Here is a 115,343-nt window from a genome sequence, read left to right on the forward strand (position 1 = left end):
TCTCATCGATCAGGGATTAATCATTTTTTCTTCCAATACTCTTTCCACCCTACGCATTCTGACGCGTACAGTTGCTATCCAGGAGCCAAAAAGTGTCCATCCTAGGATGGCCGGATAAAAAACCATGCGAAGTTTCGAATCCAGATCGTAGGCATTGAATCCCGGATTACCTCCATTGCCTGGGTGCAGGCTGTCCGTCAATCTTGGCAACACGAAAATCAAGGGGATAAATGCGGCGAAAGCAAAGATGTTATAGATCGCTCCGATTCGAGCTCTTTGCTGTAGATCTGTCAGGGAATTTCTCAGGATCAAATAGGCAAAATACATAAGGATACCTATAGCAGCTGCATTCTGCTTCGGATCTCCACTCCAGTAATCGCCCCAAGTGAATTTGGCCCAAAGCATCCCGGTGACGATCCCCAATACCCCAAATAAAATTGCTGCATTGGTAAACTCAATCGCCATATCATCATCTGCGAGATTATTGCTGCGCAAATAGCGAATGCTGTAATACACCGAAACCATCAGCATCAAGATCATCCCAAACCACATCGTCACATGGAAGTGCAAGGCTCGGATGGTTTCGTTGAGGATAGGTAGTCGGGGCACATCCATCAGCAATCCTGCAAAGATGGTGTACAGCAGCAGGAGGATGGCTAAGATTTTCCACCAGGATTGGCGCATAGGATCATTTTGGCTTTTTCAAGCGCAAAAATAAGGCATAAGTTCCTGAAAACGTCGCATTTTCTCAGAAAAGACAAAGGCCGAAACATTCCTGCCTCGGCCTTTTCTATTATTTAAACTGATTCTTATTCGTTTGGAGTCAGAGGATTGCTCTTGCGGATCAGTCCATCCGGCAACTCTCCCTCGGTACTTGCTACGATAGTACAGACTGTGGCGTCTCCAGTCACATTGACCACCGTGCGGAACATATCCAAAATCCTATCTGGAGCGATAATCAGCGCAATCCCTGCTGCCGGTACACCGATAGATTCTAGAACTATGATCAACATAATCAAGCCTGCTCCCGGTACTCCAGCCGAACCAATCGAAGCCAAAGTAGCGGTCAATACGATCATCAACTGCTGGGTCAAAGTCAGCTCCATCCCCAAGGCTTGCGCAATGAAAACAGCTGCCACACCCTGATAAAGGCTGGTTCCATCCATATTAACTGTCGCTCCCAGAGGCAAGACAAAACTGGAAACTTCTTCAGAAACTCCAAGCTCCTCTTCCACCTGCTTCATCGTCACAGGAAGGGTCGCAGAACTAGAACTGGTGGAAAATGCCAACAATTGAGCCGGACGAATGGCTTTGAAGAAATCTACATATTTCACTTTGGTGAAACCCATCAAGATCAATGGATAAATCACCAAAATCATGGCAAACAATCCACCCAATACGACCAGACTATACTTCAGCAATGCCAACAAAAGCTCAATCGCTGAATCCGGATTGTCTCCGGCAATCTCCACAATCAGCGAAGCCATCAACGCAAACACTCCATACGGAGCGATCATCATGATATAATTGACTATTCGGATAATGACATCATTCAGTCCATCAAAAAAAGCAATCACTGTACTCCCCTTTTCTTTGGGAATCTGCAAAAGGGCTATTCCCACTAAAATGGCGAAAAATACAACCTGAAGCATGGCTCCATTGTCTGTAGCTGCCTGAAAGACATTTTGAGGCACTATATCCACCAAAGGCTGCAGCGGGCTTTGTTTTTGAAGCTCGGCGGCGGTGCTGACTCGTGATCCTGCATCTCCTTCGTAGAGCTTCATCAGGTTTTCTCGAGTTTCGACTGGAAGACTTTTGCCTGGCTCGAAGATATTGACCAAAACCAATCCAATAGAAATCGCCACTACGGTAGTGATCAGGTAAGTCCCAATGGTTTTGCCGCCTATTCTACTGAGTTTGGAGATATCTCCTAGGTTGGATACTCCTACGATCAGCGAGGCAAAGACCAAAGGCACAGCGATCATTTTCAAAGAATTGATGAAAATGGTCCCGATGGGTTTGATATAGTCGAGCGTAAAGGAATTGGGAATATTTGTTTTGATGACTACTAGGCCAAAAATTAAACCTAGGATCAAGCCAATAATGATTTTAGTATGTAATGGGATCTTCTTTCGCATCAGATGTTGGATAAGTCGACAAGTTTATTGCTTTTTGACAACAAAAAATAATCGGCTATGACCAAAGCCGCCATGGCTTCCACAATTGGTACGGCACGTGGCACCACACAGGGATCATGTCTTCCTTTTCCAGAAACTGTCACTTGCTCGCCAGCTTCATTGAGAGATGCCTGGTCTTGCATGATCGTGGCTACTGGCTTGAATGCCACTTTGAAATAGATGTCTTCCCCATTGGAGATGCCGCCTTGAATTCCTCCTGAGTGATTGGTCAGAGTTTTGATTTGCTCTCCCTCTTTCACAAAGGTATCATTGTGCTCACTTCCTCTCATTTTGACTCCTTCGAAGCCAGAGCCGTATTCAAAGCCCTTGACGGCATTGATTCCCAGCATGGCTTTGCCGAGTTCGGCATGGAGTCGATCAAACACTGGTTCTCCCAGTCCAGCGGGCGTATTTTTGATCACACAGGAGACTACCCCTCCTATGGTATCCCGATCCTTCCTTACTGAATCGATCAATTCGATCATTTCCTCAGCTAGTACTGGGTCAGGACATCTTACGATATTTTCTTCTGTCTGGGCAAGATCTAGCTCTTGATAGGATTTTTGCAAAGTCAAATGTCCCACCTGGGAAACATAAGCTTGAACCTCCACGCCAATTTGAGCCAAAAACAGCTTGGCTACCGCCCCAGCAGCTACTCGTGCAGCTGTCTCTCGAGCAGAGCTTCTGCCTCCTCCTCGGTAATCCCGGATACCATATTTTTGGAAATAGGTAAAGTCCGCATGAGAAGGGCGGAATTTGTCAGCAATATGCGAGTAATCCTTACTCTTCTGATCGGCATTCCGGATGACGATCCCGATGGGAGTTCCCGTACTTTTCCCTTCAAAAATTCCCGAAAGAATTTCTATTTCATCTTCTTCTTTTCGCTGCGTGGTGATCTTGGATTGTCCCGGTTTTCTACGCTGCATTTCAGATCTGATGAAGCTCTCATCGATTTCCAAACCTGCCGGACATCCTTCTATTGTGACTCCTAAAGCTACTCCATGAGATTCACCGAAAGTGGTGATTTTGAATAGCTTTCCAAATGAATTACCCATTACTTCTTTCTAATGATTACAACCGCCAAAAAGACCACAGAGGCCAATAAAAGCAGGTTAATTGCGGTCGTAAAATAGTATTTATATTCCTCGTTTAAAAATTCATTGTCTGCACTGCTGATACGGTCGTAGATTCCTCCAAGACGCTGGCTGGAGATCGCCTGATTGACTTTACTCTCACCGACTACATGGATTTTGGCACTTGGACGGAGCGTATCATAGACTGCTCTTGCCGGATCAAAATAGATCCATTCAAATGATTTGCCCAGATCCACCTCTGAGGCTTCATTGATCGTGATGTAGTAGTTAAACTCCTTGATGCCAGACACTCTGCCGTAGCCTCTATTGATCTGCTGGCGCACATTGGGATCGTAGGTATTGAGGTTTTGAGTGGAGATCCGGCGAGGCTCGGAGATCGCATTGATATTGCCAATACCTGTGATTCCAAAATTGTAATCAAAACCCTGTCCAGTCTCTACCTCCAGCTCCGTGATGTTTTCCCGCAACTGAAACTGACCTACTACCACTTCATTTTTTAGCGGATGAGCAGGAAGCGGTTTCACGGTGATGGTTTTTGGAGCAGAATAGAATGTTTTGAAATCCTCTTGTCTACTTGCATTAAAATAAACCGGGTTTTTGGCCACCCGATATTTGATCATTTCCCATGGAATACTCGGGATCTCAATTTTTCCTTCAGAAAATGGAAAGAATGTCGCCTCATAGACTTTGTAACGCACCCATCTCTTCCCGTTGATAGAGACCTGTTCAGGCTCAATATTGGAGATGTTGTAGTTTTCTTCCCAGACATTGGCTGGCTTGATTTTCTTCAATACTTGATCGAGCTGATCTCCAGGCTTGTAAAAATTGAATGGCGCCTGATTGTTTTCAGACATATAAAAAGCCAAAGTCAGATTGAATCCCTCTCCAGCAAACACCTCTTCTTTGTCCACCGTCACTGAGAAAAATGCCTCATCTTCCACTTCGACGTATTCTGGCTCCCCAGCCGAACGATTATAAAAATCTGCAAATGGATCAAAACTACTTCCAGCGCTACTTTGATTGCTCACTGCATCACCTACCGTGATATTTTTACCCTGCACATCGATTGATTTGCCATTGACAGTCATCGAAAATGCCGGTAAGGTAAAAGTCCCTTTCCGGGCAGGCTTGTAATATTGGATAAAGCTATGTGAACTGGTCACTTGACCATTAATCACATTCATCGAGGAGGATTGTGATGTCCCTTGTTTTTGAAATCCCTGAATTTCCGGAAACTGATCGTAGGATTTAATTTTTTCATTAGCTACGCTAATTTTAATCGTCCAGGTTTCATTGAGACCTATCTGATCAGGCCCCAGCTCCACTTCTACTTCCTGCGCATACAGATTTCCTGTAAAAAGCAGACCGAGCAATACCAAATAGGAAGTGATTAGCGTTTTAGACATAGTTGCGAAATTAAGGATATTTCAATTTCTGGAACTCCAATTTTACGTAACAAACGAAGAAATGCCTTCGTACTTTAGCTTAAATTCAGTTAATAAACCAAAACTCTTTAGACTATGATAGAATATGTGAAGACCATTTTGCAGAAAGTCAGCTTTTCGACCTACTTGTTTGAGAGAGAGCTGAAAAAAGGCCTGAAGCTTATTTTACCTAACGAATTGGAGGAATTTAAAGACTGGTGCTACCAAATGTTTGGGAAAGTCCACCACACGATTCTCAACAAGCATTTCCAAATGAGCGTTTAAAAATGACAAGCCCCGATCTTCGCAGACCGGGGCTTTTTGGTTGGTGGTTTGGTTACTCTTTTTTATGTGATTGGTTAATTTAATCCTTGCTTGCAAAATCCGGATAAGCTCTCATCCCGTGTTCATTGATATCCAGACCTTCTACTTCTTCCAACTCATCCACTCTGATGCCCACAGTCTTTTTCATGGTGTAGAAAATCACCCCAGAGAATAATACACAGAATAATCCAACAGCTCCCACTCCTATCAACTGGGAAATAAACTGGCTCATACCTGCCAAGTCGCCAAAAATACCTACGGCCAAGGTGCCCCAGATCCCGCCGACCAAGTGGACAGAAATGGCTCCGACCGGGTCATCGACTTTGATTTTATCAAAGAAAACTACGGCAAATACAATCAATCCTCCTCCGATGAAACCGATAATCGCTGATTCGCCGACTCCCATCTGATCAGCACCAGCAGTGATTCCTACGAGCCCTGCCAAAATTCCATTCAAAACCATCGTGATATCATAAGACTTGAACTTCAAATAGGAAACGATCAAAGCCCCAAATGCTCCTGCCGCTGCTGCAATGGAAGTAGTCACGAACACTTTTGATACCAATCCTGGATCAGCACTGAGGACAGATCCACCGTTGAATCCGAACCATCCAAACCACAAGAGGAATACTCCAAATGTAGCCAACGGAAGATTATGTCCCGGAATGGCGCTCATGCCTCTTTCTGTATACTTGCCTATTCGAGGACCGAGAAGGTACGCTCCGACAAGCGCGCCCCATCCACCCACAGAATGGACAATGGTAGATCCTGCGAAATCATAGAAAGGGGTATCCAACGTATTCAAAAATCCTCCTCCCCACTTCCACATGCCCACGATAGGATAGCAGATGGCTACGTAGAGTACTGAGAAGAATATAAATGGTCCAAGCTTGATACGCTCAGCGACCGCACCAGATACGATAGTGGCTGCTGTAGCGGCAAACATTGCCTGGAAAATAAAATCAGTCAAATAGGTATATCCTTCATTGTAATTGGACGTGTCCCAGCCTTCCGGAAGACTCAATCCAAAACCCGCAAATCCAAAAACAGAGCCTTCAAAGCCCGCTCCAGGGTACATCAGCCCAAATCCCACAAAGGCATATGTCAATAGGCCCAATGCCGGTATGATGGTGTTTTTAAATAATATATTGACAGTATTTTTTGCTCTTGTCAGTCCAGCTTCCAAACTGGCGAAGCCCAAATGCATGATGAAGACCAAAATAGTGGCCACCATCATCCAAAGGTTATTGACGGTAAATAATTCTTGCATAGGTATAACAGGTTCTATTAGGTGATAAGTAATTAAAGGGCTTTTTCGCCAGAGTCGTTGTTTCGGATTCTGTATGCTTCCAGCACATCAAAGACAAAGATTTTCCCATCTCCGACTTCTCCGGTTTTCCCCTCTTTGAGAATACACTGAATCACAGACTCCACCAAATCATCGGTAGTGACTATCTCCAGTTTGGTGCGAGGAATGTATGCAGGCTCATATGCCACACCCCGATATACCTCTTGGCGTGCATGCTCAAAGCCCATCCCCTTTATTTCATAGAAGGACAGGAATTTCACTCCGAGACCCGATATGCATTTATGTATTTGCTCAAATCGCGAAGTCCGGATGATCGCTTCTATTTTTTTCATTTTTTTAATGGGTTTAATGGTTTGTTGAGAATTTGGCATGAAATTAATCCAAAAATTGTGTGAAAATCAAAATCACGATATTTTTTTATCTCAATTTTCTGAAAAAGGCATATTTAATTAGCAAAATAGAGCACCAGAATACCTTAATTGATTAAAATAGACCTGACTTTTTAAAAATATGGATCAAAAACAAACCACCTATCGGCACAATGAATTACCCACAGTCTTGCCTCCCTTGTCAATTCCATTAATTTTGCCTGCGCTTTTATACAGATATTCAGAGAACAATGACTCAAAAACCAACTTTACTAGTGCTGGCTGCCGGCATGGGAAGCAGATACGGTGGCGATAAGCAAATCGACGCCTTTGGCCCAAATGGTGAAACTATTTTGGAGTATTCTATTTTTGATGCCATCAAAGCCGGTTTTGGAAAGGTGGTCTTCATCGTCAGAAAAGAAATATTGGAAGAAGCGAAAGAAATTTTTCTCCCAAAACTGAAAGGAAAAATCGAAGTGGATTGGGTGGTGCAGACTCTGGAAAGTTTCGTGCCAGACGAACTCAAACAAGCTGATCGCAAAAAACCCTTTGGAACAGCTCATGCAGTGCTTTGCGCCAAAGATGCCATCAAGGAACCATTCGCAGTGATCAACGCAGATGATTTTTATGGAAAAGAAGCGTTTGAAGTGCTCGGCAGATTTCTATCCACGGCCGTAAGACCAGACCTTCATGCCATGGTGGGCTATGCAATCCAGAATGTACTTTCCGAAAATGGCACGGTCAGTCGGGGGATTTGCGATACCAACGAAAAAGGCCACCTCATCGGAATGAAAGAAAGAACTTCCATCGCCAGAGAGGATGGCAAAATCATCAGTCGAGGAGAAGGAGAAGTGTTTGAAATCGCTGAAAATACTCCTGCAAGTATGAACTTCTGGGGATTTCACGAGACTGTTTTTGCGGAAATCGAACGCATGTGGGCGGAGTTCCTTCCGGCCAACCTTGACAACCTCAAGTCGGAATTTTATATCCCAACCGTGGCCAATAATCTGATCCAAGAGGGCAAAGCTGCTTATGAAATCTTGCCGGGTGGTAAAACCTGGTTTGGTGTCACTTATCCAGAAGACAAACCTGTGGTGATCGAATCCTTGAAAAAACTACATGAAGCGGGTGAATATCCCGCGAAACTTTGGTAATATTTTAAAAGAGGCTTCGGCCTCTTTTTTATTGCTCCGCCTTCACTTTTCCATTTTCTACTCCAAAAAAGAAAACTTCAGAATCCAACTCCGTTAAAATAGAATGCGATCGCTCTGGTCTCGCATCTGTCAAGAATATCTGACCAAAGGTATGCTTGGAGATCAATTGCATCATTTGGGCTATCCGAGTATCATCTAATTTGTCGAAAATATCATCCAGAAGTAAAAGAGGCTTTTCTCCTTTTTCATTTTCAAAAACTTGAAACTGCGCCAGCTTCAAAGCGATGATAAAAGATTTCTGCTGGCCTTGACTTCCGATCTTGCGGATCGGATGATCTCCGATTTGGAAGTTGTAATCATCCTTGTGAATTCCGGCATTGGAATTTTTGGTGATAAAATCCTTTTTGCGAAGCGATACAAAATGATCCTCAAAATCCTCTCTCAAAGCCTCCGTTTGATAAGTAATGGTGACTTTCTCCTGACCCTGAGATATTTCCTCGTAATGCTCCTGAAGCATGGGAGCCACCTCTTCCATCAGTTCCGATCTCCTACCCGCAAGTACTTTGCTCAGTTCGACCATCTCCTTATCATAGCCGGTCAATAGAGTCAAATCCCTCCTGCCACTTTCGGCAAATTGCTTGAGAAGTGCATTTCTTTGCTTGAGAAAATGATGATAGCGAATCAGCTGATTGAGGTAGTTTCTATCCAATTGGGAAAGCAAGCCGTCAAAAAATTTTCTTCTTCCCTCGCTTCCTCCTTTGATCAGCTCGGTATCATCCGGGGCGATCAATACCAGGGGGATCAGCCCAACATGTTCCGAGGTTTTGTTCAGTGCTTTCCCGTTTTGCCAGATTTGTTTTTTCTTACCCAGCTCAAAAGTGCACCGCACTTCCAGCGCTTTTCCTTCGATTTCCAAATTCCCTTTTACAGCAAAAAAATCCTGCTCATGCCGGACATTCAGGCTATCACTGGATTGGACTGCACTTTTGGTCAAAGAGAGATAGTGGATACCGTCCAGAATATTGGTTTTACCACTTCCGTTCAAGCCTGTAAAGCAGTTGATCTGAGGGCTAAAGTCCATCCGGGTTTTCTCATGATTTTTAAATTGTAAGAGTTCCAGGGACTTTAGATACATCAGTTCGGGTAATTATTTCGGCGGCAGCCTGATTTTTAGGAGAGGTTGGTTATATTTGGGGCCTAAAATAGCATATTTTGATCATTACGATATGGCAAAGAGAACTGCAGCGACCAAGTCTAAGGTAAAATATTCGAAAGAAACGTACGCATACTGGTACGAAAGCATGCTCTTGATGAGACGCTTCGAAGAAAAAGCCGGGCAACTTTATGGTCAGCAAAAAATCAGAGGTTTCTGTCACCTTTATATTGGCCAAGAAGCTTGTGCTTCTGGCTCCATTTCAGCATTGACAGGAGATGATAAGTGGATCACCGCTTACAGATGTCATGCCCATCCACTCGGATTAGGTACTGATCCAGGAGCTGTGATGGCAGAGCTTTTCGGCAAAGCTACGGGCACTACTAAAGGAAAAGGTGGCTCCATGCACATCTTTGACAAAGAGAGAAACTTTATCGGTGGTCACGGAATCGTCGGAGCTCAAGTACCGATGGGATTGGGATTGGGCTTTGCTGAGAAATTTAAAGGCACAAAAAACCTAGCCATCTGCTACATGGGTGATGGTGCAGTGCGTCAGGGAGCTGTCCACGAGGCTTTCAACTTGGCCATGCTATACAAAACCCCTGTAATTTTCGTCATCGAAAACAATGGCTACGCAATGGGTACATCAGTAGCCCGTACTTCCAATGTCACTGAGCTTTACCAAATCGGTGAATCCTATGACATGCCTTCTTTCCCAGTGGATGGAATGGACGTAGAGGCGGTTCACGAAGCAGTATCTGAAGCCGCAGAGAGAGCTAGAAAAGGAGACGGTCCTACTTTGCTGGAATTCAGAACCTACAGATACAAGGGACACTCCATGTCTGATCCTCAGAAATACAGAACCAAAGAAGAGGTAGAGGAATACAAGAAGAAGGATCCTATTGAGCAAGTACTCCAAACCATCCAAGACAATAAAATCCTTACCCAAGAGGAAATCGATCAGATCATTGCCAAAGTGAAAAAACAAGTAGCCGATGCAGTGAAATTCGCAGAAGAATCCCCTTGGCCGGACGGTCAGGATGCCTTCCAGGATGTATATGTCCAGGAAGACTACCCTTTCGTGATGGAATAATAGAAAACTCAAAGTCCAAAAGCCGTGATACCCATTTGGTTTCATGGCTTTTTTAGTGAGCTTTGTGGAATAGATAAAAAACGTATATTTGCGCCTGAAATTTGAGTAACATGGCAACGAAACAATCTAAAAAAGTACATCCTGACCATCACAATGACTTGTTGGAAGATCCAGCAGCAATGGCAGACAGCCTAGGTCGAGGAGAAGCTTTTTTGAAAAAAAATAGTAAAGTATTAGGCGGAGTATTGATCGCAGCGGTGATTTTGATAGGAGGTATTCTCTTCTTCCAAATCAACAATGCAAATCAAAACGAAGAAGCTCAAGAGGAAATGTTTCAGGCAGTCTACTTCTACGAGCAAGACAGCTTGGATTTTGCCCTGAATGGAGACGGTATCAATGCAGGCCTTTTGCAGATCGTAGAAGAATATCCAAGAACTGACGCAGCCAATCTGGCCAACTTCTATATCGGATCTATTTACCTTTCTGAAAGAAACTTCTCTGATGCGATTACCTACTTGGAGCAGTTTTCTTCTGACGATTACCTAGTGCAGGCGAAAGCAGCAGCACTTCTAGGTGATGCCTATCTAGAAAGCGGTAATGTAGACAAAGCTATCTCTAACTACGAGAAAGCCAGCTCCTACGAGCCAAACAAATATTTCACTCCTAAATACCTCTTCAAACTGGCTGTGGCCTATGAAGAAGCTGGGAGAACACAAGATGCAATCGAAGCGTACGCAGAGATTGAAGAGAAATACTTTGAATCTTACGAATTTGCTGCTGCTCGAAAACACAAAGCTCGCTTGGAAGGCCTTGCCGCTAAGTAATGCTTGTTGATACGCAGAAATTAGAGGAGTAAGGCCCAAAAGGTCTTACTCTTTTTTGTTATACTATTGATCACAAATACACCATCTATGGCTACATCCCTCAAAAGCCTAAGCGAACACAGTTCCAAAAACATCCTCGACATCAGCCAAAAGAAATTTGCGATCGTCGTATCAGAATGGAACGAAGACGTGACCGAGGCCTTATATTCTGGAGCTTATCAGACGCTCATTCAGCATGGTGCCAAAAAGGAAAACATCATCCGTAAAAACGTCCCCGGCTCATTTGAGCTTTCACTCGGAGGACAGTGGATGGCTCAGCAGGAAGAAATCGACGCAGTCATCTGCCTGGGATGTGTGATCCAAGGCGAAACGAAGCATTTTGATTTTATCTGCGATGCAGTCGCCAAAGGAATCACCGATGTCAATCTCAAGTACAACAAGCCTGTGATTTTTGGCGTGCTGACACCGGATACGCAGCAGCAGGCGCTAGACCGAGCTGGCGGCAAACACGGAAACAAAGGAGATGAGGCTGCAATCACAGCAATCAAAATGCTGGGATTTTAAGCATATCATCTCAAACCTATACCTATTACCAATACCTGTTTATTTATGAAAATAATGAAATTCGGAGGGACCTCAGTAGGGAAACCCGAACGCATGCACCAGGTAAAAGACCTGGTATCCCGCGGAGACGAACCCACCATCGTGGTACTTTCTGCACTTTCTGGCACCACCAATGCCTTGGTAGGAATCGGAGACGCTTTAGCTAGCGCCGACCGAGTGATGGCCAAAGAAAAAATAGATGAGCTACACGCTCATTACATGGACTTTTATCCAAAACTCTTGAAAAGCGAGGAAGCCAGAAAAAAGGCCGAATCCATCATCAAAGAGCATTTTGAGTTTTTGAATATCATCTTGAAGATTTCGTTCAATGAAGCGATCAACCGGGATATTCTAGCTCAGGGGGAGCTACTTTCTACCAAGCTTTTCTATACCCTTTTGCAAGAGCTTGATATCCCAGCGGTATTCTTAAGTGCGCTGGATTTCATGAGTATTGATGAAAACTCCGAGCCGGAATTGAATAAAATATCCGAGAAGCTACAGTCTATTTTGGCACAGCATCCGGGTCAAAAGCTATTTGTCACACAAGGATATATCTGCAAAAACCATCGAAATGAGGTGGACAATCTGAAGCGTGGTGGTTCGGATTACACTGCTTCATTGGTAGCAGCAGCTATCAATGCCTCCGTCTGCGAAATCTGGACCGATATCGACGGCATGCACAACAATGATCCTAGAGTAGTGGACCGCACACGTCCTATCGCCGAGCTTTCATTTGATGAAGCAGCAGAGCTAGCATATTTCGGTGCCAAAATTCTCCATCCAGCATCCATCTGGCCAGCTCAACAATACAATGTGCCTGTAAGATTGCTCAATACCATGGATCCTGATGCGCACGGAACTTTGATCAAAGAGGAAGTAGAAACTTCAGGTGTCAAAGCCATAGCTGCAAAAGATGGAATCACCGCCATCAAAATCAAATCCAGTCGAATGCTTTTGGCTTATGGTTTCTTGAGAAGGGTTTTTGAGATTTTCGAAAAATACAAAACCCCAATCGACATGATCACCACCTCTGAAGTGGCCGTATCCGTGACGATTGATGATCTGGCACATTTGCCACAAATCCTCAAAGAATTGGAAGCTTTGGGTTCGGTAGAAGTCGATCAAAATCAGACCATCATCTGCATTGTCGGAAATATGGTCTCTGAGACACGTGGAGTAGTCAAATCCGTCATGGATAGTCTGGACAACTTCCCAATCCGCATGGTATCTTATGGAGGAAGCAGGCACAATGTCTCCTTGCTTCTCGACTCCAAATACAAAAAGGATGCGCTTCAGCAATTGAATGAAGGCGTATTTGATTGGAACTAAAATTGTTAAAAAATAATAGAATGAGCCGGGATGAATATTCCGGCTCTTTTATTTAGACCAATTCCTACTATTTTTGTTTTATGTCAGAATCACAGCAAAAAGAGGGCTTTCTCAAAAGGCTTCAGACCAAATGGAAACTGGAAAGCTTGTTTCAAGTGGTTTTGGTCTTGATCGTATTCGCATGCACAGGCTTCACGATCCTATTTATCAAAAATCCCATTTTGGATTTTTTCGGGGTGGAAAAAGGCGGGTTTGTCAATACAGTCTTGTACCTACTTTTGGTTTTGCCGCTTTATCAAATATTCCTGCTGATTTATGGCTTTATATTCGGGCAGTTTCAGTTTTTTTGGGAAAAAGAAAAGCAGATATTTCGTAGAATTGGGAGTCTTTTCACCAAGAAAAAAGCGTAATTCAGAACTATTGTCCTTGCAAGTTCCTTTTACTACTAGATTAATTTTTAACCCTAAATATTTTAACCATGATCAGAAAAGCAACCGCCGTATGGAATGGTAGCGGAAAAGAAGGCTCCGGCCACGTCAGCACTCAAAGTACTGTCCTTGACAAAACACAGTATTCTTTCAAGTCAAGATTTGAAGATGGTGTGGGCACCAACCCTGAAGAACTGATCGCTGCAGCTCATGCGGGCTGTTTTGCGATGAAATTGAGCTTCAACTTGAGCGGAATCGACTTTGCACCGGAAGAATTGGAAGTGACCTGTAACATTACTTTCGAAGAAGGTGTCTTGTCCAAATCCCACTTGGTGCTCAAAGCAAAAGTGCCGGGAATCAGCGAAGAGCAATTTGCAGAGCAAGTCAAAGACGCGGAGGAAAACTGCCCGATTTCCAAAGTTCTCAATACAAACATCTCAGTTGAGTATACACTCAATTGATTTTTGACAAAAAATCGAAAAAAATTCAGGTTCTTCGGAACCTGTTTTTGTTTAAATCAGTATGGGTATAAGAATGATTCAATTCCTTGAATGCTAAACCACTAAGCCCATGGAAACTACAACTTCCCATTTCCAAAATTCCGGCTCCAACCGCATCACTTTTCTTGTTCACGCATTGATCGCATTAGCTTTGATGGCAGCTGGATTAGTCTTCTTGGACTCCTCCAGTTTCTGGCTTCCTCTGATCTTTACGCCAGTAGCGGCAGGGATCAGCGGGATTATTTTCAAGAATACCGAAGAACTCCGCTATTCGACTGGTCTTAAAATGGCTTTTGGATGGGTGATTGGATTTGCTGGCTATCTGGTTTTGATCCCGATGGCGCTGGCTTTGTAATTCAAGCCCAGCGAAATTTCCTCCAGTTCTCCTGCTGTTTGGGGGATAGATATGTCCAGGCCAAAAGTCTGGATTTTTTATTTCCCTGAGCCATATCGATCACTTTGCTTTCGGCTACACCCGCTTTTTTGAGATGTTGAAGCAAAGGTTTTAAATTTGATTCTTTGGAAACCAAAGAGGTAAACCAGAAGACTTGATGTTTGAAAAGCTGGCTTTCCTGAATCATGTTTCTGAGAAATTGCTTTTCTCCACCCTCGCACCAGAGCTCACCAGCTTTCCCACCGAAATTAAGTTCCTTTTTCTTCAGCTTGAGATTTTTCAATTTTCGTTCTGTTCCCTTTTGGGCTTCAGCTTCGGATTCATGAAAAGGCGGATTGCAGACAGTCAGGTCAAAAAAGTCATCGGCGTGAATAATTCCTTTGAAAATCTGAGTCGGATTGGTTTGCTGTCGCAAAATTATCTTCTGATCCAAGCCTGAATTCTTCTCGATGATTGTTTGCGCATTTTCAAGCGCAGGCTCATTCATCTCCGCCCCTACGAAACCCCAATTATAAATCGCGTTCCCCAAAATCGGGTAAATTAAGTTGGCTCCTGTACCGATATCCAAAACTTGAACTTTATTTTCCCCTGGGATTTTGTCTTTATTGACTTGAGCCAACAGATCTGCCAAGTAGTGAATATAATCGGCTCTTCCAGGAATCGGAGGGCAAAGAAAACCTTCGGGGATTTCCCAAAAACCGATCTTGTAATAGGCCATAAGCAAGGCCTTGTTCAAGCTGATCACGGCCTTTGGATCGGAAAAATCTACAGTCTCATTGCCGTACTGATTAGTGAAGACAAATTCCGAAAGCTCAGGAAATACTTCTTGAAGCTTTTTCAGATCATATCTGTCTTGATGGATATTTCGAGGATGAAGTCCGGATTTTTCGGCCATGGACAAAAGTAAGACCTAAAACTTAATCTACCTCAAAAACCAGTTTCATGGTGATGGACGCAGTTTTGTTTTTGGAACTGGTATTAAATGCCCCGCCCCAGGAGTAATCTTCTCCAGAATTTTGGCCGGTGATCTGAAAAACCCCCATGTTTGCAGAGATCAAGTCACTCAATTTAGAACCGGAATTCTCGGCGATTTTTTCAGCCCGTATTCTCGCATCTTCCGTTGCTTTGGCGATCATCTCCAGCTTGAGTGATTCCAAATCAGTATAGTAGTATCGTGGCTCTTGAGAGTAAAATGCTATCCCCTGATTGAGCAGTTCTGTGACTTCCCGACTGATTTTCTCCACTTTCTCCACATCCTTAGATTCTATTTTGATAGACTGATTGAGTTGATAGCCAATGAAAGTCTGTCCCAAATAGCGCCCGTCATTAGAGTAGTTTTGACGATACTGTGGATTGGTGATGACGGCATTGAAGATGATCTGCGAAGAAGAGATCCCTTTGGAATCCAAATAAGAAGTAATGGCTTTCCTGTCCTTTTCGAGGTTGGAGTAGGCCGTTTGGATTTCCGAGCTTTCTCGGCTGAAATTGCCCTCCCACACAATCAAATCCGAAGTGAAGTTACTTTCTCCCAAACCCGTGACATTGACGGTGCCTTGGGGACGATTTCTGTTGATGACGGCATTGCCCAAAACTACAGCTGCCAATACGATGGCTATTGCAAAAATAATCGCGGGTAGAGATCTCATAAGAATTTGATTTTGAGGTAAAAACTAATCAAAAAGTAGAAAACAAAAAACCCGCCACATGGACGGGTTTTCGGTTTCCTAAGAAATTTTAACCTTAATATACGGCTTGTTTAAACTCTTGCTCTTCAGGATTTGCCAGATCGATCCAGTAGCCATTGACGATTGCTACTTTGAGTTCTTCCCCGTCTGAAAGGTAGAAATTAGGTCGTGAGCCGGTTTTCCATCCAGCAGAAAAAGTATCCGAGCTTTTCAAAAGCAAAATCGGAAGGTTGTGAAGATCTCCAGCTTCTGCATTTTTCACTTTTACAGCCAAATAGCCTTCTCGGAGCAGTTCATAGGCTTTTTCGGAACTGATATCCGAAACGCTTTCAAACGTAGTTTCGAAAACCTTCCCTTCTTGATAGGTCAATCCGCTGGCATCCTTTTCTTCAAAACCAAAATAAACCTGCATGTCTCCCAAATCCACCACGGATCCCGACACAGAATAAGTATCTCCGGCATTGTTTTCATTTCTTCGGATCGCCAGATCCACAGGATAGGTTTTGCCTTCTATTTCCACATTCATTTCATTGATCTTCAGATCTACCATCTGCAGGTCATTGTCTGGAATAGCAAAATACTGTTCCGTCGTGTATTGCTCATAACCTTTGGTCGCGATCTGATGCAAAGCATTCAAGATGATCATAAAATTGAGCTTGCGGATATATTGCTTTTCAGGATCGCCGACGTAGCCACCAGACTCGATCAGGATCGTACTTGTTCCCCATTTTTGGATATTGTCTCCAAAGGCTCTCGGCTCAAACGAATCATCGTATTTCCCTACTCCACCAGGGATCTCCTGCTGTAGGACTTTGTCCATCCCTACGATGATCTGCATAGCTTTGGCCCGGACATCATTGACATCCCGCTCGTAGTTGTAGCCCGGTGCCAAAACAGAAATCGTCACTTGCTGCGGGGTGTTCACCACATTATAATAAATCTGCTGATCGTGTAGATTGAATCCAAATTCAGGTTCGAATGAATCCCTGGCACCTTTGAGAATAATCGCCTCAGGAGAAATCTGAGAAATCGCATCTCGATTCAAATCGATATCCAAGGCATTTCTCCGCTGAAATTTATCCGACCCATCCGGGTTGAGCATGGGGATAAATTTGAGATGCAAATTCTCCTTCAAAAGTGTTCTCAGCTCCTCAAAGTCATCTCCAGTCTTGCCCAAAAAATTAAATAGATCAAACAAAGCCATGGTCGCAGTACTTTCATTGCCGTGCATCTGGGACCAAAGCATAACTTTGGTAGGGCCATTTCCCCAGTCCAATGAAGAAATGCTTTTTCCCTCTACGGACTTGCCCAATTCTGCCACGTCAAAAGTCTCCGAATGCTTCTGTATCAGCGGCTGCAAATCTGCATGCTTAAACCGCCGATGGGTGATCGCAGCTTCCTGATTTTCCTGATAGGCTTGCTCCAATTGAGCAACTTCCAAAGCGGGAAAATCAGAATCACTTGCTGTTTTACATCCACTTACAAAAACTAAAAACAGCAAAAACAGGCTAAATTGATTTCTCTTGATTAATTTCATGCTTTCAAATGATGGTGAAATAAAACTAGACAAAACTCTACAATTTCTCCTGATTCTGAGCAAAAAAGCTAAAATCAAGCCATGAAACTCTCCTATCAAGTCCACGACCTTCCACTCAAGCATACTTTCACGATTGCCCATCAGAGCCGCGATGTGCAGGATACCCTGATCGTCAAACTCGAAGATGCAGGTTTTTACGGTTTGGGTGAATCCACGACCAATCCATTTTATGGAATGACCATCGAAAACATGCAGGCTGTTTTGGAAGATTTTCGCCCACTAGTAGAAAGTGGAAACTGGGAGAGTCCTGAGGAATTATGGGCTTTGGGCAAAGACATTTTTAAAAATAATCCCTTTGCACAATGTGCCTTGGATCTGGCTGCATGGGATTTATTCACCAAGAAGAAAGGACTCAAACTCTACGAATACCTCCAACTCGATCCAAAGGATATCCCTACGACCAATTTCACTGTGGGAATCGATACCATCGAAAAAATGGTGCAAAAGATGAAAGAAGTGGATTGGCCGATTTATAAAATCAAATTGGGAACGCATGAGGATTTGGCGATCGTCAAGGAGCTGAGAAAGCATACCGATGCAATTTTCCGAATCGATGCCAATTGCGCTTGGTCTGCAGAAGAAGCCATTTGTAATTCGGAGGAATTGGCAAAACTGGGCGTGGAATTCATGGAGCAGCCTTTGGGAAAAGATGATTTGGAGGGAATGAAGGAAGTTTACAAGCATTCCAAACTTCCTGTCATGGCTGATGAAAGCTGCATCGTCGAGTCAGACGTCAAAAAATGCCATGGCCTATTTCATGCTATCAATGTAAAACTTGTCAAAGCTGGCGGAATCACCCCGGGACTGAGAATGATCCACGAGGCCAAAAAACTGGGAATGAAAACCATGGTGGGCTGCATGACCGAGTCCTCTGTAGGAATCTCAGCCATCGCACATATCGCTCCGCTGCTAGACTATGTGGATATGGATGGAGCGATGCTCCTATCCAAAGACCCTGCAAGAGGAGTGACAATCACTCCTGAGAAAGTCACTTTCCCAGACCGCGCCGGAATAGGAGCCGAATTGGTCTGAATGATTGCTTTGACTTAAAGTCTGAACACTCCAAGGGTTTTGAACCCTTGGAGTGTTTTGTTTTCCAGGTAAAACAAAAAAACCGTGAGCAAAACTCACGGTTTGGAAGGGAAATAAGATGAATTAAGAATCCCCTACAATTAATTTGAAGCCTTCTCCATGCACAGTGATGATCTGCACCTTGGGATCGTCTTTCAGTATTTTTCGGATCTTGCTCAGATAGACATCCATGCTTCGAGCATTGAAATAGCTGTCGTCACCCCAGATTTGCTTCAGTGCATGGCTTCTGTTTACGAGCTTGTTCATCTCAGCCGCCAAGATTCTCAGCAATTCATTTTCTTTGGAGGTCAGTTTATGTTTGCCTTTGGGCCCATCCAATGTCTGCTCGTCATAGTGAAGTTCGAAGTCTCCGAATTTGTAGACTTTAAGCTGCGTTACTTCTTGGGATTTCTGTGTTCTGCGCAAAATCGCCGTCACTCTCAGAAGCAGCTCTTCCATGCTAAATGGCTTGGTAATGTAGTCGTCCGCTCCGATTTTAAGACCTTCTATGATATCGTCTTTTTGATTTTTGGCAGTGAGAAAAAGTATAGGTAGATCGTCCTGTACCTTTTTGATTTCTTTGGCAAGCGTAAAACCATCCTTTTTAGGCATCATGATATCCATAAGACAAAGATCATATTTGTCCTTTTTGAACTTGTTCCAGCCTTCTTCGCCGTCTCTGCAGAGAGTGGGTTCGTAGCCTTTCATTTCCAAGTATTCCTTGAGGATATCACCCAAGTTTGGGTCGTCTTCCACTACCAATAGTTTCGCTTTGCTCATTGTTTTTTGGGTAGATTTATGGTAAAAGTACTTCCTTTTCCAAGTTCACTCTGAACTGAAATACCTCCTTTATGTGCTTCCAGCATGGTTTTCACATAGGAAAGTCCCAATCCAAAACCTTTGACATCGTGGATGTTTCCGGTCGGAACCCGGTAGAATTTATCAAATATTTTTCGTTGTGCGTCTTTGCTCATGCCGATTCCCTGATCCGAGATCGTGACATATACCTGATCAGAATCTTCCCAAGCCCTGATTTTGATCTCAGGACTTTCGGGTGAGTACTTGTTGGCATTATCCAAAAGATTATTGAAAATATGGGTCAAATGAAACAGATCCCCTTGGACTTTACCGGCGTTCATCTCATTTTCCAACGCTATACTTCCTTCTCTTTTCTCCACTTGCAGTGAAATATGGTCGACAGTTTCTTCCAATAGTTCCGAAATACTGACTTCTTCTATTTTTAATTTAAAATCTTTTTTGTCCAATGCCGCAGCTTGAAGGACATTTTCGACCTGTGCGACAAGCCGCTTGTTCTCATCTTTGATGATTCCCAAATATCTTGCCCGAAATTTATCCTGGGAGGAAAGCTCCGGATCCTGCAGGGCCTCCACCGCAAGACTCACCGTAGCCAAAGGCGTCTTGAATTCGTGAGTCATGTTATTGATAAAATCGTTTTTGGTATCAGAAAGTGCCTTTTGCTTGAAGATAACCCGAATCGCATAGATAAAACACCAAATGATCACTGCAATAAATAGGATAGAAGAGGAAACGGGAAGCCACACTTGGCGAATCACATGTTTGTTTTTATCCGGAAAGAAGATAAAGAGATAGTTTTCTTTGCCTCCAAAGATGTCATTGGGAAATAACTTGGCCTGGACACCATACTGGACTAAGCGAAATGGTTCATTCACCTGACCTATCGGCATCAGCAAGCCATCATCCTTCAGCAATCCCAACTCAAAATCTTCGAATATCCCACGCTCCAACAGATGGTTTTTGACCAATTTGCGAACCTGAGCGGTATCCATTCGATCCAGAATAGCCCGTTGACCAGCGCCTAATTCTTCCCAGGTTCTATTAATGAGGTCGATTTTTAAATTGGTCTTTTTGATCTTTTCCAGCGCATCTTCTGATATATTGATTTCATGATCAAACGCCTGATTCAGAGTAGGCGGAGCAGGCCGGAGATCGTAGACTTCCACCTGGCTAAGGTACTGCAGCTGGCGCTCTTTTTCTTCCAGCAAGATTGCCATTTCATCCGGTGTAAATATTTTGGATGCAACTTCCGGCGTCATCCGAGTAAAGAAAACTTCCAGCTCCTGCAATTCTCCAATATTGATTCCCCTACTTTCCAGCATTCTGCGAAAGGTCGCGCTGACCTCAGGCACTTGCGCTATATTCAGCGTATCAACGATTGATGGCCCTCTGCCGAATCTGGGTCTAGGCCTGATTTCAAAATCAATCGGGTCGATTTTCTCAAATAAGGAATCCTGAAAAGCAGGATCCTGTATCAAATGCCCTAATAGCAAATCAGTTGTTTCGCCTTTTTCTAGCTGATCAGCTGTGCCGGCCAAAGCCTGGTACACATCCTGATCAAATCTCTCCTGATTGATACTGATCGCATTTTTCACCCAGTAGTATTGGAAACCTATCAGACCGAAGCTGGCTAGGGACATTAATACGATAATCAGGGTGATTTTACTTTTAGACATGGTGCAAATTTAAAGGCTTTGTCAGGCCATAGACCTAGCTTAACAATCTTTAACGGGCTGAGCAAAAGGCATTTTAAAGACCCTGAGTGTCTAAAATGTTCTCTTTCTGCCCGACAATCCGAGGGGAAAAGATAGCTCCAAATTCTTCATTCCGGGGCTATTTCTCTATCTTTGAGCGCAAATTTCGAACCATGTCAAGCATATTCAAGCCTACAGAAATCCAAGGAGTTTCGTTTCAATCCATTTGCCAGGAATTTGGCACACCAGTCTATGTCTACGATGGAGAAAAGATCACCAATCAGGTGAAATCCATCCAGTCAGCTTTTGGCGAGATACCGTTGAAAATCAAATACGCCACCAAAGCTTTGTCTAATATCAATATTCTCAAATTGATCAAAAAAGCCGGTGCGGGAATCGATGCAGTCTCCATCGAGGAAGTGAGACTGGGTATGATGGCGGGTTTTCAAACAGACGAAATCATGTACACTCCCAGTGGAGTGAGCTTTGAGGAAATAGAAGAAGCTGTGGAATTGGGCGTCATGGTCAATCTGGACAGCATACCATTGATGCGTCAGTTTGGAGAAAAATACGGATCCTCCGTACCAGCATGCATCCGTATCAATCCGCACATCCTTGCAGGTGGCAATCTCAAAATTTCGACTGGACACAAAGCCAGTAAATTTGGAATTTCGATTTCACTACTGGACGAAATCCTGACCGTGATTAAAGAAAAAGACCTGAACATCGTTGGTCTACATATCCACACTGGATCGGATATTTTGGACGCAGAGATTTTCCTCAAAGGCGCCAACGTGCTGTTTGAAGCAGCACAAAACTTTCCAAACCTCAAGTTTATCGACTGCGGAGGTGGGTTCAAAGTAGCATACAAAGCCGGTGATCCGTCTACTGATATCCAAGAAGTAGGCGAGAAAGTCAGCGCTGCATTCCGGTCCTTTTGTGATCGATATGGTAGACAACTGGAGCTATGGCTTGAGCCGGGCAAATTTCTAGTGAGTGAAAGTGGATTTCTACTTGTCAAAGCAAACGTGGTCAAAGCATCCAGTGAGATCACTTTTGTAGGGGTGGACACAGGCCTCAACCATCTGATTCGTCCTATGATGTATGATGCCTATCATGACGTGTATGCACTCAACGATCCAGAAGGGGAATCCGAGCAATACAATGTCGTCGGCTACATCTGCGAAACAGACACTATCGCAGCAGAAAGAAAACTGGGTAAGGTCTCTGCGGGAGATATTCTGGTCATCAAGAATGCTGGAGCCTATGGGTTCAGCATGGCGTCCAATTACAATTCCAGACTGAGACCAGCAGAAGTTCTGGTTTGGAATGGCAAAGCTCAGCTGATCCGAAAAAGAGAAGAATTTGAAGATTTAATCAAAAACCAAGTGGTTTTGGATCTATAAAAAAGGAATAAATACTACGGGTGGCTTTGGTATAGTTATTGAGTACCATAGCAAAGCCATCCTCAATCTGGGATAGGCCATTTATATTCAGAGGTCTGAAACATTCCATGATTGATCGCCCCAATCATAAGCCCTAGAAGTTTCATAACCTTAAAGAGTCCTAGTTCCCCCTTCAAGGAATGCTAGCTACCTTTGTTGGGGAGTTGGGGAATCAGTATGAAAAAAGGAATTTTACTATGTATTCTTATTTCCTTCGGGGCGTACTTTTCTTCAGTCGCTCAGGATGTACAGTATTCCCAATTCTATGCTGCCCCTCTGTATCTCAACCCGGCCCTGACCGGCGCCTCTGAGCTTACCCGTATCGGCGTCAACTATCGAAATCAATGGCCAGGTCTTGACCAGAACTTCAACTCTTATTCTTTCTATATCGATCACTATATTTTCGATTACAACAGTGGGATAGGTTTGATCTTCAATGGCAATCAAGAGAGCATGGCCAATCTTTCCACCAATGAAATTGGGCTTTCCTATGCCTACAAACTGCAATTGGGCGAAGAGACATTCTTTCGTCTCGGTGGTCAGGCCAGCTACATGCAGCGTGACGCTTTCTTTTCAGACTTAGTCTTTGGGACGCAGATCGATATCATCAATGGTACAGTCGGAGGGATCACGGACGAACTGGATGGGATTCCGATCGACAGCCGCTATAGTTTCTTTGACTTTGCTGTGGGCGGGATGTTTTACACCAAAAACATCTGGCTGGGTGCTTCGGCACATCACCTAAGCGAACCCAATGTTTCTTTTGTAGAAGGACAAATATCCACCTTGCCGATGAAGCTATCAGCACAAGGAGGTGTCAAATTTGACTTGACAGGTGGCAAAAGAGATTACTTTACTCACGCCTATCAGGAAAGAGCGATTTCATTTGCTTTCAATTACAAACAGCAGGATCCGTTCAATCAGTTGGACATCGGAACACAGCTTTATCTAGACCCCCTAGTACTGGGGCTTTGGTATCGCGGCTTGCCGACCAAAAACTCCCTGCCCAATAATGAGTCTGTCATTGCGTTGGTCGGAGTGTCTCTGCCAAGTGGCCTGGACATCGGTTATTCTTATGATGTCACAGTCTCCAAACTGGGCCAAAAAAACTCCGGGGGCGCCCATGAGATCTCCATTACCTACCGGTTTTTGTGGGGAGATCCCAAAAACAGAAACCTCAGATCGAGAATTATCCCATGTTTTAGATACTGATTCTTAGATCTTTTCCTTTTTTTTCAAAAAACTTGAAAAAATCTAAAAAAATTTTTGAGGCCTGACTTTCAGGCCTTTTTCATTTTGTATCCTAAAAAAAGCTTCATTTCACAATTTTTTTGGAAATGGTAATTTTTTGGGAAAAATGAAACTTTTCAAAGCTACTTGCTAGCACCATCCTGACTTTGTAAATGCTTGGAAATTAGAACTTTTATCCTCTATTTTCAAAAAAGTCACCCAAAATTAGAATATCATTTTGTTGTAGACGAGATACAAAAAATAATATTCTAAAAAACGAAATACACAAAATAAGGTCTATAAGGCAAATTTTACCCAACAAAATCCGGTAGATACTCAGCAGAATGCAAAAGGAGCTTTTGACATATGGAAAACTCTCTACCCTTCTCTTTTTGAGCATGTGGTTGCACTGGAGTGCATTCGCCCAATATTCTTTTGATATTCCTCAGCGTGCCACCGATCGGATCCTTTCCTACAATGCTATCCAAGTAGAGGTCAGTGGCAAGCTGGCCCTATGCTCACATACTGAGCGAGGCCATATCAATCTCCAAGTATCTGGTGGCACCGCCCCCTACACCTTTCTTTGGAACACCAATGAAACCAGCCAAAATAGATCAAACCTCCTCTCCGGAACTTACACGGTAGAAATCACCGATGCTCAAGGCGCAAAGCATACGGAGCATATCATCATTCAACCACCTTTTCCGCTTTTGCTCAATCCTATCGAGACCCAAGATGCTTCCTGTGGCTCAGGACGTGATGGCTACGCCAAAGTTTCGGTCAAAATCGGAAGAAACGATTACGAACCAAACAGTCCTCCTTACAAAATCAAGTGGAGCAACGGACTCGAGAATGTCTGGGAATCAGACCAATTGGATCCGGGCACCTATACGGTGACAGTCACGGATAAATATGCCTGTGACGTATCGGTCAGTTTTGAAATCAAAGCTGCTGCGGAAGGCATCCAAGTACAAGAGACGATCGATCAACCCTCTTGTGAGTCCAGTTCTGCAGGTCGAATTGCAATAGCAGTGACCGGAGGGGTAGCTCCTTATACTTTCCTCTGGGAAAATGGAGCATCTACGCAGACAGTCGAAAATTTGGCTCCAGGAAACTACGCTGTCACCGTCAAGGACAGCAAAGGCTGTAGCTTCCAAGCTACATATGAGATCTCAGCTCCGCAGCAAATCAGCATCCAAGAGCAAATCACCCAACCTAGCTGTGAAGGATCTGCCAATGGTCAAATCCAACTAACTGTCCAAGGAGGTCTAGCACCTTACACCTACAGCTGGAACAATGGATCCAGCACCAAAAATCTAGAGGAACTAAGCGCTGGAACTTACACAGCGACCGTCACAGATGCGAGTGGATGCAGTGTGGAGAAATCATTTGTGCTTCAGACTGATGCTCCTCTAGAGATCAATTTGATCCAAGCCAAAGATGTCTCCTGCTCGGGAGACAATGATGGGGAAATCGAAATCAGCGTTTCCGGTGCCAAAGGCCAATGGAAAATCCTCTGGTCCGACGGAGTAGAAGGGCTAACACATAGAACAAACCTCAAAGCAGGCACTTATCAAGTACAAGTCTCCGATGCCAGTGGCTGCCAAGTCAGTCAAGAGATTCTTTTGAACCAAAGTGCAGGGATCCAAGCAAGAATAGAAAGCATGCTTGATGTCAATTGTGAATCAGGAATGGTACTAGGGAATGCCTGGGTCTCTATTCAGGGTGGAATAGAACCATACCAAATCACATGGAACAATGGGCAAGAAAATCAGCATGAAATCACCTTCAGCAAAACTGAAACCCTCAAAGTCACAGTAAAGGATGCAGTAGGCTGCGTCGTGGAAACTGAGACAAAAGTAGATTTCCCACAGTCAGCGAACAGAAGCGGAAGGCTGGAATTCAACTACCGTAAATTAGTCATCAATTCAGAACCTGAGGTTTTGACTGATGAGGAAATCCTATTCGAAAGCGAAATAGACCCAGAATTCATCGCTTGGCAGTGGGAGTTTGGAGACGGATCGACCTCAGTGGACAAAGATCCTATCCATGTATTTACCCGTCCCGGCACCTACGAAGTTCGGCTGACAGGCTTTGATAGTTTTGGCTGCTCATCTTTCGAAATCAATACGGTTGAGGTCAGCAGCATCACCCCACAAGTCACCATTCCGAATGCATTTACCCCAAATGGTGACGGGCTTAATGATCTCTTTATCCCCAAAATGAAAGGAGTTTACTCATTCCAAATGGAAATATTTGACACTTGGGGAGAGCGACTCTTTACCACCCATGGCCTTGAATCCAAAGGATGGGACGGAACCTACAGAGGACAGTTGCTTCCTCCGGGAAATTACTTATACAAAATCACCTATGCCGATCGGAATGGCACCCAATCCTCCCGATCTGGCGGAATCACCTTGATTAGATAGATTATGAAAAAAATCTACTTGCTTATCACCTTTTGCATCCTTAGCCTGGCTATCCAGGCTCAAGATGTCCAGTATTCGCAGTTTTATGCCAATCCACTCTACCTCAATCCTGCCATGACAGGAGGGTCTGAGATGACTCGGATCGGAGTGGTCTACCGCAACCAATGGCCTGGTTTGGATCAGTCGTTCACTTCTTACTCAGCGTCTATTGACCATTATATCTTTGGTGCCAATAGTGGAGTGGGATTGATCTTCAATCAATCTCAGCAGAGTATGGCCAATCTTCAGGTGTCAGAAATTGGAGCTAGCTATGCCTATAGAGCCAGATTGGGATTCCGATCTTTTCTAAGAGTAGGGGGACAAGTTTCCTACATGGAGCGCGATGCGTACTTTGGTAGCATGGTGTTTGGCAGTCAAATCGACGACAACACCGGAGCGATTGGGGATTTTTCAGGCGAAAACCTCGGCGCCGATAGCAGACATCAATTCATGGATTACAGTTTCGGAGCTCTTTTTCATACAGAAAATATCTGGCTGGGAGCGTCTGCACATCATGTCACCCAACCAAACATCTCATTTTTGGACGGTGAGATTAGCGAACTACCGCTAAAAATCTCAGCTCATGGAGGGGTGAAGTTTGACCTTTCCGGAGGGTCTAGTACTGAGTTTTTCAACCAGCGAAAAGGCACCAAAGAACTAACTGTCGCCTTCAATTATAAAGATCAAGGACCTTTCACCCAATTGGATTTGGGGACGCAGGTGAATTTCCAGCCTTTGGTCTTAGGTGTCTGGTACAGGGGAATTCCAGTGTCTGAAAAATCGCAACCCAACCATGAATCCATCATTGCTCTAGTGGGGATTTCCCTTGGTGGAGGCCTGGACATCGGTTATAGCCATGACTTCACTCTCTCTTCTTTAGGCAATGCAAATACGGGAGGAGCTCACGAGCTATCTCTCCGCTACAGTTTCTTGGCGGGATCTGCCAAAGGCCGAGGTAGAACTTCTTCCATGCCTTGTTTCAAATATTGATTCGATTAAGATCTCTTCAATTCAAGCTGAAAGCCAAAGAAGTCAGCACAAAAAACATATCCGAATTGGCGGTATCGGAAAGACCTAAAAATGCTCCACCGGGAGCAGTGAAATATCTGCCTTCCACACGAAGGGTCGCAATTTTTTCAAAATTATAATCTAAATTCAGGGAAAAGCCACTCGTTTTGATCCCCGTATTGGACAGGCTTGCAGCGATTGCCTGAAACTCATCATCGTAATATTCTGCCCTGACCGCTGTGGAAAAATTATCCGTGAATCTATATTGACCGATCAAAGAAGCTCCCCACCAGCCCGGATTGAATTCACCCGGAATGGTCCTTTTTCCGGCATCGAGCCCTGCTATTAGGCTCCAGGTTTCTCCCAAATCAAATTCTGCAAATAGATTGCTGAAATAAAGCATGGTCTCGGCTTCATTGCTTTGATCTGTTCCCACAAAGGTGGACCAATTCAGGCTTGTATTTTCCGAGGGGCTAAATTTAGCTTGCGTTCCAAATGATGGTTTATTTCTCCCTGGAATAAATTGTATTCTTTGCCAGCCATTGAGCACCAAAAATGCAAAATACCAAACCTCACTTTTCTGCCAGCTCAGCTGTACTCCAGTTTCAAAATAAGGGCTGTTCTCTGCAATGATAGATCTAGATAGCGTCAAATTTTCTGTAGAAATAGCATTTTCAAAGCCAATATGAGAGGGCAAAACACCAGCATCCAACCATACTGATTTCTTCTCATTCAGAGCATAGCCCACATTCGCCTGATTGATCCAGCGAAGAGCTTTGGGTTCAGCTGCATAATTGTCTTGAGGATAGGTTCCCTGTTGCAGCCCGAGATTGGCGCGAAAGCGATCTGCTTTCAACTCAAAAGTAACGAGAGCCAAATTGACAGCAAATCGCTGGGGCCTCGCATGATTGTATAAAAAAGGCAAGCGCTTATCCGTTCCAACTTGATCCTGATCCTCTATTCCATAGTACAGATCTACGAAACCAAAGACTTCCAAGGAGGCTTTCTGTCCATTTTCTTGTGCAAAAGCAGGATAACAAATCACTACAAATAGACAAAAAGCTAGTTTTTTCATGTTTCGGGACGCTCTTCCTGGTCCAGGGCAATGCGCGTTTTCGGCAGAGATTCAGGAAAGTTTTTCTGAATATACTCAATCATTTTCTCACGGACATGCACTCGTAGATCCCAAGCCGTCGGAGAATTTTTGGCAGATACCAATATCCTACTTTCCACTGTCCTTTCTTTGGCTTCAGTCACCTGCAGCACTTTGACCTTCTTATCCCAAAGCGGCGTGTTTTCCAGTATTCTATCTAGCTCTTCACGCAGTGCATCAAATGAAACACTATAATCGGTGTACAAAAATACTGAGCCGATGATATCCGCAGAGGTTCTAGTCCAGTTTTGAAAGGGTTTTTCTAGAAAATAAGTAGTGGGTAAAACCAGTCTTCGCTGATCCCATATCCGAACCACGACATACGTCAAATTGATCTCTTCGATCCAACCCCACTCTCCCTCCACCACTACGGCATCATCCAGTCTGAATGGCTGCGCAAAAGCAATTTGAATTCCGGCGACCAAGGTACCGATTGCCTTCTGGGCACTAAAACCAATGATGATCCCAGCAAGTCCAGCGGAAGCAAACACCCCAACTCCGATCTTTCGGATCTCTTCGAAAGAGATCAAAATCAAACCTATTCCCAGAATGATGATGATAAAGTTGACAATCTTCTGAAGGATATTCAGCTGAGTGTAGACCTTCCGCGCGCGGAGATTATCCTCTTTCCCGATGTCAAATTGTTTTAAAAATACCCGCTTGAGTATCCCTGTCAATACCAATAGACACCAGGTAAAGCCCGTGATGATAAGTACAGTATTGAGATGGGGGAGCCAGCCCAAAAAACCCTCCCAATCCTGAGATTGTCCGCGAAAATAAAACTTGGAAGCTACCAGACATAGGGTCACCGCCAATGGAAAAATGAGTCTTTTATAAATTTTCATTGTCAACAGATTTAGGGAAGTCAAAAAGCATCAACATAGCTGATGAACTAAATCAGGTGATTTTGGGCATAAATCAAGAAAGTAAACAATCCCAGTCAATTAACCAAGCAGAGACCTCATTCATCGCAGGGTATGGAGACCAAAGCGACGCTTTGGCTAAAGTCCAACGAGTCGAGATGCTCGTACACGACCACTCCATCTTGCTCGCGAATCGGTCCGTATCCTTCTTTCCATCCATCTTCAAATCGCTTGAAAACGACTTGCCGTGTTGAGCTATCACCCTCAGAAAAGAAACGGTATTCGGCTACGAGCAAAGAATCTTGCAATGTCCCGTGGATAGTGCCTGCACTTTTATCTTTCTGGTAGTAGCGATAGGCAAGCTCACCGGATACCATGGGGCCATCTGGTCTGAAACTCATACGAAACGTATCATTTTCGCTGACATACTGAAAACATTCCTGCAGGATTTCTCTTTCCTTCTCCTGATCTGTGGAATTATATACCTCAATTGGGGAATCTTCCTTCGCACCTTGGCAAGCTGCCAAAGCGATAAAGGCGACACCAAGTAGTTTTATTGCTTTCATAGCTGTATTTCAATTGGTTACACTTTAAAATCTGCAAAAAAACCGCCAAAGGATTTTGGAACAGGCAGATGATTAGATTTTGTAGCATTCACGCATAAAAATGAATTGGCAGCTTCGCACTTAGCTGGATTGCTTATCTTTGGATCAAATCTAAATACGGCATGAAAATCAACCTTCACCTGATAGCTGCTGCCTTACTTTCAGCGGCATATTCCTGCTCTCAAGCACCCAGTGCTGAGCAATTGCTGAAAAACCTAAAAGCTGATGTCAGCTACCTCGCTGCTGATGAGCTCCAAGGAAGAGCTATCGGAACTTCCGGTGAGGAAGCCGCAGCACAATATCTCGCAGAGAGATTTGAGAAAATCGGTATCCAACCAAAAGGTACAGAAGGCTACTTCCAGGAGTTTACTGTTTCCAAACCCACCAATCCCCATGAAGAAGCTGTCATCGGGACAGATGGAGAGGGCGTCACTGGCCGCAATGTGGTTGGCTTTATCGACAACCAATCCGCTAATACCATCGTGATCGGAGCTCATTTCGATCATTTAGGAATGGGTGGCTCAGGCTCTCTCCACCGAGGAGATTCAGCTATTCACAATGGTGCTGATGACAATGCCTCGGGCACAGCCGCCTTGGTAGCTTTGGCAGATATCCTGAAAAGTGAAGAGCATACTTCCAACTTCCTATTTATAGCATTCTCCGGTGAGGAAAATGGCCTTTGGGGCTCCAATTATTTTGTGAAAAACCCTACAATCGATCTCTCCTCAGTCAATTACATGATCAATATGGATATGGTCGGGCGACTCAATGAAGAAAAGACACTTGCCGTCAATGGCGTTGGTACCAGCCCAAATTTTGTGTCTGCTCTGGAAATGGCCAATACTGACAGTCTGAAATTAGTCACTTCCGAATCAGGAGTGGGACCGTCGGATCATACCTCTTTTTATCTACAGGATCTTCCCGTGTTGCACTTTTTCACTGGGCAGCATGAGGACTACCACAAGCCTACAGATGATTTTGAAAAGATCAATTACGAAGGCTTGCTGGCGGTAGTAGGTATCATTGACAGATTGATCGATCAGCTGGACTCAGAGCCGAAGCTGGCTTTTACCAAAACGAAAGACAGCAATGGTGACTCCCCTCGATTTACTGTTTCCCTTGGCGTAGTGCCTGACTATCTTTTCGATGGCAAAGGCATGCGGATCGACGGAGTGTCTGAGGACAAACCAGCGCAAGCAGCAGGACTGGAAAAAGGCGACATTGTGATCCAGCTCGGTGATTCTACCATCCACGACATGATGAGCTATATGCGTGCACTGAGCGCCTTCGAAAAAGGAGACGAAACCACCGTGACGGTAGATCGAGGAGGTCAGAAAATAGAAGCTCCTATCAAATTTTAATTGGAAAAAGAACCAATCAAAAGCCTTCTGGAGTAATTCAGAAGGCTTTTTTTATTCGTAGTGGGACAATTTCTCCATCACCTCTTTTTTGAATGAACGGCTGATCGTCAAAGCATTTCCTCCAATCTCCAAATACTCATTGGTATAGGAGTCTATCGCTGAGATATTACCGATATAGGAGCGATGAAATCGGATAAATTGTTTCACAGGAAGCTTTTTTTCAAAATTACTCAGGCTCTCTCTGACAATAGAAACTCTATCTGGCAGATGAATCTTGATGTAATCGGCATAGCTCTCCACAAACAGGATTTCCTGAATTTCGATTTTTTCCATTCTTCGATCTTGTCTTACAAAGATGAACTCTGGCTTTTCCTCTTCAGATGATCGTTTGGCGCTGCCATCCCTGACTTTGTTCACAGCCTTCAGAAAGCGCTCAAAAGGGATAGGCTTCAGCAAGTAATCAGTAGCTTCCAGGTTAAATCCCTCTACTGCAAATTCACGATATGCCGTAGTAAAAATTACCTGAACATTTTTTGGGAGAATTTTTGCCAAAGCAATGCCATCAATCCCGGGCATATTGATGTCCAAAAACACCAAATCGATCACATTTTTTTGGATTTCACTGAAAGCCTCATTCGCATTGCTACTACAAGCTATCAGATGGAGAAAGTCGACTTGGGAAACAAACTCCTTCAAAATATCCTGTGCGATAGGTTCGTCGTCCACGATGAGGCAATTCATACGGAAATGGGATTGGGAGTTAATGACTGGAGTTTGAGAACGACCTCGAAGTACTCTGTTGATTTGATGATGTCGAGTTGATGCCTGCTGGGATACAGCAGCTCCAGCCTTTTGACAATATTTGGAAGGCCAATTCCTGAAGAATCCAAGTCGCTTTTGGGTCGAGTTTCGTCCCTCAGATTTTTGGATCGGAATACTATTTCATCGCCTTGCACTTCCAGTTTCAATTCGAGAAATGCATCTTTTTGATCGTATTTTCCATGTTTGAAACAATTTTCTACCAAAGGAAGAAACAACATAGGAGCGATCATTACATTCTCTGAATTCTGCGGAAAGGCAGTGATGACAGTGATACGTGAGCCATGTCGTTGCTTTTCCAAAGCCAAATAATCCTCCAAATGGGCGATTTCATCTGCAAGCGGAACCATACTTTTTTTAGTCTGATAAAGAATGTAATCCAGCAGATTGGAAAGCTTCAAAATCAACTCAGGAGTCTGGGTACTTTTGGCAATAGCCGAGCCATATATCGTATTGAGTGTATTGAAAAGAAAATGAGGATGGATTTGCATTTTGAGGTAGGACAGTTCCTCTTGCTTTAATTGCAGCTGGCCATTGACTAGTGCAAATTGAAGCTCTTGGTTTCGAATTTGAATTTTGATGTTTTCCTGATAGGCAGCAAAAAGTGAAGTCAACAAAACCACGATATACACAGCGATAATGATGAGGTATAGGTTTTTGGTCAAATAAAATTCCCCTCCCAATAAATCCAAGGTATTGATGAAAAGTACCCCATAGAAAGAGGACAACACAATCAAGAAAATGGAGATCACCAAAGAATAAAGTGTATAGAGTGCGAACAAACCGTATTTCTGCTCAAAGAGATATTTTGGAATCAGATGAAAGCTAAAGACATTGACCATGCCCATCGTGATAGGCAGTAGAAAGATCCCAAATGTGAATGCGGGTCCGAGATTGGAGAGTGTGATGCCAAAGTAAAAAGCAAAGAAGAAAAGCGCGCCAACTGCAATACCAAGCTGTTTGCCGAGCTCCTTTCCTGTTTCTACCAAAACTAACTTCCGATTCTTCATTGAATGAGACAAGGTCTTTGAAAAAATTCTATTTCCAAAAGTTTTGCGATGGATGACTGCTTTTACAAGATCGAATGCATACTTTGATTTTGTTTTCCCACTATTCGGACAAATTTGGTAGAAACCGATCTCCTAGAGGTTACTGGTCGCATTATTTAAAATGGGCTTTTCAGGATGGGTAGTATTGTCCCATCAACAAAACAACAAATCAAATGAATGTACTATCTATTGGCTGGGGCTTGGTTTTAGGGTTTACTATTGTAGACAGATTTCAGGAGGGAGGCACACTCGGCATGACGCTAGTTTTGCTCTGCCTCTTAATCGCAGTTTTTTTTTCATTCAAGGCATTTACTGGCTTAGCAGGCTCTGAAGCCGAGTTTTCGAAAAACAAAAAACTGATCCAACATGCAGCATTGCTTGGCTTGGTGATCTCCTTTATGAACTCACTTCTCGGACTGATCGGGGCATTTGATGCCATTGAATCGGCAGGTGATATTGCTCCAGACGTGTTGGCTGGAGGTCTTAAAATCACTTTACTTTCGCCACTATTCGGTCTCCTCGTATTTATCATCGGACATATTTCCAGCTTTGTCCTGACTTGGATGAGAAAAGCCGAACTAGGACAGGAAAACTAACAACTTATGGTCTGATCTCAGGGTAAAAAGCCTTCTGCCATGCAGGAGGCTTTTTTGCTAAAGCCTATCTATTTTGAAAGAAAACGGGTCAATTTTTTCTTTGAAGGAAAAAATAGCTGAAGTATTTGTAACTTCATCGAAAATATTCATCAAGTAAAACCAACCAACCCGTGAACTGGAACAAACTTATTTTCTCCCATCTAGCTATTGCAATGCTAGCTTGGGCTTGCTCTCCTCAGACCAAAGAGGAAACCAGTGAAACGACCTCTAGTGAGGTCAAAAATCCCGAACCTGTGATCATGGCCTACTATGTGCCCGAGCGGGATTACAAGCCTGAATCCATTCCTGTAGAAAAGCTAACCCATATTATTTTCTCCTTTACCAATGTGATCGATGGAGAAATGAAATTCCGTCGAGAGGAAGTAGCGGGGCCGAAGCTGGAAGCTTTGGTGAAACAAAAAGAACGCAACCCTGACCTGAAAGTGATGATCGCCTGTGGCGGCTGGGGAGCAGACGGCTTCTCTGATATGGCCTTGACAGAAGAAAGCCGAGCAAAATTCATCCAAAGTGCGCATGATTTCATCGAAAAATACCAGCTGGATGGAATGGATATGGACTGGGAATATCCAGGGATATCTGGTGCAGGTACCATGGCTCGTGAGGAAGATACTCAGAATTTTACAGCTTTGATGAAAGGCTTGAGAGAGATGCTGGACACATTCGACTCTCACAAATACCTAACCTTCGCCTCTGCCGGATGGAAAAAATATTACGATCATATTGAGACATTGGAGGTGATGAAATATGCGGATTACACCAATGTGATGACTTACGATCAGGTTTCCGGTGTGTCCATTTATACTGGTCACCATACCCCACTGGGTGATGTCAAAAGTGCAGATGTGGCTGGCACCCCGTTCGGTGCGCATATGGATAGCCTGTATCAAAGCGGTGACAATTTAGATCCAGACCCTCGCTCGGCTCAAAAAATTGTTGATTTCTTGATCGCAGAGGGAGTAGATCCCAAGCAGATCGTGACCGGAGGAGCATTTTACGGACGAGTTTGGAAGGGCGTGCCGCCTACCAACAATGGACTGTATCAGCTAAGTGGTGGTCTTCATATCGGCTGGATGGCTTATCATAGCATTCGTGATCAATATGAACAGGATTCCAATTTTAAAAGATATTGGGATGAAAAGGCACAAGCTCCATTCATGTACAATGCGCAGGATAGTTTAATGGTATCTTATGATGACACCGTTTCAGTAGCTTTGAAAACTCGATACGCCATGGAAAAAGGCATCGGAGGAATTATGTTCTGGGAATTGGGCAATGACACCAAAGAAGCAGGATCCTTGCTAGACGCGATCTACAAAGCAGCAAACGAATAAACTTTATAGACCTTTGAGGTTTCCAAAAACCTCAAAGGTCTTTTCTTTTTTGAGAAAAATAGGAGCAAATCCTTTGGCCTAGATTGCTATTTTTAATTTCATGACTACCAAAATACTAACTGTTTTATTTTTCTGCATTAGCCTCAATCTTCTAGGGCAGCAAGTTTCCGTGGATACCTTTAGAATCAAAGGAAGTGATCGTTTTTCGGAGATTTCTCAGGATTCCATGAATTTCCCATTGATTTCCACTGGCAATAAAGATGTGGATTCACTGATCAATTTTGATCTAAAAAACAGGTTAACAACATACGAATTTCCAGCCGAATCTATCGATTCAACTTTATTCAAATGGGCAGGAAATGGATTGGTTTATATGGATTTCGAAGTGACCTATAATGCCAACAATCTCATTTCTCTCCAAATCAGCGCTGAAGGTTGCGGAGCTTATTGCACCTCGTGGACTGAGTATTTCAACTATAACACTTTGACTGGTTCTTGGGTGGAGTTACAAGACGTTTTGAAAATTGGAAATGGGTTTGAATCTAGAGTTTTGGATGAAAAAAGTATCCAATATGAAGGCTTGAGAGAAGATTTGAAACATCAAACCAATGATTTGGACCAAGATCTTTATGAAACGATTCTTGAATATTACGATGAATGTGACAGTGCTTTTACCCTCGATAAATTCATTTTATTTCCAGATTCGATTCAGATATTTGAAAGGTGTTGGATGCCACATTTCCTTTTGCCATATACAGCTAAAATTGAGCTGAAATATGCTTGGGCAGACTTGGAAAAAGAGCTGAATTCAAACTATTCCTTTCTGGCGAAATAGAACTAACTCCTCCACAAATAGGGAAACAAGATATAGCCTGCCGCAGCGACAATCGCATTGATCGCCAAAAGGCTCAAGACTTTATCCGCACTGACTGACCAATCCAAGCCATCCAAGGCATTTTTAGAAATTCGGATCGCCATCAGCAAAATCGGGATGATCACCGGGAAACTCAAAATCGCCATCAAAGTCGCATTATTTCCTGCCTTGGAAGCAATCCCGGAAACCATGGTCAAACTCGCCGAAAAACCCATCGCTCCCAAAATCAAGTTCAATAAAAATAAGCCCTGATCCTGAACCGGGTTTCCCAAAATCACGGAGAAAACTCCATAACCCAATAGAGCAAGAATCAGTGTCAAACCGGTATTATAGATGATTTTTGAGAGAATAATCGCCTCCGGAGAAGCGATCATGTAATAGTAAAGCTGCCTTCCCTGATGCTCTTGCACAAAGCTTTTTGCCACGGCATTGACAGCAGAAAATAGAATAATGATCCAATAGAGTGCGTTCCATGTCGGAACGGAAAGGTTGCCCATTTTGGCACCCACACTCAAATACGTGATAAAAACTGCCGAAACCACATAAAGCAAAATCCCATTCAAGGCATATTTTTGCCTCCACTCCAAAGTGATTTCTTTTCGGATCAAAACGGAAATTTCTCTCAGCATGGGACAAAGATAGGAGTTGATGAAGATAAAATGCCTTTTACGTTTTTTTGATCAATCCCCCTAGCCCCCTTTCCAAGGGAGAATTGTCGTATTTCACAACGTAGATTATAAACCAATGGATGATTTGCTCATGCTATAGATTTTTCAATTTGAAACATCAATAAATCTTAATAATGGAAATGGAAGAAATTTGACTATTTCTCCAAAATCCAGCTCAGGACCTCGTCTTTCGGCAAAGCTTCAATGACTCTTCCCTCTTTTCCCTCCATGGTTTCAGCCGCAAAAAGCGAGTTGACAATGGCCTCTTCGGTGGCCTCGATCACTGCCAAAAACAAGGAACTCATATCATCATTTCTCAGAAAACTGGCTTCTTCTTTTGTTCCGGTTTTGGCGGAATAAGGAATTCGTAATCCTTCGGCTGTAGAAAAAGCAATCACATAATCACCCGAACCATTTGAAGCTATTCCTCCGGTTTTCGCCAAGCCCATCATCGCTCTTTGAGCCATTCGTTCAAGGTTTCTTTCTAAAACAGGCGCGTCGGTAGCGATTACGATCATGCAGCTTCCATCAGCTTTTTCCAGAGCATCTTTGAAAGGATATTTACCCAATTTTTCACCGACAGGAACTCCGGCAATCTGAAGGTTGCCTCCAAAATTGGTTTGCACCAAAACACCAACAGTATAGCCCCCCAAGCTTGCCGGAAGTTTTCTAGATGAAGTACCGATTCCTCCTTTCCATCCAAAACAAATGGTGCCTGTTCCTGCTCCTACATTGCCTTCTTTGACTTCACCTGTTTTTGCGGCTTGGATCGTCTGGATCACCTCCTCCGGACTGATGTGCATACCCCGGATATCATTGAGAAAGCCATCATTGGTCTCTCCGACGACAGCATTCACAGAACCGACATTTTCATTTCCGGGTAATGCCAGCGAATACCTGACAGCACCTTCGATTCCAGCCGCTACGGAAAGTGTATTAGTCAAAATGATCGGGCTTTCTATATTTCCCAATTCCTGCACCTGAGTGACTCCGGCTAATTTCCCAAAACCATTTCCTACGAAAATCGCTGCGGGTACTTTCTCCTGAAAAATATTCCCGCCATGAGGCAAAATAGCTGTCACTCCAGTTCTGATCGACTCACCTTCGATTTTGGTAAAATGTGCGACTTTCACTCCCGGAACATCGGTGATGGCATTCCATTTTCCAGGAGGCAAAATTCCAAAAGGAACCCCCAATTCTCTGGGTCTTTCCTGCGCAAATGAATCGAAATTCACCAGAAAAAGGGATAAAAGTAAAAGTAGTGAGCAATTCAGGTATTTCATGCTAGCAGGGATAAGGAGGCGATCAAAATGTAAGTCCGGTTTTCTATCAAAAACAAAATTATTCGGTTTAAAAGCAGGGTTAAAATTCAATTCAAGCAAACTTCGGTCATCGGTCTTCCGACTTCCGTCTCGATTAGCAAAGGAGACTAGGCTAGCGGTAAGATTCCGAATAAACATTATTTTCAATCTTTAAATCTTCCAATATTACCTATCTTAAGCCCTTCATCCAAGGATAAAATAGATGCTTAAAAAAGAGCGATACGAAGCTTTCATCCAATACTTTTCTGAAAATATGCCTGTGGCGGAGACAGAGCTAGACTACGAAACTCCCTTTCAATTACTCGTGGCGGTGGTGCTTTCTGCTCAATGCACAGACAAAAGAATCAACCTGGTGACACCGGCTCTTTTCCGGGATTTTCCCAGCCCCGAGCATTTGGCAGCCACTCACTTCGATGAGCTCTTTCCTTATATCAAAACCGTCTCTTATCCGAATAATAAAACCAAACACCTGATCGGGTTGGGCAAAATGTTGGTGGAAGATTTCGATAGTGAAATACCGGAAACGGTAGCTGAACTGATCAAACTTCCCGGCGTTGGTCGAAAAACTGCTAATGTGATCACTTCCGTCGTTTGGCAGCAGCCTAATATGGCTGTCGATACCCATGTCTTTCGGGTTTCCAAACGATTGGGTTTGGTACCACAAACTGCCAAAACTCCGCTGGAAGTAGAAAAGCAACTCATCAAGCACATTCCCAAAGAATATATCCACAAAGCACATCATTGGTTGATTCTTCATGGGCGATACACTTGCTTGGCTAGAAAACCCAAATGTGAAGTGTGTAAAATCACTCACTTCTGTAAGTATTTTGAAAAGACCTACGGCAAAGTCACTCACACAAATACCCCTCTTTGATGTGTGGGATTCATCTCATTTGGGGCAAAGGTGCCAATCAAGAATCCATCGAATCTCTGGTGAAGGGCAGCCTGCATCGTGGACCAGATCAGCAAGCGACTTTGAGTCCATGGCCTGGCCTGTGGATAGGCGTCAACCGCCTCAAGATACTTCATCCCGGACCAGATGCGGATCAGCCTTTTTGGGCACCTGATGGCAAAAGCCTGATCATCTGGAATGGGGAAATCTATAATTTCAGAGCTCTCAAAAGTCTCTTGCAGAAAATGGGAGTTGATTTTTTTACCGAATCGGACACCGAGGTTTTGTTGCATTGGCTGAAGATTTTTGGTGCTAATGGATTGGAGAAAATCAATGGGATGTTTGCCTTGATTTATGTAGATCTGAGTGCCCAAACGGTATTGGTAGCCCGAGACCCCAATGGTGAGAAGCCGCTCTATTATCATCAGGATCAGGACACCTTGATCATCTCGTCAGAGACTCGAGGCATTGGAAATTTACTTAATTCAGAAGCAGACTGGGGCCAACTGGAAAGCTACTACTACCTGCGAACTCCTATTCCAGGCAAGACCTTCTTCAAAGGTGTCAAAGAATGGAAAGCCTCTAGGTACTCACTTATCAGACAGCATAGCGCATTTCGATGGGACTCGATCATCAGCAAAGCTGAACCCGAACCCTCCCCTAGCAAGACAAGGTTTCAGGAGATTCTACGACAGGTGATTGACCAGCAATTTCATGCCGATGTGCCTGTGGGGATGCTACTCAGCGGGGGAGCAGACAGCAGCCTCTTGTATGCCTACTGGTATAGGTCTACCGGAACATCACTTCCCACTTTTACCATTGCCCATGAGCAAAAGCTCGTCAAGAAATACAGCGATTCCTCAGCCATAGCGAGGCTACAAAGGGATTTTCCTTCCGAAAATCATTCTGTTTTTATTGACCAAAAACTCTTTTGGGACAATTGGGAATCCTATTTGATCAGTTTGGATCTTCCTGTGGGCGACTCAGCTAGCTTTCTCACTTGGATGATAGCCAAAGAAGCCAAACATTCTGTAAAAGTTTTAATATCTGGAGCAGGCGCAGACGAGCTTTGGGGCGGCTATCAGCGGCACACTGCTTTTAGACTATATGAAGAACGAAAAAAGCTCTTCATGGCTGTTCAGCCGCTGCTACAAGCTCTTCCCTTGGGAAGAATTTGGAGTAAGTTTTTCTCTGGGCTGGATGAAAATCCCCAAAAGACCTTTTTAAATTTTTCAGCTTTAGAGTCAATCGATTCTGATCTATACATGGATTACGAACGGATTTTTGACAAGCAATTGATGGACTACAAACAAGTCCTTGACTTTGATAGAAAGGTATATTTAGTTCAAGACGTCCTCAAAATCCAGGACAATGCCCTCATGGCTCACGGATTGGAAGGACGGTCCCCTTATTTGGATGCTGCTATGGTCAACCTTTGGAAGCAAGTCCCAGATGAAAGTCAACTACAAAACAAGCTCTGGATCCGAGAATCACTGGTTGACTTGGGACTTGATTGGGTAGCCCAACGTAAAAAATTGGGTTTTGGTCTCCCGCTTTTGGAATGGTTTTCAGAAAGAGGGGAGTTCTCCAAACGGGTATTTGCAGAATTGAAAGAATTGAAACAAAGCCATGCTGAGCATCTGCCCAAACCAGCATTGGCAATTCTCGATCAGCCCGAAAAACATATTTCTACTCACTTTTTGACTTTCTACAATTTATTTTTGATCTCTCAGTGGCTCAAAATCCATCAGCTATGAAGGTCTATTACATCCATCAGTATTTTCGAACGCCAGAGGAAGGAGGAGCCGTCCGATCCTATCATTTAGCCAAAGGCTTGGCCGAAAAGGGTTTTGAGGTAGAGATAATCACTGGATCATCGCAAAAGTCTTATGATCAGCGCTGGATGGATGGATTCAAAGTACACAAACTCCCAGTTTCCTACTCACAGGAATTTGGTTTTATAGAGCGTCTTCGGGCATTTTGGGATTTTGTGAAAAAGGCAAAAAACCTGATTCAAAAGCTCCCCAGACCGGATTTGCTTTACATCAGTTCTACTCCGCTGACCACCGGATGGATTGGTCTTTGGGCCAAAAAAAAACTGGCCATTCCTTATATTTTTGAAGTAAGAGACCTCTGGCCGGAAGCCCCCATTCAGGTCGGAGCTATTCGACATCCCTGGCTCAAAACTTACCTCTACAAGTTGGAGAAGAGAATCTACCAGAATGCACTCTCCCTAGTAGCGCTCAGTCCGGGTATGGCAAGCTACATCCGTCAACTTCCCCTTGCTACTCCGGTGCATGTCATCCCAAATTTCGTAGATCTGAACCAGTTTTTTCCCCAGAAAAAAAGTGAAATACTCCTGCACCATTTCAATTTGAAAAATCACTTGACCATTGCCTATGCAGGAACACTGGGAAAAGTCAATGCGGTCGATGAACTCCTAGATTTGGCACAACTGGCGAAGGAAAAAGGAAAAGAATGGCAATTTCTCATCATGGGCGAGGGTAGTGAAAAGAAAACGCTCCAGGAAAAGGCGAAAAAATTAGAATTAGAGGCGGTACGCTTTATCCCTTTTGGCTCCAAGGACAAAGTCAATGAAGTCCTCAGTTTGGCAGATTTCTGCTGGGTATCCTTTGCCCACTTGCCAGTGCTGAAAACCAACAGTCCCAATAAATTTTTTGATGCCTTGGGTGCCGGCAAGGCTATTTTGGTCAATCACAAAGGATGGGTACACCAGCTGGTCAAACGGCATCAATTGGGATTTTCATGCTTACCTGATAAGATGGACCCATGTTTTTCCCAACTGGAGGCAGTGGAAAAAGACCCAAAACTACTTCAGAGCTTGCAGAAGAACTCGAGAGATCTTGCTGAAAAATACTTCGGCAAAGAGCAAGCCGTAGAACGGTTGGCCTCTGTGCTGGATCCCTCTAGGAAGTTTCCTACGCAGGGGGACGAGGTCTATATCCTGACTGCCTAAAAATCTGCTCAGCATCTGGATTCATCATCAATGCAGAGAGGCTTACTTCCTGATTCATCACATAGTCATCGACAATATTCCAGCCTAGCCACCTCCCAAGTCTGCCGGGTGCCTTTGTGCTGATCGCATCGGTAAATGGTGCTTCGCCCATGTACTTTCTGATTTCAAATGGATTGGTCTCGTAGAGCAATTGGTTTTCCACAAAATGCGCCCAAATGAACTCCTCATTGTCAAAGCTTTCCGCTATCTCCTCAGGGGTGTAGCCTATGATAAACTGATCGGACGTACATGGCAAAACAGCCTTGGTAAAATGATAGGCCTTGCCATAGTAGATCATCTCAGCCAGAAGTGTATTGTCCTGCGGATCCGTATTGTTGAATCGAGAGGAAAGAGCCGTCACGATCATCGGCACGATATAAGGTCTATCGTAGCGCTCAGCCATATAGCGAGCCAGCTCCGGCTGAAATGTATGGGTAGGAGGAAGAAAATAATCCAAACCAATCACGATAAGATCTTCTGTCACGACCAAATCCGAATTGAACCCTGAGACGAAGGTGTACACCTTGGGAGCCTCAAACTCTGGAAAATAGTATTTGATCGCTTTAAAGGCATTCTCGAGTTCTTGCTCGATGTCTTGTATTTCTGCAAAAACCACCTGAACCGAATCATTGAGCTCCTGCATCGCTGAGTCCTGATGTATTAGCAGCAGCTCCGCTGCCAATGTATCTGATGAGGGATAGAGGTCCGCCTGAAGATACGTTTGGGTAAACTCAGGATACTTTTCCATCAAATAGGCAAAGTCATCGGAAGAGTTGGCTGCGAAAAACTCCTGTTCTAATCGAAGGATTTCTACTTCCAAATCTTGATCAAGAATCTCAGTGTCCAGCTCACAGTTGGTTGATTTCTGTCCACAGGAAGCCATCAATCCAAGCAATCCGAAAATCCAAAAGATGTTTTTTTGCCGCATAGTGTGCATTTGAGTTTGCCAAAAGTAACCAATTCTCCAAGAAAGGTGGAAACGAAGTAAATGTGAAACAAGTATGAAATTTGAAGAATCGGTATGGAATTCTTTACTTTCGATTGTGAAAAATACGCTGATTTCTGCCATAGGATATAGCCGCCATCTTAGCCTTGGCAAAGTTGGGAATCTGTTGTTGTTAGCCACTTCATTTCAGCTCAGCAGGATCATCAAAAAACCCATCATGTGGGGCAAACCCACCACTTTGAGCATTGAGCCTACGACATCCTGCAATCTCCGCTGTCCTGAGTGTCCTTCAGGGTTGAGGGCTTTTTCCAGACCCACGGGCATGCTGGACGAGCAGCTGTTTGACAGGATTATCCAGCAGAGCAAGCGTAGTCTCACCTGGCTGCACCTGTACTTTCAGGGAGAGCCATTTCTTCATCCCAATTTTTCCAAGCTGGTCAGCCTGGCTCATAGGGAGGGAATCTTCACCTCCACCTCTACCAATGCACACTATTTGGACGAGAAAAGGACTGAAGAAATCTTGTCAAGTGGTTTGAGCCAACTCATCGTATCCATGGATGGGATCAGTCAGGAAATCTATCAACAATACCGCATTGGAGGAAACTTGGAGAAAGTTCAACAGGGACTCCATCTCCTGCTGGCCAAGCGCAAAGAACGAAATCAGCTATTCCCTCGTGTGGTACTTCAATTTCTGGTCACTGGACAAAACGAGCATCAAATTCCTGACCTGAAAGCCTGGGCTGAGGCTATGGACGTAGATGAGCTCCAGCTCAAAACAACTCAGATCTATGACTATGAGCATGGGTCTGAACTCATCCCGACGGACACCCGCTATGCACGCTATATACCGACAGGAGATGGCAAATGGAAACTGAAAAAAAAGCTGGAAAACAAATGCTGGCGTATGTGGCAAGGAGCTGTGGTGACTTGGGATGGGCGGGTAGTGCCTTGTTGCTTTGACAAAGACGCAAAACATGTGATGGGCAATCTTCGCAGTCAAAAATTGGAGACTATCTGGAAATCCGAGGTCTATGATCAGTTCAGATCCCAGCTGCTGGCCGATCGCAGCCAAATCGAAATTTGCAAAAACTGCACAGAATAGCCTCTGTTCAAATACGTGGGGCAGAGCTTTTTGGAACTATTTTTGGTTTGCAAAAGAAATTCACGGATTTTTAAGGTTGGATTTCACCCGGTACAGCATTTTGCTATGATTTTAAAAACAAGATTTTGGTACTTTTTAGGTCTGTTAGGAGTACTTCTTTTCTCCTGTCCTGAACCTCTCCTTGCCCAACAAAGCACTGATATTTCCAGCATCCAAGTGGATGAGCTCAGCGATGAGCAAGTGAAAGAATTGCTCAGCCGGGCGCAAGAAGCGGGATTAAGCCAGGACGAGTTTTTGCAAATGGCCCAACTCCGAGGAATGCCGGCCGAAGAAGTGGCAAAATTGAAAAAGCGGATCGAAGGAATGGATAGTACCTCCAGCACAAGTCGCAGTACCAATGCATCCAAGCGTGATCCCAGACAGCAAGTGAACCTCAATGCCATCACCCAAGGGATCTACCAACCGCAAACAAGCCTAACTGAAGAAAAAACCTCCACTCAGATCTTTGGTCAATCCCTTTTTTATCAAAACAACCGCAAGCTGAGTTTTGAGCCCAGCCTCAATCAAGCCACTCCAAAAAATTATGTCTTGGGACCTGGAGATGTGGTGTATGTAGATATCTATGGACAATCAGAATACTACTATGAGGCTACTGTCAATCCGGACGGATTTATTCTCCTGGACAATATCGGTCCCATAGCCGTCTCCGGCAAAACGATCGAAGAAGCCACCGGTATCATCAAAAACCGGGTAGGAAGATACTATACAGGATTAACCGGCTCCAATCCCAATACCTTCCTCCAAGTCACTCTCGGGAATGTAAGGACAATTCAGGTAAATATTTTGGGTGAAGTGAGACTGCCGGGCACCTTCACACTCAGTGCTTTTTCTACCGTATTCAATGCGCTCTACGCAGCAGGAGGCCCCAATGATAATGGAACTATGCGCCAAATCAAGGTCATCAGAAACAATCAGCAAATCGCTATGGTAGATGTCTATGACCTTCTTATCAAAGGCACAGCAGAGCTCGACACTCAGCTTCAGGATCAGGATGTGATCTTAGTCAGTCCATTTATTTCCAGAGTGCAGATCAGTGGAGAGGTCAAAAGACCCATGAATTTTGAAATCAAAGAAGGAGATACCTTGGAAGATCTGCTCGAGTATGCGGGAGGCTTCACGGATGTGGCATTCAAGGACAGAGTTGCCATCTCGCGTATCACAGACAATCAGCGCTCCGTCTCAGATGTGTACCAAAATCAATTTGGGATGTTTATCCTAAAAGGTGGAGATGAAATTTCCGTAGGAAAAATCCTAAACCGCTATAGCAATCGCGTCCAAATCAAAGGTGCAGTCTATCGTGAAGGTACATTTGCACTCAGTGATGGCTTGACTCTTTCTCAGCTTATAAAAAATGCAGAAGGACTTCGGGGTGATGCCTACACAGCACAAGCTAGTATCCTGAGAACCAAAAAAGATCTAAGCACCGAAATGATCCAGGTCAATCTTCAGGAAGTATTGAGCGGGTCAGCACCTGATATAGCACTGCAGCGTGAGGATGTAGTCAGGATCTCCAGCATCTACGATATCCAAAACGAGCAATATGTGCAGATCCTCGGGGAGGTGAAAAAGCCAGGAGTGTATCCTTATTCCGAATCCATGACTGTAGAGGAGCTGATTATCTCTGCAGGCGGTTTTCAGGAATCCGCCAATCCCAGTGATATCGAAATCGCCAGAAGATTGGAAGACGCAGATTTGGGCACCCTCTCAGATATCATCCCGGTACAGGTCAACACAGATTTATCATTTGGAGGAAGCACAGAACTGCTCCAACCTTACGATCAGATATTGGTGAGAAAGAAAGCAAGCTTTACCATGCAAAAGCTCGTCGCTGTGGAAGGACAGGTCAATTCACCGGGCATATTCGCCATTCAGAGTTCGGGAGAGCGAATTTCCGATCTCGTAAAGCGCGCAGGAGGACTCAATCAATTTGGCTATGCCAAAGGAGCCACGCTGATCAGACGAACTGAATTTTTCAATACTGAATCGGAAGAAATCCGCCGACAGAGAAATCTGGAAGCATTGAGAATGAAACTCCTAGAGGACCCCAACAATTCGGAGGCTCAGGAGGAACTGATCCAGCGTCTCTTCACCAATCTTCCCTCCAGCCAAAATCCAGTAGATACGCAGCTTGCCCAAACCAAAAAAGAATCTTTGGACCAAATCGCCTCAGAGACTCCTGGCTTCGCTGTGAAGATCAAAGAGACGGAAGCTGTGGCCATCGATTTGGAAGAAATCCTCCAAAATCCGGGATCAGAGGATGATTTGGTATTAGTAGAAGGCGACATCCTTTCAGTCCCCAAACTGCTTCAGACCGTGCGAATGCGAGGAGATGTGGTCTATCCTACGACCCTCCGACATGAAAAAAACAAGGGCCTGAAACATTATATCAACGGTGCCGGAGGATTTGAAAGAAGGGCTAACCGCAAGCAGACCTATGTGGTCTATGCCAATGGCGCAGTCAAGCGAACCAAAGGATTTTTGGGAATCAGAAACTATCCACCGGTCGAGCCTGGTGCGGAAGTGATCGTCCCTACCAAAGGCCCTAGAATCCCGCTGAGACTTGGAGAAGTTGTCGGCATCACCACCGGACTGGCCACTTTGGCTCTAGTCGTTTCACAAATCAACTGGTAATGGCATCCAAGCACTTTTCAGACAATCAATTCACACTGCAAGAAGTCATCCTCAATATCCGGGAATGGGTTAGTTATTTTCTTTCGAAATGGAAAATATTGATCGCCGCCGGGATATTCGGTATGGCTTTGGGTGCTCTGGTTTCTATTTTCAAAAAACCTGTCTTTCATGCTGAAACTTCCTTTGTCTTGGAAGAAGGCGACGCAGGAGGTATCAGTCAAATGTCTGGGCTTGCTTCACTTGTCGGGGTCAATCTCGGATCTCTGGGCGGCACCAGCGGCCTTTTTCAAGGAGATAATATCATGGAGCTTTATCGGTCCGAGCGCATGCTGGGACAGACTCTTTTGGAGCCTTTCGATGAGAGTCTGCTACTGATCGATCGATTTGTAGCTTTTGAAAAATTGGATGAAAAATGGGCATCCAAAGTAGATATCCCTTCGATGGACTTTACACTTCCCAGAGAGCAATTTACCGTAGCACAAGATTCTGTAGTCAAAGAAATCACCAAACTGATCCGCGAAAACCAGTTGAGCGTCTCCAAGCCAGATCGCAAACTCAGTATCATCCAAGTCAGCATTTCATCCAAGGACGAACTGTATGCCAAGGCTTTCAATGAGAGTTTGGTTCAGAATGTGACTGATTTTTACTTCCTCACCAAAACCAAAAAAACAGGAGAAAACCTCCAAATCCTCCAATCTCAAGCTGACTCTGTCAGGGCTATTTTGGACGAAAGCCTTCTCTCCTATGCCAGTGCCACCGATCGGGTGCCCAACTCTAATCCATTGCTGAGCTCTGCACAGGTAGAAAGCAGAAAAAGGCAGATCGACGTGCAGGCTACTGGTGCTGTCTATCAAGAAATCGTCAAAAATCTGGAAATCGCCAAAGTCAATCACCGCAATAATTCCCCTTTGATTCAAGTCATCGATTCTCCGAGACTTCCACTGAAAAGATCTGAAATCAGACTCGTCAAAGGGATCGTATTAGGTGTCGTGATCGTAGGCTTAGTGGCTCTTTTGGGGTTATATTGTCAGAGACTGTATCATAAGCATGTGCAGGAAAGTTAAAATCCAGCTGGCATGTTAGAGAAACTTGTACTCTTACCACTCGGGAATTTTATCCGAAACAAATCAATCCAGAATTTCCTTTTTTTGGCGGTCATCCAGTCATCTAATGTCCTGATCTCTATCATCACCATGCCACTGCTGATCCAGAGTATCGGAGTCAGTCATTACGGATTGGTCAATCTCGCACTATCAGTCATCATCTTGCTCAATATTTTGGTAGGCTTTGGCTACAATCTCAGTGCACCGAGAGAGGTCGCAGTCCATCAGGAAGACAAAGAAGCCCTGTCTCATCAGGTCTCCAATGTCTTCTCAGCCAAATTTGTTCTTGCTTTGATTTCCACTGTGCTCATCCTAGTAGGTGTGTTTGGGATGGATCTCTTCAAGGAATATCAGATGATTCTGATTTATTCATCCATGTTGCTTTTCTCTGAGGCGACACTGCCCCTCTGGTTTTTTCAGGGAATGGAAAAAATGAAACTGGTATCCATTGCCAATATTTTCTCCAAACTGCTCTTTCTGATGGGGATAGTCCTATTTATCCACAGTCCAGCGGACAGTAAGTGGGTCAATTTTCTAATGGGTTTTTTCGGTTTGGGTATCAATCTCTCTCTTTTGCTTTACATCCATTACTTCATGGAAGTCAAATTTTACCGACCTGAGATTGCTTCGATCATCAAAAGTCTCAAAGAGAATGTTCTCTTATTTTTTTCCAATCTGGCCAGCCACTTGTCCATCAATGGAGGCCTGATCATTCTGAGTTTTTTCTCTGTCGCTGAGACACTCGGGATGTACAGTCTGGCAGAGAAAGTCGTGATGATTTTAAGGCTTTTTCCTGCTTTGATCATCCAGGCTATTTTGCCTAATGCCTCCAAGCTCTACAAAAAAGATCAGGCACACTTTTTCAAATTTCTCAAAAATGTCTACTTACGGGTTTTGCTTTTTGGGGCACTGATTTCGTTGGGAGCTCATTTTACCGCTCCTTGGATCATTCACACATTGGCCAGATCTCCCCTTGCCGAATCGGTCATGTATCTGGAGGTATTGGCTGCTATCCCTTTTCTTGCCTGCCTCAATGTAGGCAATGTGACCTTGCTTTTGGTGGCAGACCTGAAAGAGCTACTGTTCAAAGCAAGCTGGATGATGTGTGTCTATATGATCGCCATTTCAACTATTTTGACTGCCTTGATGGGACCCATGGGGCTATGTCTTGGCATTATTTCTACCGAGGTGGTTGTCTTCATTATTTGTTTGGTGATCTTGTATCGTCACAAAAAGGAATTGGTACATGGCTTCTACACCTGATCCTTCAGTCGCGATTATTTTGGTCAATTGGAACGGCTATGCCTTTACCAAAGCTTGCCTTTCCTCTTTGAGAGAAGTAAATACTCCAGACTTCACTGTCATCCTCGTCGACAATGATTCCCAAAAACCGGAAGGCGAAACGCTGAAAAAGGAGTTTCCAGAGATCCTCTTGATTCAAAACCCAAACAACTTGGGTTTCTCGGGAGGAAATAATGTCGGCATTCGCAAAGCCTTAGACATGGGTTTTTCCCATGTATTGCTGCTCAACAATGATACAGAAGTAGAGCCTGACTTCTTGGAAAAAATGCTTCATGTCCAACAAAGCGAGGCATCTACCGGAGTCATACAGCCCATGATCTATTTTTTGGGAGAAAAAGAAAAAATCTGGAGCGCTGGCGGAAAATGGATTTCTACCTATGCTCGGGCCAAAACATTGGGGGATCGGAAAAATGTCGATGATTACTCTCCTTCCACCGACAAGCTGGACTGGGCTACCGGTTGTGCCATGTTGGTGTCAAGGGAAGCAATTCTGGCGGCTGGCCTTCTCAATGAGCAATATTTTGCCTATTTCGAAGATGTAGAATGGTCGCTGCGCATCCGACAAAAGGGATTTGAAATCAAGCTGGCCTCTGATGCCACTGTCTACCATGAAGCAGGAGCTTCTTCGAAAAAGAAAGGACCAGAAGGGACACTCAGTGCCAATGTTTTCTATTGGAATGTAAGAAATCAGTTCTTTTTGCTTCGGGGATTAAATAAACCCTCCAAGGGTTTAGAACCCTTGGAGGGTTCGCCGAATGAATTCATCGCCTACCCTTATCACCTCGGCAAATTTCTACTTTGGATGTGCTACTTTTTATTAAGAGGTAGATTCAAGAAATTAAATGCCGTGGCCAGAGGGATCAAAGAAGGATTGTCAGACCCACTAAAACCTGCTCCGGAATGGCCCTAATTTTCTTCCTTTTGCTGGTTTTGCTGGTCGGGATAGGCTTCCTGTGGACGATCCAAGAGATGATTTTCAAAGGGAAATGGACTCACTTCATCTTCTTTTTGGCAGCATTTCTTCCTTTTTATATTAGCAGTCTGAGTCTGGTATATTTGGCTACCCGATCTCCTGAACTAGTCAGTATTTTTCAGATTCTAAAGGAGTTGATCGTCTTGATCGCTCTGTTGGTGTTTTTATTTTATCAGAAAAACCTCAGCAAATATCCCTTCCGGATGCAGTCCACAGACTGGATGATGCTCAGCTTCCTTGGCTTAGCATTTGTCTACCTGCTAGTCCCTTTGGGGCAGGCCTCTTTTCTGAACAAAGTTCTTTATTACAAAAGCATTCTGATTCCGGGCTTGGTGTATTTCTTGGGAAGAAATACCCAATTTGAGGATTGGGAAATCAAGCGACTCTTCAAGATAGTTTTTATCATTGCTCTAGCTGCCTTTGCCGTCAATGTCCTAGAAAGCTTCATTCTCAATGCCCATCTTCAGCAGTACAGTGGCTACGCACTCTACAATCTTGCCATCAATGATATCGAGCCTTCGGGAAATTTTGGACTGACTTGGACTTTTGAAACTCAGGCAATCACCAAGCGATTGGCCAGTTTTTTCTCTGATCCATTGGAGTTGGCCAGTTCAGTTTTGATGGGATTTGCCGCAGGGTTGATTTGGTTTTTGACCAGCAAAAAAGAGTACAATTGGTGGTATCTCCTGATCATGGCCTGCTCCTTGGGAAGTTTGATATTTTCAGCCTCTAGGGCCGCCTTTGGCGCATTTTTTATCATGTTGTTTTTCATTGCGCTGGTCTTTGGCCTTTACAAATTGATCGCTTCGGGCTTTTTGATGCTACTTTGTTTTGCTGTCTACGTGCTCTTTTTCGCTTCAGACGACTTCTATTATTTTGTGATAGATACTCTGACATTCGAAAACGCATCCAGTCTAGGTCACGTGGTAGAATGGGTACTCGCCTTGGACTCGATGATTGCCAATCCTCTGGGAATCGGGCTGGCCATGAGTGGGAATTTTGGAAGTGTCACAGACGAACTGAGAGTCGGAGGGGAAAATCAGTTTTTCATTTATGGAGTCCAAATGGGCTGGATAGGCATGATTTTGTATATTCTTACCCTAGCCACCGGAATCATCGTCAGTTTGAGAGTTTTTTATCAGACAGAAAATACGCAAGTTGCTCGGATTGCCTTCGTGGGTGCGGCTGTCAAGGTCGGCTTATTGCTTCCCCTGTTTACCGCAAATGCAGAAATGTATACGTACGTAGCTTGGCTTTCCTGGTGGATGATTGGGTTTGCCGTGCATGAGTATAGCAGAATCCAAGTATCTTTGAAAAAATCCCTTTAGTTTGAAAGTTCTTTTAGACCTGCAATATTTAAATATCGCCACCACTGGGATCAAAACCTACATGGTGGAACTAGCCAAAGCCATCCGGAAATATCCTCATCCTGACTTAGAGTTTATTTTTACACATGAACCTGAGGAGCAATCCAAAAAAGACACCTTCAAAAACCCTCAATCGAAAATCCAGCGGCTCAACTATCACTTGGATTATTTCCGGTGGAAAGAATTTCAGCTTCCTGACCTCGTCAAAAAACATCAACCGGATGTCTTGATTTGCCCTGATTTTGTATCACCTGCAGCATCACTTTCCTGTAGAAGACTAACGGTGATTCACGATGCTTTTTTCTGGCAAATGCCACAAAACTACCCCAAGTGGTGGAGAACGTATTTTCTCAGTCTGCTCAAAAAAGGACTGAAAGAACAAACTGAAATCATCACCACCACGGACTACTCCAAGCGGTCTCTGGAAAAATACCTCGGCAAGCAATGGCCCATCTCGGTCATCTATCAGTGTCCCAAAAGCCTCAAGGCTGCTTCCGAACCCAGTATTGTGAAAAAACTTGGTCTAAGCGAGCAGTCGTTTTATCTACATATCGGTGTATTTGACAAGCGAAAACAACTTCCTTTTTTGACCGAAGCTTTCGGAGAAGCCTTGAAACAAGGACATACTTCCAAAAAACTCGTGTTGGTCGGAGGTCCAGGACATAGCGATCAAATGAACGACCTACCCAAGGTAGAAAAACTGGTGCGGGAGCTCGGCCTAGAAGAGCATATACTGCTGCCGGGATACCTTACTGATGGGGAAATCAAAGCTTTGTATGAGCATGCCTATGCCTATCTTTTCCCTTCGGAGAATGAAGGATTTGGAATCCCCATTCCTGAAGCCATGGGGTTTGGCTTGCCAGTCATTCACTCAGATCAGCAGGCACTTGTAGAAGTAGCCGGAGGTGCTGGTATAGCCTTCAAAACTGGAGAACAGGAAGATTTGATAGCGAAAATCACGCATTTGGATGCTCATCCAGAGCTCAGAAATGAACTGGGACAAAAAGGAAAAAAACGATCAGAAGACTTTACAGCCCAGAAATTTATCGAAAGCTTCTACACTATTATTTTGCAATCCTCCAACTGACTCCTTCCTGCGATGAATCTCTCTAGTCTCAGCTACCTCCCCAATCATACAAGCTTGCGAGAGCATTCCACTGCCAAGATTTTCTTACATTTGGGCCGCACTTTTGATTGAGCATTCAATGGCCGGCATTTTCAGCAATATCACTTCTAAAGTCACCGGAATAGACTTTAAAGACCGATTTGGAAAAGATTGGGATGGGGTCTCCACGATGGGTTTGGTCTTGAGGATGGCTTGTTGGTTTGTGAGAGGCATGCTAGTTCGCTGGCGTTTCAAGCAAGCGAAAGGATTGTTTTTAATCGGAAAACGTGTCACGATCAGGCAGGCTCATTACATCACAGTAGGTAAAAATTTCATTGCTCAGGACAATTGTGAAATCAATGGACTCTCCCAAAATGGCTTGACCTTCGGAGATAAAGTAACCGTTGGGAGCTATGCAATCATCCGTCCTACCAACCTGTATGGAGGTGAAGCGGGACTGGGCCTCAAAGTAGGGGACAACAGCAGCATCGGGCCGTATAGCTATATAGGATGCTCGGGCTATATCGAAATCGGCGCCAATGTCATGATGTCTCCCCGAGTGAGCATCTATTCAGAGAATCACAATTTTGAAGATTCGGAGGTCGATATGATCGAACAGGGAGTGACGCGCTCCTTTGTCAAAATAGAGGATGACTGCTGGATCGCTTCAAATTCTATCATTTTAGCGGGGGTGACGATCGGCCGGGGATCGATCATAGCCGCTGGCTCCGTGGTGACCAAAGATGTCCCTCCCTATAGCATTGTGGGCGGAAATCCCGCACGTGTCATCCGTAGTAGAAAAAAAGAAACAAGTGATGCCCAGGTCTGATTCGGCTGACCAAATTTTGAAAATGAGATTACATTTGATTTTACCACCCTTGTTTTTAGAATGCATTTCAACAGTGTATGTTTATCGCTCTATCTCTTCTATTAAGGCTCTGCTATGAAAGAGAGAAAAGTACTTGTGATCTTCTGTGATGCAGATCTCTATGGCGCCAGTAAAAATCTCATCCGCTCGCTCGATGGGTTTAGAAGGATCGGTCTGACTCCAATTACTGTCTTGCCGTTTACCGGTCCGCTGATACCGAGGATAGAGGAATTGGGTTTTGAAGTGATCGTCATGGATCATGGTATTCTTAGAAGGCAAAATCTTAGCCCCAAAGGCATTTTTAAGTTTGCCAGCCAGATTACCTCTTCCTTTTGGAAGCTCTCGAAACTGATCAAGCACGAAAAAATCCACCTGATCTATTCCAATTCCAATGCGAATTTCATTGGGGGTCTACTCAGGATCCGGCATGGGATTCCTCATATCTGGCATATTCATGAAATCATCAAGCATCCCCGCTGGTTTAAGTCTTTCTTAGAAAACTACATCAAAATCTCGGAAGACCGAGTCTTTTGCGTTTCCAAAGCCGTCATCAATAATTTTTCTGCCATTGACGAAAGCCACTTGAAGTTGCTCTACAATGGTATCGATACGCAACCCTATCTCCAACCTGCCTATGACCTGAAAGCCGAATTGGGGATACCGAAGGACAAAATCCTGATCGGGATGATCGCCCGAGTCAACCATTGGAAGGGACAGTCCTATTTTCTGGAAATAGCCGCTTTACTAAAAAAGCGTTACCCAAACCTACATTTTGTGATGGCTGGAGATGTATATCCAGGCTATGAGTATCTCTATGATGAATTGCAATCTCAAATCCAGAGACTAGATTTGGAGATGACTGTGACAAATTTGGGATTCAGACTGGATGTACCTGAAATACTCAGCGGATTAGATATTTTTGTGCTCCCTAGCATTTTGCCAGATCCACTACCTACGACGGTTCTCGAGGCCATGGCTGCAGCCAGACCGGTCATCGCTACCAATCATGGGGGAGCTACCGAGATGGTTTTGGATCAAAAAACAGGGTTTCTGATTCCATGGGATGATGCGTCGACGGCAGCTTTGGCTTTTGAAAAACTCATAGAGTCCTCAGAATTAAGATCAAAAATGGGAAATTCTGGTAGAGATAGAGTATCTAGGCAATTTAATCGGGAGAATTACCTGGAAAATTTCGGCAAACTTGTTTCTGAATTGCTAGAGGAAAAAATTAACTAAAGAAAGAAGCGTGGCAAAAAAAACAAAGCCATTAAAAATAGCCATCATGGGGGCAAAGGGCTACCCTTACGTCTATGGAGGCTATGATACGATGATCCGTGAGCTCGGAGAGAGGCTGGTAGAGCGAGGAGTGCATGTACGGGTGTATAATCACCGGGCTCTGTTTCCTCAGAAACCTCGCTATGTCAATGGCATCGAGTGTATCTATACTCCAGCTATAGAAACAAAAATTCTGACCCAGCTGTCGCATACGTTTTTCTCCATGCTTCATGCCTGCTTCTCGGATGTGGATGTGATATTCGTGGTCAATTCGGGCAATGGACCCTTTGGCTTGATTAGCCGTTTTTTCAGAAAACCTACCGCCATCAATGTTGATGGCCTCGAATGGCTTCGTCCCAAATGGAGAGGTCTCGGATCCAAATATTTCCGATGGGCTTCCAAAATGGCAACCAAGCATTTTGACCAAGTCATCAATGATTCGGATGAAATGAAAAGAGTCTATTTGGAGTTGTTTCAAACCGATTCTAAAGTAATCGCCTATGGAGCTAATCCAAGAGAAAACGTGGAAGCCGACCCTATTTTCAAGTGGGATCTCCAAAGTCGCGAGTATTTTTTGATCGTGGGACGACTGGTCCCGGACAATAATGCCGAACTGATCATAGAAGGTTTTTTGAAATCCTCCACGGACAAAAAGCTCGTGATCGTAGGCGATGCACCCTTTGATGATCACTGGTCTACCCAACTCAAGAAAAAGAAGGATCCTCGATTGGATTTCTTAGGCTATATCACAGACTCCAATACGCTGGCCGCACTCTATACGCATTGCTATGCCTATTTTCATGGCCATGAATACGGTGGCACAAATCCCGCCATGCTCAAAGCTATGGGCTATGGATGCGCTATTTTGGCCCTGGACACTCCCTTCAATCAAGAAATGCTTCAAAACGGAAAACATGGCTGGTACTTCCAAAAAGAGGCAGAGTCTGTCAAGGACATTGTGGAAAAATCAGAAAACGAACCTGAATCCATGTTCTATCTAAGAAAAACAGCAAGAGACGGACTGACAGAAAAATACAATTGGGAGCATGTCACCGATCAGTATTTGGAGGTTTTTAAGGAATTAGCTGAGAAATAGGATTTGAAATACGAAAGGAGAAAAACGATCTTCTGAGAGGTTTTGGATTTACGAATGACGAAATACGATTTACGTGCAGCAGAGATGAGTTTGCTGTATTCTACAATTTTAAACGCTTTAGGGAAAATTTATTTGGATTGGAGTGATTATTATGAACTCAATTTTCCAATCTTCAATCCACTGCGGCGGACAAGTGCTTCCAATTTTAAAATTATGAACATCGAACGATGAATAGTAAAGAACTTTCCAACCTTACCACTTTTGAACTTTGAACTCCATTCTCACGAAATCCGGCTCCAATTAACCGCCGTCTTCTTTTGTTGCTTGATTTGCCGGAGAATAGGCGCATGGATTGGCTGACTTAGGTTTGGGTCATTTGCCAATACTTGCTGAGCAGCATCTCTTGCCAAAGTTAAAATAGGAGCGTCTTTGCTCAAATCAGCAATCAATAAGTCTGTAATCCCGCTTTGCTGCGTTCCCATCAAATCTCCCGGCCCCCTCAATCTCAGATCTACATCTGCTATCTCAAACCCATCATTGGTACGAACCATCGTTTCCAATCGAATCCTCGAATCCTTGGAAAGCTCATACTTGCTCATCAGCACACAGTAGCTTTGCTCGGCTCCGCGACCGACTCTGCCCCGTAGCTGATGAAGCTGTGAAAGCCCAAATCGCTCCGCATTTTCGATCACCATCACCGAAGCATTGGGCACATTTACTCCCACTTCGATCACAGTCGTCGCCACCATGATTTTCGTTTCTCCCTTGACAAATCGCTGCATTTCAAAGTCCTTTGCCTCAGCTTTCATCGCTCCATGCACGATGCTCAAGGGATAGTGTGGAAAAGCACGGGCAATGCTTTCGTAGCCATCCATCAGAGATTTCAAATCCAGTTTTTCAGACTCTTCTATCAGTGGATACACGATATAAACTTGCCTTCCTTTTTTGACCTCCTGATTGATAAAGCCAAACACTTTCAAACGGTCTTTTTCATAGCGATGAACCGTCTGGATTGGCTTTCTCCCAGCTGGAAGTTCATCAATGACTGACACATCCAGGTCCCCATAAAGCGTCATGGCCAGTGTACGTGGTATTGGCGTGGCAGTCATCACCAAAACATGGGGAATGAAATCTTCATTTTTGGCCCAAAGCTTTGCTCGCTGTGCTACCCCAAATCGATGCTGCTCATCGACGATGGCCAGCCCAAGATTTTTGAATTGAACGATATCTTCCAGTAGGGCATGGGTGCCGATCAAAATCTTCAGTTCGCCGGATAAGAGCTCTTCATGGATAATTTTCCGGGCAGATTTTTTGACCGACCCAGTCAAAAGTGAAATTTTCAAGCCCATCATATCCGCAAATTCCTTTAGGCCCTCATAATGCTGATTGGCCAAAATCTCGGTAGGAGCCATCAGGCAGGCTTGAGCTCCGGAGCCGATCGCGATCAGCATACAGATAAAAGCCACCATGGTTTTCCCACTTCCTACATCTCCCTGCACGAGCCGGTTCATCTGCTTGCCAGACTTCAAATCTTGGTAAGCCTCACGGATCACCCGCTTCTGCGCCCCAGTCAATTCAAATGGAATATGGTTTTGGTAAAAATCCGTCAGCAATTCGGTATTGTCCAGGATTTGGCCCCGATACTTCTCAGTACGGGTCACTTTCATGAGCAAAAGTCTCAGCTGCAAAAAGAAAAATTCCTCAAATTTGAGTCGTTTTCTGGCTCTTTGGAGCAAGGCTGGATCTGAGGGAAAGTGAATTTCCTTGACTGACTCCCGCTTACCGATCAGTTGGTATTGCTCCAAAATCTCCTGAGAAAGCGTCTCCTGGATGTGGGGATAGCAGATTTGCACCAGTGATTCCAGCACTTTGGAAATCCCCCGGCTGTCCAAAAATCTAGCCCTCAGCTTGTCTGTCGAAGAATAAACGGGTTGAAAATTGTTGCGCTTTTCTGTAGCTTGGGAAAGCGGCTCCATCTCAGGATGAGCGATACTCCATTTCCTGCCAAACTGAGCAGGCTTCCCGAAGAAAATAAATACCGCTCCTACAGGGAGTTTTTTTTGGACCCACTGAATGCCCTTGAACCAAGTCATCTCCATCTCACCGGTCTCATCGGCGACATGGGCCACCAAGCGTCTTTTGCCACCGACACCAAGTAGCTCTACTTTTCGGATTCTGGCTATGACTTGGACATTTTCCAGCTCTGAGTGAAGTTCCCGGACTTTGTAAAACTTGCTCCTATCCTCATAGCGAAATGGATAGTGCTGGAGCAGATCTCCATAGGTAAAAATCGAGAGTTCCTTGTTGAGTAATTCGGCTTTTTGAGGGCCAACTCCCTTGAGAAACTCAATTTTAGTATCGAAAAATCCGGACAAAGCGTGGGGTTAAAGTTTGAAACAAATTAAAACTTCGCATTGGGGAAAGCCAAAACTTTGACTGGAATTGTCAATGAGACAGAGTGGATATTAGATTTTATCCAAAAGCTCTTTCAGTGCTGCCCGCTTAGCCTGCTGATCTCTGAGATAAATCATTTGATTTTTGGCGCGATGAAGATTTTGCTCCGGATATTTCACCTTATAATACACATTGCCCATCAGATGATCTGTGAAAAAACGAAGCCCCATCATACAGGTCATCACCTCCCCAGCCAGCAAGAGGGACTCCTTTTCTTCTGGGGTAGCTATGTCTTTAATTCCAGACCAATAGCCAGACAATAGTTCTTGGAAAACCTCCAGATCCAGATGGATTTGATCCCAAGAAGTGCTCGTCTCCTGCACAGAGCAGGCGACAGTGCGTACCAAATCTCCAAAATCATACATCAAATAACCTGGCATCAAGGTATCCAAATCAATCAACGCCGCGACTCGCTCCAAGTCTTTTGAAAAAATCAAATTGTTGATTTTGGTATCACTGTGAGTCAGTCGCAAGGGAAGTTGCTGGGCAAATTCACGATACGCTTCGATGAGGGGCTTTTGATTAGTATAAAAGAGAAGAATCTGTTTTTCTTCTTCATCTAGATTTATTGCTTTTCCAGCTTCTTCGAGAAACTTATCATAGCGCAGATCCAAGCGGTGAAAATGGGGAATGGTCTCCTGATACCTATCAATCTGCACGTCTTTTGCCCAAGCGGCAAATTGCCCATAAGCCTCACTCGCCAAGAAAGCCTGCTGAGGATTGTCTATCTCCTGGATTGTCTTACCCTCCACAAAGTCAAAGAGGCGATACATTTTCCCTTGGGTATGGACTAGGTTACTACCCAACTTGTCCAGTAATGGCAAGGGCAACAAAAAGGGAAAAGGGTGACTGTCTTGGTAGGCTGAAAGAAAAGCCAGATTGGAAGCTATCCGATCAGGATATTGAAAGACGGAATTATTAAATCCCTGCAGGACGTAGGACTGGGAGGTAGTCTGGATCAAAAAAGTATCATGGATCAGCCCTTCACCAAATGGGACTATTTGAGATTCCCGAAGATCTCCCAATTCAAACTGCTCAAATATTTCCTGAAATAGCTTTTCCTGCATGGATGAATGAAATAGTGGTACCCGATTTTATTTTGAAACACGAATGAAAGTGCAAATTACAGGCTGAAGTTCATTGTTTATAAAATTTATTAAAAAAGTTGAACGGCATTTAGATAAAATTTTTGTTATTTGGCTCTAATAAACAAATCCCACTTTGTATGAATGTCAGTACAATCGACTGGGCCATTATCGGGGCCTTTTTTGTCATTTCCTTATTGATAGGACTATTTACCTCAAAGAAAGCCGGCTCTTCAGCCAAGGAATTCTTTCTTTCAGGACGTAATATGCCATGGTGGCTGCTAGGTGTATCCATGGTAGCAACCACTTTTTCGGCAGATACACCCAACTTGGTCACCGACATCGTCCGAAAAAATGGTGTGGCGGGTAACTGGGCTTGGTGGGCTTTCTTGCTCACAGGGATGCTGACGGTATTTGTTTATGCCAAACTTTGGAGAAGATCCGAAGTGACAACCGATTTGGAATTTTATGAATTACGCTATTCCGGTAAAGGAGCCGCCTTCTTGAGAGCATTTAGAGCTATCTATTTGGGTGTCTTTTTCAATGTCGTGATCATGGCTACCGTATCTCTGGCTGCTATCAAAATCGGCGGGGTCATGCTTGGACTTAGTCCGGTGCAGACCTTGTTGATCGCTTCCATTGTGACAGTAGTTTATAGCTCTTTGGGAGGTTTGAAAGGCGTTTTGTTGACTGATTTCTTTCAGTTTTTCATCGCCATGATCGGATCTTTTGGAGCAGCTTATTTCATTTTGGATTTACCGGAAATCGGTAGCCTCAACAATCTTTTGACTCATGAGAATGTAGCGGGTAAGTTGGATTTCATTCCAGACTTTGACAATCCCAATGTCTATATCCCACTTTTCATCCTTCCCATAGCCATCCAGTGGTGGGCTACTTGGTATCCTGGTTCTGAGCCAGGTGGTGGTGGCTACATCGCCCAGCGTATGCTTTCTGCCAAAGATGAGAAGAATGCCATCGGAGCCACGCTCTTTTATAACATTGCACATTATGCAATGAGACCTTGGCCGTGGATCTTGATTGCCCTTTCTTCTTTGGTGCTTTTCCCAAATATCTCAGATCTCCAAGCAGCATTCCCTAACATCCCTGCGGATAAATTGGGTGATGACTTAGCGTATTCTGCGATGCTGACTTTCCTTCCAACAGGTTTGATCGGGATTGTATTGGCATCTTTGATCGCAGCGGTAATGTCCACGCTTTCTACTCACCTGAACTGGGGATCTTCCTACGTGGTAAATGATTTTTACCTGAGATTTGTCAAGCCTGAAGCTTCTGACAAAGAATTGGTAGCTGTTGGAAGAATTTCTACCGTAGTCTTGATGGCGCTTTCGGCTATTTTGGCCTTGGCTCTATCCTCTGCTTTGGACGCCTTCAATATCTTGCTTCAGATCGGTGCAGGTACAGGTTTGATTTTTATCCTTCGTTGGTTCTGGTGGAGAATAAACGCATTCACAGAAATTTCTGCAATGGCGATTTCTTTCGTAGTGGCGATTTTCTTTGAGGTGATCAATCCAAACATTGAATTGATCAGCATACCAGATGACCAGTCATATCTCAAATTGATCTATTCCGTATCAATCACCACTATCGGTTGGTTGCTAGTCACCTTCTTGACCGCACCAGAAAAGGACGAGGTTTTGCTTAGCTTCTACAGAAAAGTAAGACCTGCTGCTTATGGATGGAAAAAAGTACTAGACAGATATCCTAGCGAAGTGCAGGAGCAAGGTCAGCTACCAAAAGAAATTGGTCTGATGCTGGCAGGTACGATCATGATTTATTCAGCACTATTTTCCACAGGATTTTTCATCTATGGCAATATGCTTGGAGGATCTATCGCAGCCGTTCTTTCGGTGATTACTAGTATCATCATCATCAAATCCTGGAAAAACATCCGCTAATCCTGAAATTTTACAGAATTCATCAGGTGGGCTAGGTCCACCTTGATGAATTCTATCACAGGGGATAGGGAGTCATTTTTCATGGATGTATTAAAATACAAGGCTCCCCTCAAAAAATGCTCTGTAGAATCCGTCACAAAAAATTGAAACTGGGTAGGCACCTCACCGCTTAGCTCCGCCACTACTCCGGTATACCCTTCTGGAGTTATCAACACATTTTCTGAAATCCCATAGGCCTTTTGCTGATGTTTCGCTGTCAGATTAAAGGCATCTGTACTGAGGGATCTAAAATCATATTGCTCATTGATAGGCCTGTAAGTCAAATGTACTTTGGCATCAAAGTCTTGGTAGTTGATATTAATCCAGTTTTTTTCATCCAAATTGAATGAATCCGGCTCTACTCTACCATGCTTAGAATATTCCAAGCTATAGGGATATTCTCCATCCAATGTGGAAAAGGAATGGCTAGGAAGATCGATTCTATTATAGCCTGGAGGTTTTGGGAGGTAATTTTGCTCACATGCACTCAGCAATCCCACAGTCAAAGTCATCAAGATTAACTTTCTCATGGCTTAAAATTAGACTTTGCATTTGAATTGATCTCGGAAAAGTGGAAATTTAAGAAATAACCAATCTCTCTTTTCAATGAAAAAACCAATTTACAAACTCGTTTTTGGTCTGGCAGCAGGTCTTCTGATCATGGCATCAGGCATGGCTAAAGCTCAGACTACGATGGATGAATTTCTACCCAAATGGAATAACAGCAAGCAATTCACGATCGACGTGCTCAATAAGATGCCTGATTCGGGCATGGATTATAAAACTGATCCGGCAGCGATGAGCTTCAAGGAGCAAATTCACCACATCGGAAGTGCTATCGTCGGGATTTCACAAGGCTTTTTGGATGGAAAAGACCCCGGTTTCAGCATCGACATCGCCACTGCTAGCAAGGCTGAATTGGCGGACTATACCGCTAAATGTTTTGATTATGGCATGGCAACCATGAAAGCGCTAAGCCCTGAGCAAGCAGCAGAAAAAATAGAGGTTTTTGGCAATCAAGTGTCCAGAAGACAAGTCATGGCTCTCTTGATGGATCATACGACTCATCACAGAGGATCAGCCATTGCCTATCTCCGGTCCAATGGCGTAGAGCCTCCTGCTTTCGTAGGATTCTAATAAAAAAAATCCCTGACAGCTTTTCTAATTGTCAGGGATTTTTTGATTCTACTATTTTCGTCATACCGCTCGGCCGGATATCAATCTCATCAATACAGCTATCACAGCCAATACCAACAAAATGTGGATCAATCCACCAACGCTATAAACAAAGAATCCTAGAATCCATCCAATGATCAGGATGACAGCGATTAAATAAAGTAAAGAACTCATGATTTCATTTTTTTGGTTGAACACTTTCTATTGTTCAATCCAAATGCCTGAAAAGCATAAAAATCAAAAAGTTCATTCAGAGCCTTCCAATGGACATTTTTCGAAAATTCATATAATTTCTACTCGTCATTCACCCCACTATTCCTCCACAAGCTGAGGAAATCCTTTCCCAAAAAAAAGAAAAACCCGACCTAGTGGTCGGGCTTGTATCACTCTCTGATCCAGGCGACTTTGTCGCCGATCGCATCACGCTTGCCTTCCGGCCAAGTTTCGATTCCCGGTTTGGCTACATAGAAAAAGCCCATCAGCATGTCTTCTCCTTCCAAACCAAAGTCTTCTCTAGCCTCTGGCCAGAATGTCGGGCCCCCAGTGCCCCAATAAGCCGCTAAGCCATGAGCAGAAGCCGTCAGATACATGTTCTGAACTGCCATAGAGACTGCAGCGATCTCTTCCATCACTGGAATTCCAGAACCTTCAGTCCGCTTCATCAAAATGGCAATCACATGGGAAGCTTTCAGCGGGCTTTCTTTGAACTTGGTGTAGGTAGCTTCCAAAAACGGAGTTCCGTTTTTCTCTGCTCTCATTTTATAAAGATCTGCCTGGTAGTCGGCAAATTTTTTCAATCCCTCGCCCGTGTACACAATAAATCTCCAAGGTTGAGTCAGTTTATGAGTAGGAGCCCAGTTAGCATTTTCGAGCATCTCCTCGATGATGGAATCGTCCACAGGGTCATTTTCCTTAAACTGTGAAACAAACAGGGATCTTCTCCCACGGATGATTTTGGTTACCTCTTCTGAGTTAAAATCAGGTCTTTGCATAAAGTATTGTCTTAAACCGCTTTCGCAGTTTCCATTTTATTAATGATGTCTTCGTAGTCAAGTTTGTCCCAGTTTTCGGTGATCAGCGGATCTGCCATCACACCGTCCATGATGCTTTCTTGGAGTTTGCCTTGAGCATATGCCTCGGCGTAGCCCATGTCTGAAAATGTCACCATGGTATAGAGTGGGATCCATTCCTTGGGATAGAGTGCATGAAGCTTTGCCTCGATTTTTTTGCGAAGCAAAAATTTGGGATCAGCTACAGAATCTCTCATTTCTATGAAATTCTCCATCGCCAATTGGCAAATCGCATCGGTATCCAGCTTGCGTTTCTTCTGGAATTTTTCGAAAACCAAATCCCAAGAGTTCAGGCCGTATTTTTCCAATAGTCCATTGAGAATGAAGCAATCCTCAAATCCACAATTCATCCCTTGCCCATAAAAAGGAACCATCGCATGGGATGCATCTCCCAACAGCATGCTGTGGCCCTGCACCCAAGGAAAACATTCGATATTGATCAGCGCAGCGGTCGGGTTTTTGAAAAACTCTTCCTTCAGGTTTGGCATCAGTTGATAGGCATCGTCGAAGTAGTTGGTAAAAACAGACTCCAGATCCTTCTCATCATTGATTTTGTCAAAACAGACTTTGGTTCCCTGAAATGGAAGAAACAAAGTACAGGTGAACGATTTATCCGGATTGGGCAGCGCGATCAGCATAAACTTGCCTCTCGGCCAGATATGAAGCGCATTGGGATCCATGGCAAATTCTCCTTCCGGAGTCGCCGGAATGGTCAATTCTTTATAGCCGTGACTGAGATATTCCTGCTTGTAATTGAAGCGAACCTGCTTTTGCATCGAAAGCCTCAAGGCAGAATATGCTCCGTCTGCGCCGATGATTACAGGAGCTATTTCTTTCTTGATTCCAGCTTTGGTCTCAAAAGTGATCTCCTGATTCTCAAAATTGACATCGAGACATTTGTGCTCAAACTTTATCTGCGCACCCAGTCTCTCAGCTTCCTCAGCAAGCAGCTGATTGAATTTACCTCTGGAAATAGAATAAATCGCCTGATTATCCTTCCCATATGGGATAAAAGACGTACCCCCGTGTTCATCGTGAATCTTACGTCCGTACATTGGAATCGCCAAGGGAAGCACCTGATCCTTGAGTCCCACCTGTTCCAGACTTTTCCATCCTCTATGACTCAGGGCCATATTGATAGATCTGCCTCCTTCGTAGTAGGGAGAGATTCTTTTGTCAGGTCTTTTGTCATAGACCGTCACATCCAATCCCTGACGCTTGAGATATATCGCCATCAAGGTCCCGATCAATCCGGCACCAAGAATGCTTATTTCATCTTGTTTCATGTGGATTTTTTTATCCTCGCTTTTTTTTAAGCGAATTTTTCAATGGATTGTTCCAAAATTTTGGCAAATCTGAAAACATCCATGTAGCTGTTATAAAGTGGTGTCGGGGCCAGCCGGATCACATTTGGATTTCTCCAATCCCCAACTACTCCTCGGCTATACCATTCATCGAAGACAGCCTTTCCGCCGCGATGAATCAGCAAAGATAACTGACAGCCTCTATCGGAGGGTTTTTCTGGGGTAATTATTTCCAAAATGCCTGATTCTCCGCTGATTTCTCGAATCAAATACTCCAAATAGCCAGTCAGCTTGATGCTTTTTTCCCTAAGGTTTTGCATCCCCGCGTCCACAAAAATATCCAAGGAAGCCTGATGCGCTGCCAAAGCCAGAATATTGGTATTGGCCAGCTGCCATCCATCTGCTCCAAACATGGGAAGAAATCCCTTTTCCATTTTGAATCGCTGGCCTTCATCATGACCCCACCAGCCTGCAAAGCGATTCAAATCAGGTCTTTCGGCAAATCGCTCATGCACATAAATTCCAGAAATATTCCCAGGACCGGAATTCATGTACTTATAACTACACCAAGTCGCAAAATCTACATCCCAGTCATGCAATTTCAAAAGGGCATTGCCCGCGGCATGAGCCAAATCAAAGCCTGCGTAAGCCCCAACTTCATGAGCTGCTTGGGTAATCGCTTGCATATCAAAAAGCTGTCCTGAGTAATACTGGATTCCAGCCATGTTGACCAAAGCCAAAGCTTCGCCCTGACTTTTGATTTCAGCTACAATATCTTCCGTCCTCAAGGTATGTTCCCCTGCCCTCGGCTTCAATTCGACGATGACATCCTCTGGTTTCAAACCATGAAATTTCACCTGAGTCTCGAGCATATATTGATCTGAAGGAAAAGCTCCAGCCTCCACGATGATCTTGTATCTCTTAGAAGTAGGTCTATAAAATGAAACCATCAATAGGTGCAAATTCACACTGAGGTTGTTCATTGCTACCACTTCATGCTCCTGTGCGCCCATGATTTCTGCCAAAGCCGGTTTGGATTTATTCTTGGCATAAAACCAGGCATCTTCTCCATGAAAATGCCCATCCACAGCCATTTGAGCCCAATTGTGAAGCTCTCGGTCCAATCCATTTCTTACAGATTTAGGCTGAAGGCCCAGAGAGTTTCCACAGAAATAAATGGCCTCTTGACCATTCACTTGAGGGAAAAAGAATTGATCTCTAAACTTTGCCAAAGGATCTTTTTGATCCATTTCTTGGGCAAATGATTCTGAGTATTGGTAGTTCATGTAGGAGTTACAAGTTTTAAAGTTTGAAGGTTCAAAGGTTTTAAGTTTTCATAGCATCCTAAAAGTGCAGGATAACTTTCCACTTTTCAACCTTCCCACCTTTCAACTCATTTGGTCTATCGACTATTTTGTCATCACCGTACCACAGTTTTTGCAGGTACAGTTTTCAGGATTGTTCCAGAATCTATCCATGATAGGAGGTAACTGCGAGACAATATCAGTCAGCTCGACATACTCTTCGTAAAGCAAATGTCCACAGTTTTCACAATGCCAGATAAAGCCGTCCTTCTCACCCGGTCTTCTGTATCTTTCTATCACTAACCCCACAGTATTTGCCGGTCTTCTTGGAGAGTGGGGAACTTTGGGTGGCAAAAGGAAAATTTCTCCCTCTTTGATGTGAATGTCTTTTGGCTTGCCATCTTCTATCACTTTGAGCACGATATCTCCTTCCAATTGATAAAAGAATTCCTCCCCTTCATCGTAGTGATAGTCCTTTCGAGAATTAGGTCCGCCTACGACCATGACAATGAAATCATCATTCCCTTTGTAAACCTGCTGATTGCCAACAGGCGGCTTTAAAAGATGTCTATTATCATCAATCCATTTTTTGAAATTGAAAGGTTGGGACAAGGCCATAATTTTATTTTTTTTAGTGGAAAAGGGCTGTTGCTATCGGGTTTTTACCCCAGTGAATTAGGAACTAAAAGTATTAAAAAACACGCGTTTTTTTCCCTTACTTTGTTCAAAAGGCCGAATTCATGTCATTACCCATTATTGATCTTCACTGCGATTTACTCTCTTATTTAGCACGAATCCCCAATGCCAGTGCATTTGCGGGAGACGAGATAGCCTGTGCGTATCCCCATCTCACTGCCGGAAACGTCCAGATGCAAGTGTGCGCGATCTATACCGACGTCAAACCAATCTCTATGGATCTGGCTTGGAAGCAAGCAGAGATTTTTGATACGTTGGTGTCCAAAGAGAGCGATTCCTTTTCGGTATTTGATTGTAAAAACCTTCCTTCTGATGGAACAGTCTCACTTTTTGCATCGATAGAAAACGCAGCGGGATTGGGAGCAGAAGCCACATCTTGGACCGAAATCTATGGGCAGTTTGACAGGATTTTGGAAAAAACCAAAAAACTGGCCTATATCAGTTTGACACATCATACCGAAAACAGATTCGGAGGAGGAAATTATACAGAAGGAATTGGCCTGAAAGACGATGGAAAGAAGCTGCTCGATTACATGAGTGGAAAGAAAATCCCAGTTGACTTTAGTCATACTTCGGATCTTCTTGCTGAGGGAATCTTAAATCATATTGAACAAGCAAACTTAGATATTCCAATCATTGCGAGTCATTCAAATTATCGGGCGATCTGGGATCATAAGCGAAACTTGCCTGATGAGTTTGCTCAGGAAATCATCCGTAGAAAAGGAATCATCGGAGTGAACTTCCTTCGTGCATTTTTGGATACTGAGGTGCCAGAAAGATTGTTCGAGCATATCCTTCATGGATTTGAAATTGGTGGAAAAAAGGCACAGGCATTTGGTGCTGATTATTTTTACACTCAGGATTTTGCTGATCCTAATCGCTTCCCATTCTATTTCCCTCTGGCAGAAGATGCCAGCCAATACCCAAGTCTGTTGGAAAGCTTGAGCAATAAATTGGATTCGGAATCTCTAGAAAACCTTGCCTACAAAAACGTCTTAACTTTCTACCAAAACCTTCACAGCTGATGTCATCCCATCATTTTGTCAAAGAACAGCAAGAACCAGCGGTACTGATATTGGACCTGGAAAAAATCACTTTCGACTCCATCAGTCCATTGCTAGAGTGGGTTCCTACAGTTTTGGTATCTGAAAATTGCGTGGATCAGGTCCTTTCGTGGGGCATCAAAATCGATGTGGTTTTAGCGAGTGAAGACTTTCAAAAGGCAAATTTGAACCTGTTGGAAGAGCAATACCCTTTGAGATTTTATACATCCACAACTGATAATTTTTTGGCAGATGGACTCCATTATTTAATGGCTTCCAATCATCAAGCAGCTCATCTGGTTGGATTTCCACATGAAAAGGCATTGGAGCTCGGATTGTTTTTGGAGAAAATGGATCTCACGATTCAAGAAGCCGAATGGAAGTTTTATCCCGTGAAAGGCGGAAAATTCAAGAAGTGGTTTCGCGCCAGCGATATTGAAGTTTTTGGACAAGAAGGCTTACCCGTAGAATTGGAAAATGAAAACGGAAAACTCATTTTACCACTCACTTATGTGACGATATTGGAAGTTCCGGAAGGCTTCACTGAAATCCAAGCTCCGGGAGTTTTTTGGATTGGAGAGAGAACTGCTTAAAGCGTTCCCGACAAAACAGCCATCAACTTCTCTAAATAAAGCTGATCCGTTTCATCGAAGTCATTTAATTGATCGCTGTCCACATCCAATACCATGGCAACTTCAGATCCTTTGAACACAGGAATTACAATTTCCGATCTGGACGCTGAGCTGCAGGCAATGTGTCCGGGGAATGCATCCACATCAGGCACCAATTGGGTTTTGGCGTCTTTCCAAGCCGTGCCACAAACGCCCTTCCCTAAATTAATTCGAGTGCAGGCTATCGGTCCCTGAAATGGTCCGAGAACTAATTGCTCACCTTTGACCACGTAGAATCCAACCCAGAAAAAATCAAAGGCCTGCTTCAATGCCGCTGCAATGTTAGAGAGGTTGGCATACATATCCGGTTCTCCAGAAATCAAGGCTTCGATTTGTGGAAGAACAGCTTCGTATTGTTCTGCTTTGGTTGCAGATTCAGGAACATATAGATTTTCAGACATGGTAATAAATCGCTAATTCGTCTTCTAGAAAATGAACTCTTTCACTTGCAGGATGAGAAATTTGAGGGGCTTTGATTCCCTCCAAAAATTTCACTTTCGAGGTAAACACACGGGCCTCGTCCCAAAGTTCGGATTCCAGAAATTTATTGAGAAGCAAAGCTCCTCCTTCTACCAAAACGCTCTGGATTTTTCTTTCGTGAAGGTCCTCCAAGATCTCTGAGACTTCAAATTTTGGACTTAGCTTTTTCCATTCCAGATTTCCATTGATTTCAGACTTTTTCAGATTGTAGCAAATCGTAGGAATACCCTGATCAAAGAGTTTCAACTCAGGAGAAAGTTGTAATTGTCTGTCAACAACCAGCCGAAGGGGATTTTTCCCAATCCAATCCCGGACATTCAAAGATGGATTATCATAGTGTGCGGTATTTCTACCTACTAGAATCGCATCTTCCTCTGCTCTCCACTTATGAACCTGCTGCCGACTCAGAGAGTTGGAAATCCACTTGGAGGAAAAATCCTTACGCGCCACAAAACCATCTCTGGATTGAGCCCACTTCAAGATCACATAAGGTCTTTGCTTTTCGATTTGGGTAAAAAACCGTCGATTTTGAGACCGAGCATCTTTCTCCAAAATACCGGTCTCCACTTCTATGCCAGCATCTTTGAGTAGTTGGATCCCTTTTCCACCTACCAATGGATTGGAATCAAAAGCTGCGATTACTACTTTTTTCACCTGCTTTTCCACCAAAAGACTGGCGCAGGGAGGAGTTTTTCCAAAATGGGCACATGGTTCCAAAGTCACATATACCGTCGATTGTGGAAGTAATTCCGGATTTTTGACCGAAGCGACAGCATTGACTTCGGCATGGGGACCACCGTATTCTTTGTGGTATCCTTCTCCGATAATCACGCCCTGATGAACGATCACGCAGCCAACCATGGGATTGGGACTGACATGACCTCGTCCCCACTCCGCGAGTTCCAGCGCCCTACGCATATAGGTAGCGTGCTCGCTCATTCGGATATTGGTCTAAATGTGATCAGATCCAAAGTCAGGCTTTCTCCAGCTGTTACCTCCACATCCAGAAGAGTGTCTGCCAAAAAGCCCTCATCTTTCGGATCAAAATATAAGTCGTATGTACCAGCAGGAAGTCTAAAATAATAGGCTTGATCTTCACTGATATGAGTGCTTGTAGAATCTCCATCTCGAATTGCAAAAATGGCCGGCCGCAATTGTTCCTGTGCGATAGTACCATAGATTTCTCCCAGATCTCCTGGCAAAAGCAGACGAATAGACGGATCAAAACTCAGTGAGAGTGGCTCAGTGCTTTGAGTCTGGATGGATTTTTCCAAATCAAAATCCAAGACTACGTCATAAGAATAACCCGTTTCCAGATCCAACTCCACTTCCAAAGGGATCCTCGTAGAAGCATTCTCTGCTAAGGGTAGCGGATATCTGTCTTCGTCGTCCCAAAGAAAATTTTTAGTACCAATCTCAAGCTCCATCCCTACGATCTGACCGACCGGTAAGACTTTTCTGCCTAGCAACAGCACCTCGCCACCAACATAGTCAGAAACCTTGATCTGCTTGTCACCAAGCTCATAGGGCACAAAAAAGACTTGTTCCTCTGTCTCCCTTCCCTGAACATTCATAGTCACATGTACTCCGAATATTTCTACGAATACAGAATCATATCGGGGAGGAGCATCGATCAATACCAAATTGAGAAGTGCTTCTGGTCTGTCCTCAGAGGTGGTACAGGAAGCTAAAAAGCTCAGGACCAAGAAAACTAAAAGAAGTGGATACCATTTTTTCACGAAACAAATTTAGCCCAAAACTTGAGAAATCAGGAAATTGGAAGCTTGGTGTCTTGTAAATACTCAATTCTGCTACCACCCAAAAAAATAAACCGAGCTAGAAATTCTAACTCGGTTTTAAATTCATCTCAGAACAATTCTGATTGAATTATATCTCTTCTAAAACAATAGGGTCCACTACGGTCATTCCATCATCATCTACTTCCACTCCATCCAGGATTACAGGATGGTAGTTTTCATTTGGCTTGATAGTCAGAGAATAAATCCCCTCTTCCAGTCCCTGGATTTTAAAATTCCCGTTTTCATCTACATAGGTGGTGAAAGTTTCTCCATTTCTGCTGGCTGTCACCATGATCTGCTGCGCATCCTGGGGCAATACCTGTCCAGAAATCCCTGCAGCTTCTACCATATAAGCTCTCAAAACTGGCTTCAAATTGATATTTCCTGAATTTCCGGCAATTACGATTGATTTAGCCACGTCGAAGTCGATAATCAAATCATAGCTCTGGCCCGCTTCGATGTCTTGATCGATTTTGATTTTCAGCCCACTCTGTTGCGCGCTGGGAGTTTTCAGATAAAATTCTTCCCCACCGATGACCACATAATTATTGGTTCCCAGCAACAGGCGAAACTGATCGATTTCTCCTTCGTCGAAATAATGGCTTCCCAAATGCAGTGAATTGTTCCCAGTCAAATCAAGTAGATTGACCATCTGGCTTCCTTCTTCATAAGGAATCTCTACCCATGAAGAATCATCTTCGTCATCTGAATCATCATCATCGACGATGTCATCGTCATCCATTTTGACCCGAATGGCCAAAACCTCCACCCAGACTGCTTCAAAATCCCCTGGAGCATCGACAAGGTAAAAGTTGACCTGAGCCTTGTTTTCTCTATCTTCAGGCTGATCATTGAAATCACAGGAAACAGCCACCAAGGCTACCAGTGCAATCAGAAAACTTGAAATATACTTATTCATAAAATTGAGGTTGATACTGAATGCCTACATCCAAGCACTGTGCCACAATCTAAATCACGATTTTTTGGGGATTTTCTCTGAGAGCCTTCTTATTTTTGGGGATGATGAAATGGGAAAGACTTCTCTCACGTGGGAGATTTGGCGACAAACCGGGGTTTATCCCCACACAAGCAACCAGAAGTGAATTTGAAGTCGACTATGACCGCATTATTTTTTCTGCACCTTTCAGAAATCTTCAGGACAAAACCCAGGTTTTTCCTTTGCCAGATCAGGCCTTTGTCCATACTCGATTGACTCACAGTTTGGAGGTGTCTTCTGTCGGGAGATCTCTGGGCAAAGCTGCTGGAGAATACTTACTACAGAAATATTCCAATCTGGAAAAAACTGGTGTCACCCCTTCAGAAATTGGCGGAATCGTGGCCGCAGCGGCATTGACCCATGATATCGGCAATCCACCATTTGGACATGCGGGAGAGGAAGCCATCTCTGATTTTTTCAAATTTCACGATTTTGGTAAGGTCTGGGAAAAACACATCCGATCTGAGCAGTGGGCAGATCTCTGCAATTTTGAAGGAAATGCACAGGGGTTTCGAATGCTCGTTTCCAAACAATTCGGGCTGAATCTGACCTATGCTACCCTGGCAGCTTTTACCAAATATCCCCGTCCAAGCTTTATTTCCCACCGGGATTTTGCCAGAAGAAGTCAAAAGAAATTTGGTTTTTTTATCAACCAGCTCACAGATTTTGAGCAAATGGCGGCATTCTTGGGATTAGAAAAATCCAGTGATGAGTGCTGGTATCGCCACCCATTGGCTTTTCTTGTAGAGGCGGCTGATGATATTTGCTACAGCATCATAGATCTGGAGGATGGATGTACGATGGGCTTGGTTTCATTTGAAGAGACTGTTTCACTTTTGGCACCGATCCTTCAAGATAGATTTGATCCCGAGAAACTGAAAAATCGCACCAATGCTCAAAATTTGGGCGCTTTGCGCGCTCTTGCTATCGGACAATTGATTCAGGAGACTGTAGAAGCCTTTGCGCATTATGAGGAAAGCATGTGCAAGGGAAATTTTGACAAAGCTCTGACGGATATCATCCCTTCGGCCAAGTTTCTTCAGAAAATCACGGAGGTATCTGTCCAAAAAATCTATAGATCCAAGATTGTATTGGAAAAGGAAGCTGCCGGTTTTCAGGTTTTGGAAGGCTTACTTTCGGTATTTTCCCGTGCACTTTATCATCAATTTTATGCTCCAGATCGCTTCTCAGGCCAAGATAAAAGCATTTTGAGGCTTTTACCGGAGGATTTTCCTCTTAAAGGCTGGGGAGAAGAAGTCAATCCTTATCCACTGATCCGGACACTCGTGGATCACATCTCTGGCATGACAGACAAATACGCTCTCAATCTATATCGAAGGGTCAAAGGGATTTCATTTCCAGGAAGCTAATCAAGCTTCCTTTTTTTTTGGAAAAATTATTGATCAACTACTCCTTGATCTTGAATCAATTACTACTGGTATCCGTAAATGATGCCGAATAAGCTAGACCATGAAAAAAGCCCTATATATTACGCTGGGAGTTATTTTCTTTCTCCTCATCAGCGCTGTCGCTGTTCCTTTTCTTTTCAAAGACCAAATCATCCAGCGGATCAATCGCGAACTAGATAATTCACTCAACGCTCAAGTGTACTACGATCCCGACGAGATCTCTATCAGTCTTTTGAGACACTTCCCAAATGTAAGTGCGACCATAGGAGATTTTGGCATTGTGGGAAAAGATGAGTTTGCGGCAGATACTTTGATTCAAGTAGATGAACTCGATCTTGCTTTCAATCTCAAATCCATCATTTTTGATGATACTCCTTCACTTACAGCCTTGAGCCTGATCGGAGGGGACTTATATATCAAAGTTTTGGAGGATGGTAGAGCCAACTATGATATTGTCAAAGAAGATAGCACTCAAAGTACGGAAGCATCCGAATCCTCCTTCCAGCTAGGCATAGAATCGATCGAACTTGACAAGGTCAATCTTATTTACGATGACCGACAAATGCAATTTGCCATGGCCTTGGCAGAGATTTCAGCCAAAGGATCAGGGGATTTCGCACTTGATGTGTATGATTTGCCGCTGCAGGTCGAGGCTACGATTGCTGACTTAGCTTATGAGGGAGTTCATTACCTGACCAACAAGAAATTTGAAGGAGAAACCACCCTGCAAGTCAATCTGAACCAGATGAAATTCACCTTGACAGAAGGTACTTTTGGATTGAACGACTTCTATTTTGGATTAGATGGATACTTGGCGTTGCCGGAAGATGGGATGGATATGGATTTTAGTTTTGCTGCCAGCGATTCAGAATTTAAAAGCATTTTGTCCCTTGTACCCGGTATCTATACAGAGTCATTTTCTTCCGTAAAAACTTCCGGAACTATGGCTTTTGATGGATATGTCAAAGGTCGCTATTCAGAAACTCAACTTCCGACATTTGCCATCAATCTAAAAGTCGAAGATGGAATGTTTCAATACCCAGACCTTCCAAAACCGGTACAGGCCATCAATTTGCAACTTCAAGCAAAAAATGAAACCTCTGAGCTGGAAAATACAAGTTTGGACATTCCCACATTTTCTTTAAAGTTTGGCAGCAATCCGATTTCAGGCAATTTCCATTTGGCCAATCTCCGCGACTATGAGATGGAAGGGCAGCTTGTAGGTAAACTCAATTTGCAGGAATTGACTTCCATTTTTCCGATCGAAGGGACAGAGCTAGCTGGGATTTTAGATCTCAATGCCGAAGCAAAAGGTCGCTATGACTCTGCCAATCATATTCTTCCAGCGATCACAGCCAAAATGGCTTTAGCAAACGGATATGCCAAAAACACTGCCTATCCTACTGCTCTTGAAGATATCCACGCCACTGCCATGATCAGCAGTAGCAGTGGACAAATGAAGGATTTTGTCGCCGATTTTCCAGACTTCGGTTTCGAGCTAGAAGGTGAGGAAATCTCCGGAAAGATGAGAATCGAAGATTTCGAAGCCCTCAATTGGGATGGAGCTCTGACTGGAGCGGTGGATCTGGAAAAAATCATGACGATTTTCCCGATCGAAAACACTCAGCTCAAAGGCAAGATCCAAGCAGATATCAAGACTGCTGGATCCTATCAAGCCGTAGAGCAAAAGCAATATGGAAAGCTAAATACATCCGGAACGATGCAGGTGCAGGATTTTTTCTTCCAATCTCAAGATTATCCTCAGGGAGTCGCTATTACTAAAGCAAATGCTTCATTCAGTCCTGCGCAAGCTAGCTTGAACGAACTGGATGCAAAACTAGGCAAGAGTCCCCTGCAGGCGAGTGGTTCGCTCAGCAACTATATGGATTACTTACTTTCCGATGCAGGTGTGCTCAAGGGACAATTGGACTTGAAGTCTAGCCATTTCGATGTCAATGAGTGGATGACAGAAAGTAGTACTGGATCAGATACCAGTAGCATGGAAGTCTTGGCATTGCCAGACAATATTGATTTCACCATGGCGGTAGCAGCTGATGAAGTACTCTATGACAATCTCAATCTGAAAGAGGTGAGGGGAAAAATGACCTTAAGAAATGGAGTTTTGACCTTCTCTGATGCCGGAATGAAGACACTCGATGGAAGAATCACCCTCAACGGGAACTACGATCCTCGTGATCTTGCAAATCCGAAATTTGATATGAAGCTGGATATCTCAGAGCTTAGTATTGCCAAGGCATTCCAATCATTGACCACCGTCAAAGCTTTTGCACCGATCGCTCAGGATATTACTGGGAGATTCAATTCCCAATTGGAATTCTCAGGATTGTTGGGTTCTGACATGATGCCTGTTCTTTCATCCCTCGATGTCAATGGGATTTTGGCAGTGCTGGACGCAGCGCTGAAAGAAAGCAAGATGCTACAATCAGTAACTAGCCTCACCAAACTGCCATCAGGAAGTTCACTTCAATTCAAGGATCTGAAGATTCCGGTACATATCGAAGATGGAATCATGGAGGTTCAGCCTTTTGATGTCAAGCTTTGGGACTATCAGACTCGGGTGCAAGGTAGTGCGGGATTTGATGGATCGATCAATTACCTCCTCAATATGCAAGTGCCCGCAGGTAAATTTGGAGGTCAAGCCAATGCATTATTGGCTAGCATAGCCGGAACACAGGCCAATGAATCCACCATCATTCCTCTGGCAATCAATCTAAGTGGAACTTATAAATCCCCCAAAGTGAGTCTAGCTGGAGGCAATAGTATAGAAAATCTACTCAGCAATGCTCTTCAATCGCGACTGGAATCAGAAAAACAAAATCTAACGGCAGAAGCTCAAAAGCAATTTGATGCCGCACAGGATAGCATCAAACAGGAGCTGAAAGTCAAAGCTCAGGCTTTCCAGGATTCAGTGAAAAAAGAGCTGGAGAAAAAATCAGCTGAAAGCGGGGAAAAAGTAGTGGAAGAGGCCAAAAATCTACTGAAAGGAATTCTCAAAAGCAGTACCCTAACTAAAAAGGATACGACAGTAAAGAAGGATAATTAGACAAAATCATGAGGATAAGTCTCTAGGTTAGATGGTTTGGGATTTTGAATCCCAAACCGCCTTTTTAGAATTTTAATCCACTTCAAATAATGTCTTTGGACTTTAGTCCAAAGACATTATTTGAAGCATTTGATTGCCCTCTGGTTTTATTAGGTAGCCAAGTTTTAGACTACCTAGAATTCTTATAGCTCCACCAACTCGATCTTTTTGCTGAAACCTACTTTGTCCAAGACAATCACTCCCTGATTCATTTGGTCAAAAACATACCTGATTTCAGAGATTTGGTAAGGGTTAAAATCTTGATTTTTGGTTTTCAAATGATCCAGCTCGAAAACATATTTTTGGAAGACTATCTCAGAGCTACCATCCCCATCCAAAAAATCTAGTTTCATCGTATGAACTTTGATCTGACGCTGCAAAGCCGAAAATTCACTCAACAAAAAAGAAACCTGATTTCCTGCCGAATCCGTCACCAGAATTCTTAGATCCAGAGGTTTTTCAGGCTCTTTTTCGTGATCCTCATTTTCCTCTGCTTCTTCCTCATCATCTTTGGAGTTATCCGAAATTTCTACCTCTTCCTCATCTTCTGACTCTTCCGCATTTTCATCCTCATCGGAAATCCACTTTCCTCCAGCTTTTGGATTGGAACTTTCTGTGGACTCTGCCATCTCGAAGACAAAAACAGAGGTGGAATCCAATTGGAATTTTCCTAAATCTGGAAAAATGGAATAAGAAGCGAATAAAGAATCAGCTACTACTTCATTTACTTTTTCCTCCTTCAAAGAATCGGCTATTTCATAATTCCATCCTAAAAAAACAGCTCTTGTTCCTTTTTTAGCATGCTTCAGATCTATTTCTCCCTCTCTCCAAACTTTAAGATTTTCTCCAGAAATCTTTCCTCCAAATCCCGTAGTGCTCACATCAAAATCCGCATTGAAATCAGTTATATATCGGGTATTGGAATCTTCAAATTGGTTCAGATAAATCGTCTCAGGCAACCAGTCTTTTCCAGCTCTGGCATCCAAGAATAGAGGCAAATACTCCTTTTTGTCATTGAGCGTAATATCCAGAAAAGCCGAAATATAGACTTTCGCTATCTCTTGCTGGCTTTCCGCGTCCATTTGCTGCTCCAAATTGAGAAGTCCTTTTAAAGGATTTCCGGTATCATTACCTCCCCAAGAAGTATTGAACTGGCCATGATTGGCACCTTGGATGTACAAGCCTGTTTTGAAATGATAGGTACTGTCTTCAAATGTCACCCGTTCAAATTGCATGGAGCCCATAAAGGAAGTCACATCGGCATCCTGCGAACCATGGAAAACAAAGTAATCAATGTCTTTAATTTTGGTTCGTGTATTTCCGGGTTGATACTGCCCATCCACCGGAGCGATGGAAACAATGGATCGGATATTGAAATGATAGCCCAAAGGAATGGTCGCATCATCGGGATAAAAATCCAATTCATTGAGCATGGCGGCATGGGCGACAGCTTCACCTCCACGCGAATGCCCCATCAAGGAAATCCGGTCCATATCAACTTTACCCGCAAAAAGATGTTCATCCGCGACATTCCATCTCTCCCAAACTTTCAAATGCTCCAATAACAACCAGCCGCGGGCATCATTTTCTTTCTCCAAGCCTCCAAATAAATCCGACCAAGAGCCATTGATAAAGTTTTCATCCACAGACACCAGAATCATTCCGCGAGAAGCCAGTAATTCACCCAGATAATCATAGCCTGGATCTGAGAAATCCTGCATGGAGTGATTGCCATGAACCACCAAGACCAAAGGAAAAGGACCATCTCCTTTTGGATACCAAACTCTGCCATTGATCGGTAGGGATTTGGAATCAAATCCCCAATATTTCTCTCTCCACCAACCACCGATTCCATCCCAATTATCCAAAAAAGCCACCCCATTTACCGAATCTGTTTTGAAGGTCACATCCTCTCCAAATTCCGGTCTATGCTTATCCTTTCCACTTCCATAAGTCAGGGTCAAAACTTCATAAGAGCCTGATTTGGCAGGGGAATCTCCGGGAATCTGAGCTATAGCTACATTGGAATAAAGAGCGGTATTTTCGATTTGATCCATTTCTAATCCTCTCAAGGAATAGTAATAAATGGTCAGGCTCAAACCGGCAAATCCCAAAAGTGCACCTAAAATGAAAATCACCTTTTTTGGTGTAGTCAATGGTCCAAAACCAGTTTTTGTACTAGTAAACAAAGCTGCTCCCAGAAAAGAACACACTAAAATACTCCAGCCAATCAGCCTGATTTCTCCGAAGTAATTCATCAAAAACAAGGGGAATCCGATGAACAGAGCAATTTTATACCATTTTGGAACTTGAAAAATGAGCTTCAGAAGCCAAACCGAAAGAAAAGCAGCAAGTATAGTCGCTGCAGTCATCAACAGGCCCAAAACAAAAATCCATGGATCTCGAATATTGAAAGCCGACAGAAGTGAATAAACTAGCATCAAGCCGATACTTCCTACCAATATGCCTACTGCAGCTCCTTTAATGGATGTTTGTCCAGGTTGGATCAAACGCAGTTTTCCTTGAATCCAGAATTTGGCTTGTTTTAATTTTTTCTTGATCATTTTCAGTAGATGGGCTATAACACTCTAAAAATTAACGAGTTCTCTAATCTACTGAAATTAAAGGTTTTGCAAAGTCTAAATGAAATTAATCCAAGCCTCACCTTCAGTTTTTGACCTGATTATTTTTGAAAACAAAAAAAGCCGCAATTCATCAAACTGCGGCTTTCCTTAACACCAAAAGACCTTTTTAATTAATCATAGGCAGGGTTTTGAGGAAATTCTTTGTTTTGATTCAGATCCAATGCTGCTTGAGGTATGGGTCTGAGGATTTTAAGATTTCCGCCGGCTCCCTGAAAACTCGCTTCCGTGATCCAACTATTGTGAGCCGAAGCCCGCTCGATCAATTTGCCGGTTCGCTTCAAATCAAACCAGCGATGATATTCTCCGAGCAATTCTCTAGCTCTCTCATCCAAAATATAGTCGATGTCAAATTCTCCCAACGTAGCGTCAGCCACTCCTGCTCTTCTTCGAACTTCATTGAGTCGGGCCAGTCCTGTAGCCGCATCACCAGCTCCCAGATAAGCTTCAGCAGCGACTAAGTAGGTTTCTCCCAAACGAGAAACAATAAAATCTCTAGTGCTACTACCGGACCCCGCCGAAAAGAGCGAATTGGGATCATCAAATTTTTTCACAATCATCGTAGCCTTATCAGCTGTAGTGATACCGCCATTTGGATCGGTAGTCCCGTAAGAATGATAGACCACACCCGGATGCTGGGCAACATAGTCTATGCTGTCCTGTGCGGTGTACCAGCTCGGCTCATAAAAGTCCGTCACTGTCAGACTGCTATGATCATCCACATCGTAATAGTCGTAGTAGCGCTCGTACATTTCTGTCATAAAGGTGGAATACCAGCGCTCATCATCCTCGGTATATAAATCCAAAGCAAATCGGGTAGGCAATAGATTGTAGGTCTTGTACGGAGCATCTCCAGCTATTTCGGATCCTCCCAGATAAGGACCAAAGTAGTTTTGCTGCTGATTGCCAATACTGGAAGGATTAGCGCTGATAGAGCCCGCACTGAACTGTACAGAAAAGATCACCTCTTCATTCATATCATTACCTGGAGTCCATAGTTCCTCCGAACTCAAATTAAGTCCCTGACCAGCTATGACATTATCAGCATAGGCAGCAGCCTTGGAGAAATCATCACTGGTACCAAAAGACTCATAGGCTCGTGTCAGGTGAACTTTGGCCAAAAGGTTTTCTACTGCTCTTTTATTCACACGACCATTGTAATCTGCCGCAGATACAGCAGCCATTGCATCATTGAGATCAGCCAAAATCAGCGAATACACCTCTTCTGCACTGGCACGATCAAACTCAAGGATAGCCTCAGAAATAAAATCAGAGATAATTCCTACTCCTCCATAGGTCTGTACCAGGAGAAAGTATGCATTGGCTCTGAGAAACTTGACTTCCCCGACGAGAATGGGTAACTGTGCATTTTGCTCGGTCAAGTCGGAATAATAAAGAGCTGTATTGGCTAGTTGGATTGCTTTGTAGCAATTAACATAGAGAAAATCGACATTGGCTGAGGAGGAATTGAGCTCTGCATATTGACTCAAACCACGCGGCTCTTGTCCTCTACCTTCTTGATAGAGGTCAGTTCCACTCTCAAATAGCCAAGGCTGATTTGCATAGATATTTCTCAGTGCTGCATAATTGGAATTGACCAAAGCACTGTAACCCTCGGCGGTGGTGTAGAATTCCTCTGCTGTGACATTGGACAGGTTTTCTTCTTCCAAAAAGTCCCCACAGGAGGTACTAGCAAGAAGAACACAAACTGAAAGTATGGATAGGATATTTTTCATGACTGGATCTATTAAAACTTAAGATTGACACCAAACTGAGTAGTGATGGAGCTCACCCGGCCGATTCCCAAACTGGCCTCGGCCCATTCTGGATCCCAGCCATCGTAGTCGGTGAAAGTAAGTGGATTCAGCACATTCACATAGAAACGCAGTCCGCTGATACCTGCCCGATCCAAAAGTGTGGATGGAAGCGTATAGCCTAATGAAATATTATTGATTTTGACAAAGGAAGCATCTCTATAGTAGGCCATTCCTGTTCCCCAAAACTGCCCTTCATTTCTCGGTTGCGGATATTCATTGGATACCTGAGCCGGAACTCCCACACCATTTTCTGGGACATAGAATCCACTGATTTTGGCTTTCTGACGACCCCGGTCATTGACATTGGTGAAGTTGGCGTGGAAATCACTGTAGGCCAATACGCCTTGCTGGGTAGCTACGGAGAAATTCATATCAAATGATCCTACTCGCAACTGAGAAATAATCCCTCCTGTCCAGTCTGGATTAGAAGAACCCAAAATCACCCGATCATTGTTGGGGTCGATTTTGCCGTCATTATTGACATCTCTCACACGAGCCTGTCCTTCGGTCTGATTGTAAGCAGCCGCATCTTCTCCGGCTTGCCAAACTCCATCATAAATGTAGTTGTAGTGCGAATTGATCGACTCACCGATAAACCAGTTATTACCCACATCATCCACTTCTGATTGGCCATAGATGGACTCGATGCTGTTGTTGTTTTTGGTAAAAGTAAAAGTCGTGGACCAAGTGACTCGTCCGGTTTCGACATTGATCGTGTTGAGCATGATCTCTACCCCCTTGTTGCGAACCGAAGCGGCATTGGAGCGGATATTGCTAAATCCAATCTCCAAAGGCAATTTTTGGGTTACTAGGAGTTCATCCGAAAGTCTATTGTAGATATCTACACTACCAGTGATTCGATTGGTGAAAAAGCCAAAGTCCAAACCGAAATTGACCTCCGTGGTTTTTTCCCAAGTCAATGCCTTGTTAGCAATGGAATTTTGTACCCAGCCATTGGCTGCTGCCCCATCAAAATCATAGTAAGTCTGATTGGTCAGGGTGTTGACAGTGGTGTAGGGAGATACGTTGTTATTTCCCACTGTCCCAAAACCAAATCTCACCTTCAAATCAGAGAAAGTCGATGAGCTGGCAAGGAAATCTTCTTTTTTCAATCTCCAGCCCAAAGCCACAGATGGGAAGGATTGCCATTTGTTTCCTTCAGAAAGTAGAGAGGAACCATCCCATCGATTGGAGACGGTCACGAGATATTTCTCAGCAAATGCATAATTCAAACGCAAGGCAAAAGATGCCAACTGACTTTTGGCAAATGAGTTGCCCAGATTGTAAGTTTCCTGAAGTCCAGAACCGACATTGTAAAAACCAGTTTCGAAAGGCTGTCTCGCTGAGCTCAAGGAAGCTGTTTCGTAGCGATCGACGAATACACTCTGAAGTGCCAAGAAATTAAAGGAATGATCATTGACTTCTTTGACGATATTCATCTGGTTGTCCCAGGTAAGATTCATGTTGTCATAGTAGTCCACAGAGGAGGATGGCAGGTTGCCATTGCTGATCCCCGTGTTGGTCTGGGCACCCCAGAATCGGCCTCTTCTGTTGTTATTGACACCTACGGAAACTGTAGATTTGAAACTCAACCAGTCCAAAGCATTGTATTGGAGAAACAAATTACCCACACCACGAAGGCTACGAGTCTCATCGCTGGTGTTGGCTATTTCCAATAGTGGATTGTACGTACTGGTTTTATCCAAAGCGCGATCGCCATTAGGATATAATAGTTTTCCTGGCTGAGGATAAAGCTCACCGACTATTTCCTGCCCATTGTCATCGATAGCCCAAGGAGTCAGGAAGGGATTCAATCTGAATGCCTCTTGCATGGCGATCGAGCTACCTCTTTCATTGGTTCCAAAAGACAGGGCCATATTGGCTCCAGCTTGGAATTTCTGGCTGAGGTGCTGGTTGATATTCAGATTAAAAGTGTATTTATCCAAAGACTCATTTTTGAGTGTACCGGTTTCTTTTTGGTAACCTACCCCGATATTATAAGTCGATTTGCCGCTGCGATGGGTGATAGCCAAGTGATTGTTGTTTTGCATCCCATTCTGCAATACACCATCATACCAGTCATAGCCATGCAAGGAATTGAATCGCTCTATCAAAACTGGATTATTGGGACCCAATACCACTCGCTCATATTGTTCTTGCGTCATGCCCTCTCCATTTTTGGTCGTACCCAGATATGCAGCCATGTGGTAGTCCCTCCACTCGGCCAGACTCATCATTTCTGGAAGTCTAGCAGGACTCTTGACTCCATAGAAAGAGTCAAATGAAAAACTCGTCTTTTCTGGAATATTCACTCCACCTTTGGTCTGAACGATCACAACACCCCCAGCCGCTCTTGACCCATAAATCGCTGCTGATGAAGCATCCTTTAAGACTTCGATCTTATCAATATCATTAGGATTGAGGAAGTCTATGCTATTGGTCACAACTCCATCTACCACATATAAGGGAGATGAACTGGAAAGAGAATTATTTCCCCGAATTGTCATGTTGAAACCATCACCAAGACGACCTGTACTATTGCTGACCTGCACACCGGCCACCGTACCTTGCAGGGACTGGATGGCACTCGTCGTGCCCCGCTCAGTGATCACCTGACTATCCACACCGGCAATAGCGCCTGTGACATCAGATTTCTTCTGGGTTCCGTACCCGACTACCACCACACTTTCCAGATCAGTGACGTTGACGGCCATTTCTACATCAAGTAGAGATCGACTGCCCACAGAAATCTCCTGGGACATAAAACCGATGAAAGAAAAGATCAAAACGGATTCATCACTCGGAACAGAAATGGTGTATTTCCCATCGGTATCCGTCGTAGTACCAGAAGAGGTTCCTTTCAAAATCACCGATACTCCTGGAAGGGGTAATCCGTCGTCGGAGGAGATCACTGTCCCTGTGACTGCCTGCTGCGAAAAAGCAGAGAAAGAGCATACAAAAAGCAAAATCAGCGTCAAGCTGAGCAATCGATAGCAGAGATTACTGCATTGAATTACCTTAGAAATAGGTATTCTGGGTAGGTTTTGTCTCATTTCTTTAAATGATTGGTTATTTAGGCTTTGATTGATAGCGCAATCGATTGCATATTAGAAATTAAAAAAATAACAACAAAATAAAATTTCATGAATTTTAATTTGAGCCATACTATCCAGTACGTGAACTGCAGATACCAACTTTTCTAAAAGTATATGACTTATACACAGAAAAACCCTCAAGAAACGAATCTTGAGGGTTTTTAATCCTATCTATTAATTAGTCTACGCGGAATTTAAAATGGATATTTTCCCTGTGCTATCATATAATCAGCAATCTCTCTTCTCAAGACTTTCGTATTGACCAGGTCAATTTTGGTGAATCGCTTCAATCCCATTAACATGACTTTTTGCTCGTCTCCTTTGGTAAATGAGGCAATTGCTTCTTTGGCAGCGGAGTTGATCTTTTCCACAGCTTCAAACAAGTAAATCTGCGACATGGAAATCTGATGTTTGCAGGCTTCTTCTCCTTTCAAGCTGACCAGTTTCTCTGATCTCAAAATCGCCGATTCCGCAGCATAGATTTCGATCATGATATCGGCTAGGTTCATCATGATTTCTTGTTCATCTTCGATTCTGTCCTGCAAGGCCATCGCTGCCTTGCCACCCACCATGAGAAACACTTTTTTGAGCTTTTTCAGTACTTCTTTTTCCGCTGCGAAAAGCTCCGATGTATCGATAGTTTCAAAAGAGGGAACAGATGTCAACTCATTGGAAACTGCCATAGCTGGCTCAAAAAGGTTGATTTCGCCTTTCATGGCTCTTTTCAGCACCATCCCAACCATCAGCATTCTGTTGATCTCATTGGTTCCTTCATAGATTCTGGAAATCCGCGCATCACGATAGGCTCTTTCCATGGGAGCGTCGGCAGAATAGCCCATTCCTCCATATACCTGCACACCTTCATCTACCACATAATCCAACACCTCAGAGCAATGTACTTTGGCCAGCGCTGCCTCGATGGCAAATTGCTCCAAAGCTTTCAATTTTGCCTCTGCGTCGGACATTCCTTCTGCCGCCAAACTGCTCATCTTGTCCTCTATATCCTGACCTGCACGATAGCAAAGCGATTCTGCCACAAATGATTTAGTGGCCATCTCGGCCAATTTATGTTTGATGGCTCCGAAAGAATTGATACTGACTCCAAACTGCTTTCTCTCGGTAGAATACTGAATGGCGTGTGAGGTCACTGTTCTGACTCCTCCCAAAACTCCAGCTCCTAGTTTGACCCTGCCAATATTCAAGATGTTTACTGCGATTTTGAATCCATTGCCACGCTCAGAAAGCATATTTTCCACCGGCACCTTGCAATCATTGAAAAAGACCTGACGAGTGGAAGATCCTTTGATCCCCATCTTTTTCTCTTCTTCATTCATGGTGATACCACCAAATGACTTTTCAACAATGAAAGCTGTCAGATTCTTGTCATCTTCAATCTTTGCGAAGACGATGAATAGATCCGCAAAGCCTGCATTGGAAATCCACATTTTCTGTCCATTGATCAGATAGTGCTTTCCATCTTCTGTCAAGTCGGCTTTTGTTTTTCCACTATTTGCATCCGATCCGGCATCCGGCTCAGTCAAGCAATAGCAAGCCGCCCACTCTCCTGTAGCCAATTTTGGAAGGTATTTTTGCTTCTGTGCTTCGGTACCATAGTAGAGAATTGGCAAAGTTCCGATCCCGGTATGTGCCCCATAGGTCGTAGAGAAAGATCCAGCCGCACCTATGATATCAGCAATCAACATGGAAGTATTAAAGCTCATCCCCATTCCGCCGTATTCCTCAGGAACGGAAATTCCCAAAAGCCCCAATTCACCTGCTTTTTTGAAAATCGATGGAACCAGATCCGGATTTTTCATACTGTCGATCTCTTCGATATTGGGAGTGATCTCCGTATCGATAAAATCCTGGCAGGCCTGAGCCATCATTTTTTGTTCTTCGGAAAACTGCTCAGGAATAAAGATCTCTTGAGCGTCCGTTTCTCTGATGAGGAATTCTCCTCCTTTTATGGTTTTGGATGTTATTGTTGACATGGTTTTTTATTAAGACTTTAGACTTAAGATGTAAGACATTAGATGTTAGATCGTTTCCTCATTATTCAGAATTCCTCATTCGAAATTCAACATTGAATGCCGAACTCTGAATATTAAATAATGAAGATTTAAAGCAGTTTATTTCAACAACTCGAAAACTCCTGCTACACCCTGACCTCCTCCTACACAGGCGGTTACCATTCCGTACTTTTCTTTCCTTCTTCTCATCTCATTGAAAAGCTGAACAGAAAGTTTGGCTCCTGTACAACCCAGTGGGTGACCTAATGCAACCGCTCCACCATTGACATTGACGATTTCCTCATCCATATCCAAGGCTTTGATCACTGCCAAGGCTTGAGCTGCAAATGCTTCATTCAATTCGATCAAACCGATGTCTGACAAATTCAAGCCTGCTTGTTTCAATGCTTTTGGCACAGCTTCTTTTGGACCAATACCCATAATCCGCGGATCAACTCCGGCGACAGAATAAGACATCATTCGAGCCATAGGATCCAGATTGAGTGACTTCATCAATCTCTCTGACATCACCACGACGAAGGATGCTCCATCGGAAGTCTGGGAGGAATTTCCAGCAGTCACTTGGCCTCCATTTTTAAAGGCCGGTCTCAAGCCAGACAAAACTTCCATACTGGTACCAGCACGAGGTCCCTCATCTGTATCCACTACAAATTTTCTGGTCTTCTTTTTTCCTTTCTCATCCAAATAAGTCTCTTCTACCTCTACAGGCACGATTTCATCTTTGAATTTCCCTTCTGCGATTGCTGCCAAAGCCCTTTCGTGTGATCTGACAGAAAATGCGTCGGATTGCTCTCTGGTGATATCATAATCTTTAGCTAGCTCCTCGGCAGTCAAGCCCATACTTAAGTAATAAGAAGGATGTTCCGTCGCAATTTTGTAATTGAGCACTGTCTTGTATCCCATCATCGGAACCAGAGACATGGATTCTGTGCCACCAGCGATGATGCAATCGGCCATTCCAGCCTTCACTTTCCCTACAGCCAATGCAATCGCTTCCAGTCCAGAACCACAGTAGCGGTTGATAATAAATCCGGGATTGTCCACACCCAATGCCAAAAGGGAAATCATTCTTCCCATTTGCATTCCTTGCTCGGCTTCGGGAACAGCATTGCCAACGATCAAATCGTCCACCATTCCAGCTTCCAGACCGGGAGTATTGGCAATCAAATGCTTGATCACATCGGTTGCCAAGTCATCTGGTCGATAAAATCTAAATCCACCTTTTTTGGCTTTTCCTACAGCCGATCTATATCCATTAATTATATATGCGTCCATGTTATGTTTGTTATTCGTTATTTGGGAATATTTTTAAGAATCAAGAGTCTAGAACCAAGATTTTAGAGAGTCAAGGATGATTTCAATCCTGTAATCATTTTTTGAATTTCAGCAATATCTGACTCTATCAAGTTTGCCTTTTCTGAAGAAATCAGATTCACTCTTTCAGCAATTATTAATTGAGTTTCCAATTCAAAGCTTTCTCCAAGACTAATTTCAAGAGAGTTTGAAAAGGATTTTGAAGAAGACTTTGCTGTTCCCTCAGCAATATTTGAAGGAATTGAAACTCCTGCTCTTCTCATCTGGGATGTTAATCCAAATTTTTCTTCAGAAGGAAAATCAGCAGTTGCCTGATAAATTTTTACAGCTAGATCAACTGATTTTTGCCAGACTTTTAAATTTTTAAAATTATGCATGGCTCTAAATTTTAGAATTTGTCTTGGTTCTTGATTCTAGTTTCTTGGCTCTTATTTCTTGATACTTACGTCTAGATACTTGATACTAATTTCTAAGCGGTTTTCCTTTGAACAAAATGCTGTGAATACGCTCCAGTGTTTTCTTTTCACCAGTAAGACTCAAGAAAGCTTCTCGCTCCAAATCCAATAGATACTGCTCGGATACCTCAGTCGGAGAAGACAAATCTCCACCTGACATGACATAGGCTAGTTTCCTTGCAATTTTCGCATCATGCTCAGAGATGTATGCACCATACTGCATCCCAGTAATCCCTGCATCGAATAATGCAAGAGACTGCTTACCCAAGACTTGAATATTAGTTTGTTGAGCTGGTTGCGTGTAGCCTTCTTGGGCCAGTGCCACCACTTTTTCTTTTGCTTCGGCGAGCTGTCTTTTACGATTGAGCGTGATGCCATCTTGAGCTCGGAGATAGCCGAGATTTTTGGCTTCTACAGCTGATGTCGATACTTTGGCCATGGCAATATTCAAAAATGTCTCTTGCAAGCGGTTCAGTTCGACATCTCCAGACACTACCGAATTAGCAAATCTCCGGGTCATTTCTTTTGTACCACCCCCAGCTGGAATCAAACCAACTCCTACTTCCACCAAACCCATGTAAAGTTCTGCGTGCGCCTGGATATGATCGGCATGTAGCGAAAGTTCACATCCGCCACCCAATGCCATATTATGAGGCGCTACCACCACTGGAATCGAGGAATACCTGGCCCTCATCATGGTATTTTGGAACTGGGCGATCATCAGATTGATCTCATCGAAATCCTGATCACCAGCAAACATGAATAGCATCGCCAGATTAGCTCCTGCGGAGAAATTGGCTCCGTCATTTCCGATCACCAAGCCTTTGTAAGATTTCTCAGCCATCCCGATGGCAGTATTGATTCCCTCGATGACTTCTTGACCCATGGAATTCATTTTGGTATGAAACTCCAAACCGATCACATCATCACCCAGGTCATAGACAGATGAACCTGTATTTCCCCATACTTTCTTGCCCGCAGCTTTGAGCGTATCCAAAATGATGAATTCTTCGATTCCAGGAATTTCCTTGTAGGATTTGGAAGGAATATCGTAGTAAAGTTTTTTCCCGCCTTCGACCTTGTAAAATGTATCATTTCCATTGTCGAGCATTTCCTGAACCCAATCCGCAGGCTTCAATCCCATGGAAACCATTTCTTTGATCGTCTCCCGCAGACCTAAAATATCCCAATTCTCAAATGGACCATATTCCCATCCAAAGCCTGCACAAACGGCTTGGTCTATACGATATAATTCATCTGAAATTTCAGGAATTCTAAAGGAACAATATCTGAACAGGTCGTAGAAAGTGGCCTTGTAAAACTCTCCGGCCTTGTCATTGAAATTGACCAGGAACTTGATTCTCTTTTTGAGATCTTCGATATCCTTGGAAGCTTCTAAAGCTTTGAATTTGGGCTTTTCTACATCCTTGTATTCAAACGTCTCAAAGTCGATTTCCTTCAGCTCTTTTCTACCGTCCTTGTGACGGATCATTTTGAAATAGCCCTGTCCGGTTTTATCCCCAAACCACTTATTGTTGTAGAGCACTTCGACGATTTTTGGAAGTTTGAAAACATCCCTTGATTCATCATGTGGAAGAGCTTTGTAAAGGTTATTGGCAACATTGATCGTGGTATCCAAACCGACCACATCCATGGTTCGGAAAGTCGCAGACTTCGCACGACCAATCACAGTTCCAGTCAGTTTATCCACCTCAGAAACTCCTAATCCCATTTTTTCAATGGTGTGCATGGCAGAGATGATGGCATAGACACCGATTCTATTGGCGATGAAAGCTGGCGTATCTTTGCAGAGTACGGTCTCTTTTCCCAAGAAAAGATCTCCATACTTCATCAAGAAGTCGATGATCTCTGGGTTAGTTTTTGGTCCGGGAATGATCTCCAAGAGTCTCAAATATCTCGGCGGATTGAAAAAGTGTGTTCCGGCAAAATTTTCCTGAAAATCATCACTTCTGCCTTCACACATCATGTGCATAGGAATCCCCGATGTATTGGATGTGATGAGCGTTCCCGGTTTTCGGTATTTCTCTACCTTCTCAAATAGCTGCTGCTTGATATCCAATCTTTCGACCACCACTTCTATGATCCAGTCATAGTCTTTGATCTTTGGCAAGTCATCATCAAAATTTCCGGTGCTGATCCGAGATGCAAAAGCTTTGTCATAGATCGCCGAAGGATTTGCTTTCAATGTACTCTGAAGAGCGGAATTGACGATTCTATTTCTTACAAGTGGATTTTCTTTCGTGAGGCCTTTTTTTTGCTCCTCTTCCGAAAGCTCAAAAGGCACAATGTCCAGTAAAAGCACCTGCACACCGATATTGGCAAAGTGGCAGGCAATTCTGGATCCCATTACTCCTGAGCCGAGAACGGCTACTTTTTTAATGGTTTTATTCATTTTTTTGGGTTTTTGGTAGTCTTTGACCTGAAAGCTGAGTCCAGGTTTTATAATTCATAAATGGGTTTGTTTACGTCCGTGCCGCTGAACTGGTCGATTACCATCTGTAATTTTTCAAATACAGAGAAAAATGTCTCCAAATCAGAAGACGGAATCACTTCACGGACTTGCTCATTGAAATCCATGATTGTCTTCACCGAGATGTCCTTCTTCTTTTTGCCTTCTTCGGTCAAAAATATCCGGACAGAACGCTTGTCCACCAAATCTGGCTTTTTGTAAATCAGTCCTTTTTCCTCCATGGTTTTGAGCATTCGGGTCAGACTTCTTGTTTCCAGTCCTATCATCGGTGCTATCTTGGTGGCAGGTGTACCCTCCTTGGAGTTGATATTGATCAATACAAATCCAATAGCTGTCGTAAATCCTTCCTCTGCGGCCTGCTGATTGTACATTCGCGAAATCGCATGCCAAGCACTTTTGATATGATAGTCTACAGTCTCTTCTCTCTTCATAGGTGATGCCATCTTTTGGGCTCACCTAATTTAAAAAATTTATGTATGCATGCATACTAATTAAAGTTAAAAATGATGCATGCATCACAAATTATGCTCGGAAAATCGATTTTTATAAAAATAAAATATTTATAAAGTACCGTAAAAATAAAATATTTGAAATAATATTTCTACAAGACACATATTTCAAAATTAAATATGGAATCTAATCTAAATGAAGAAATGACTACTTTTTGATTTGGATCAATCCACTCTAGCTCTGGTAGATAGCGGCAATTTCCTGAGCATATTTCTCATGGATTACTTTCCGCTTCAATTTCAAAGTAGGTGTCAATTCACCGGAATCAATGCCCCAAGAGCTAGGCAAAAGTCTAAACTGCTTGACCTGCTCCCATCTGCCAAAAAACTTATTGAAGCCATCGACTTCCATCTGATATTTCTCCAGAATGTCGGATCGCTTGATCATCTCTTCATCTGAAGTATAAGGTATGCCCTTCCTACTGCAATAATCTCTCAATCCATCAAAATTTGGGACAATCAGAGCGGCAGGATAGTTCTTTCCTTCTCCAACGACTATCAGCTGCTCAATCAGTACAGATTCCTTGAATTTGTTTTCCATCACTTGAGGAGCAATGTATTTGCCTCCAGAGGTCTTAAACATCTCCTTCTTACGATCGGTGATTTTCATAAATCTACCGTCAAGCTCACCGATATCGCCGGTATGAAACCAACCATCCTGTAAAACCTGATCGGTCAATTCCGGCTGTTTAAAATAACCAAGCATGACATTGGGACCTTTGACGAGGATCTCTCCATCGTCGGCTATTTTAACTTCTACATCATCCATAAGCTTGCCTACCCAGCCTATCCTGATTTCCTCATGGCTCGGTACGGAGGCAGTGACCACAGGAGAAGTTTCTGTGAGACCATATCCTTCACAGACTTTGATCTGGGCAGCCCAGAAGACTCTTGCCAGTCTTGGTTGCAAAGCAGAGGCACCACAGCTAATCTGAGTGATATTTCCCCCCAATGCTTCTCTCCATTTTGAGAAAATTAATTTGTTGGCTAGCTTCAGTTGAAAATCATACCAAGCACCCATATTTTGATTGGGTTCGTATTTCATTCCCAAATTTAGCGCCCAGAAAAACAGTTGTTTTTTGATACCAGTAAGCTCATATCCTTTGGCCACTATTTTATCATAGACCTTTTCCAAAAGTCTGGGCACTGTATTGAACATGTGAGGTTGTACCTCTTTGAGATTGTCAGCTATCTTGTCCATGCTTTCTGCATAGTAAATAGAGTATCCCAAGTAGAGAAAACAATAAAAACCGGTACGCTCATAGATATGACAAAGCGGAAGAAAACTCAAGGCTTTTGAGATACCAGGTTCAGGGACAAAATACTTCGATACGCTCAGGACGTTAGAGAGCACATTGTTATGGGACAGCATCACTCCCTTAGGCCTTCCGGTAGTACCAGAAGTGTAGATAATTGTGAAGAGGTCGTCTGGCTTTACTTTTTGCTTGCAAGTCTCCAATACGGCCAAATCTCCCGATTCACCTTTGTCCAAAACCTCTGTCCAATGCGCAACACCTTCTAAGGTATCAAAGGAAAAAATTTTCCTTTCTTCAGCCACTGCTGCAGCTTTTTGGTAAATCTGACTATCTCCTGCGAAAATATGGCTGATCTCAGCGTGGTCGAAGATATATGCATAGTCTTCACTAGAAATCGTCGGGTACATTGGTACAGAAATAGCCCCTATCTGCTGCAGTGCTAAATCCAAAAAATTCCATTCCGGTCTATTTTCTGAAATAATAGCTACTTTATCTCCAGACTGAATTCCTATAGCCAAAAGACCTAAACTAAGACTATCAGCTATTTTTTTGAGATTAAGGGAAGAATATGTTTTCCAGTTACCATTTTCTTTTCTTGCTAGAGAGATTTCTTTTTCAAAATTGGTGATTTGATAGGTGACCAAATCAAAAAGGCGAGTAGGGTTCATGTAGGTATCCTCTGGGTCTTCTTCTAATATAAGCAAAAATGGAAAGCATGTCCTTTCTTATCCACAGTTTCCACTACTCTATATTCTTATTAGATTCTTTTTTAAAAATTTCTTATTAAGGTTATTAAGGCTGTGGAAATGTGGGTAAGTAACTTTTTATTTTTCATCCACGAGTTCATCATATTTGTCCTTTGGTTATCTACGACTTATCCCCAGCTTATCCACTTATAGTTAGCTGTGTTTGAGTTACTTCTATTTTTGATGTGGAAAGTGTGGATTTCTAAAGGTCTTTTATTAGTGGTTAAGTAGCCTGTGGACATCTTGCTTTCGGACTGTTGACAAATTTGAGTTTATCCCCTGTTTTGCTTTTCACACTTTCTATTCGATGGTGGCTTGTGTATAAATGTGAGTTGAGCATACTTTATAAGTTCATTATCCACAGGTTTATTCTGGGTTTTCCACAGGTTTGAGTTGCTGTATTCCACTTGATTTGGAAGGGTAAATTATGATTCCTTCATTGACCCATCCTCCTCTGATGACGATGTCCTGACTTTCATTTTCTGGTGAATAGAAATAGTATACCTTTTCTGCTTGTCTATTTTCGAAGAAGTTTCCTGGATCCCATCGACGATTTCCATTCGAATCTTCAATTACTCGTATTTTATAGGTTCCTGCTTCTATCATTTCAAAGCGATATTCATTGCTTTGTTCCAAGTATTTCTCCCGCGCGATGTTTCCTTTGCTGTCGAGGAGCTGTACTATAAATGGACCTTCGGCATCTTGGATTGTTCCCTGTAGGAGATCTGCCAGTATTTCCGGTTTTATCTTTTTATAGTTTGCTGTGATCCTTGCACTATTGAATACCCCTTCTATGTCTTTAAAAGTAGAATCAGCTGCTGTTAGGACAAAGGTATCTATGGTTGTACTGTCAGGAAGTGGTACTTTGAATTCGAGAATTGTGCGCATGAGTGAATCCTTGAAATAATACATCTCTGGAGTTATCTGAATTCTATTGATGGTATCCAGAGGAATGTAGAGTGAATCTGTATTGATTTCACTGATTGGTTTGTTGAATGTCAAAGTCGCCGCTAAGGTATCTAGGAAGTTCTTTCCTGAATTGGATGTGACGGTGAGGTCTGCTGGTTTTCTTTCGTTTTCAGGGAATTTTGCCCAAATCAAAGTGTCTACTTGATTTCCAACAGAATCAATCAATTGCACATTGAATGACAGACTATCTTCTCTTACATGATCTGAGAATAATTTGATGCGTTTGTCTTCCTTAGTATAGAAAATTGAATTGCCCAGTTCTTCATTTTCTAGTTTGATTTCGATTGGATTTTTATTGAGTATCAAGTCATAGCTTCCATTGGAGTATGATGATCTTAAGAACCTTAAAGGAGTCAAATCTGCCATGGACAAGTTGAATTGAAGTCCTGAGACATTTTCATTGATCAACAATGTATCTAGGATAAAATCATGCTTTTCTGATTTGTATTCTGCTTTTAAGCTATTGTTGTCATCGTTCCAAGCATATGCTCTGTAGCTCCCGTTTTTGATGTTTGTGATTTTGAAGTTTCCTAATGAATCCACTTGCGAAATATAATACGGGGCTGCTGTAAATAAATCTGTAGTGTCTGATTCTGGATACAGACCTACTAATACATCTGTGTATTGTATTCGTCTATCTGGATAATAAAAATTGATTGATCCGGTTACTTCCAAACTGTCAATTGTCGGGCCTGTGGAGAAAACTAGTTTTAGGTTTTCTGCTGGGTTTCCTTCTGAAAAATCCTGTACAGATTTCTGAAAGTTGAAAACATAAGTAGTATTATCCTCCAGTTCTTGATTGAGCTTTATGTTTACTTCATTTTTTAGAGAGGTAGTTTCTATTTCATCCTTGTTCAGCCTTGGGGTGATGATGATGTTTTTGTTTGGGTTGTCAAGTTTGATATATTCATCAAATACTAAATAGATCTCTTCAGGCTTGATATTTAGACTTTGATCTTTGGGACTGGTTTCCAGGAGCACTGGTGGATCTTCGTCTCGTGGTCCGCCCTGTGGAGCACTTTGTTTTGCACAAGCAGTGATGAAAAGTATGCTGACTATAAAGATGGATGCAAAGGATTTCACTTCTTCTGTAGAATATAGAGGTTGCTTGAATAGATGCCACTCTTGCCAGCGGCTTGATTGGATTTATATCCTTGCATGATTGATTTCATGTAAGTGGATACAATTGAAGACTTAGGGTTTTGATATTTTTCAGATAAAAGTGAAACGTAATAACTGTCAAAGACCATTGGTTTTTTGTCCACTAATTGGAGATCGTACTTTTGCGCTAGATATTCTATGGATGCATCATTGAAATGGTATAAGTGTCTTGGCACGTCCCATCCAGCCCAATATGCTCCATAGTTTTTAGCATCTTGACTTTCATGATTTGGTACTGCTATTAGTATATAACCATTTGATAATAAGGATTTTATAATATATTTTAGTCCTTTTTTCAATGAATGTATATGCTCTAATACATGAAATAGAGTAATCACACCGAACTTTCCGTCTTCTTCTAGCTTATCTATGCTTTTAGATACTTTTATACCTAATTTTTCCTGTGCTTGATGACGAGCCTTTTTGTTGGGTTCTATTCCTTGGACTTGCCATCCTTGCTTTTGTAGATAAGATAAAAAATCTCCAGTTCCGCAACCGATATCTAATATGGAGTGGGACGAATTCAAAGAATCTACTAGCTTATATTTGTTTTTAATGGCTATTTTTCTGACTTGGCTATAGAGAAAGGATGTTAAGGATTTGTTCTCATTGCCATGGGAATAGTATTCTGGGAAGTCATAATATGGTTGGATAGCATCTTCGCTCGGTCGTGGATTTGTAAATACCAATTGGCATTGGGTACACTTGCAAAGGATGAAAGTTTCCTTGCTGACAGCATAGTCCGTTACTTCTATATGATTAAGAAAAAGCCCACTCTTGCAAAGTGGGCATTTCGTCAATCTCTCTTTCTGTTTATTTTCCAAGGTACACTGTCAATATGGATAGGTCAGCTGGTGACACACCACTGATGCGTGAAGCTTGGCCTAAGGTTTCGGGTCTTATTTTGTTTAATTTCTGCTTTCCTTCAGCAGAGAGTGCCGGAATAGCCAAATAGTCAAATTTGATAGGAATGCGGTAGTTTTCCATATTTGATAGTTTTTCTACCATTTGTTGTTCCTTTTCGAGATAGCTATCGTATTTGATTTGAATTTCGGCTTGTTCCAGGATTTCTTTTGGATAGTTATTCAAATAGATTTCTAAATCCTTGTCGAGGGTTTTTAGATCTAGTATTCCTACTTGTGGTCTTTTCAATAACTTTTCAACGCTTATCTTTTCTTTGATTTCTGCAGTCTGTATTGATTGAAGTGCCTCATTTACTTCATCAGGAGCTACTTTCTTTTGTTTAAGGTCATTGATCAGTTTCGCTGTCTGATCCCTCTTTGTATGCATTTTATCCAGTCTCTCATCACTAGCCAATCCTATTTGATGACCTAAATCGGTCAATCTCAAATCTGCATTGTCTTGTCTAAGAAGTAATCTGAATTCTGCACGGGAAGTAAACATTCGGTAAGGTTCTTCTGTGCCTTTATTAATGAGATCATCGATGAGTACACCGATATACGCATCTGATCTTTTGAGGATCAATGGGTCTTTTTCCTGTGTTTTGAGTGATGCATTGATGCCTGCAAGTAGACCTTGAGATGCAGCTTCTTCGTAACCCGTAGTGCCATTGATCTGACCAGCGAAGTAGAGGTTTTCTATAAGCTGAGTTTCTAGCGTCAGTTTGAGTTGTGTAGGTGGAAAATAATCATACTCTATTGCATAACCTGGTCTGAACATTTTAGCATTCTCAAACCCTGCTATTTTGCGCATAGCTTTGTATTGTACATCCTCTGGAAGTGACGTAGAAAATCCGTTGACATAGATTTCCACTGTATCCCACCCTTCTGGCTCTACAAAGATCTGATGCCTTTCTCGCTCAGCAAATCGATTGATTTTATCCTCAATAGAAGGGCAATATCGAGGTCCTAAACCTTGAATTCTTCCATTGAACATCGGTGATCTGTCAAACCCTGTCTCCAGTGTTTCATGAACATCCTTGTTAGTATAGGTGATCCAACAGGATCTTTGCTCTTTGAGTGGCTGTGTGGAATCTAAGTAGCTAAACTTCTGCGGGTTTTCATCACCATACTGGATTTCCATTTTGGAATAGTCTAGACTTCTTCCATCCACTCTTGGAGGCGTTCCGGTTTTCATTCTACCGGCTTCAAATCCCAGCGATACCAGCTGTTCGGTTATTCCTTTTGCTGCAGATTCTCCAGTTCGTCCTCCTCCAAATTGCTTTTCTCCTATATGTATGATACCATTTAAGAATGTACCATTCGTAAGAACCACTGAATTTGCTTCTATTTCTATCCCTATTGCTGTCCTTACTCCTGTTACTCTTCCGTCTTTTACTACGATGCCGGCAATCATTTCTTGCCAAAAATCAACATTCGGAGTTGACTCAAGAGCTAGACGCCATTCTTCAGCAAATCTCATTCGATCATTTTGGGATCTTGGGGACCACATAGCTGGACCTTTGGATCGATTGAGCATACGAAATTGAATCATTGATTTGTCAGAAATAATCCCTGACATACCTCCTAGTGCATCAATTTCTCGTACGATTTGCCCTTTAGCTACACCTCCCATAGCGGGATTGCAAGACATTTGTGCAATGGTATTCATGTTCATGGTACACAATAGTACACTTGAACCCATCTTAGCCGCGGCATGAGCAGCTTCACAGCCCGCATGTCCTGCACCTACTACTATGACATCATATTTTGGAAACATGATCTTTTGTGTTACTGTTCCACGTGAAACGTGTGTTGGAACTTCTTAGATTTCACTAAGGTGTTCCACGTGAAACGTTTAATAATTCTTATATAAATTGATAGCAAACTCTTCTTTGCTTCTCATAAGTTCAGCTTCTGATTTCTTCTTGTCCTTATAGCCAATTAAATGGTAAAGTCCATGGCTGATTACTCTACTGAGTTCTTCTTCGATGGAAGCGCCATGCTTAGAAGCATTTTCTTTCACGCGGTCAATGCTTATAAAGATATCTCCTTCAAGTTCATTTTCTTCTTCAGAATTATCAAATGTGATAATGTCTGTATAAGTATCATGATCGAGATATTCGACATTGATCTGGTGTAGATATTCATCTGAACAGAAAATGTAATTCAGATCTTGAATGATGAATTTTTCTCCCTGAGCAATTTCCTTCAACCACTTTTTGCGGTTGTTTTTTTGCTTCAATTGAAAAGGAATTTCCTCGGAAAAGAAATGAATTGCCATATTAATCCATGTAAAATGATAATACAGTTCTTTTGCCTCCTTCTTCAAATTTCACCTCGTCTGTAAGATTTTTGATTAGAAAGATTCCTCTTCCTCCAGGCTTTTCGATATTTTCTGGAGCTGTTGGGTCTGGCAATGTTTCGATTTCAAAGCCCTCTCCTTCATCTTCAATGATAAATTGGAGTTGATCATCTTGGGCCTTCAATTCCAAATGAACCAACTTCTGCTTGTTGCTTTGATTGCCATGGATAATAGCATTGCTGATGCATTCTGTCACCGAAATCATAATATTCCCATAGATATCGTCGTTTATTTCAAACTTCTCTCGGGCATTGTCAATAAAGCTCTCTATGATTTTTATATTCTCAATCAGAGATGGTATTGAAATTTTTATTGAATTCATTCCTTTTTTATGCTATGGGTAATAATTTTTTGAATTTATCCTTCAATCTCCAACGAAATAGGACAATGATCAGAATGGATGATATCAGGTAAAATTACAGCACTTTTTAATTTGTTCTGCATCTCTTGAGTTGCCATATGGTAATCTATCCTCCATCCCAGATTCTTAGCTCTGGCATTTGCGCGATAGCTCCACCAGGTATACTGATGAGGGTTTTCATTGAAATAACGAAAGGTGTCTATAAATCCCGATTCGGTGAACTTGTCCATCCAGGCTCTTTCATCAGGCAAGAATCCTGATGAATTTTTATTCGCTACCGGGTTGTGAATGTCTATGGCCTTGTGACAGATATTATAATCACCACTCAAAATCAAATTGGGATGATTCCTTCTCAAATCCTGCATGTATCCATAGATATCATCCAAAAACTCATATTTGAAATCCTGCCTAATATCTCCCGTAGTTCCTGAAGGAAAATAGGCCGATAGAAAGGAGAAATTATCGAAATCTACTTGAATCAACCTTCCCTCATCATCGTATTTTTCCAAGCCCATCCCCAATTTGATGGATTTGGGTTTGATTTTGGTGAAAATTGCTACTCCAGAGTAGCCCTTTTTCACAGCTGGAAACCAGTGTAGTTCGTATCCCAAATCAGTGAAAACACTTGGATCTATCTGGTTGATGTGAGCTTTGAGTTCTTGAATACCGATGACATCTGGGTTTTCTGTTTTGAGCCACTCTACAAAACCTTTGTTGATGGCTGCCCTGATTCCATTGACATTGTAGGAAATTAATTTCATGCCTTATTTAATCTCTATTTGATATTCTTTCTCAAAATATTCAAGAATTTGAATCTTCAGGAGCTTTTCTTGATCTAATAGATCAAAATGAGGTAATTCTTTAATAAGATTCCAATGAGGCCAGCCTTCAGCATCTACATGATCCAGTTCGTAAAATCCTGCCGTACTGAGCACTTTACAAATGGCGATATGCATGAGGTCCTGCTTTTGCTCTTTGGAAAACACCTTCACTCCCTGGCCTAATTCCTGTACCCCGATAAGAAAGAGTACGCCGTTTAGGTCTTTGGGTTTTTTCCCAATGTTTTCTTCAATTCCCAGCAGTAGCTTTGACCACCTCTTTTCAAGATCTAAATCTCTTTTAAACACTTTAAATTATTGATTTTTAAGTAGTTCCCAGTATTCTACTGCTCTTCGAAGATGGGGGATTACGATCGACCCACCGATCAAAGTAGCGATGGAAAATACTTCAAATATTTCTTTCTTTTCCAATCCCACTTCATGGCATTTGCCTAAATGATATTTGATACAGTCGTCACAGCGCAACACCATGGAACAGGCCAAGCCTATCATTTCTTTGCTTTTGATGTCAAGTGCACCTTCTGCGTATGCATTGGTATCCAGGTTGAAAAAACGCTTGATCACTTTATTGTCCTCGGCCATGATTTTATCATTCATGCGAGCCCGATAATCATTGAATTCCTCTATCAAATTCATTAAATTAATGCTTTAGGATTTTTCTGCTGCAAATATACAGCTATTATGTCAGGAGATTGAATAACAGACTTCAGCGCCTATGCGTTTACTTTTTCTGAAAGATTTTTTTGATTTGATATTCCCAAGGAACTGTCCCTTGTGTGCACAGACTCTATTGGAGTCCGAAGGTGTGATTTGTCTGGCATGCCTGGGCCAATTGCCCGTGACATCCTATCACCTTCGATCTCGGGACAATGACCTCAAGTCCAAAATAGCAGGATTGACGAGAGCTGATCAGGTAATGGCTTATCTCAAATTCACCAAGTCAGGCCAAAGTCAGCAAATTCTCCACCTTTTGAAGTATAGAAATAAACCCGAGATAGCGCGACTGCTAGGTAAAAACTATGCTGCACTCTTATTTCAGCAGGGTACTAGTACAGCTTGGGATGTATTGGTCCCGGTACCGCTTCACCCAATCAAGCATCAACGAAGGGGCTACAATCAAAGTGAGGAATTTGCAAAAGGCTTGGGGGAAAGATTGGCTATTCCTATGGAAAACCTAATTAATAGAGCTGTTTTCACAGAGACTCAGACCAAAAAATCACGTCTGGAGCGACTTCAAAATGTCGAGGATGTTTTCCAATGCATATCTGCATCGAAGGTGAGCGGAAAATCGATTTTACTGGTGGATGATGTGATCACTACTGGAGCCACCTTATGTGCATGTGCCAATGTCCTTTGGGCTAATGGTGCAAAAAACGTAGATTTAGTCACCATCGCAGCCGGTGGTAAAATCTAAGAGCAATGATAGACATCGAACAACTAAAATATCCTATCGGAAAGTTTGCATTTAATCCACAATCTGATTCAGAAAGCCTGAAAGAATCCATTCAGACAATCAGAAATTTGCCTGAGTTTTTGTCCCAAACAGTAGAAAATCTAACAGATAATCAGATAGATACACCCTATCGCCCAGGTGGTTGGACCGTTCGTCAGCTGGTGCATCATGTTGGAGACAGCCATATGAATGCATTAATTCGTTTTAAACTTGCCCTGACAGAATCTACTCCTATTATTAAACCTTACGACGAAGCCGAGTGGGCCAAACTTTCTGACTATAGCTTTGAAATTGATTCTTCTTTAGCACTTATTCGGATCATCCATGCTAAATGGTGTTCTCTGCTTGATTCGATGAGCGAAGAAGATCTTCAGAAATCTTATTTTCATCCGGAAAGCCAGAAGGAACAAAGTCTACTTGAGGTGGCACATATGTATGCCTGGCATTCTTTGCATCATTTGGCACATATTCAGCAATTGATGATCAGGGAAAACTGGACGACTCCTGTCTCATGAATATTTCACTGAAGAACCAAAGAATCTTGGTCACGGGAGCTTCCAGAGGGATAGGAAGGGCGATAGCAAAGCAACTATCTGACTCAGGTGCTGAAGTGATCATCCATTTCAATTCCAATCCTAGAGAAGCGGAAAAATTGCTCCACGAACTGAAAAATCCAGCATTTATTGAAAAATGTGATTTGGAGGACTCATCTCAGGTTATGGGATTTATTCCTTCCTTGGAAGAGAAATATGGTCCTCTGACTGGATTGGTGAATAATGCCGGCATTGCTATGGCAGCTCCAGATACCTTGCCTACAAGTGATTGGCTAAAGGTTTGGGAAAAGACTATGGCGGTAAATTCAACGGCTGTCGGAATTTTGTGCAAGGAATTTGTCGATCAGGCGAAAAGCCAACAGCAAGGTAGAATAGTCACTATCTCTTCGAGAGCTGCTTTTAGAGGGGATACCACCGATTATTTAGCTTATGGAGCTTCCAAAGGTGCCCTGGTAAGTCTGACCCGATCGATTGCAAGGCACTATGGCAAACAGGGCATCAAGGCTTTTTTGATAGCTCCAGGATTTACCCGCACTGACATGGCTGAGGAGATTCTAGCCGAATATGGAGAGGAATTTGCACTCAATGATATCGCACTCAATGAGCTCACAAGACCTGAAGATATTGCTCCCATGGTGACTTTGCTTTGTTCTGGTCTTGCAGATCATGCCACCGGAACGTCCATTGATATCAATGCTGGGTCTTATGTCAGATAGCTATTGATATTCATTCTGGCTGATCATTTCTAGTATCCCCATGATCAAAAGAGATCCCGTCTTCACCCCCGAACTCGTACGAATCCTCAAAATATTCGGTTCGGCGTCTATTCTGCTGGTTTTGATTCTTTCCTTTTTCAATTCTTATCGTGCTGACAATACCGGAGAAGACAGGACTTTCCGAATGAGTGATTCCGCCCGTCTCTATTTTTTGAATGTGAAATCTATCGTCTATGAGCGGGAAATCCGATCGGATGCTGGCATGGCCTTATTTAGACATGAGGACTTGCTGGCTGAGTCAGGCTCGCCTTCTATCCAGTTGATTTTGATTCTTAATCCTCCCCAGGATGAGGCCTATCTCTATCTTGAGCCTGTCGGGCTGGATTGGCCATTGGAGATCTTAGTTGAGGCTGATTCTACCGAAAAGAAGTATGTATTGGATGATGGAAATAAGTTTGAGCATGGACAGCATATCCAGAAACTACGGCCCTATCTCGAATCAAATTCACGCTTTTATATTTTTGATCAAGGACAAAAAATTCCGATTTGGACAAAAGAAGTAGAAAAGGAAGGACTCAAAAGGACTTTGGAAGATTACTTTAGGATCATCGAAACCTAAAGTAATGCTTATGACTCCACTAGAACTTTTCAAATCGCAAATCGGAAAAACACTTGACCAAACTCCTTCGGCTGCCGGCAACTGGCTGGCAGGTACCTTGATGGAAATCGAAGTAGGACAGATCAAAGTATCCTATACTGTTTCTGATCGCATGTGCAATCCGGCCAAAATCCTTCACGGAGGCGTAGCTTCTCTGATGATGGATGATGTGATCGGCATGGCCAACTTTGTTGCCGAATCTGAATTTTTGATGACTTCGATCAATTTGAATGTGGATTTCCTGTCCTCAGCTCGGATTGGAGAGCAGTTATTTGTTTCTGCAAAATTAGTTCGCTCAGGATCTAACCTAAATCATTGGGAGGCCGTTATTACTAAAGATTCAGGGAAAGTAGTGGCAAAGGCCAGTTCGAACATGATCAAAACTCATGTGAAAATAAAAGACCTTGGATTTTGATCTTTAAACCAAAAAAATAATCTATGAAAAAACTCTTTTTTGTTTTCAGCTTTTGCATTCTCTCTATTTCGGCTTTTTCACAAACTACAATTTCATTCCACCAGAGCAATTTGCCCTTTTTGGGTGTTAATCACCAATTCGGGGAAAAATGGATTCCTGAATTTAGAGTAGGAACAGACACTTATTTTGAAAGTCTCTCAGCTGAGTTGGTCGCCAACTACATTTTCAAAAAGACGGAAAGGTTTGATTTTTATGGAGGAGCAGGTTTGCAAGTTGGCACGTTTGATGGAATCGCTATTCCTGTAGGTTTGAATATTTATCCATTTGAGCAAAAAGATTTTGGCTTTCATATAGAAGGTGCACCCATTATTGGCTTCAGTGATGAACAAATATTTCGAGGATCTTTCGGGATTCGATATCGCTTTCTAAAGGATTAAAAAACAAAAAGGGAGAATTTGATGATTCTCCCTTTTTTGATTTAAAACTGCTCCAGTTTCACCATCAGATCCCATACGGCAATACCCAAGGATACCGATATATTCAGAGAATGCTTGGTGCCCAATTGGGGGATTTCGAGTACTTGATCGCAGGCTTTGAGAACGGATTCTTCCACTCCAAAAACCTCATTTCCGAAGATCAGTGCATATTTTTGATCTTTTTGAGGCTTAAAATTATTGAGCATGATAGATTCGTCGACCTGCTCCAATGCGCAGAGTTGGTAGCCATCTGCTTTCAATTTTTCTACAGCTATGCCGGTATTGAGACAGTATTCCCATTCTACAGATTCGGTAGCTCCCAATGCTGTCTTTTGGATGTCCCGATGCGGTGGTGTGCCCGTGATGCCACAGAGGTAGATTTTTTCTATGCGAAAAGCATCGCCGGTACGAAAAGCCGAGCCGACATTATTGAGACTTCTTACATTGTCCAGCACAAGGACAATCGGTGATTTCTTGGTGTCTTTGTATTCTTCAATGCTGAGCCTTTCCAGCTCATCCATACTTAATTTCTTCATCTTTTTTGATCTGCCTTGCTTATGGTCTATTTTCAGACTTTATTCGATCCCCCAAATTTAAGAGAATTAAACTGACTCATGAGTAAGGCCAAAAACGGAAAAGAAACACCTTTGATGAAGCAATACAATGCAATCAAAGCAAAGCATCCTGGTGCTTTGTTGCTGTTTCGTGTGGGAGATTTTTATGAAACCTTCGGAGAAGATGCCGTAGTGGCTAGTAAAGTATTGGATATCGTACTCACCAAAAGAGCCAATGGCTCGGCTTCGCACATCGAATTGGCAGGTTTTCCACATCATTCCTTGGACAATTATTTGCCCAAATTGGTCAGAGCTGGCAATCGTGTAGCGATCTGTGATCAGCTCGAAGATCCCAAATCCGTCAAAGGGATAGTCAAGCGAGGCGTGACCGAATTGGTGACCCCTGGCCTTTCCTACAATGATCAGGTGCTCGATACCCGCAAAAACAACTATTTGGCATCCATTCATTTTGGAAAAGAAAAACATGGAATTGCCTTTTTGGACGTTTCTACTGGGGAATTTATGTGTGCCGAGGGCAATGCATCCTATATCGACAAGCTACTGCAAAGCTTCGCTCCTTCTGAAATCATCTATTCCAAAGCTGCAAAAAAAGCAGCTGCTGATCTGATCAAAAATGATTTCATCACTTTTCATTGCGAGGATTGGGTCTATCAGTACGATTATACTTACGAAAAACTCAAAACCCATTTTGAGACCAGCAATCTGAAAGGTTTTGGTGTCGAGGACTTGGAAATGGGCATCGTGGCAGCGGGGGCGATTTTATTTTATTTGGAGGAAACGGAGCATAAGGAAATCCAGCACGTATCGGCTATATCGAGGATAGCAGAAGAGAAATACGTATGGCTGGACAAGTTTACCATCAGAAACCTTGAATTGGTTTTTCCCCAGCATGAAGGTGGGGTTCCATTGATTCAGATTTTGGATCAGACGGTGACTCCGATGGGTTCCCGAATGATGAAAAAGTGGATGGTGCTGCCTTTGAAAGAAAAGTCTCCAATCGAAGAAAGACTCAATGTTGTGGATTTTTTCTATCAAAACCCAATGACGATAGATGAGATCGTAGATCAACTCAAGCATATTGGAGATTTGGAGCGACTAATCTCCAAAGTGGTAGTGGGTCGTGCCAATCCTCGCGAAATGAATCAAATCAGGAGAGCATTGAAAGCAATCTTACCGATCAAAGATCTTCTGAAAAATCAATCTAATTCGACTTTAAAGCGGCTTTCTGATCAAATTCATCCATGTGACTACATCTTGGAAAAAATCGAGAATGAGCTGCAGGAAGATGCGCCGATGCTGGTCCATCAAGGAGGAGTAATCAAAGATGGGGTGGATCCTGATCTGGATGAGTACCGAAAGCTCGCAAACTCCGGGAAAGACTATCTGGTGCAAATCCAACAAAGGGAAATACAAAATACAGGTATCAGCTCTTTGAAAATAGCCTACAATAAAGTGTTTGGCTACTATCTAGAAGTGACGCATGCGCACAAAGATAAAGTGCCTCAGGAATGGATACGCAAGCAGACATTGGTCAATGCTGAGCGCTACATCACTCCCGAGCTCAAAGAATACGAAGAGAAAATCTTGAATGCCGAGGAGCGTATGATCGCTTTGGAGCAAAAGTATTTTCAAGAATTGGTAGCTGAGACAGGGCAATTTGTCACTCAAATCCAGCAAAATGCCCGTATCATCGGGACGCTGGATGCCTTACTTTCCTTTGCCAAAGTAGCTCTAAGCAATGGCTATTGCAGGCCGAAGGTGTCGGATACTGAGACTTTGGAGATCAAAGATGGTCGTCACCCTGTGATCGAAAAACAACTACCTCCAGGAGAGGATTATATTCCCAATGATATTTACCTAGATCATGATAGCCAGCAGATCATCATCATTACTGGTCCTAACATGGCTGGTAAATCAGCTCTTTTGAGACAAACGGCTTTGATAGTTTTGATGGCTCAGATGGGAAGTTTTGTGCCTGCGTCTTTTGCTAGAGTAGGGATCATTGACAAAGTCTTTACCCGTGTCGGAGCTTCTGATAATCTATCCAGAGGAGAATCCACGTTTATGGTGGAAATGACCGAGACGGCCAGTATTTTGAATAATCTTTCTGATCGGAGCTTGGTGCTGATGGATGAGATTGGTCGGGGAACATCCACCTATGATGGTATTTCCATTGCTTGGTCTATCGTGGAGTACCTACACAATCATCAGAATTTCAAAGCCAAGACGCTTTTTGCCACGCACTATCATGAGTTGAATCAATTGACGGAGGATTTTCCGAGAATCAAAAACTTCAATGTTTCTGTCAAGGAAGTGGGCAATAAGGTCATTTTCATGAGAAAGCTAAAAGAGGGTGGATCGGAGCATAGCTTTGGTATCCACGTAGCTCAGATGGCAGGCATGCCTAATCCTGTTGTGCTTCGAGCTGCTGAGATCATGTCTCACCTCGAAAAGGATAAGGCTATGGTACATGACAAGGAAAACATGAAGTCTGTACCGAAAAACAATTTCCAATTGAGTCTTTTCGAGATGGATCCCAAATTTAAAGAAGCCAAAGAACTTCTGGATTTGATCGATATCAACGCAATCTCTCCTATCGAAGCCTTGCTTAAGCTGCATGAGGTGAAGAAAAAGTTAGAATAATTTATCTACTAAAAACACTTGATACTCAAGCGATATCAAGTGGGATGGAAATGGGGGATAAAAATTTCTTGGTTGAAGTATTGTGAAAATGAATTTGGTGCTTACCTTTGCATCCACAATTCGCTCGGATCACGTTCCGAGTTCAACATATAAGCGAGAGTAGCTCAGTTGGTAGAGCACGACCTTGCCAAGGTCGGGGTCGCGAGTTCGAATCTCGTCTCTCGCTCATTTAGCCCTTGATTCAAGGGCTTTGTTGTTTTAGGACAATTGTAGCAAAACTCTATTTTCGAATAGTGTAAGCCGGGATGGTGGAATAGGTAGACACGCAAGACTTAAAATCTTGTGGCCTTTAGGCCGTGCGGGTTCGATTCCCGCTCCTGGTACTCAAAGCCTCGTCACGATAGTTATCGTGGGCGAGGCTTTTTGTTTTTGGCTTGAATTTTTTAAAAATCAATACGAGCTTTTTTGGGACAGTCTGATGAGACCTCTAACTTTGAATGACCATTCAACTTTTATCTTTGATAAAGGCAATAAATTCTCAGAAAATGCAAAAAATACCCTTATTTATAGATAATCAACCCGTCTTAGGGAGAGGAAAGCACTTTGATAACTTCAACCCTGCCACAGGTGAAAAAACTCATGAAGTCACATCAGCTTCGCAAGATGATTTTGAAAAAGCCATCGCCTCAGCCAAAAGAGGCTTTCAGGTTTGGTCAGCGATGTCTCCCACAGAGCGAGGTAGAATTTTGCACCGGGCGTCTCAGATTCTGAGAGAGAAAAATGATGAATTGGCCATTTTGGAATGTCAGGATACGGGTAAGCCGATTCGTGAGACACTTGCTGTTGACGTGATTTCTGGAGCTGATTGTTTGGAATATTATGCAGGCCTAGCCCCTTCCTTGCATGGTCAGCACCATGAGTTGGGTGGAGATTTTGCCTATACCAAAAGAGAACCACTGGGAATTTGTGCTGGTATTGGAGCGTGGAACTATCCGATTCAAATTGCCTGCTGGAAAGCAGCTCCAGCTTTGGCTTGCGGCAATGTGATGTTATTCAAGCCAGCTGAATTGACGCCTTTGACTGCTTTCAAATTGGCAGAGGTATTTCGGGAAGCAGGTATGCCAGATGGAGTATTCAATGTGATCCAAGGAGATGCGGAGGTAGGAAAAATGATGACTTCCCATCCAGAAATTGCAAAAGTATCGATCACCGGTGAGGTCGGCACAGGTAAAAAAGTCATGACTGCATCCGCTGATACGCTCAAGCATGTCACGCTGGAACTGGGCGGGAAATCTCCCATTGTTATTTTTGAAGATGCAGATTTGGAGGAAGCTGTCAATGGAGTTATGCTTGGAAACTTCTACACCCAAGGTGAAATCTGCAGCAATGGTACCCGAGTTTTTGTCCATCAAGCTATCCGAGATCGATTTTTGGAAAAGCTACTGAACAGAACCAAAGAACTGATCGTCGGAGATCCCACAGATCCTGAAACTCATATTGGCGCATTGATCAACCAGACTCATTTCGAAAAGGTGATGTACTACATCTCAGAGGGAAAAAAAGAGGCTGAATTGGTATTGGGAGGAAATCAAAAAAAGATCTCAGGATGTGAAGGTGGATATTTTGTAGAACCTACAATTTTTAGCTGCGATTCGGATGAGATGAAAATCGTCCGGGAAGAAATTTTCGGTCCTGTCCTATCTCTCTTGACTTTTGATTCTGAGGAAGAGGTGATCCGTCGTGCCAATGACACCCCGTTTGGTTTGGCCGCAGGAGTCTACACACAAAATATCCGGAGAGCACATCGAGTTGTTGGAAAGTTGCAAGCAGGCATGTGCTGGATCAATACCTATAATATCAATCCCGTCGAAATACCCTTTGGAGGATATAAACAATCCGGAATCGGTAGAGAGAATGGCTTGGCTGCCATAGAACACTACTCTCAGCTTAAAACGGTCTACGTTGCCATGAACGATCTAGGCAATCCTTTCGAGTAAGCTTATGAACTCAAGGCCAACAGAAATTTTTAGGGATTCTGTTGGCCTTTTTTGTATTTTAAGACCTGATGGAAGAATTTGAATTTTTACCCCAAGACTGGTCTGCTACCAAACATTGGTTGATCATCGCAGGAATGGCTCTGGCCACTTTTCTGCTTTTTCTCTTTTTGGCTAACAAGTCCAAAGCATTTCTGCGGATACGGCTTGTGAAAAGGATGGAGGATGACCTTTTGGCCAATTTCCTGGCTGGAGTCTTTGGCTCGGTAGTGATCCTGATAGGTCTGATGATCGTGTTTCGGATCATTGGACTCACGGGTGTGGTATCTGGCCTGTTGGCAGGTGCTGGCATTTCTGCTTTTATCATCGGCTTTGCGTTGAAAGATATCGGAGAAAACTTCCTTGCCGGAATTCTATTAGCTTTCAAAAGGCCCTTTCGGGTCGGCGACATTGTGGATATCAATGGGATCAGAGGAACAGTCCTGACACTAAATCTGCGTGATACACAGGTCAAAACTGCTGATGGAAAGGATGTTTTTATTCCCAATGCTCAGATCATCAAGAATCCACTGATCAATTTTACGATCGATGGCTTTCTCCGCTATGATTTCACGATAGGTTTGGACTATGGCTCAGATTACACCGGGGCGATGATCCTGATCCGAGAAACGCTGATGGAGGTAGAAGGTGTATTGACCAATGTAAAAAAACCGAATGTCTGGGTTTCTGATTTGGCAGAAAGCACCATCAATCTTCAGGTGACTTTTTGGGTGGATACGTTTGACAGAAAAATAGCCGATACTGAGGTCAAGTCTGTCGCTATTATACAAGTATTGACGGCAATGGAAAAGGCCGGCTTTACGATGCCGGCCCGAGTATTGGAGCTCAAGAATTATCGGGATGAAACCCTAAAAACCTCTTGATTCTATTTTTCTAAAATACCCTTTAGATCCGCCGGAGAATAATTGACTGATTTCAAGGTCTTGCGATCTCCTTCTCTGAATACCAAGAAGAGATCTCCTTCTTTTTCGTAGAAACACGCTGTGCCTTTTGCCTGATAATGTGCCACTGTGGCTTTGGCTTCTTCTTCTGACACGCAGGCTTTGCTCATATTGGAGCGCTGGACTTCATCGAAAAGAGTTTTGAATTTTTCGCCCAAACCAAACTCCAAAATGGCTCCAGAGAGTACGTATTGCAAATCACAAAGTGCATCGGCTATTTCGACCAAATCATTGTCCTGAATAGCTTGTTCGAGTTCTTTTAGCTCCTCGGCAAGTAGGGAAACCCGGAGATTGCATCGCGTCTCAGAAGGAATAGTCGGCTCGGCGATTACAGGATGCTTGAATGTTTCGTGAAATAAAGCGACTGAAGTAAGTGACTTGGGATCTTGCATAGTATTGATTTTAGGATTCGAAATAAATGAAAAAGGCCGGAATTTCCGGCCTTTCTTCGTTTTGATTTCAGGAATTACATGGATGCTGCCGCAAATCTTTCTGAGACAGTTTTCCAGTTGATCACATTCCAAAATGCTGATACATAATCTGGTCTGCGGTTTTGATAGTTTAAATAATAGGCATGCTCCCATACGTCCAGCCCTAAAAGCGGAGTGCCTTTGAAATCCGAAATATCCATCAGCGGGTTATCTTGATTTGGGGTAGAGCCCACTGCTAACTTTTTGTCAGCATCGACGACCAGCCAAGCCCATCCAGAGCCAAATCTCGTTTTGGCCGCATTGTTGAATTCTTCAGAAAAAGCATCAAAGCTTCCAAAAGAAGAGTCGATGGCAACAGCCAGTTCGCCTTCGGGCTTGCCTCCTCCATCCGGAGTCAGCACTTTCCAGAATAATTCATGATTGTAATGTCCGCCTCCATTGTTCCTCATTTTGGTGGAGTACTTGGATACATTGGCCAGTACATCTTCCAATGGCATATTGGCATCCACGTTTTCCTCGCCGATGGCATCTCCCAGATTTTTGGCATAGCCGGCGGCATGCTTGGTATAGTGGATTTCCATAGTCATGGCATCGATATTTGGCGCCAAAGCGGCATAATCGTAAGCCAAAGGAGTCTGGGTGAAAGAGGTGACCAAAATGGCCTTTTCCGCTCCGTTGGCAGATCCACTGCAGGCAGAAAGAACTCCGGTGCCTACCAAGCTCATGGCGATGCTGGCTTTGGAACTGTCGGATAGAAATTTCCTTCTGGATATGTTGTTTTCTATTGCTTTCATAAGGGAACTGTTGGTTGGTTAAATAATAGTATCGGAATTTGAAACTAACCAATATCATGCAGAATTGAAATTGATAGTCAGACATTAAGTCCGATTTTGTGACAAGTTGGTTATGTTTGCATGCAAACTGGCGCTTGGTTGGGTTTTTGACCAAGGACTTATTCCCATGAAACAGACGATTTTCTATAAATATCAAGGTACCGGCAATGACTTTGTCATGATAGATGACCGGGACGAAAATTTTGATGAAAAGGATTTGGCCTTGGTTTCCAAGCTTTGTGACCGCAAGTTTGGGATCGGAGCCGATGGATTGATTTTGATCCGCAACCACCCCGATTATGATTTTGAGATGATCTATTTCAATGCCGATGGATCTCAGAGCATGTGTGGCAATGGAGCCCGATGTGCGGTGGCGTTTTCAGGTTTTTTGGGCATAATCTCCGAAAAAACGCACTTCCTGGCAATTGACGGACCTCATGATGCCGTATGGAACGGCGAGCAAGTAGAGCTGAAAATGGGCAATGTATCCGGTATCGAGACCAAAGACAGAGATGCTTTTGTGAACACTGGCTCTCCTCACCACATCCGGATGGTAGAGGATATTGAAGACTATCCAGTCTTTGAAGAAGGCAAAAAAGTCCGCTATGATGCGATGTATGCGCCAGCAGGTACCAATGTCAATTTTGTGGAGGCCCTATCTAAAGAGGAGATATTTGTGAGGACTTACGAAAGGGGTGTGGAAAATGAGACCCTTTCCTGTGGAACGGGTGTCACAGCTGCTGCGATTGCTTATGCCAAAGACGCAGTGGATGCTACTATCAAGATCAGGACTCTGGGAGGCCATCTTTCAGTACGCTTTCATAGAAATCCAGATGGAAGCCTCGACGAAGTATGGCTGACTGGGCCAGCCACGCAAGTTTACCGGGGAGAAATAGAAATTTAATCATCCAAAGCACCGACAGAGAGATCGATCGGTGAATTATCAATTGTAATAAAAAGAGCTTAATTTTAGAGCCCGATTTTAGAATCACACAGAGCAGACATGTTAGATTTTATAGCAAAAGGATTAGCCAAAGTTTTTGGAACTAAATCCGACCGAGATATCAAAGAATTACTTCCCAAGGTTCAGGAAATCAATCAGATTTTCTCAGGGTTTCAGTCCCTTTCCGATGAGGAGCTGAGAGCCAAAACCATCGAAATCAAATCCGAGATCAATGAGCATCTTCAGGAATTTGACGACAAAATCACCGGACTGAGAGCAGATATTGAAGCGCTTCCTGCCGAAGCGATCCACCAAAAAGATCAACTTTTCACTCAAATCGAGCAAATCGAAAAGGATCGGGACGAAGCTTTGGAAGTAGTCTTGGAGAGAGTGATGCCTAAGGCTTTTGCGGTCGTCAAGGAGACCGCCCGTCGATTCAAGGAAAACGAGAAGCTAGTCGTGACGGCTACTCTTCGCGACCAAGAACTCGCAGCAATGAAGCAAAATGTGGAGATCGATGGGGACAAGGCGATCTGGCATAACAAGTGGCTAGCCGCTGGCAATGAAGTAGTCTGGGACATGGTTCACTACGACGTGCAGCTGATCGGTGGTATGGTTTTGCACAAAGGTAAAATCTCCGAGATGGCTACCGGGGAAGGTAAAACATTGGTATCTACTTTGCCAGCTTATCTGAATGCTTTGGCCGGAAGAGGGGTACACGTCGTGACGGTCAATGATTACCTCGCCAAGCGTGACTCCGAATGGAATGCTCCCTTGTTTGAATTTCACGGTCTCTCAGTAGACTGTATCGATAAGTATCAGCCAAACTCTCCAGGACGTCGCAAAGCATACAACTGCGATATCGTCTATGGTACCAATAATGAGTTTGGTTTCGATTACCTCAGAGACAACATGGCTCGTGATCAGGGCGATTTGGTGCAGGGAAAGCATCACTTTGCTATGATTGATGAGGTTGACTCCGTCTTGATTGATGATGCAAGAACTCCTTTGATTATCTCCGGGCCTGTTCCTCGTGGGGATGTTCATGAGTTTGACCAGATGAAACCTCGGGTATCCACTTTGGTGGAAGAGCAGCGCAAATTGGTGCAGGGTTACCTAGCTACAGCCAAAAAGTTGATTGCTGACGGAAACGAAAAAGAGGGCGGCTTGGCACTTTTCAGAGCTTACAGAGGGATGCCGAAGTATAAGCCTTTGATCAAGTATCTTTCTGAGCCAGGGATCCGAGTAGTTTTGCAGAAAACCGAGAACTACTATCTCCAGGATAATAAGAGAAATATGCCAGAGGCGGATGAACCGCTTTTATTTACCATCGATGAGAAGAGCAACGTCGTAGACTTGACCGATAGAGGTATCGAGACCATGACTACCAAAAATGAAGATCCTTCTTTCTTCATTATGCCAGACATCGGTGTTGTGATTGCCGAATTGGAAAAAGATGAGTCCCTTGACGATAAGGAAAAATTGATCAAGAAAGAGGAAGTCATCAAAGATTATGGCGTAAAAGCTCAGCGAATCCATACCGTAAATCAGCTTTTGAAAGCGTACTGTATGTTTGAGCGGGACACCGAGTACATCATTGTGGATGGAAAAGTAAAAATCGTCGATGAGCAAACAGGTCGTGTGATGGAAGGCCGTCGTTATTCTGATGGTTTGCATCAAGCGATCGAGGCCAAAGAAAATGTCAAAGTAGAAGACGCTACTCAGACATACGCGACGATCACTTTGCAGAACTACTTCAGAATGTACCACAAACTGTCAGGTATGACAGGTACTGCAGAGACTGAAGCAGGGGAATTCTGGGAAATCTATAAGTTGGATGTGGTGGTAATCCCTACCAACAGAACTATCCAGCGTGACGATAGAGAAGATAAAGTATACAAAACAGTTCGTGAGAAATTCAACGCAGTAGTAGACGAAATCAATGAATTGGTTGCAGTAGGCAGACCAGTCTTGGTAGGTACTACTTCCGTTGAGATTTCTGAGGTTTTGAGCAGAATGCTCACCTTGAAGAAGATTCCTCACCAAGTCTTGAATGCGAAGCAACATGCTCGTGAAGCGGATGTGGTAGCAGAAGCTGGTAAAGCTGGAACAGTGACCATCGCCACCAACATGGCGGGTCGTGGTACGGATATCAAGCTGACAGCTGAGTCTAGAAAAGCAGGTGGTCTGGCGATCATCGGTACCGAAAGACATGAATCTCGTCGTGTCGATAGACAGCTGAGAGGTCGTGCGGGTCGTCAAGGAGACGTGGGTTCTTCCCAGTTCTTTGTTTCCTTGGAGGATTCCTTGATGCGTTTGTTCGGCTCAGATCGGATTGCCAAGTTGATGGATAGAATGGGCTTGGAAGAAGGAGAAGTGATCCAGCATTCCATGATTACCAAATCCATCGAACGAGCTCAACGCAAAGTCGAGGAAAACAACTTTGGCACCAGAAAGAGATTGCTTGAGTATGATGACGTCATGAACTCTCAGCGGGAGGTAGTTTACAAGCGTCGTAAGAATGCCTTGAAAGGAGAGCGACTTGAGTTGGATATTCTCAATATTGTCTATGATGTCTGCGAAAGCCTCATCGAAATGGGCAAATCTGCAGAGGATGTTGAAAACCTACGAATGAATATTTTCACCTCCTTGGGCTTAGATTATCAGATTTCTGAAAATGATCTAAAATCCAAACCTGCTCAGGTATTGACGGAGGAGCTGTATGTTGCCGCTTTTGAAAACTATCAGAAAAAGAACAAGCAAATCACCGAAACTGCCCTGCCAATCCTAAGAAGAGTACAGGAAGAGCGAGGAGCTACCGTGAAAGATATCATGGTACCGATCTCTGATGGTATCAAGCAGATGGGTGTGGTGGTGAATTTGGAGAAAATGCTGGAGTCCGAAGGGCAGGAGTTGATCCGCTCTGTGGAGAAAAATGTGACTCTCGCTATCATCGATCAAAACTGGAAAGAGCACTTGAGAGATATGGATGACTTGAAGCAGTCTGTGCAAAATGCCGTCTACGAACAGAAAGACCCATTATTGATCTACAAGTTTGAGGCATTTGAGATGTTCAAGAGATTCATCGGTAAGTTGAATGAAGACATGATTTCGTTCTTATCGAGAGCTGACTTGCCGAAACAAGATCCCGCGCAAGTGCAGCAAGCTCAAGCTCCTAAGGCTCCCGAGCCCAAAGTACAAGCTTCCAAAGAAGATGCCGGTAGCACTTTGAACCCAGGGGCTAATCGTGCCGCAGCTGCAGCAGCCAGTGCCGGAAGACCGGCTTCTCAGGTGGTAGCACCTCGCAAATCCGAGAAGACTTATGGTAGAAATGATAAAGTTTCTGTCCAATACACCGACGGTTCTACGAAATCGGACGTTAAGTACAAAAGTGTAGAACAGGATGTGGCAGATGGGAAGTGTGTCATTATCGAAAACTAAGAACAGAATGAAAAAGGGCCTTTGGATAGTGATAGCAATGGGACTGATGACTGCTTGTAAATCGAGCAGTTCGTCCGTCAAAAGTGCCTC

General features: G+C 43.3%; 102 protein-coding genes and 2 tRNA genes (2 of these 104 running past the window's edge). 51 read left to right on the forward strand and 53 right to left on the reverse strand.

The window, feature by feature from the left end; translation table 11 throughout:
• The 5 genes from G460_RS0113765 to G460_RS0113785 all read right to left on the reverse strand — a co-directional run.
• A protein-coding gene (locus G460_RS0113765; RefSeq protein WP_026955907.1) for a CcmD family protein crosses the window boundary here: on the reverse strand, nucleotides 1–6 show its beginning. 243 nt of this gene lie to the left of the window's left edge; the window shows 6 of its 249 coding nt (coding positions 1–6); its start codon is at nucleotides 4–6; its stop codon lies off the left edge, out of view.
• Between the two features lie 3 nt (nucleotides 7–9).
• Nucleotides 10–684, reverse strand: coding sequence for a cytochrome c biogenesis protein CcsA (ccsA, locus tag G460_RS0113770; RefSeq protein WP_026955908.1), 675 nt, complete (start codon nucleotides 682–684; stop codon nucleotides 10–12).
• A gap of 125 nt (nucleotides 685–809) precedes the next feature.
• Complete coding sequence (locus G460_RS0113775; protein ID WP_026955909.1) at nucleotides 810–2,138, reverse strand: dicarboxylate/amino acid:cation symporter; 1,329 nt, start codon at nucleotides 2,136–2,138, stop codon at nucleotides 810–812.
• Nucleotides 2,138–3,232 (reverse strand): chorismate synthase, encoded by a 1,095-nt coding sequence (gene aroC, locus G460_RS0113780; RefSeq protein ID WP_026955910.1) that lies wholly within the window; start codon nucleotides 3,230–3,232, stop codon nucleotides 2,138–2,140. Before aroC ends, G460_RS0113775 begins: the two co-directional genes overlap by 1 nt.
• On the reverse strand, nucleotides 3,232–4,677 hold the full coding sequence (locus G460_RS0113785) for a BatD family protein (protein ID WP_026955911.1): 1,446 nt from the start codon (nucleotides 4,675–4,677) through the stop codon (nucleotides 3,232–3,234). Before G460_RS0113785 ends, aroC begins: the two co-directional genes overlap by 1 nt.
• Nucleotides 4,678–4,791: 114 nt before the next feature.
• Between G460_RS0113785 and G460_RS0113790 the strand changes: the two genes are divergently transcribed.
• Nucleotides 4,792–4,980: a hypothetical protein gene (locus G460_RS0113790; protein ID WP_026955912.1), complete on the forward strand. Its 189-nt coding sequence runs from the start codon at nucleotides 4,792–4,794 to the stop codon at nucleotides 4,978–4,980.
• 79 nt (nucleotides 4,981–5,059) lie between these two features.
• Here the strand turns inward: G460_RS0113790 and G460_RS0113795 are convergent, their stop codons facing one another.
• The gene (locus G460_RS0113795; RefSeq protein WP_026955913.1) at nucleotides 5,060–6,289 is read right to left on the reverse strand and encodes an ammonium transporter; all 1,230 of its coding nucleotides are present in this window, start codon (nucleotides 6,287–6,289) and stop codon (nucleotides 5,060–5,062) included.
• Between the two features lie 32 nt (nucleotides 6,290–6,321).
• Nucleotides 6,322–6,660, reverse strand: coding sequence for a P-II family nitrogen regulator (locus tag G460_RS0113800; protein ID WP_026955914.1), 339 nt, complete (start codon nucleotides 6,658–6,660; stop codon nucleotides 6,322–6,324).
• A 287-nt stretch (nucleotides 6,661–6,947) separates the two neighbouring features.
• Here G460_RS0113800 and G460_RS0113810 point away from each other — a divergent pair, with 287 nt between their 5' ends.
• The gene (locus G460_RS0113810; protein ID WP_026955915.1) at nucleotides 6,948–7,850 is read left to right on the forward strand and encodes a nucleotidyltransferase family protein; all 903 of its coding nucleotides are present in this window, start codon (nucleotides 6,948–6,950) and stop codon (nucleotides 7,848–7,850) included.
• Nucleotides 7,851–7,878: 28 nt separating this feature from the next.
• On the opposite strand, the gene recF is transcribed toward G460_RS0113810, so the two are convergent.
• Complete coding sequence (recF, locus tag G460_RS0113815; protein WP_026955916.1) at nucleotides 7,879–8,985, reverse strand: DNA replication/repair protein RecF; 1,107 nt, start codon at nucleotides 8,983–8,985, stop codon at nucleotides 7,879–7,881.
• 91 nt (nucleotides 8,986–9,076) lie between these two features.
• Between recF and pdhA the strand changes: the two genes are divergently transcribed.
• From pdhA to G460_RS0113850, 7 genes are all read left to right on the forward strand, one after another.
• Nucleotides 9,077–10,096 carry a pyruvate dehydrogenase (acetyl-transferring) E1 component subunit alpha gene (pdhA, locus tag G460_RS0113820; protein ID WP_026955917.1) on the forward strand — a complete coding sequence of 340 codons (1,020 nt, stop codon included), beginning with the start codon at nucleotides 9,077–9,079 and terminating at the stop codon, nucleotides 10,094–10,096.
• 110 nt (nucleotides 10,097–10,206) lie between these two features.
• A complete protein-coding gene (locus G460_RS0113825) occupies nucleotides 10,207–10,920 on the forward strand; it encodes a tetratricopeptide repeat protein (RefSeq protein ID WP_026955918.1) in 714 nt (237 codons plus the stop codon).
• 87 nt (nucleotides 10,921–11,007) lie between these two features.
• Complete coding sequence (ribH, locus tag G460_RS0113830; RefSeq protein WP_026955919.1) at nucleotides 11,008–11,484, forward strand: 6,7-dimethyl-8-ribityllumazine synthase; 477 nt, start codon at nucleotides 11,008–11,010, stop codon at nucleotides 11,482–11,484.
• 45 nt (nucleotides 11,485–11,529) lie between these two features.
• The gene (locus G460_RS0113835) at nucleotides 11,530–12,852 is read left to right on the forward strand and encodes an aspartate kinase (protein WP_026955920.1); all 1,323 of its coding nucleotides are present in this window, start codon (nucleotides 11,530–11,532) and stop codon (nucleotides 12,850–12,852) included.
• 80 nt (nucleotides 12,853–12,932) lie between these two features.
• The gene (locus tag G460_RS0113840) at nucleotides 12,933–13,262 is read left to right on the forward strand and encodes a DUF6787 family protein (RefSeq protein ID WP_026955921.1); all 330 of its coding nucleotides are present in this window, start codon (nucleotides 12,933–12,935) and stop codon (nucleotides 13,260–13,262) included.
• 68 nt (nucleotides 13,263–13,330) lie between these two features.
• Complete coding sequence (locus G460_RS0113845) at nucleotides 13,331–13,741, forward strand: OsmC family protein (RefSeq protein WP_026955922.1); 411 nt, start codon at nucleotides 13,331–13,333, stop codon at nucleotides 13,739–13,741.
• Nucleotides 13,742–13,850: 109 nt separating this feature from the next.
• Nucleotides 13,851–14,135 carry a hypothetical protein gene (locus tag G460_RS0113850; RefSeq protein WP_026955923.1) on the forward strand — a complete coding sequence of 95 codons (285 nt, stop codon included), beginning with the start codon at nucleotides 13,851–13,853 and terminating at the stop codon, nucleotides 14,133–14,135.
• Nucleotide 14,136: 1 nt separating this feature from the next.
• On the opposite strand, the gene rlmF is transcribed toward G460_RS0113850, so the two are convergent.
• The 3 genes from rlmF to G460_RS0113865 all read right to left on the reverse strand — a co-directional run bounded on the left by rlmF (nucleotide 14,137) and on the right by G460_RS0113865 (nucleotide 17,396).
• On the reverse strand, nucleotides 14,137–15,069 hold the full coding sequence (gene rlmF, locus G460_RS0113855; RefSeq protein ID WP_026955924.1) for a 23S rRNA (adenine(1618)-N(6))-methyltransferase RlmF: 933 nt from the start codon (nucleotides 15,067–15,069) through the stop codon (nucleotides 14,137–14,139).
• A gap of 22 nt (nucleotides 15,070–15,091) precedes the next feature.
• Nucleotides 15,092–15,820 (reverse strand): SIMPL domain-containing protein, encoded by a 729-nt coding sequence (locus G460_RS0113860; protein WP_035464458.1) that lies wholly within the window; start codon nucleotides 15,818–15,820, stop codon nucleotides 15,092–15,094.
• Nucleotides 15,821–15,914: 94 nt separating this feature from the next.
• Nucleotides 15,915–17,396: a M14 family zinc carboxypeptidase gene (locus G460_RS0113865; RefSeq protein ID WP_035464459.1), complete on the reverse strand. Its 1,482-nt coding sequence runs from the start codon at nucleotides 17,394–17,396 to the stop codon at nucleotides 15,915–15,917.
• Between the two features lie 81 nt (nucleotides 17,397–17,477).
• Here G460_RS0113865 and G460_RS0113875 point away from each other — a divergent pair, with 81 nt between their 5' ends.
• The gene (locus tag G460_RS0113875; protein ID WP_026955927.1) at nucleotides 17,478–18,488 is read left to right on the forward strand and encodes a dipeptide epimerase; all 1,011 of its coding nucleotides are present in this window, start codon (nucleotides 17,478–17,480) and stop codon (nucleotides 18,486–18,488) included.
• Between the two features lie 123 nt (nucleotides 18,489–18,611).
• Here the strand turns inward: G460_RS0113875 and G460_RS0113880 are convergent, their stop codons facing one another.
• Together G460_RS0113880 and G460_RS0113885 are read right to left on the reverse strand one after the other, a co-directional pair.
• Nucleotides 18,612–19,307: a response regulator transcription factor gene (locus tag G460_RS0113880; RefSeq protein WP_026955928.1), complete on the reverse strand. Its 696-nt coding sequence runs from the start codon at nucleotides 19,305–19,307 to the stop codon at nucleotides 18,612–18,614.
• Nucleotides 19,304–21,019 (reverse strand): sensor histidine kinase, encoded by a 1,716-nt coding sequence (locus tag G460_RS0113885; protein ID WP_026955929.1) that lies wholly within the window; start codon nucleotides 21,017–21,019, stop codon nucleotides 19,304–19,306. The genes G460_RS0113880 and G460_RS0113885 overlap by 4 nt, the downstream gene beginning before the upstream one ends.
• Before the next feature lie 191 nt (nucleotides 21,020–21,210).
• Between G460_RS0113885 and lysA the strand changes: the two genes are divergently transcribed.
• From lysA to G460_RS0113905, 4 genes are all read left to right on the forward strand, one after another.
• Entirely contained in the window at nucleotides 21,211–22,443 is a 1,233-nt protein-coding gene (gene lysA, locus G460_RS0113890; protein ID WP_026955930.1) for a diaminopimelate decarboxylase, read from the forward strand.
• Nucleotides 22,444–22,659: 216 nt separating this feature from the next.
• The gene (locus tag G460_RS0113895; RefSeq protein WP_026955931.1) at nucleotides 22,660–23,694 is read left to right on the forward strand and encodes a PorP/SprF family type IX secretion system membrane protein; all 1,035 of its coding nucleotides are present in this window, start codon (nucleotides 22,660–22,662) and stop codon (nucleotides 23,692–23,694) included.
• Nucleotides 23,695–24,056: 362 nt separating this feature from the next.
• On the forward strand, nucleotides 24,057–26,141 hold the full coding sequence (locus G460_RS0113900) for a T9SS type B sorting domain-containing protein (RefSeq protein WP_026955932.1): 2,085 nt from the start codon (nucleotides 24,057–24,059) through the stop codon (nucleotides 26,139–26,141).
• Nucleotides 26,142–26,144: 3 nt separating this feature from the next.
• Nucleotides 26,145–27,170: a PorP/SprF family type IX secretion system membrane protein gene (locus G460_RS0113905; RefSeq protein WP_026955933.1), complete on the forward strand. Its 1,026-nt coding sequence runs from the start codon at nucleotides 26,145–26,147 to the stop codon at nucleotides 27,168–27,170.
• Nucleotides 27,171–27,186: 16 nt separating this feature from the next.
• Here the strand turns inward: G460_RS0113905 and G460_RS0113910 are convergent, their stop codons facing one another.
• The 3 genes from G460_RS0113910 to G460_RS22685 form a co-directional block, all read right to left on the reverse strand.
• The gene (locus G460_RS0113910; RefSeq protein ID WP_051316049.1) at nucleotides 27,187–28,263 is read right to left on the reverse strand and encodes a porin; all 1,077 of its coding nucleotides are present in this window, start codon (nucleotides 28,261–28,263) and stop codon (nucleotides 27,187–27,189) included.
• Complete coding sequence (locus G460_RS0113915; protein ID WP_026955935.1) at nucleotides 28,260–29,186, reverse strand: mechanosensitive ion channel family protein; 927 nt, start codon at nucleotides 29,184–29,186, stop codon at nucleotides 28,260–28,262. Before G460_RS0113915 ends, G460_RS0113910 begins: the two co-directional genes overlap by 4 nt.
• A gap of 116 nt (nucleotides 29,187–29,302) precedes the next feature.
• Nucleotides 29,303–29,770: a hypothetical protein gene (locus G460_RS22685; protein ID WP_051316050.1), complete on the reverse strand. Its 468-nt coding sequence runs from the start codon at nucleotides 29,768–29,770 to the stop codon at nucleotides 29,303–29,305.
• A 161-nt stretch (nucleotides 29,771–29,931) separates the two neighbouring features.
• Between G460_RS22685 and G460_RS0113925 the strand changes: the two genes are divergently transcribed.
• Complete coding sequence (locus G460_RS0113925) at nucleotides 29,932–31,170, forward strand: M28 family peptidase (RefSeq protein ID WP_026955936.1); 1,239 nt, start codon at nucleotides 29,932–29,934, stop codon at nucleotides 31,168–31,170.
• 51 nt (nucleotides 31,171–31,221) lie between these two features.
• On the opposite strand, the gene G460_RS0113930 is transcribed toward G460_RS0113925, so the two are convergent.
• Entirely contained in the window at nucleotides 31,222–31,911 is a 690-nt protein-coding gene (locus G460_RS0113930; RefSeq protein ID WP_026955937.1) for a LytR/AlgR family response regulator transcription factor, read from the reverse strand.
• A complete protein-coding gene (locus tag G460_RS0113935; RefSeq protein ID WP_026955938.1) occupies nucleotides 31,908–32,999 on the reverse strand; it encodes a sensor histidine kinase in 1,092 nt (363 codons plus the stop codon). Before G460_RS0113935 ends, G460_RS0113930 begins: the two co-directional genes overlap by 4 nt.
• Before the next feature lie 212 nt (nucleotides 33,000–33,211).
• Here G460_RS0113935 and G460_RS0113940 point away from each other — a divergent pair, with 212 nt between their 5' ends.
• The 3 genes from G460_RS0113940 (at nucleotide 33,212) to G460_RS0113955 (ending at nucleotide 35,860) form a co-directional block, all read left to right on the forward strand.
• On the forward strand, nucleotides 33,212–33,634 hold the full coding sequence (locus tag G460_RS0113940; protein WP_035464464.1) for a hypothetical protein: 423 nt from the start codon (nucleotides 33,212–33,214) through the stop codon (nucleotides 33,632–33,634).
• 170 nt (nucleotides 33,635–33,804) lie between these two features.
• Entirely contained in the window at nucleotides 33,805–35,025 is a 1,221-nt protein-coding gene (locus G460_RS0113950; RefSeq protein ID WP_245578738.1) for a glycoside hydrolase family 18 protein, read from the forward strand.
• A 100-nt stretch (nucleotides 35,026–35,125) separates the two neighbouring features.
• Nucleotides 35,126–35,860, forward strand: a complete 735-nt coding sequence (locus G460_RS0113955) for a hypothetical protein (protein ID WP_026955941.1) — start codon at nucleotides 35,126–35,128, stop codon at nucleotides 35,858–35,860.
• A gap of 2 nt (nucleotides 35,861–35,862) precedes the next feature.
• Here G460_RS0113955 and G460_RS0113960 read toward each other — a convergent pair whose 3' ends face one another.
• Both G460_RS0113960 and G460_RS0113965 read right to left on the reverse strand, forming a co-directional pair.
• The gene (locus G460_RS0113960) at nucleotides 35,863–36,528 is read right to left on the reverse strand and encodes a heme exporter protein CcmB (protein ID WP_026955942.1); all 666 of its coding nucleotides are present in this window, start codon (nucleotides 36,526–36,528) and stop codon (nucleotides 35,863–35,865) included.
• Nucleotides 36,529–36,722: 194 nt separating this feature from the next.
• Nucleotides 36,723–37,850 carry a DmpA family aminopeptidase gene (locus G460_RS0113965; RefSeq protein ID WP_026955943.1) on the reverse strand — a complete coding sequence of 376 codons (1,128 nt, stop codon included), beginning with the start codon at nucleotides 37,848–37,850 and terminating at the stop codon, nucleotides 36,723–36,725.
• A gap of 241 nt (nucleotides 37,851–38,091) precedes the next feature.
• On the opposite strand from G460_RS0113965, the gene nth reads away from it, so the two are divergent.
• From nth to G460_RS0113980, 3 genes are read left to right on the forward strand one after another with little or no spacing between them, the layout of a single operon-like run.
• Nucleotides 38,092–38,763 (forward strand): endonuclease III, encoded by a 672-nt coding sequence (gene nth, locus G460_RS0113970; RefSeq protein ID WP_026955944.1) that lies wholly within the window; start codon nucleotides 38,092–38,094, stop codon nucleotides 38,761–38,763.
• On the forward strand, nucleotides 38,763–40,538 hold the full coding sequence (asnB, locus tag G460_RS21895; RefSeq protein WP_051316051.1) for an asparagine synthase (glutamine-hydrolyzing): 1,776 nt from the start codon (nucleotides 38,763–38,765) through the stop codon (nucleotides 40,536–40,538). Before nth ends, asnB begins: the two co-directional genes overlap by 1 nt.
• On the forward strand, nucleotides 40,535–41,758 hold the full coding sequence (locus G460_RS0113980; RefSeq protein ID WP_026955945.1) for a glycosyltransferase family 4 protein: 1,224 nt from the start codon (nucleotides 40,535–40,537) through the stop codon (nucleotides 41,756–41,758). Before asnB ends, G460_RS0113980 begins: the two co-directional genes overlap by 4 nt.
• Here G460_RS0113980 and gldB read toward each other — a convergent pair.
• Nucleotides 41,721–42,725, reverse strand: a complete 1,005-nt coding sequence (gldB, locus tag G460_RS0113985; RefSeq protein ID WP_026955946.1) for a gliding motility lipoprotein GldB — start codon at nucleotides 42,723–42,725, stop codon at nucleotides 41,721–41,723. The genes G460_RS0113980 and gldB overlap by 38 nt on opposite strands.
• 73 nt (nucleotides 42,726–42,798) lie before the next feature.
• Here gldB and G460_RS0113990 point away from each other — a divergent pair, with 73 nt between their 5' ends.
• The 10 genes from G460_RS0113990 to G460_RS0114035 all read left to right on the forward strand — a co-directional run bounded on the left by G460_RS0113990 (nucleotide 42,799) and on the right by G460_RS0114035 (nucleotide 55,625).
• Nucleotides 42,799–43,845 (forward strand): radical SAM/SPASM domain-containing protein, encoded by a 1,047-nt coding sequence (locus G460_RS0113990; protein ID WP_084421329.1) that lies wholly within the window; start codon nucleotides 42,799–42,801, stop codon nucleotides 43,843–43,845.
• Between the two features lie 105 nt (nucleotides 43,846–43,950).
• Nucleotides 43,951–46,536: an SLBB domain-containing protein gene (locus tag G460_RS0113995; RefSeq protein WP_026955948.1), complete on the forward strand. Its 2,586-nt coding sequence runs from the start codon at nucleotides 43,951–43,953 to the stop codon at nucleotides 46,534–46,536.
• Nucleotides 46,536–47,600: a GumC domain-containing protein gene (locus tag G460_RS0114000; protein WP_026955949.1), complete on the forward strand. Its 1,065-nt coding sequence runs from the start codon at nucleotides 46,536–46,538 to the stop codon at nucleotides 47,598–47,600. The genes G460_RS0113995 and G460_RS0114000 overlap by 1 nt, the downstream gene beginning before the upstream one ends.
• Before the next feature lie 12 nt (nucleotides 47,601–47,612).
• Nucleotides 47,613–48,902, forward strand: a complete 1,290-nt coding sequence (locus tag G460_RS0114005; RefSeq protein WP_026955950.1) for an oligosaccharide flippase family protein — start codon at nucleotides 47,613–47,615, stop codon at nucleotides 48,900–48,902.
• A complete protein-coding gene (locus G460_RS0114010) occupies nucleotides 48,886–49,851 on the forward strand; it encodes a glycosyltransferase family 2 protein (protein WP_026955951.1) in 966 nt (321 codons plus the stop codon). The genes G460_RS0114005 and G460_RS0114010 overlap by 17 nt, the downstream gene beginning before the upstream one ends.
• Nucleotides 49,842–51,242, forward strand: a complete 1,401-nt coding sequence (locus G460_RS0114015) for an O-antigen ligase family protein (RefSeq protein ID WP_026955952.1) — start codon at nucleotides 49,842–49,844, stop codon at nucleotides 51,240–51,242. The genes G460_RS0114010 and G460_RS0114015 overlap by 10 nt, the downstream gene beginning before the upstream one ends.
• Nucleotide 51,243: 1 nt before the next feature.
• A complete protein-coding gene (locus tag G460_RS21900; protein WP_035464478.1) occupies nucleotides 51,244–52,368 on the forward strand; it encodes a glycosyltransferase family 4 protein in 1,125 nt (374 codons plus the stop codon).
• Nucleotides 52,369–52,486: 118 nt separating this feature from the next.
• Complete coding sequence (locus G460_RS0114025) at nucleotides 52,487–53,215, forward strand: acyltransferase (protein ID WP_026955953.1); 729 nt, start codon at nucleotides 52,487–52,489, stop codon at nucleotides 53,213–53,215.
• Between the two features lie 114 nt (nucleotides 53,216–53,329).
• The gene (locus G460_RS0114030) at nucleotides 53,330–54,490 is read left to right on the forward strand and encodes a glycosyltransferase family 4 protein (RefSeq protein WP_026955954.1); all 1,161 of its coding nucleotides are present in this window, start codon (nucleotides 53,330–53,332) and stop codon (nucleotides 54,488–54,490) included.
• Between the two features lie 46 nt (nucleotides 54,491–54,536).
• Nucleotides 54,537–55,625: a glycosyltransferase gene (locus G460_RS0114035; protein ID WP_051316071.1), complete on the forward strand. Its 1,089-nt coding sequence runs from the start codon at nucleotides 54,537–54,539 to the stop codon at nucleotides 55,623–55,625.
• A gap of 281 nt (nucleotides 55,626–55,906) precedes the next feature.
• Here the strand turns inward: G460_RS0114035 and recG are convergent, their stop codons facing one another.
• Nucleotides 55,907–58,000 carry an ATP-dependent DNA helicase RecG gene (recG, locus tag G460_RS0114040; protein WP_026955956.1) on the reverse strand — a complete coding sequence of 698 codons (2,094 nt, stop codon included), beginning with the start codon at nucleotides 57,998–58,000 and terminating at the stop codon, nucleotides 55,907–55,909.
• A 90-nt stretch (nucleotides 58,001–58,090) separates the two neighbouring features.
• Entirely contained in the window at nucleotides 58,091–59,146 is a 1,056-nt protein-coding gene (locus G460_RS0114045; RefSeq protein ID WP_026955957.1) for a phosphotransferase enzyme family protein, read from the reverse strand.
• A gap of 158 nt (nucleotides 59,147–59,304) precedes the next feature.
• Between G460_RS0114045 and G460_RS0114050 the strand changes: the two genes are divergently transcribed.
• Nucleotides 59,305–61,080 carry a sodium:solute symporter family protein gene (locus G460_RS0114050; protein WP_026955958.1) on the forward strand — a complete coding sequence of 592 codons (1,776 nt, stop codon included), beginning with the start codon at nucleotides 59,305–59,307 and terminating at the stop codon, nucleotides 61,078–61,080.
• Here G460_RS0114050 and gldD read toward each other — a convergent pair.
• Nucleotides 61,077–61,649 carry a gliding motility lipoprotein GldD gene (gldD, locus tag G460_RS0114055; RefSeq protein WP_035464480.1) on the reverse strand — a complete coding sequence of 191 codons (573 nt, stop codon included), beginning with the start codon at nucleotides 61,647–61,649 and terminating at the stop codon, nucleotides 61,077–61,079. The genes G460_RS0114050 and gldD overlap by 4 nt on opposite strands.
• 76 nt (nucleotides 61,650–61,725) lie before the next feature.
• Between gldD and G460_RS0114060 the strand changes: the two genes are divergently transcribed.
• A complete protein-coding gene (locus tag G460_RS0114060) occupies nucleotides 61,726–62,256 on the forward strand; it encodes a DinB family protein (RefSeq protein WP_026955960.1) in 531 nt (176 codons plus the stop codon).
• 60 nt (nucleotides 62,257–62,316) lie between these two features.
• Here G460_RS0114060 and G460_RS23195 read toward each other — a convergent pair whose 3' ends face one another.
• The 5 genes from G460_RS23195 to G460_RS0114085 form a co-directional block, all read right to left on the reverse strand.
• Nucleotides 62,317–62,469 (reverse strand): lmo0937 family membrane protein, encoded by a 153-nt coding sequence (locus tag G460_RS23195; RefSeq protein WP_157366934.1) that lies wholly within the window; start codon nucleotides 62,467–62,469, stop codon nucleotides 62,317–62,319.
• 209 nt (nucleotides 62,470–62,678) lie between these two features.
• Nucleotides 62,679–63,287 (reverse strand): nitroreductase family protein, encoded by a 609-nt coding sequence (locus tag G460_RS0114070; RefSeq protein WP_026955961.1) that lies wholly within the window; start codon nucleotides 63,285–63,287, stop codon nucleotides 62,679–62,681.
• Between the two features lie 11 nt (nucleotides 63,288–63,298).
• Nucleotides 63,299–64,651, reverse strand: coding sequence for an FAD-dependent oxidoreductase (locus G460_RS0114075; protein WP_026955962.1), 1,353 nt, complete (start codon nucleotides 64,649–64,651; stop codon nucleotides 63,299–63,301).
• A gap of 26 nt (nucleotides 64,652–64,677) precedes the next feature.
• Entirely contained in the window at nucleotides 64,678–65,955 is a 1,278-nt protein-coding gene (kynU, locus tag G460_RS0114080; protein WP_026955963.1) for a kynureninase, read from the reverse strand.
• A gap of 123 nt (nucleotides 65,956–66,078) precedes the next feature.
• Complete coding sequence (locus tag G460_RS0114085; protein ID WP_026955964.1) at nucleotides 66,079–66,591, reverse strand: 3-hydroxyanthranilate 3,4-dioxygenase; 513 nt, start codon at nucleotides 66,589–66,591, stop codon at nucleotides 66,079–66,081.
• Nucleotides 66,592–66,713: 122 nt separating this feature from the next.
• Between G460_RS0114085 and G460_RS0114090 the strand changes: the two genes are divergently transcribed.
• Together G460_RS0114090 and G460_RS0114095 are read left to right on the forward strand one after the other, a co-directional pair.
• The gene (locus tag G460_RS0114090; protein WP_026955965.1) at nucleotides 66,714–67,694 is read left to right on the forward strand and encodes a dipeptidase; all 981 of its coding nucleotides are present in this window, start codon (nucleotides 66,714–66,716) and stop codon (nucleotides 67,692–67,694) included.
• The gene (locus G460_RS0114095) at nucleotides 67,694–68,305 is read left to right on the forward strand and encodes a hypothetical protein (RefSeq protein WP_026955966.1); all 612 of its coding nucleotides are present in this window, start codon (nucleotides 67,694–67,696) and stop codon (nucleotides 68,303–68,305) included. Before G460_RS0114090 ends, G460_RS0114095 begins: the two co-directional genes overlap by 1 nt.
• On the opposite strand, the gene G460_RS0114100 is transcribed toward G460_RS0114095, so the two are convergent.
• From G460_RS0114100 to G460_RS0114115, 4 genes are all read right to left on the reverse strand, one after another.
• The gene (locus tag G460_RS0114100) at nucleotides 68,302–68,784 is read right to left on the reverse strand and encodes a GAF domain-containing protein (RefSeq protein WP_026955967.1); all 483 of its coding nucleotides are present in this window, start codon (nucleotides 68,782–68,784) and stop codon (nucleotides 68,302–68,304) included. The genes G460_RS0114095 and G460_RS0114100 overlap by 4 nt on opposite strands.
• Nucleotides 68,777–69,802 (reverse strand): bifunctional diaminohydroxyphosphoribosylaminopyrimidine deaminase/5-amino-6-(5-phosphoribosylamino)uracil reductase RibD, encoded by a 1,026-nt coding sequence (gene ribD / locus G460_RS0114105; RefSeq protein WP_026955968.1) that lies wholly within the window; start codon nucleotides 69,800–69,802, stop codon nucleotides 68,777–68,779. The genes G460_RS0114100 and ribD overlap by 8 nt, the downstream gene beginning before the upstream one ends.
• A complete protein-coding gene (locus G460_RS0114110) occupies nucleotides 69,799–70,602 on the reverse strand; it encodes a DUF4382 domain-containing protein (protein ID WP_026955969.1) in 804 nt (267 codons plus the stop codon). Before G460_RS0114110 ends, ribD begins: the two co-directional genes overlap by 4 nt.
• Nucleotides 70,603–70,750: 148 nt before the next feature.
• The gene (locus G460_RS0114115) at nucleotides 70,751–71,581 is read right to left on the reverse strand and encodes a DUF4382 domain-containing protein (protein WP_026955970.1); all 831 of its coding nucleotides are present in this window, start codon (nucleotides 71,579–71,581) and stop codon (nucleotides 70,751–70,753) included.
• A gap of 101 nt (nucleotides 71,582–71,682) precedes the next feature.
• Between G460_RS0114115 and dgt the strand changes: the two genes are divergently transcribed.
• The gene (dgt, locus tag G460_RS0114120) at nucleotides 71,683–73,029 is read left to right on the forward strand and encodes a dGTP triphosphohydrolase (RefSeq protein ID WP_026955971.1); all 1,347 of its coding nucleotides are present in this window, start codon (nucleotides 71,683–71,685) and stop codon (nucleotides 73,027–73,029) included.
• A gap of 100 nt (nucleotides 73,030–73,129) precedes the next feature.
• Entirely contained in the window at nucleotides 73,130–76,132 is a 3,003-nt protein-coding gene (locus tag G460_RS0114125; RefSeq protein WP_026955972.1) for an AsmA-like C-terminal region-containing protein, read from the forward strand.
• A gap of 182 nt (nucleotides 76,133–76,314) precedes the next feature.
• Here G460_RS0114125 and G460_RS0114130 read toward each other — a convergent pair whose 3' ends face one another.
• The 17 genes from G460_RS0114130 to G460_RS0114215 all read right to left on the reverse strand — a co-directional run bounded on the left by G460_RS0114130 (nucleotide 76,315) and on the right by G460_RS0114215 (nucleotide 99,756).
• Entirely contained in the window at nucleotides 76,315–78,735 is a 2,421-nt protein-coding gene (locus G460_RS0114130; RefSeq protein ID WP_026955973.1) for a poly(ethylene terephthalate) hydrolase family protein, read from the reverse strand.
• A gap of 191 nt (nucleotides 78,736–78,926) precedes the next feature.
• Entirely contained in the window at nucleotides 78,927–80,549 is a 1,623-nt protein-coding gene (locus G460_RS0114135) for a RagB/SusD family nutrient uptake outer membrane protein (RefSeq protein ID WP_026955974.1), read from the reverse strand.
• Between the two features lie 11 nt (nucleotides 80,550–80,560).
• Nucleotides 80,561–83,683: a SusC/RagA family TonB-linked outer membrane protein gene (locus G460_RS0114140; RefSeq protein ID WP_035464483.1), complete on the reverse strand. Its 3,123-nt coding sequence runs from the start codon at nucleotides 83,681–83,683 to the stop codon at nucleotides 80,561–80,563.
• Between the two features lie 236 nt (nucleotides 83,684–83,919).
• Nucleotides 83,920–85,716 (reverse strand): acyl-CoA dehydrogenase family protein, encoded by a 1,797-nt coding sequence (locus G460_RS0114145; RefSeq protein ID WP_026955976.1) that lies wholly within the window; start codon nucleotides 85,714–85,716, stop codon nucleotides 83,920–83,922.
• A 138-nt stretch (nucleotides 85,717–85,854) separates the two neighbouring features.
• Nucleotides 85,855–87,030 (reverse strand): thiolase family protein, encoded by a 1,176-nt coding sequence (locus G460_RS0114150; protein ID WP_026955977.1) that lies wholly within the window; start codon nucleotides 87,028–87,030, stop codon nucleotides 85,855–85,857.
• A gap of 62 nt (nucleotides 87,031–87,092) precedes the next feature.
• Nucleotides 87,093–87,446 (reverse strand): four helix bundle protein, encoded by a 354-nt coding sequence (locus tag G460_RS0114155; RefSeq protein ID WP_026955978.1) that lies wholly within the window; start codon nucleotides 87,444–87,446, stop codon nucleotides 87,093–87,095.
• Between the two features lie 85 nt (nucleotides 87,447–87,531).
• Nucleotides 87,532–89,937: a 3-hydroxyacyl-CoA dehydrogenase/enoyl-CoA hydratase family protein gene (locus G460_RS0114160; RefSeq protein ID WP_026955979.1), complete on the reverse strand. Its 2,406-nt coding sequence runs from the start codon at nucleotides 89,935–89,937 to the stop codon at nucleotides 87,532–87,534.
• A 47-nt stretch (nucleotides 89,938–89,984) separates the two neighbouring features.
• On the reverse strand, nucleotides 89,985–90,446 hold the full coding sequence (locus G460_RS0114165) for a MarR family winged helix-turn-helix transcriptional regulator (protein ID WP_026955980.1): 462 nt from the start codon (nucleotides 90,444–90,446) through the stop codon (nucleotides 89,985–89,987).
• Nucleotides 90,447–90,699: 253 nt separating this feature from the next.
• Entirely contained in the window at nucleotides 90,700–92,448 is a 1,749-nt protein-coding gene (locus tag G460_RS0114175) for an AMP-dependent synthetase/ligase (RefSeq protein ID WP_026955981.1), read from the reverse strand.
• A 444-nt stretch (nucleotides 92,449–92,892) separates the two neighbouring features.
• Nucleotides 92,893–94,578, reverse strand: a complete 1,686-nt coding sequence (locus tag G460_RS0114180) for an Ig-like domain-containing domain (RefSeq protein WP_026955982.1) — start codon at nucleotides 94,576–94,578, stop codon at nucleotides 92,893–92,895.
• A complete protein-coding gene (locus tag G460_RS0114185) occupies nucleotides 94,575–95,480 on the reverse strand; it encodes a class I SAM-dependent methyltransferase (protein WP_026955983.1) in 906 nt (301 codons plus the stop codon). The genes G460_RS0114180 and G460_RS0114185 overlap by 4 nt, the downstream gene beginning before the upstream one ends.
• Nucleotides 95,470–97,335 (reverse strand): tRNA uridine-5-carboxymethylaminomethyl(34) synthesis enzyme MnmG, encoded by a 1,866-nt coding sequence (gene mnmG / locus G460_RS0114190; protein ID WP_026955984.1) that lies wholly within the window; start codon nucleotides 97,333–97,335, stop codon nucleotides 95,470–95,472. The genes G460_RS0114185 and mnmG overlap by 11 nt, the downstream gene beginning before the upstream one ends.
• A gap of 78 nt (nucleotides 97,336–97,413) precedes the next feature.
• Nucleotides 97,414–97,839 carry an rRNA maturation RNase YbeY gene (gene ybeY, locus G460_RS0114195; RefSeq protein ID WP_026955985.1) on the reverse strand — a complete coding sequence of 142 codons (426 nt, stop codon included), beginning with the start codon at nucleotides 97,837–97,839 and terminating at the stop codon, nucleotides 97,414–97,416.
• A gap of 1 nt (nucleotide 97,840) precedes the next feature.
• Nucleotides 97,841–98,242 (reverse strand): ATP-binding protein, encoded by a 402-nt coding sequence (locus G460_RS0114200; RefSeq protein ID WP_026955986.1) that lies wholly within the window; start codon nucleotides 98,240–98,242, stop codon nucleotides 97,841–97,843.
• 35 nt (nucleotides 98,243–98,277) lie between these two features.
• Nucleotides 98,278–99,042, reverse strand: a complete 765-nt coding sequence (locus G460_RS0114205; protein WP_026955987.1) for an exodeoxyribonuclease III — start codon at nucleotides 99,040–99,042, stop codon at nucleotides 98,278–98,280.
• A gap of 3 nt (nucleotides 99,043–99,045) precedes the next feature.
• Complete coding sequence (locus tag G460_RS0114210) at nucleotides 99,046–99,408, reverse strand: hypothetical protein (RefSeq protein WP_026955988.1); 363 nt, start codon at nucleotides 99,406–99,408, stop codon at nucleotides 99,046–99,048.
• 6 nt (nucleotides 99,409–99,414) lie between these two features.
• A complete protein-coding gene (locus tag G460_RS0114215; RefSeq protein WP_026955989.1) occupies nucleotides 99,415–99,756 on the reverse strand; it encodes a carboxymuconolactone decarboxylase family protein in 342 nt (113 codons plus the stop codon).
• Between the two features lie 79 nt (nucleotides 99,757–99,835).
• Between G460_RS0114215 and G460_RS0114220 the strand changes: the two genes are divergently transcribed.
• The 6 genes from G460_RS0114220 to G460_RS0114245 are packed head-to-tail and all read left to right on the forward strand — an operon-like array spanning nucleotide 99,836 to nucleotide 103,353.
• On the forward strand, nucleotides 99,836–100,534 hold the full coding sequence (locus tag G460_RS0114220; protein ID WP_026955990.1) for a ComF family protein: 699 nt from the start codon (nucleotides 99,836–99,838) through the stop codon (nucleotides 100,532–100,534).
• Between the two features lie 5 nt (nucleotides 100,535–100,539).
• Nucleotides 100,540–101,088, forward strand: a complete 549-nt coding sequence (locus G460_RS0114225) for a YfiT family bacillithiol transferase (RefSeq protein ID WP_026955991.1) — start codon at nucleotides 100,540–100,542, stop codon at nucleotides 101,086–101,088.
• The gene (locus tag G460_RS0114230; protein WP_026955992.1) at nucleotides 101,085–101,843 is read left to right on the forward strand and encodes an SDR family NAD(P)-dependent oxidoreductase; all 759 of its coding nucleotides are present in this window, start codon (nucleotides 101,085–101,087) and stop codon (nucleotides 101,841–101,843) included. The genes G460_RS0114225 and G460_RS0114230 overlap by 4 nt, the downstream gene beginning before the upstream one ends.
• Nucleotides 101,844–101,883: 40 nt before the next feature.
• Nucleotides 101,884–102,462 (forward strand): hypothetical protein, encoded by a 579-nt coding sequence (locus G460_RS0114235; protein ID WP_026955993.1) that lies wholly within the window; start codon nucleotides 101,884–101,886, stop codon nucleotides 102,460–102,462.
• A gap of 10 nt (nucleotides 102,463–102,472) precedes the next feature.
• Nucleotides 102,473–102,916 carry a PaaI family thioesterase gene (locus G460_RS0114240; protein ID WP_169817515.1) on the forward strand — a complete coding sequence of 148 codons (444 nt, stop codon included), beginning with the start codon at nucleotides 102,473–102,475 and terminating at the stop codon, nucleotides 102,914–102,916.
• A 23-nt stretch (nucleotides 102,917–102,939) separates the two neighbouring features.
• Nucleotides 102,940–103,353 carry a hypothetical protein gene (locus G460_RS0114245; RefSeq protein WP_026955995.1) on the forward strand — a complete coding sequence of 138 codons (414 nt, stop codon included), beginning with the start codon at nucleotides 102,940–102,942 and terminating at the stop codon, nucleotides 103,351–103,353.
• A 41-nt stretch (nucleotides 103,354–103,394) separates the two neighbouring features.
• Here G460_RS0114245 and G460_RS0114250 read toward each other — a convergent pair whose 3' ends face one another.
• A complete protein-coding gene (locus tag G460_RS0114250) occupies nucleotides 103,395–103,928 on the reverse strand; it encodes an RNA methyltransferase (protein WP_084421335.1) in 534 nt (177 codons plus the stop codon).
• Nucleotides 103,929–104,006: 78 nt separating this feature from the next.
• Here G460_RS0114250 and mutS point away from each other — a divergent pair, with 78 nt between their 5' ends.
• From mutS to G460_RS21905, 5 genes are all read left to right on the forward strand, one after another.
• Nucleotides 104,007–106,610: a DNA mismatch repair protein MutS gene (gene mutS / locus G460_RS0114255; RefSeq protein WP_026955997.1), complete on the forward strand. Its 2,604-nt coding sequence runs from the start codon at nucleotides 104,007–104,009 to the stop codon at nucleotides 106,608–106,610.
• A 153-nt stretch (nucleotides 106,611–106,763) separates the two neighbouring features.
• Nucleotides 106,764–106,836, forward strand: a tRNA-Gly gene (locus tag G460_RS0114260).
• A 73-nt stretch (nucleotides 106,837–106,909) separates the two neighbouring features.
• Nucleotides 106,910–106,993: transfer RNA gene (locus G460_RS0114265), tRNA-Leu, on the forward strand.
• Between the two features lie 162 nt (nucleotides 106,994–107,155).
• Nucleotides 107,156–108,607 (forward strand): betaine-aldehyde dehydrogenase, encoded by a 1,452-nt coding sequence (betB, locus tag G460_RS0114270; RefSeq protein WP_026955998.1) that lies wholly within the window; start codon nucleotides 107,156–107,158, stop codon nucleotides 108,605–108,607.
• 68 nt (nucleotides 108,608–108,675) lie between these two features.
• A complete protein-coding gene (locus G460_RS21905; protein ID WP_051316053.1) occupies nucleotides 108,676–109,527 on the forward strand; it encodes a mechanosensitive ion channel family protein in 852 nt (283 codons plus the stop codon).
• Nucleotides 109,528–109,529: 2 nt separating this feature from the next.
• Here G460_RS21905 and G460_RS0114280 read toward each other — a convergent pair whose 3' ends face one another.
• Nucleotides 109,530–109,997 (reverse strand): pyrophosphohydrolase domain-containing protein, encoded by a 468-nt coding sequence (locus tag G460_RS0114280; RefSeq protein ID WP_026955999.1) that lies wholly within the window; start codon nucleotides 109,995–109,997, stop codon nucleotides 109,530–109,532.
• 74 nt (nucleotides 109,998–110,071) lie between these two features.
• Nucleotides 110,072–110,830, reverse strand: a complete 759-nt coding sequence (locus G460_RS0114285; RefSeq protein WP_026956000.1) for a superoxide dismutase — start codon at nucleotides 110,828–110,830, stop codon at nucleotides 110,072–110,074.
• Nucleotides 110,831–110,996: 166 nt separating this feature from the next.
• Between G460_RS0114285 and dapF the strand changes: the two genes are divergently transcribed.
• From dapF to G460_RS0114300, 3 genes are all read left to right on the forward strand, one after another.
• A complete protein-coding gene (gene dapF, locus G460_RS0114290; RefSeq protein WP_035464517.1) occupies nucleotides 110,997–111,773 on the forward strand; it encodes a diaminopimelate epimerase in 777 nt (258 codons plus the stop codon).
• Nucleotides 111,774–111,872: 99 nt separating this feature from the next.
• On the forward strand, nucleotides 111,873–115,253 hold the full coding sequence (gene secA, locus G460_RS0114295; RefSeq protein WP_026956002.1) for a preprotein translocase subunit SecA: 3,381 nt from the start codon (nucleotides 111,873–111,875) through the stop codon (nucleotides 115,251–115,253).
• 7 nt (nucleotides 115,254–115,260) lie between these two features.
• Nucleotides 115,261–115,343 carry the beginning of a hypothetical protein gene (locus tag G460_RS0114300; protein ID WP_026956003.1) on the forward strand. It continues 460 nt past the right edge of the window, so only the first 83 of its 543 coding nucleotides appear in the window; it begins with the start codon at nucleotides 115,261–115,263; its stop codon lies off the right edge, out of view.

This window comes from Algoriphagus vanfongensis DSM 17529 (assembly GCF_000429465.1).
In the GTDB taxonomy this organism is placed as follows: Bacteria; Bacteroidota; Bacteroidia; order Cytophagales; family Cyclobacteriaceae; genus Algoriphagus; species Algoriphagus vanfongensis.

Coding starts and splice junctions, on each gene's coding strand:
- ccsA (WP_026955908.1), bottom strand. CDS start 684: ATGCGCCAATCCTGGTGGAAAATCTTAGCCATCCTCCTGCTGCTGTAC.
- G460_RS0113775 (WP_026955909.1), bottom strand. CDS start 2,138: ATGCGAAAGAAGATCCCATTACATACTAAAATCATTATTGGCTTGATC.
- aroC (WP_026955910.1), bottom strand. CDS start 3,232: ATGGGTAATTCATTTGGAAAGCTATTCAAAATCACCACTTTCGGTGAA.
- G460_RS0113785 (WP_026955911.1), bottom strand. CDS start 4,677: ATGTCTAAAACGCTAATCACTTCCTATTTGGTATTGCTCGGTCTGCTT.
- G460_RS0113790 (WP_026955912.1), top strand. CDS start 4,792: ATGATAGAATATGTGAAGACCATTTTGCAGAAAGTCAGCTTTTCGACC.
- G460_RS0113795 (WP_026955913.1), bottom strand. CDS start 6,289: ATGCAAGAATTATTTACCGTCAATAACCTTTGGATGATGGTGGCCACT.
- G460_RS0113800 (WP_026955914.1), bottom strand. CDS start 6,660: ATGAAAAAAATAGAAGCGATCATCCGGACTTCGCGATTTGAGCAAATA.
- G460_RS0113810 (WP_026955915.1), top strand. CDS start 6,948: ATGACTCAAAAACCAACTTTACTAGTGCTGGCTGCCGGCATGGGAAGC.
- recF (WP_026955916.1), bottom strand. CDS start 8,985: ATGTATCTAAAGTCCCTGGAACTCTTACAATTTAAAAATCATGAGAAA.
- pdhA (WP_026955917.1), top strand. CDS start 9,077: ATGGCAAAGAGAACTGCAGCGACCAAGTCTAAGGTAAAATATTCGAAA.
- G460_RS0113825 (WP_026955918.1), top strand. CDS start 10,207: ATGGCAACGAAACAATCTAAAAAAGTACATCCTGACCATCACAATGAC.
- ribH (WP_026955919.1), top strand. CDS start 11,008: ATGGCTACATCCCTCAAAAGCCTAAGCGAACACAGTTCCAAAAACATC.
- G460_RS0113835 (WP_026955920.1), top strand. CDS start 11,530: ATGAAAATAATGAAATTCGGAGGGACCTCAGTAGGGAAACCCGAACGC.
- G460_RS0113840 (WP_026955921.1), top strand. CDS start 12,933: ATGTCAGAATCACAGCAAAAAGAGGGCTTTCTCAAAAGGCTTCAGACC.
- G460_RS0113845 (WP_026955922.1), top strand. CDS start 13,331: ATGATCAGAAAAGCAACCGCCGTATGGAATGGTAGCGGAAAAGAAGGC.
- G460_RS0113850 (WP_026955923.1), top strand. CDS start 13,851: ATGGAAACTACAACTTCCCATTTCCAAAATTCCGGCTCCAACCGCATC.
- rlmF (WP_026955924.1), bottom strand. CDS start 15,069: ATGGCCGAAAAATCCGGACTTCATCCTCGAAATATCCATCAAGACAGA.
- G460_RS0113860 (WP_035464458.1), bottom strand. CDS start 15,820: ATGAGATCTCTACCCGCGATTATTTTTGCAATAGCCATCGTATTGGCA.
- G460_RS0113865 (WP_035464459.1), bottom strand. CDS start 17,396: ATGAAATTAATCAAGAGAAATCAATTTAGCCTGTTTTTGCTGTTTTTA.
- G460_RS0113875 (WP_026955927.1), top strand. CDS start 17,478: ATGAAACTCTCCTATCAAGTCCACGACCTTCCACTCAAGCATACTTTC.
- G460_RS0113880 (WP_026955928.1), bottom strand. CDS start 19,307: ATGAGCAAAGCGAAACTATTGGTAGTGGAAGACGACCCAAACTTGGGT.
- G460_RS0113885 (WP_026955929.1), bottom strand. CDS start 21,019: ATGTCTAAAAGTAAAATCACCCTGATTATCGTATTAATGTCCCTAGCC.
- lysA (WP_026955930.1), top strand. CDS start 21,211: ATGTCAAGCATATTCAAGCCTACAGAAATCCAAGGAGTTTCGTTTCAA.
- G460_RS0113895 (WP_026955931.1), top strand. CDS start 22,660: ATGAAAAAAGGAATTTTACTATGTATTCTTATTTCCTTCGGGGCGTAC.
- G460_RS0113900 (WP_026955932.1), top strand. CDS start 24,057: ATGCAAAAGGAGCTTTTGACATATGGAAAACTCTCTACCCTTCTCTTT.
- G460_RS0113905 (WP_026955933.1), top strand. CDS start 26,145: ATGAAAAAAATCTACTTGCTTATCACCTTTTGCATCCTTAGCCTGGCT.
- G460_RS0113910 (WP_051316049.1), bottom strand. CDS start 28,263: ATGAAAAAACTAGCTTTTTGTCTATTTGTAGTGATTTGTTATCCTGCT.
- G460_RS0113915 (WP_026955935.1), bottom strand. CDS start 29,186: ATGAAAATTTATAAAAGACTCATTTTTCCATTGGCGGTGACCCTATGT.
- G460_RS22685 (WP_051316050.1), bottom strand. CDS start 29,770: ATGAAAGCAATAAAACTACTTGGTGTCGCCTTTATCGCTTTGGCAGCT.
- G460_RS0113925 (WP_026955936.1), top strand. CDS start 29,932: ATGAAAATCAACCTTCACCTGATAGCTGCTGCCTTACTTTCAGCGGCA.
- G460_RS0113930 (WP_026955937.1), bottom strand. CDS start 31,911: ATGAATTGCCTCATCGTGGACGACGAACCTATCGCACAGGATATTTTG.
- G460_RS0113935 (WP_026955938.1), bottom strand. CDS start 32,999: ATGAAGAATCGGAAGTTAGTTTTGGTAGAAACAGGAAAGGAGCTCGGC.
- G460_RS0113940 (WP_035464464.1), top strand. CDS start 33,212: ATGAATGTACTATCTATTGGCTGGGGCTTGGTTTTAGGGTTTACTATT.
- G460_RS0113955 (WP_026955941.1), top strand. CDS start 35,126: ATGACTACCAAAATACTAACTGTTTTATTTTTCTGCATTAGCCTCAAT.
- G460_RS0113960 (WP_026955942.1), bottom strand. CDS start 36,528: ATGCTGAGAGAAATTTCCGTTTTGATCCGAAAAGAAATCACTTTGGAG.
- G460_RS0113965 (WP_026955943.1), bottom strand. CDS start 37,850: ATGAAATACCTGAATTGCTCACTACTTTTACTTTTATCCCTTTTTCTG.
- nth (WP_026955944.1), top strand. CDS start 38,092: ATGCTTAAAAAAGAGCGATACGAAGCTTTCATCCAATACTTTTCTGAA.
- asnB (WP_051316051.1), top strand. CDS start 38,763: ATGTGTGGGATTCATCTCATTTGGGGCAAAGGTGCCAATCAAGAATCC.
- G460_RS0113980 (WP_026955945.1), top strand. CDS start 40,535: ATGAAGGTCTATTACATCCATCAGTATTTTCGAACGCCAGAGGAAGGA.
- gldB (WP_026955946.1), bottom strand. CDS start 42,725: ATGCGGCAAAAAAACATCTTTTGGATTTTCGGATTGCTTGGATTGATG.
- G460_RS0113990 (WP_084421329.1), top strand. CDS start 42,799: ATGAAATTTGAAGAATCGGTATGGAATTCTTTACTTTCGATTGTGAAA.
- G460_RS0113995 (WP_026955948.1), top strand. CDS start 43,951: ATGATTTTAAAAACAAGATTTTGGTACTTTTTAGGTCTGTTAGGAGTA.
- G460_RS0114000 (WP_026955949.1), top strand. CDS start 46,536: ATGGCATCCAAGCACTTTTCAGACAATCAATTCACACTGCAAGAAGTC.
- G460_RS0114005 (WP_026955950.1), top strand. CDS start 47,613: ATGTTAGAGAAACTTGTACTCTTACCACTCGGGAATTTTATCCGAAAC.
- G460_RS0114010 (WP_026955951.1), top strand. CDS start 48,886: ATGGCTTCTACACCTGATCCTTCAGTCGCGATTATTTTGGTCAATTGG.
- G460_RS0114015 (WP_026955952.1), top strand. CDS start 49,842: ATGGCCCTAATTTTCTTCCTTTTGCTGGTTTTGCTGGTCGGGATAGGC.
- G460_RS0114025 (WP_026955953.1), top strand. CDS start 52,487: ATGGCCGGCATTTTCAGCAATATCACTTCTAAAGTCACCGGAATAGAC.
- G460_RS0114030 (WP_026955954.1), top strand. CDS start 53,330: ATGAAAGAGAGAAAAGTACTTGTGATCTTCTGTGATGCAGATCTCTAT.
- G460_RS0114035 (WP_051316071.1), top strand. CDS start 54,537: ATGGGGGCAAAGGGCTACCCTTACGTCTATGGAGGCTATGATACGATG.
- G460_RS0114045 (WP_026955957.1), bottom strand. CDS start 59,146: ATGCAGGAAAAGCTATTTCAGGAAATATTTGAGCAGTTTGAATTGGGA.
- G460_RS0114050 (WP_026955958.1), top strand. CDS start 59,305: ATGAATGTCAGTACAATCGACTGGGCCATTATCGGGGCCTTTTTTGTC.
- gldD (WP_035464480.1), bottom strand. CDS start 61,649: ATGAGAAAGTTAATCTTGATGACTTTGACTGTGGGATTGCTGAGTGCA.
- G460_RS0114060 (WP_026955960.1), top strand. CDS start 61,726: ATGAAAAAACCAATTTACAAACTCGTTTTTGGTCTGGCAGCAGGTCTT.
- G460_RS23195 (WP_157366934.1), bottom strand. CDS start 62,469: ATGAGTTCTTTACTTTATTTAATCGCTGTCATCCTGATCATTGGATGG.
- G460_RS0114070 (WP_026955961.1), bottom strand. CDS start 63,287: ATGCAAAGACCTGATTTTAACTCAGAAGAGGTAACCAAAATCATCCGT.
- G460_RS0114075 (WP_026955962.1), bottom strand. CDS start 64,651: ATGAAACAAGATGAAATAAGCATTCTTGGTGCCGGATTGATCGGGACC.
- kynU (WP_026955963.1), bottom strand. CDS start 65,955: ATGAACTACCAATACTCAGAATCATTTGCCCAAGAAATGGATCAAAAA.
- G460_RS0114085 (WP_026955964.1), bottom strand. CDS start 66,591: ATGGCCTTGTCCCAACCTTTCAATTTCAAAAAATGGATTGATGATAAT.
- G460_RS0114090 (WP_026955965.1), top strand. CDS start 66,714: ATGTCATTACCCATTATTGATCTTCACTGCGATTTACTCTCTTATTTA.
- G460_RS0114095 (WP_026955966.1), top strand. CDS start 67,694: ATGTCATCCCATCATTTTGTCAAAGAACAGCAAGAACCAGCGGTACTG.
- G460_RS0114100 (WP_026955967.1), bottom strand. CDS start 68,784: ATGTCTGAAAATCTATATGTTCCTGAATCTGCAACCAAAGCAGAACAA.
- ribD (WP_026955968.1), bottom strand. CDS start 69,802: ATGAGCGAGCACGCTACCTATATGCGTAGGGCGCTGGAACTCGCGGAG.
- G460_RS0114115 (WP_026955970.1), bottom strand. CDS start 71,581: ATGAATAAGTATATTTCAAGTTTTCTGATTGCACTGGTAGCCTTGGTG.
- dgt (WP_026955971.1), top strand. CDS start 71,683: ATGATGAAATGGGAAAGACTTCTCTCACGTGGGAGATTTGGCGACAAA.
- G460_RS0114125 (WP_026955972.1), top strand. CDS start 73,130: ATGAAAAAAGCCCTATATATTACGCTGGGAGTTATTTTCTTTCTCCTC.
- G460_RS0114130 (WP_026955973.1), bottom strand. CDS start 78,735: ATGATCAAGAAAAAATTAAAACAAGCCAAATTCTGGATTCAAGGAAAA.
- G460_RS0114135 (WP_026955974.1), bottom strand. CDS start 80,549: ATGAAAAATATCCTATCCATACTTTCAGTTTGTGTTCTTCTTGCTAGT.
- G460_RS0114140 (WP_035464483.1), bottom strand. CDS start 83,683: ATGAGACAAAACCTACCCAGAATACCTATTTCTAAGGTAATTCAATGC.
- G460_RS0114145 (WP_026955976.1), bottom strand. CDS start 85,716: ATGTCAACAATAACATCCAAAACCATAAAAGGAGGAGAATTCCTCATC.
- G460_RS0114150 (WP_026955977.1), bottom strand. CDS start 87,030: ATGGACGCATATATAATTAATGGATATAGATCGGCTGTAGGAAAAGCC.
- G460_RS0114155 (WP_026955978.1), bottom strand. CDS start 87,446: ATGCATAATTTTAAAAATTTAAAAGTCTGGCAAAAATCAGTTGATCTA.
- G460_RS0114160 (WP_026955979.1), bottom strand. CDS start 89,937: ATGAATAAAACCATTAAAAAAGTAGCCGTTCTCGGCTCAGGAGTAATG.
- G460_RS0114165 (WP_026955980.1), bottom strand. CDS start 90,446: ATGAAGAGAGAAGAGACTGTAGACTATCATATCAAAAGTGCTTGGCAT.
- G460_RS0114175 (WP_026955981.1), bottom strand. CDS start 92,448: ATGAACCCTACTCGCCTTTTTGATTTGGTCACCTATCAAATCACCAAT.
- mnmG (WP_026955984.1), bottom strand. CDS start 97,335: ATGTTTCCAAAATATGATGTCATAGTAGTAGGTGCAGGACATGCGGGC.
- ybeY (WP_026955985.1), bottom strand. CDS start 97,839: ATGGCAATTCATTTCTTTTCCGAGGAAATTCCTTTTCAATTGAAGCAA.
- G460_RS0114200 (WP_026955986.1), bottom strand. CDS start 98,242: ATGAATTCAATAAAAATTTCAATACCATCTCTGATTGAGAATATAAAA.
- G460_RS0114205 (WP_026955987.1), bottom strand. CDS start 99,042: ATGAAATTAATTTCCTACAATGTCAATGGAATCAGGGCAGCCATCAAC.
- G460_RS0114215 (WP_026955989.1), bottom strand. CDS start 99,756: ATGAATTTGATAGAGGAATTCAATGATTATCGGGCTCGCATGAATGAT.
- G460_RS0114220 (WP_026955990.1), top strand. CDS start 99,836: ATGCGTTTACTTTTTCTGAAAGATTTTTTTGATTTGATATTCCCAAGG.
- G460_RS0114225 (WP_026955991.1), top strand. CDS start 100,540: ATGATAGACATCGAACAACTAAAATATCCTATCGGAAAGTTTGCATTT.
- G460_RS0114230 (WP_026955992.1), top strand. CDS start 101,085: ATGAATATTTCACTGAAGAACCAAAGAATCTTGGTCACGGGAGCTTCC.
- G460_RS0114235 (WP_026955993.1), top strand. CDS start 101,884: ATGATCAAAAGAGATCCCGTCTTCACCCCCGAACTCGTACGAATCCTC.
- G460_RS0114240 (WP_169817515.1), top strand. CDS start 102,473: ATGACTCCACTAGAACTTTTCAAATCGCAAATCGGAAAAACACTTGAC.
- G460_RS0114245 (WP_026955995.1), top strand. CDS start 102,940: ATGAAAAAACTCTTTTTTGTTTTCAGCTTTTGCATTCTCTCTATTTCG.
- G460_RS0114250 (WP_084421335.1), bottom strand. CDS start 103,928: ATGAAGAAATTAAGTATGGATGAGCTGGAAAGGCTCAGCATTGAAGAA.
- mutS (WP_026955997.1), top strand. CDS start 104,007: ATGAGTAAGGCCAAAAACGGAAAAGAAACACCTTTGATGAAGCAATAC.
- betB (WP_026955998.1), top strand. CDS start 107,156: ATGCAAAAAATACCCTTATTTATAGATAATCAACCCGTCTTAGGGAGA.
- G460_RS21905 (WP_051316053.1), top strand. CDS start 108,676: ATGGAAGAATTTGAATTTTTACCCCAAGACTGGTCTGCTACCAAACAT.
- G460_RS0114280 (WP_026955999.1), bottom strand. CDS start 109,997: ATGCAAGATCCCAAGTCACTTACTTCAGTCGCTTTATTTCACGAAACA.
- G460_RS0114285 (WP_026956000.1), bottom strand. CDS start 110,830: ATGAAAGCAATAGAAAACAACATATCCAGAAGGAAATTTCTATCCGAC.
- dapF (WP_035464517.1), top strand. CDS start 110,997: ATGAAACAGACGATTTTCTATAAATATCAAGGTACCGGCAATGACTTT.
- secA (WP_026956002.1), top strand. CDS start 111,873: ATGTTAGATTTTATAGCAAAAGGATTAGCCAAAGTTTTTGGAACTAAA.